The organism is Streptomyces bambusae, assembly GCF_020532645.1.
Classification (GTDB): Bacteria; Actinomycetota; Actinomycetes; order Streptomycetales; family Streptomycetaceae; genus Streptomyces; species Streptomyces bambusae.
Genome location: NZ_JAJAUZ010000029.1, coordinates 1 through 98661, shown reverse-complemented (window position 1 = coordinate 98661; position 98661 = coordinate 1). Strand labels below are relative to the sequence as shown.

The 98661-nt window shown below is 73.0% G+C and carries 91 protein-coding genes, 2 tRNA genes, 1 other RNA gene and 1 riboswitch; of the genes, 66 read left to right on the top strand and 28 right to left on the bottom strand.

Translation table 11 applies throughout. From position 1 onward, the window contains the following. The coding region (locus LG634_RS21010) for an FHA domain-containing protein (RefSeq protein ID WP_226735451.1) at positions 1–951 on the bottom strand (951 nt) is incomplete at its 3' end. Between the two features lie 404 nt (positions 952–1355). On the opposite strand from LG634_RS21010, the gene LG634_RS21005 reads away from it, so the two are divergent. After that, positions 1356–3167: a serine/threonine-protein kinase gene (locus tag LG634_RS21005; RefSeq protein ID WP_226735447.1), complete on the top strand. Its 1812-nt coding sequence runs from the start codon at positions 1356–1358 to the stop codon at positions 3165–3167. Between the two features lie 241 nt (positions 3168–3408). Then, positions 3409–4683, top strand: a complete 1275-nt coding sequence (locus tag LG634_RS21000) for a serine/threonine-protein kinase (RefSeq protein ID WP_226735446.1) — start codon at positions 3409–3411, stop codon at positions 4681–4683. A 107-nt stretch (positions 4684–4790) separates the two neighbouring features. Here LG634_RS21000 and LG634_RS20995 read toward each other — a convergent pair whose 3' ends face one another. Further along, positions 4791–5822, bottom strand: a complete 1032-nt coding sequence (locus tag LG634_RS20995) for an isopenicillin N synthase family dioxygenase (RefSeq protein ID WP_226735445.1) — start codon at positions 5820–5822, stop codon at positions 4791–4793. Between the two features lie 317 nt (positions 5823–6139). On the opposite strand from LG634_RS20995, the gene prfB reads away from it, so the two are divergent. Then, positions 6140–7249, top strand: coding sequence for a peptide chain release factor 2 (gene prfB / locus LG634_RS20990; RefSeq protein ID WP_226735444.1), 1110 nt, complete (start codon positions 6140–6142; stop codon positions 7247–7249). A gap of 116 nt (positions 7250–7365) precedes the next feature. On the opposite strand, the gene LG634_RS20985 is transcribed toward prfB, so the two are convergent. Continuing rightward, positions 7366–7557: a hypothetical protein gene (locus LG634_RS20985; protein ID WP_226735443.1), complete on the bottom strand. Its 192-nt coding sequence runs from the start codon at positions 7555–7557 to the stop codon at positions 7366–7368. Between the two features lie 213 nt (positions 7558–7770). Here LG634_RS20985 and ftsE point away from each other — a divergent pair, with 213 nt between their 5' ends. The 5 genes from ftsE (at position 7771) to ssrA (ending at position 11724) form a co-directional block, all read left to right on the top strand. Then, on the top strand, positions 7771–8460 hold the full coding sequence (ftsE, locus tag LG634_RS20980) for a cell division ATP-binding protein FtsE (RefSeq protein WP_226735442.1): 690 nt from the start codon (positions 7771–7773) through the stop codon (positions 8458–8460). 18 nt (positions 8461–8478) lie between these two features. Then, positions 8479–9402, top strand: coding sequence for a permease-like cell division protein FtsX (gene ftsX, locus LG634_RS20975; RefSeq protein WP_226735441.1), 924 nt, complete (start codon positions 8479–8481; stop codon positions 9400–9402). A 67-nt stretch (positions 9403–9469) separates the two neighbouring features. Next, a complete protein-coding gene (locus LG634_RS20970; RefSeq protein WP_226735440.1) occupies positions 9470–10717 on the top strand; it encodes a S41 family peptidase in 1248 nt (415 codons plus the stop codon). Between the two features lie 18 nt (positions 10718–10735). Next, entirely contained in the window at positions 10736–11218 is a 483-nt protein-coding gene (gene smpB, locus LG634_RS20965; protein WP_226735439.1) for an SsrA-binding protein SmpB, read from the top strand. Between the two features lie 113 nt (positions 11219–11331). Then, positions 11332–11724: a transfer-messenger RNA gene (gene ssrA / locus LG634_RS20960) on the top strand. Positions 11725–11791: 67 nt separating this feature from the next. Here the strand turns inward: ssrA and LG634_RS20955 are convergent. From LG634_RS20955 to LG634_RS20945, 3 genes are all read right to left on the bottom strand, one after another. Then, positions 11792–12055: a Txe/YoeB family addiction module toxin gene (locus tag LG634_RS20955; RefSeq protein WP_226735438.1), complete on the bottom strand. Its 264-nt coding sequence runs from the start codon at positions 12053–12055 to the stop codon at positions 11792–11794. After that, the gene (locus LG634_RS20950) at positions 12052–12324 is read right to left on the bottom strand and encodes a type II toxin-antitoxin system Phd/YefM family antitoxin (protein ID WP_226735437.1); all 273 of its coding nucleotides are present in this window, start codon (positions 12322–12324) and stop codon (positions 12052–12054) included. Before LG634_RS20950 ends, LG634_RS20955 begins: the two co-directional genes overlap by 4 nt. Positions 12325–12392: 68 nt before the next feature. Continuing rightward, positions 12393–13664, bottom strand: coding sequence for an MFS transporter (locus LG634_RS20945; RefSeq protein ID WP_226735436.1), 1272 nt, complete (start codon positions 13662–13664; stop codon positions 12393–12395). Between the two features lie 84 nt (positions 13665–13748). Here LG634_RS20945 and LG634_RS20940 point away from each other — a divergent pair, with 84 nt between their 5' ends. The 7 genes from LG634_RS20940 to LG634_RS20910 all read left to right on the top strand — a co-directional run bounded on the left by LG634_RS20940 (position 13749) and on the right by LG634_RS20910 (position 23092). Continuing rightward, positions 13749–14720, top strand: a complete 972-nt coding sequence (locus tag LG634_RS20940) for a LysR family transcriptional regulator (protein ID WP_226735435.1) — start codon at positions 13749–13751, stop codon at positions 14718–14720. A 170-nt stretch (positions 14721–14890) separates the two neighbouring features. Then, entirely contained in the window at positions 14891–16261 is a 1371-nt protein-coding gene (locus LG634_RS20935; protein ID WP_226735434.1) for a nitrate/nitrite transporter, read from the top strand. A gap of 143 nt (positions 16262–16404) precedes the next feature. After that, positions 16405–17553, top strand: coding sequence for a uroporphyrinogen-III synthase (locus tag LG634_RS20930; protein ID WP_226735433.1), 1149 nt, complete (start codon positions 16405–16407; stop codon positions 17551–17553). A gap of 140 nt (positions 17554–17693) precedes the next feature. Continuing rightward, the gene (locus LG634_RS20925) at positions 17694–18269 is read left to right on the top strand and encodes a CGNR zinc finger domain-containing protein (RefSeq protein WP_226735432.1); all 576 of its coding nucleotides are present in this window, start codon (positions 17694–17696) and stop codon (positions 18267–18269) included. A 93-nt stretch (positions 18270–18362) separates the two neighbouring features. Then, positions 18363–20690 (top strand): HelD family protein, encoded by a 2328-nt coding sequence (locus LG634_RS20920; protein ID WP_226735431.1) that lies wholly within the window; start codon positions 18363–18365, stop codon positions 20688–20690. A 377-nt stretch (positions 20691–21067) separates the two neighbouring features. Further along, positions 21068–22501: an NAD-dependent malic enzyme gene (locus tag LG634_RS20915; protein WP_226735430.1), complete on the top strand. Its 1434-nt coding sequence runs from the start codon at positions 21068–21070 to the stop codon at positions 22499–22501. A 309-nt stretch (positions 22502–22810) separates the two neighbouring features. Next, positions 22811–23092, top strand: a complete 282-nt coding sequence (locus LG634_RS20910; protein WP_030875040.1) for an HU family DNA-binding protein — start codon at positions 22811–22813, stop codon at positions 23090–23092. 113 nt (positions 23093–23205) lie between these two features. Here LG634_RS20910 and murA read toward each other — a convergent pair whose 3' ends face one another. After that, positions 23206–24552, bottom strand: a complete 1347-nt coding sequence (gene murA / locus LG634_RS20905) for a UDP-N-acetylglucosamine 1-carboxyvinyltransferase (RefSeq protein ID WP_226735429.1) — start codon at positions 24550–24552, stop codon at positions 23206–23208. 296 nt (positions 24553–24848) lie between these two features. Between murA and LG634_RS20900 the strand changes: the two genes are divergently transcribed. The 11 genes from LG634_RS20900 to LG634_RS20850 all read left to right on the top strand — a co-directional run bounded on the left by LG634_RS20900 (position 24849) and on the right by LG634_RS20850 (position 38740). Continuing rightward, the gene (locus tag LG634_RS20900; RefSeq protein ID WP_226735428.1) at positions 24849–25409 is read left to right on the top strand and encodes a YqgE/AlgH family protein; all 561 of its coding nucleotides are present in this window, start codon (positions 24849–24851) and stop codon (positions 25407–25409) included. Between the two features lie 29 nt (positions 25410–25438). After that, entirely contained in the window at positions 25439–25723 is a 285-nt protein-coding gene (locus LG634_RS20895) for a DUF3039 domain-containing protein (protein ID WP_007264396.1), read from the top strand. 92 nt (positions 25724–25815) lie between these two features. Then, positions 25816–27522 carry a beta-N-acetylhexosaminidase gene (locus LG634_RS20890; RefSeq protein ID WP_226735427.1) on the top strand — a complete coding sequence of 569 codons (1707 nt, stop codon included), beginning with the start codon at positions 25816–25818 and terminating at the stop codon, positions 27520–27522. A 329-nt stretch (positions 27523–27851) separates the two neighbouring features. Then, on the top strand, positions 27852–28724 hold the full coding sequence (locus LG634_RS20885; protein WP_226735426.1) for an FAD binding domain-containing protein: 873 nt from the start codon (positions 27852–27854) through the stop codon (positions 28722–28724). Next, positions 28721–30982, top strand: a complete 2262-nt coding sequence (locus LG634_RS20880; RefSeq protein WP_226735425.1) for a 2Fe-2S iron-sulfur cluster-binding protein — start codon at positions 28721–28723, stop codon at positions 30980–30982. The genes LG634_RS20885 and LG634_RS20880 overlap by 4 nt, the downstream gene beginning before the upstream one ends. Next, entirely contained in the window at positions 30979–33327 is a 2349-nt protein-coding gene (locus tag LG634_RS20875) for a xanthine dehydrogenase family protein molybdopterin-binding subunit (protein ID WP_226735424.1), read from the top strand. Before LG634_RS20880 ends, LG634_RS20875 begins: the two co-directional genes overlap by 4 nt. Before the next feature lie 10 nt (positions 33328–33337). Continuing rightward, positions 33338–33769 (top strand): DUF2563 family protein, encoded by a 432-nt coding sequence (locus LG634_RS20870; protein WP_226735423.1) that lies wholly within the window; start codon positions 33338–33340, stop codon positions 33767–33769. 34 nt (positions 33770–33803) lie between these two features. Then, the gene (locus tag LG634_RS20865) at positions 33804–35102 is read left to right on the top strand and encodes a hypothetical protein (RefSeq protein WP_226735452.1); all 1299 of its coding nucleotides are present in this window, start codon (positions 33804–33806) and stop codon (positions 35100–35102) included. Between the two features lie 224 nt (positions 35103–35326). Further along, a complete protein-coding gene (locus tag LG634_RS20860) occupies positions 35327–35698 on the top strand; it encodes a hypothetical protein (RefSeq protein ID WP_226735422.1) in 372 nt (123 codons plus the stop codon). A gap of 8 nt (positions 35699–35706) precedes the next feature. Next, entirely contained in the window at positions 35707–38058 is a 2352-nt protein-coding gene (locus tag LG634_RS20855) for a hypothetical protein (RefSeq protein WP_226735421.1), read from the top strand. A 226-nt stretch (positions 38059–38284) separates the two neighbouring features. Then, positions 38285–38740: a hypothetical protein gene (locus LG634_RS20850; RefSeq protein ID WP_226735420.1), complete on the top strand. Its 456-nt coding sequence runs from the start codon at positions 38285–38287 to the stop codon at positions 38738–38740. Between the two features lie 13 nt (positions 38741–38753). Here LG634_RS20850 and LG634_RS20845 read toward each other — a convergent pair. Further along, positions 38754–38828: transfer RNA gene (locus LG634_RS20845), tRNA-Cys, on the bottom strand. 193 nt (positions 38829–39021) lie between these two features. Between LG634_RS20845 and LG634_RS20840 the strand changes: the two genes are divergently transcribed. From LG634_RS20840 to LG634_RS20825, 4 genes are all read left to right on the top strand, one after another. Beyond that, the gene (locus LG634_RS20840; protein ID WP_226735419.1) at positions 39022–40479 is read left to right on the top strand and encodes an MFS transporter; all 1458 of its coding nucleotides are present in this window, start codon (positions 39022–39024) and stop codon (positions 40477–40479) included. Positions 40480–40511: 32 nt separating this feature from the next. Continuing rightward, the gene (locus tag LG634_RS20835; RefSeq protein WP_226735418.1) at positions 40512–40709 is read left to right on the top strand and encodes a plasmid mobilization protein; all 198 of its coding nucleotides are present in this window, start codon (positions 40512–40514) and stop codon (positions 40707–40709) included. Continuing rightward, positions 40709–41077 (top strand): type II toxin-antitoxin system death-on-curing family toxin, encoded by a 369-nt coding sequence (locus tag LG634_RS20830; protein ID WP_226735417.1) that lies wholly within the window; start codon positions 40709–40711, stop codon positions 41075–41077. Before LG634_RS20835 ends, LG634_RS20830 begins: the two co-directional genes overlap by 1 nt. A gap of 173 nt (positions 41078–41250) precedes the next feature. Beyond that, positions 41251–43035, top strand: coding sequence for a DEAD/DEAH box helicase (locus tag LG634_RS20825; RefSeq protein WP_226735416.1), 1785 nt, complete (start codon positions 41251–41253; stop codon positions 43033–43035). Between the two features lie 108 nt (positions 43036–43143). On the opposite strand, the gene LG634_RS20820 is transcribed toward LG634_RS20825, so the two are convergent. Further along, positions 43144–43398 carry a hypothetical protein gene (locus tag LG634_RS20820; protein WP_226735415.1) on the bottom strand — a complete coding sequence of 85 codons (255 nt, stop codon included), beginning with the start codon at positions 43396–43398 and terminating at the stop codon, positions 43144–43146. Positions 43399–43755: 357 nt separating this feature from the next. Here LG634_RS20820 and LG634_RS20815 point away from each other — a divergent pair, with 357 nt between their 5' ends. Continuing rightward, the gene (locus tag LG634_RS20815) at positions 43756–44397 is read left to right on the top strand and encodes an IclR family transcriptional regulator (RefSeq protein WP_226735414.1); all 642 of its coding nucleotides are present in this window, start codon (positions 43756–43758) and stop codon (positions 44395–44397) included. A gap of 45 nt (positions 44398–44442) precedes the next feature. Further along, positions 44443–45240 carry a S16 family serine protease gene (locus tag LG634_RS20810; RefSeq protein ID WP_226735413.1) on the top strand — a complete coding sequence of 266 codons (798 nt, stop codon included), beginning with the start codon at positions 44443–44445 and terminating at the stop codon, positions 45238–45240. Here the strand turns inward: LG634_RS20810 and LG634_RS20805 are convergent. The 3 genes from LG634_RS20805 to LG634_RS20795 form a co-directional block, all read right to left on the bottom strand. Then, the gene (locus LG634_RS20805) at positions 45170–46501 is read right to left on the bottom strand and encodes an MFS transporter (RefSeq protein WP_226735412.1); all 1332 of its coding nucleotides are present in this window, start codon (positions 46499–46501) and stop codon (positions 45170–45172) included. The genes LG634_RS20810 and LG634_RS20805 overlap by 71 nt on opposite strands. Before the next feature lie 94 nt (positions 46502–46595). Further along, a complete protein-coding gene (locus tag LG634_RS20800; protein WP_226735411.1) occupies positions 46596–47261 on the bottom strand; it encodes an ArsR/SmtB family transcription factor in 666 nt (221 codons plus the stop codon). An 82-nt stretch (positions 47262–47343) separates the two neighbouring features. Further along, positions 47344–47841, bottom strand: coding sequence for an Lrp/AsnC family transcriptional regulator (locus LG634_RS20795; protein WP_226735410.1), 498 nt, complete (start codon positions 47839–47841; stop codon positions 47344–47346). Between the two features lie 101 nt (positions 47842–47942). On the opposite strand from LG634_RS20795, the gene hppD reads away from it, so the two are divergent. Beyond that, positions 47943–49091: a 4-hydroxyphenylpyruvate dioxygenase gene (gene hppD / locus LG634_RS20790; protein WP_226735409.1), complete on the top strand. Its 1149-nt coding sequence runs from the start codon at positions 47943–47945 to the stop codon at positions 49089–49091. Positions 49092–49420: 329 nt separating this feature from the next. Here hppD and LG634_RS37935 read toward each other — a convergent pair whose 3' ends face one another. Continuing rightward, positions 49421–51280: a tetratricopeptide repeat protein gene (locus LG634_RS37935; protein ID WP_264203389.1), complete on the bottom strand. Its 1860-nt coding sequence runs from the start codon at positions 51278–51280 to the stop codon at positions 49421–49423. 201 nt (positions 51281–51481) lie between these two features. Here LG634_RS37935 and LG634_RS20780 point away from each other — a divergent pair, with 201 nt between their 5' ends. Beyond that, positions 51482–55090, top strand: a complete 3609-nt coding sequence (locus tag LG634_RS20780) for a WD40 repeat domain-containing serine/threonine-protein kinase (RefSeq protein WP_226735408.1) — start codon at positions 51482–51484, stop codon at positions 55088–55090. Between the two features lie 20 nt (positions 55091–55110). On the opposite strand, the gene LG634_RS20775 is transcribed toward LG634_RS20780, so the two are convergent. Continuing rightward, positions 55111–55590 carry an SsgA family sporulation/cell division regulator gene (locus LG634_RS20775; protein ID WP_226735407.1) on the bottom strand — a complete coding sequence of 160 codons (480 nt, stop codon included), beginning with the start codon at positions 55588–55590 and terminating at the stop codon, positions 55111–55113. A gap of 266 nt (positions 55591–55856) precedes the next feature. Between LG634_RS20775 and LG634_RS20770 the strand changes: the two genes are divergently transcribed. Then, on the top strand, positions 55857–57275 hold the full coding sequence (locus LG634_RS20770; protein WP_308072605.1) for an RDD family protein: 1419 nt from the start codon (positions 55857–55859) through the stop codon (positions 57273–57275). Between the two features lie 78 nt (positions 57276–57353). Then, a complete protein-coding gene (locus LG634_RS20765) occupies positions 57354–58097 on the top strand; it encodes an RDD family protein (RefSeq protein WP_226735405.1) in 744 nt (247 codons plus the stop codon). 23 nt (positions 58098–58120) lie between these two features. On the opposite strand, the gene LG634_RS20760 is transcribed toward LG634_RS20765, so the two are convergent. After that, a complete protein-coding gene (locus LG634_RS20760) occupies positions 58121–58435 on the bottom strand; it encodes a hypothetical protein (RefSeq protein WP_226735404.1) in 315 nt (104 codons plus the stop codon). 504 nt (positions 58436–58939) lie between these two features. Here LG634_RS20760 and LG634_RS20755 point away from each other — a divergent pair. Next, positions 58940–61282 carry an immune inhibitor A domain-containing protein gene (locus LG634_RS20755; protein WP_226735450.1) on the top strand — a complete coding sequence of 781 codons (2343 nt, stop codon included), beginning with the start codon at positions 58940–58942 and terminating at the stop codon, positions 61280–61282. A gap of 138 nt (positions 61283–61420) precedes the next feature. Continuing rightward, entirely contained in the window at positions 61421–61726 is a 306-nt protein-coding gene (locus LG634_RS20750) for a hypothetical protein (RefSeq protein WP_226735403.1), read from the top strand. A gap of 577 nt (positions 61727–62303) precedes the next feature. Here LG634_RS20750 and LG634_RS20745 read toward each other — a convergent pair. Then, positions 62304–62909 (bottom strand): isochorismatase family protein, encoded by a 606-nt coding sequence (locus tag LG634_RS20745; protein WP_226735402.1) that lies wholly within the window; start codon positions 62907–62909, stop codon positions 62304–62306. 191 nt (positions 62910–63100) lie between these two features. Then, the gene (locus LG634_RS20740) at positions 63101–64429 is read right to left on the bottom strand and encodes a nicotinate phosphoribosyltransferase (RefSeq protein WP_226735401.1); all 1329 of its coding nucleotides are present in this window, start codon (positions 64427–64429) and stop codon (positions 63101–63103) included. Positions 64430–64518: 89 nt separating this feature from the next. Here LG634_RS20740 and clpS point away from each other — a divergent pair, with 89 nt between their 5' ends. The 7 genes from clpS (at position 64519) to LG634_RS20710 (ending at position 69293) form a co-directional block, all read left to right on the top strand. Then, on the top strand, positions 64519–64824 hold the full coding sequence (clpS, locus tag LG634_RS20735; protein ID WP_226735400.1) for an ATP-dependent Clp protease adapter ClpS: 306 nt from the start codon (positions 64519–64521) through the stop codon (positions 64822–64824). After that, complete coding sequence (locus LG634_RS20730; protein ID WP_226735399.1) at positions 64824–65423, top strand: DUF2017 domain-containing protein; 600 nt, start codon at positions 64824–64826, stop codon at positions 65421–65423. The genes clpS and LG634_RS20730 overlap by 1 nt, the downstream gene beginning before the upstream one ends. A gap of 361 nt (positions 65424–65784) precedes the next feature. Further along, positions 65785–67215: an amino acid permease gene (locus LG634_RS20725; protein ID WP_226735398.1), complete on the top strand. Its 1431-nt coding sequence runs from the start codon at positions 65785–65787 to the stop codon at positions 67213–67215. A 104-nt stretch (positions 67216–67319) separates the two neighbouring features. Continuing rightward, positions 67320–67742 carry a M67 family metallopeptidase gene (locus LG634_RS20720; RefSeq protein ID WP_226735397.1) on the top strand — a complete coding sequence of 141 codons (423 nt, stop codon included), beginning with the start codon at positions 67320–67322 and terminating at the stop codon, positions 67740–67742. Between the two features lie 88 nt (positions 67743–67830). Continuing rightward, complete coding sequence (locus LG634_RS38490; RefSeq protein ID WP_372482467.1) at positions 67831–67941, top strand: putative leader peptide; 111 nt, start codon at positions 67831–67833, stop codon at positions 67939–67941. Positions 67942–68055: 114 nt separating this feature from the next. Beyond that, positions 68056–68343, top strand: coding sequence for a MoaD/ThiS family protein (locus LG634_RS20715; RefSeq protein ID WP_226735396.1), 288 nt, complete (start codon positions 68056–68058; stop codon positions 68341–68343). Continuing rightward, on the top strand, positions 68343–69293 hold the full coding sequence (locus LG634_RS20710) for a PLP-dependent cysteine synthase family protein (RefSeq protein ID WP_226735395.1): 951 nt from the start codon (positions 68343–68345) through the stop codon (positions 69291–69293). The genes LG634_RS20715 and LG634_RS20710 overlap by 1 nt, the downstream gene beginning before the upstream one ends. 113 nt (positions 69294–69406) lie before the next feature. On the opposite strand, the gene LG634_RS20705 is transcribed toward LG634_RS20710, so the two are convergent. Next, positions 69407–69871, bottom strand: a complete 465-nt coding sequence (locus LG634_RS20705; protein ID WP_226735394.1) for a type II toxin-antitoxin system PemK/MazF family toxin — start codon at positions 69869–69871, stop codon at positions 69407–69409. 215 nt (positions 69872–70086) lie between these two features. Between LG634_RS20705 and LG634_RS20700 the strand changes: the two genes are divergently transcribed. After that, positions 70087–70839, top strand: a complete 753-nt coding sequence (locus tag LG634_RS20700) for an MBL fold metallo-hydrolase (RefSeq protein ID WP_226735393.1) — start codon at positions 70087–70089, stop codon at positions 70837–70839. A gap of 104 nt (positions 70840–70943) precedes the next feature. Here LG634_RS20700 and LG634_RS20695 read toward each other — a convergent pair whose 3' ends face one another. Both LG634_RS20695 and LG634_RS20690 read right to left on the bottom strand, forming a co-directional pair. After that, a complete protein-coding gene (locus tag LG634_RS20695; protein ID WP_226735392.1) occupies positions 70944–72218 on the bottom strand; it encodes a PTS transporter subunit EIIC in 1275 nt (424 codons plus the stop codon). Positions 72219–72569: 351 nt separating this feature from the next. Then, on the bottom strand, positions 72570–73868 hold the full coding sequence (locus LG634_RS20690) for a PTS transporter subunit EIIC (RefSeq protein ID WP_226735391.1): 1299 nt from the start codon (positions 73866–73868) through the stop codon (positions 72570–72572). 245 nt (positions 73869–74113) lie between these two features. Between LG634_RS20690 and LG634_RS20685 the strand changes: the two genes are divergently transcribed. The 4 genes from LG634_RS20685 (at position 74114) to rdgB (ending at position 76652) form a co-directional block, all read left to right on the top strand. Continuing rightward, complete coding sequence (locus LG634_RS20685) at positions 74114–74347, top strand: PTS sugar transporter subunit IIB (protein ID WP_226735390.1); 234 nt, start codon at positions 74114–74116, stop codon at positions 74345–74347. 465 nt (positions 74348–74812) lie between these two features. Next, the gene (gene rph, locus LG634_RS20680; protein ID WP_226735389.1) at positions 74813–75538 is read left to right on the top strand and encodes a ribonuclease PH; all 726 of its coding nucleotides are present in this window, start codon (positions 74813–74815) and stop codon (positions 75536–75538) included. 117 nt (positions 75539–75655) lie between these two features. Further along, positions 75656–76039, top strand: a complete 384-nt coding sequence (locus LG634_RS20675) for a hypothetical protein (protein WP_226735388.1) — start codon at positions 75656–75658, stop codon at positions 76037–76039. A gap of 10 nt (positions 76040–76049) precedes the next feature. Next, on the top strand, positions 76050–76652 hold the full coding sequence (rdgB, locus tag LG634_RS20670) for an RdgB/HAM1 family non-canonical purine NTP pyrophosphatase (protein WP_226735387.1): 603 nt from the start codon (positions 76050–76052) through the stop codon (positions 76650–76652). Between the two features lie 58 nt (positions 76653–76710). On the opposite strand, the gene LG634_RS20665 is transcribed toward rdgB, so the two are convergent. Next, positions 76711–76794, bottom strand: a tRNA-Leu gene (locus LG634_RS20665). Between the two features lie 147 nt (positions 76795–76941). Further along, positions 76942–77409, bottom strand: coding sequence for a thioredoxin-dependent thiol peroxidase (bcp, locus tag LG634_RS20660; protein WP_226735386.1), 468 nt, complete (start codon positions 77407–77409; stop codon positions 76942–76944). 111 nt (positions 77410–77520) lie between these two features. On the opposite strand from bcp, the gene LG634_RS20655 reads away from it, so the two are divergent. The 3 genes from LG634_RS20655 (at position 77521) to LG634_RS20645 (ending at position 78708) form a co-directional block, all read left to right on the top strand. Next, the gene (locus tag LG634_RS20655; protein ID WP_226735385.1) at positions 77521–77841 is read left to right on the top strand and encodes a DUF3618 domain-containing protein; all 321 of its coding nucleotides are present in this window, start codon (positions 77521–77523) and stop codon (positions 77839–77841) included. 82 nt (positions 77842–77923) lie between these two features. Next, positions 77924–78226: a GroES family chaperonin gene (locus LG634_RS20650; protein WP_264203395.1), complete on the top strand. Its 303-nt coding sequence runs from the start codon at positions 77924–77926 to the stop codon at positions 78224–78226. A gap of 59 nt (positions 78227–78285) precedes the next feature. Further along, positions 78286–78356: riboswitch (guanidine-III (ykkC-III) riboswitch) on the top strand. 31 nt (positions 78357–78387) lie between these two features. Next, complete coding sequence (locus LG634_RS20645; protein WP_226735383.1) at positions 78388–78708, top strand: DMT family transporter; 321 nt, start codon at positions 78388–78390, stop codon at positions 78706–78708. Between the two features lie 113 nt (positions 78709–78821). Here the strand turns inward: LG634_RS20645 and LG634_RS20640 are convergent, their stop codons facing one another. Next, entirely contained in the window at positions 78822–81317 is a 2496-nt protein-coding gene (locus LG634_RS20640) for a transglycosylase domain-containing protein (protein WP_226735382.1), read from the bottom strand. Between the two features lie 359 nt (positions 81318–81676). Here LG634_RS20640 and LG634_RS20635 point away from each other — a divergent pair, with 359 nt between their 5' ends. The 4 genes from LG634_RS20635 to LG634_RS20620 all read left to right on the top strand — a co-directional run bounded on the left by LG634_RS20635 (position 81677) and on the right by LG634_RS20620 (position 85233). Beyond that, the gene (locus LG634_RS20635) at positions 81677–82498 is read left to right on the top strand and encodes an ABC transporter permease (protein WP_226735381.1); all 822 of its coding nucleotides are present in this window, start codon (positions 81677–81679) and stop codon (positions 82496–82498) included. A 148-nt stretch (positions 82499–82646) separates the two neighbouring features. Next, complete coding sequence (locus tag LG634_RS20630) at positions 82647–83426, top strand: ABC transporter permease (RefSeq protein ID WP_226735449.1); 780 nt, start codon at positions 82647–82649, stop codon at positions 83424–83426. A 66-nt stretch (positions 83427–83492) separates the two neighbouring features. Beyond that, positions 83493–84452, top strand: coding sequence for an ABC transporter ATP-binding protein (locus tag LG634_RS20625; protein ID WP_226735380.1), 960 nt, complete (start codon positions 83493–83495; stop codon positions 84450–84452). Positions 84453–84591: 139 nt separating this feature from the next. After that, positions 84592–85233 (top strand): DUF1707 SHOCT-like domain-containing protein, encoded by a 642-nt coding sequence (locus LG634_RS20620; protein ID WP_226735379.1) that lies wholly within the window; start codon positions 84592–84594, stop codon positions 85231–85233. Positions 85234–85604: 371 nt separating this feature from the next. Here the strand turns inward: LG634_RS20620 and LG634_RS20615 are convergent, their stop codons facing one another. Next, entirely contained in the window at positions 85605–86990 is a 1386-nt protein-coding gene (locus LG634_RS20615; protein ID WP_226735378.1) for an SGNH/GDSL hydrolase family protein, read from the bottom strand. A gap of 138 nt (positions 86991–87128) precedes the next feature. On the opposite strand from LG634_RS20615, the gene LG634_RS20610 reads away from it, so the two are divergent. Then, entirely contained in the window at positions 87129–88457 is a 1329-nt protein-coding gene (locus LG634_RS20610; protein ID WP_226735377.1) for a DUF445 domain-containing protein, read from the top strand. A 211-nt stretch (positions 88458–88668) separates the two neighbouring features. Here the strand turns inward: LG634_RS20610 and LG634_RS20605 are convergent, their stop codons facing one another. Both LG634_RS20605 and LG634_RS20600 read right to left on the bottom strand, forming a co-directional pair. Next, positions 88669–88968, bottom strand: coding sequence for a hypothetical protein (locus tag LG634_RS20605; protein WP_226735376.1), 300 nt, complete (start codon positions 88966–88968; stop codon positions 88669–88671). 62 nt (positions 88969–89030) lie between these two features. Beyond that, positions 89031–89207, bottom strand: coding sequence for a hypothetical protein (locus LG634_RS20600; protein ID WP_226735375.1), 177 nt, complete (start codon positions 89205–89207; stop codon positions 89031–89033). A 324-nt stretch (positions 89208–89531) separates the two neighbouring features. Between LG634_RS20600 and LG634_RS20595 the strand changes: the two genes are divergently transcribed. The 3 genes from LG634_RS20595 to LG634_RS20585 are packed head-to-tail and all read left to right on the top strand — an operon-like array spanning position 89532 to position 91604. Then, the gene (locus LG634_RS20595) at positions 89532–90071 is read left to right on the top strand and encodes a GNAT family N-acetyltransferase (RefSeq protein WP_226735374.1); all 540 of its coding nucleotides are present in this window, start codon (positions 89532–89534) and stop codon (positions 90069–90071) included. Positions 90072–90103: 32 nt separating this feature from the next. Next, positions 90104–91090 (top strand): hypothetical protein, encoded by a 987-nt coding sequence (locus LG634_RS20590; protein ID WP_226735373.1) that lies wholly within the window; start codon positions 90104–90106, stop codon positions 91088–91090. 58 nt (positions 91091–91148) lie between these two features. After that, positions 91149–91604, top strand: a complete 456-nt coding sequence (locus LG634_RS20585) for a very short patch repair endonuclease (RefSeq protein WP_226735372.1) — start codon at positions 91149–91151, stop codon at positions 91602–91604. An 83-nt stretch (positions 91605–91687) separates the two neighbouring features. Here LG634_RS20585 and LG634_RS20580 read toward each other — a convergent pair whose 3' ends face one another. Next, positions 91688–92686 (bottom strand): SEC-C domain-containing protein, encoded by a 999-nt coding sequence (locus LG634_RS20580; protein ID WP_226735371.1) that lies wholly within the window; start codon positions 92684–92686, stop codon positions 91688–91690. A 56-nt stretch (positions 92687–92742) separates the two neighbouring features. Between LG634_RS20580 and LG634_RS20575 the strand changes: the two genes are divergently transcribed. The 4 genes from LG634_RS20575 to LG634_RS20560 all read left to right on the top strand — a co-directional run bounded on the left by LG634_RS20575 (position 92743) and on the right by LG634_RS20560 (position 96144). Then, a complete protein-coding gene (locus LG634_RS20575) occupies positions 92743–93678 on the top strand; it encodes a class E sortase (protein WP_372482466.1) in 936 nt (311 codons plus the stop codon). 81 nt (positions 93679–93759) lie between these two features. Continuing rightward, complete coding sequence (locus tag LG634_RS20570; RefSeq protein WP_226735370.1) at positions 93760–94161, top strand: DUF6412 domain-containing protein; 402 nt, start codon at positions 93760–93762, stop codon at positions 94159–94161. A 165-nt stretch (positions 94162–94326) separates the two neighbouring features. Further along, positions 94327–95163 carry a YidC/Oxa1 family membrane protein insertase gene (locus LG634_RS20565; protein ID WP_226735369.1) on the top strand — a complete coding sequence of 279 codons (837 nt, stop codon included), beginning with the start codon at positions 94327–94329 and terminating at the stop codon, positions 95161–95163. Between the two features lie 123 nt (positions 95164–95286). Beyond that, the gene (locus LG634_RS20560) at positions 95287–96144 is read left to right on the top strand and encodes a fumarylacetoacetate hydrolase family protein (protein ID WP_226735368.1); all 858 of its coding nucleotides are present in this window, start codon (positions 95287–95289) and stop codon (positions 96142–96144) included. A gap of 83 nt (positions 96145–96227) precedes the next feature. On the opposite strand, the gene LG634_RS20555 is transcribed toward LG634_RS20560, so the two are convergent. Beyond that, on the bottom strand, positions 96228–97316 hold the full coding sequence (locus tag LG634_RS20555; RefSeq protein ID WP_226735367.1) for a Gfo/Idh/MocA family oxidoreductase: 1089 nt from the start codon (positions 97314–97316) through the stop codon (positions 96228–96230). Positions 97317–97371: 55 nt separating this feature from the next. Here LG634_RS20555 and LG634_RS20550 point away from each other — a divergent pair, with 55 nt between their 5' ends. Further along, on the top strand, positions 97372–98628 hold the full coding sequence (locus LG634_RS20550) for an ROK family protein (RefSeq protein ID WP_226735366.1): 1257 nt from the start codon (positions 97372–97374) through the stop codon (positions 98626–98628). Positions 98629–98661: the final 33 nt, after the last annotated feature.

Here is a 98661-nt window from a genome sequence, read left to right as displayed (position 1 = left end):
CGCCCGCGTGCCCGGAGCCGGTACGGCATCCCCGGTACGGCCGGATGCTGCCGCGGCGCCGCCGTCGCCGCCCGGTGCCGCAGCAGGACCGGCGGCCGTCGGGGTGCCACCCCCGGTGGACCCGGTGGCGCCCGGCGCGCGGCCCGCGGGGTTGCCCTGGGCCGGCACGCCGCCGGGGTACCCGCCCTGCGCCGCCGGGGTGCCCGGGTACGCGGGGGATCCCGCGGGGTACCCGGCCGCCCGGCCCTGCCCCGGCACGCTGCCCGGGTGCGGGCCGACCGGTGCCGGCGCGGGGGCCGGCGCCCCGCCCGGGCGGGTGACGCGGAGGCGGCCCTCCTGGTCGGGGGTGAGGGCGAGGGGCGGGGTGGTGGCCGGGGGGACCAGGCGGAGGGTGGATTCGCCGATCGAGAGGAGGGCGTACGGGGGGAGCGGGACGGGAGCGGGGCCCACCGGGCGGCCGTCCAGGGTGGTGCCGTTCGTCGAGGAGAGGTCGGCCACCGAGACCCGGCCGTCCTCGGCGACGGTGACCGCGCAGTGGAGGCGCGAGACGTCCGGGTCGTCGAGGGGCACGTCCGCCTCGGCGGACCGGCCGATGCGGATCGCCCCGCCGTGCAGCAGGTGGACCCCGCCCGCGTCCGGGCCCGCGACCACGTGCAGCTGGGCGGCCGAGCCGACCGCCGGGGACTCCTCCGCCGCCGGCAGGTGCACGGACAGCACCGCGCCGTCCGTGAGCGGCGGCTCCCCGAGCGTGTGGCGCTGCGGATCGAGCCGCTCCGGGCCCGCGTAGAGCACGACCGTGCCGCCCGTGTCCGGGCCGGCGACCGTGGCCGCCAGCCCCGAGGCCACGGAGGCCAGGGGCGTACCGGCCGGCGCCGTGACGAGCACGTCGCAGCGCGCGCCCGCGCTCTGGTGGCCGCTGCGCGGCCCGAGGACGGTCAGCCGGATCTGCATCGCCGTCAGCGGTCCCTTCTGCACGCCGCGCCCGGCAGGGGTGCGGCGGCAGGGTGCTGCCCGCTCCGCCCCCCACCCGGCACGGACGCGTCGCCCGGTCAGGTCTCTCCGGACCGCGGGCTCCCGACCCCCGGTTCCGTACTGGGGGCATCCTCGCACCTGTCGCGGACAACACGCCCGGCAGCCACCCGAAAGTGATCTTGAATGATCGTCCGGTGGGCACTGGTGTGCACAGGTTCGGCCGTCCGGGGGTGCAAAACCGGACTCCGGCCGCCCGCGCGCACCGCCTCCGCCACCACCCTTCGTACGGACGTACGGCAACCTTCCGCCCTCGACCCGCGTCTTCCGGGGCACCAACCCCTAGAGTGGTCGGACACGAAAATTGACACCAGGGAGCGCATGACGTGCGGCCGGTAGGCAGCAAGTACCTGCTTGAGGAGCCGCTTGGCCGCGGCGCCACGGGCACCGTCTGGCGTGCCCGCCAGCGGGAGACGGCCGGCGCGGAAGCGGCCGTGCCCGGACAGCCCGGCGAGACCCTCGCCATCAAGGTGCTCAAGGAAGAACTCGCGAACGACGCCGACATCGTGATGCGCTTCCTGCGGGAGCGCTCGGTGCTGCTGCGCCTGACGCACCCCAACATCGTGCGCACCCGCGACCTGGTGGTCGAAGGCGACCTCCTCGCCCTGGTCATGGACCTGATCGACGGTCCCGACCTGCACAAGTACATCCGCCAGAACGGCCCCTTCACCCCGGTCGCCGCGAGCCTGCTGACCGCCCAGATCGCGGACGCGCTCGCCGCCAGCCACGCCGACGGCGTCGTCCACCGCGACCTGAAGCCGGCCAACGTGCTGCTCGACGAGAGCGGCGGCCAGATGCGGCCGATGCTCACCGACTTCGGCATCGCGCGCCTCGCCGACTCTCCGGGCCTGACCCGCACCCACGAGTTCGTCGGCACCCCGGCGTACGTGGCACCCGAGTCCGCCGAAGGCCGCCCGCAGACCTCCGCCGTTGACATCTACGGCGCCGGCATCCTGCTGTACGAGCTGGTCACCGGCCGTCCGCCGTTCGCCGGGGGCACCGCGCTGGAGGTGCTGCACCGGCACCTCAGCGAGGAGCCGCAGCGCCCGTCGACGATGCCCGAGCCGCTGTGGACGGTCATCGAGCGCTGCCTGCGCAAGGAGCCGAACGAGCGCCCCGGCGCCGAATCCCTCGCCCGCGGCCTCCGGGTGGTCGCCGCCGGCATCGGCGTGCACTCCTCCTCGGCCGAGGTCGAGGCCGCCCTCGGGGTCGGCGCGCTGCTCACCCCCGACCCGTCGCCCGCGCCCGTCCCGGAGACCCCCGGGGCCGCCGACCCGACCCAGGTGCTGCCCGCCGGCTCCTCCGGTCCGGCCGCCGGTCCGGCCGGTGCGTACGACCCGAACGCCATGACCAGCGTGCTGCCGCCGGTGGGCGCCGCCGACGCCACCTCGGTGCTGCCGCGCACCCCGGGTACGGACCCGGGCGCCGCCGACCCGACGTCCGTGATGCCGCCCGTGCAGCAGCCGGACGCCCCGCACCCGTGGCAGTCCCAACTCCAGGCCGCGCGCGACCGCAACGAGCAGACCCAGATCCAGTACCTGGACCCCAGCGAGGACCCGCTCCGCCGCCGCCCGCAGCGCCGGCCCCAGCCGCCCCAGCCGCCGCAGCAGGCCCCGCACCCGCAGCAGCAGTACGGGCAGCAGCAGCCCCCGCCGCCGGCCCACCAGCCGCAGCGGCCGCCGCAGCGCCAGGCCCCGCCCGCGCAGCAGCCGTACCGCCAGGGCCCGGCCCCGCAGCAGAGCGGCTACCCGTACCCGCCGCCGCAGCAGCAGTACCAGCAGCCCCAGTACCAGCAGCCGCAGCCGCCGCCCCCGGTCTACCAGCAGCCGCAGCAGCCTCAGCCGTACGCGGCCCCGCCCGCGCCGCAGCAGCCCCAGCCCCGGCAGCCCGCGGCGCCCGCGCCCGCGCCGCGCGAGCCCCGCGCGCCGCGGCAGCGCAGCGCCAACCCGATGCGGATCCCGGGCCTGGGCTGCCTCAAGGGCTGCCTGTTCCTGGTGCTGCTGTTCTTCATCGGCGGCTGGCTGGTCTGGGAGCTGACCCCGCTCCAGGACTGGCTGAACACCACCAAGGGCTGGTGGGACCAGATAGGGGCGTGGACCTCGGACATCTCGGACTGGTTCAGTTCGATCAAGGCGTAGCGCGCAGGGACGCGTGCATGTCGAAAGGCGAAGGGCCGGCGGAATCCGCCGGCCCTTCGCCGCGCCCGCGCGAGGTCCCGCCGTGGCCCCTTCCGGCCCCGCCTGGCAGCGAGTTCGTAGATTTGTCGACTTCTGAGGGGTGATTTCTCCCGCAGATGTGAAGGTCGCCGCGATGCGGGGAGTGCAACCCCCTCTTTCCCGCGTAGCTTGGACGCGTACGCCAGCGGTTGAGGGAGCAGTCGTGGCACGGAAAATCGGCAGCCGGTACACCGCTCACCAGATCCTGGGACGCGGCAGCGCCGGCACGGTATGGCTCGGTGACGGACCCGACGGACCCGTCGCCGTCAAGCTGCTCCGCGAGGACCTCGCGTCCGACCAGGAGCTGGTGGGGAGGTTCGTCCAGGAACGCAGCGCGCTCCTCGGACTCGACCATCCCCACGTCGTCGGGGTCCGCGACCTCGTCGTGGACGGGAACGACCTCGCGCTCGTCATGGACCTGGTCCGCGGCACCGACCTGCGCACCCGCCTCGACCGCGAGCGCCGGCTGGCCCCCGAGGCGGCCGTCGCGATCGTCGCCGACGTGGCCGACGCCCTCGCCTTCGCGCACGCCGCCGGCGTGGTGCACCGCGACGTCAAACCCGAGAACGTCCTCCTCGACATGCAGGGCCCGCTCGGCCCCGGCGGCGCCCACCCGGCCCTCCTCACCGACTTCGGCGTGGCCAAGCTCATCGACCACCCGCGCCGCACCGGCACGCCCGCCCCCGGCACCCGCACCCGCATCATCGGCACCCCCGACTACCTCGCCCCCGAGATCGTCGAGGGCCTGCCGCCCCGCGCCGCCGTCGACATCTACGCCCTCGCCACCGTGCTGTACGAGCTGCTGGCCGGGTTCACGCCCTTCGGCGGCGGCCACCCGGGCGCGGTGCTGCGCCGCCACGTCACCGAGACCGTGGTCCCGCTTCCCGGCATCCCCGACGAGCTGTGGCAGCTGATCGTGCAGTGCCTGGCCAAGGCCCCGGCCTCCCGGCTGCGCGCCTCCGAGCTCTCCGTACGCCTGCGGGAGCTGCTGCCGCTGCTGGCCGGGATGCCCCCGCTGGACGTGGACGAGCCCGACGACGCCGAGCACGGCGAGTACGCCGAACCCGCCGAGGAGTCCGGCGAGGCCCAGGACGCGGCCCCGCCCGCCCGGCGGCGCGGCGCCGTCCCCCTGGTGCCCGGCGGCCCGCTGGTCGACTCCGGCCGGGACACCCACACCTCGATGCGGGTACCGGGCCCCGACGAGCTCGCCGGCGGCGCGCTCGGCACCGCCCGGGTGCCGCGCCCCACCGGCGCCCCCCGCCCGGGCTCGGCCCGCCACCGCGCCGACGCCGTCCGCAAGCGGCGCCTCGTGCTCGGCACCGCCGCGGCCGCCCTGGCCGGCGTGATCGGCGTCGGCACCTGGCTGGCGACCTCCTCCGAGGAACCGCCGCCGCAGGACCGCAAGCAGTCCGGCCAGTCGGGCCCGCTCACGCCGTAGGGCGCGGGCCCCGGCCGCGGTCGGATGCGACGGCGGCGGTCGGACGTGACGGAGGGCGGCACCCCCACGCGGGGTTGCCGCCCTCCGTGACGTCCGCGCCCCGGCCGTTACGACGCCGCGGCCGGCCGCTCCAGGCCCGTCACCAGCTCCGGGTGGTGCCGCCGCGCCACCGCCGGGTGCGCCCGTACCCAGCCCTTCAGCTCGTTGCGCCCGTACTCCGCGTGCAGCGGGTTCGAGGCGTCGTGCGCGACGCCCGGGGCGTGTGCGAGGTAGGCGCCGGGCACCGTGTCGATCACGGCGTCCAGGCGCGGGTTGTAGAAGAACGGCACGGAGAAACGTTCCGTCGCGCCGGGCGGGCTGACCACTCGGTGGTCCGTCGCTACCAGGTACCCCTCGGTCGCGATCTCCAGCAGCTCGCCCAGGTTCACCACGAACGCGCCCGGCATCGGCGGCACGTCCAGGAAACCGCCGTCCTTCACCACCTGGAGCCCGCCCACCTCGTCCTGCAGCAGCAGGGTCAGGAACCCGTAGTCCTTGTGCGCGCCCACGCCCTGGTCGGCCCCAGACGGCGCCGATCCGGGGTAGCGGATCAGCTTCGTGTGCAGGTGGGGGTGGTCGAACGCGGCGTCGAAGAAGTCCTGCGGGGCGCCGATCGAGGCCAGCAGCTCACGCAGCAGTCGGTGGGCCACCGCCGCCAGTCGCTCCTGCCACTCCAGCACCACCGGCCGCAGCTCGGGCAGCGCCGCCGGCCACTGGTTGGGGCCCTCCAGCCACAGGTACGCCGGGTCGTCCGGGCCCACCTCGGGAGCCGGGCGCTCGGCGCCCACGTCCAGCTGGTCCCGCCAGTCCGAAGCGCCGCCGGTCAGCTCGTGGCCGATCCGGGTGTAGCCGCGGAAGTGCGGGGAGTTCAGATTGCTCACCGCGAGCCGGTCGGCCTCCGGAAGGGAGAAGAACTGCCTGGTCAGGTCCAGGATCCGGGCGGACTCGGCGGTGCTTATGCCATGACCGGTCAGGTGCAGGAAGCCCGTGTCGCGGGCGGCGGCGTGCAGTTCCGTGCGGAACGCCTCGCGCTGGGCCGGATCGTCGGCCCGGGACAGGTCGAGGACGGGAAGAGGGGTGTCGTGGTGCGCGGACGGCATGACGGCTCCGTTTCGGATGTCACGGGGTCCTGTTCCCCAGAGGTGGTGGGGGCAGCGGGCGGTGGGACGACAGCCGGCGGAGGTGGGGCCGGAGCTGCGGGTGCCGCGGACAGGACCGAGGGAAGCAGGCGGGATGAGGCGCTTGGTTCTAGTCCGACGGACGACAGCTCATGGTGGTGACGCGCATGTAGTCCACATGTCGCCGCATCACGAGCAGAAGAGTCATAGCCCGAGGGTACGCCCCGCCGTCGCGTGCCATAAGCCGAGGATCGGCCCTGGACGGTCGGTATCCCCGGGCGACCGGCTACGCTGGGGGCGTGGCAGTCGTCGATGTTTCCGAAGAGCTGAAGTCCCTCTCCTCGACCATGGGGTCGATCGAGGCCGTCCTGGACCTCGACAAGCTGAGGGCAGACATTGCCGTGCTCGAGGAGCAGGCCGCGGCCCCGTCCCTGTGGGACGACCCCGAGGCTGCCCAGAAGATCACGAGCAAGCTTTCCCACCTCCAGGCCGAGGTCCGCAAGACCGAGACCCTCCGCGGCCGCATCGACGACCTCGGGGTCCTCTTCGACCTCGCCGAGGAGATGGACGACGCGGACACCCGCGCCGAGGCCGAGGCAGAGCTCGTCGCCGTCCGCAAGGCGCTCGACGAGATGGAGGTCCGCACCCTCCTGTCCGGCGAGTACGCCGAGCGCGAGGCGCTGGTCAACATCCGCGCCGAGGCCGGCGGCGTCGACGCCTCCGACTTCGCCGAGCGCCTCCAGCGCATGTACCTCCGCTGGGCCGAGCGCCACGGCTACCCCACCGAGGTCTACGAGACCTCGTACGCGGAAGAGGCCGGCATCAAGTCGACCACCTTCGTGGTCAAGGCCCCCTACGCCTACGGCACCCTCTCCGTCGAGCAGGGCACCCACCGCCTCGTGCGCATCTCGCCCTTCGACAACCAGGGCCGCCGCCAGACCTCCTTCGCGGGCGTCGAGGTGCTCCCGGTCGTCGAGACCAGCGACCACGTCGACATCGACGAGTCCGAGCTGCGCATCGACGTGTACCGCGCCTCCGGCCCCGGCGGCCAGGGCGTCAACACCACCGACTCGGCCGTGCGCATCACGCACATCCCGACCGGCATCGTCGTCTCCTGCCAGAACGAGCGCTCCCAGATCCAGAACAAGGCGAGCGCCATGAACGTCCTCCAGGCCAAGCTGCTGGAGCGGCGCCGCCAGGAGGAGCAGGCGAGGATGGACGCCCTCAAGGACGGCGGCAGCTCCTGGGGCAACCAGATGCGGTCCTACGTGCTGCACCCGTACCAGATGGTCAAGGACCTGCGGACCGAGTTCGAGGTCGGCAACCCGCAGTCCGTCCTCGACGGCGAGATCGACGGGTTCCTGGAGGCCGGTATCCGCTGGCGCAAGCAGCAGGAGACCGCGAGCTGACGCTCGCCGCACCCTCCCCGCACCGCAGACACGACGAAGGGCCCCGGACGCGTACCGCGTCCGGGGCCCTTCGTCGTGCCGTGTCACGCTTCATACGATCGGTTGAGTGCCGAGGGCTACGCGGTGTGCTGCGCCACCAGAGCCAGTGCGGCCACGAGGACCACCAGGAGCGCAACGAGCGCCATCGGGTTCAGGCCTGCGAAGGGGCTCTCCTGCTGGAGGCGCTCCCGGTTCGCCCGGCACACCGGACAGCGGCCCTGGGCCACGGGTGCCGCGCAGTTCGCGCACACGAGCCGGTCATATGTCATGCGTCCTCCTCCTCTCGTCCCCTGGTTACAACGCCGGAGGGAACCAGACCGTTCCCCTTACCACTGTGCCAGCTTCGGGAACATTCGGCGCGGCCCGCCGGACGATCCGTCCGGGAACGCGGACATATCAGTCAAGTGTGGACGCCGACTGCCCTCCTCGCGCGCTGTCGCGTATGGTCACGCACACCTACTCCCGGCGACCGTGGTGCACCCGTGATCCGATTCGACAACGTCTCCAAGTCCTATCCGAAGCAGAGCCGCCCCGCCCTCAGGGACGTCTCCCTGGAGATCACCAAGGGCGAGTTCGTCTTCCTGGTCGGCTCCTCCGGCTCCGGCAAGTCCACCTTCCTGCGGCTGCTCCTGCGCGAGGAGCGCGCCAGTCACGGCCAGGTGCACGTGCTGGGCAAGGACCTCGCCCGGCTGTCCAACTGGAAGGTGCCGCAGATGCGGCGCCAGCTGGGGACGGTCTTCCAGGACTTCCGCCTGCTCCCCAACAAGACCGTCGCGCAGAACGTCGCCTTCGCCCAGGAGGTGATCGGCAAACCGCGCGGCGAGATCCGCAAGGCCGTCCCGCAGGTCCTCGACCTGGTCGGCCTCGGCGGCAAGGAGGAGCGCATGCCCGGCGAGCTCTCCGGCGGTGAGCAGCAGCGCGTGGCCATCGCGCGGGCCTTCGTCAACCGGCCGGCACTCCTCATCGCGGACGAGCCCACCGGCAACCTCGACCCGCAGACCTCCGTCGGCATCATGAAGCTGCTGGACCGGATCAACCGGACCGGCACCACCGTGATCATGGCGACGCACGACCAGCAGATCGTCGACCAGATGCGCAAGCGCGTCATCGAACTCGAACAGGGCCGTCTCGTGCGCGACCAGTCGCGCGGCGTCTACGGCTACCAGCACTGAAAGGCCTGAAGAGACGCCATGCGCGCCCAGTTCGTCCTGTCGGAGATCGGCGTCGGTCTCCGCCGCAATCTCACGATGACCTTCGCCGTGGTCATCTCCGTCGCCCTGTCGCTGGCCCTGTTCGGCGGCTCCCTGCTCATGCGCGACCAGGTCAGCCAGATGAAGGGCTACTGGTACGACAAGGTCAACGTCTCCATCTACCTCTGCAACAAGAACGAGGCGGAGACGAGCGGCGGGGCCAGCTGCGCCAAGGGCGCGGTCACCGCGGAGCAGAAGAAGGCCATCGAGGCCGAGCTCGACAAGATGGACCTGGTCGAGAAGGTCACGTACGAGTCGGCCGACGAGGCGTACAAGCACTACAAGGAGCAGTTCGGCGACACCCCGCTGGCCGCGTCCATCACGCCCGACCAGATGCAGGAGTCGTTCCGGGTCAAGCTGAAGGACCCGGAGAAGTACAAGGTGATCACCACCGCGTTCGCCGGCCGGGACGGCGTGCAGTCCGTCCAGGACCAGCGCAGCGTGCTCGACAACCTCTTCGGGCTGCTCGACGTGCTCAACAAGGCGGCCCTCGGCGTCATGCTGATCATGCTGGTGGTGGCCCTGCTGCTGATCGTCAACACCGTGCGGGTCTCGGCCTTCAGCCGTCGGCGTGAGACCGGGATCATGCGGTTGGTCGGCGCCTCCAGCTTCTACATCCAGATGCCGTTCATCATGGAGGCCGCGTTCGCCGGGCTCATCGGTGCCGTCGTCGCCTGCGGGATGCTGGTCACCGGCCAGTACTTCGTGATCGACCACGGCGTCGCCCTGAAGGACAAGCTGGAACTGATCAACTTCATCGGCTGGGACTCGGTGGTGACCAAGCTGCCGCTGGTCCTCGCCATCGGCCTGCTGATGCCCGCGCTTGCCGCCTTCGTGGCGTTGCGCAAGTACCTGAAGGTGTGACGAGCGCCCCGCGAGCGGTACGGGCAACCTTCCGTGCCGCGCGGGGCGTTGTCCTAGACTCGGCGCCATGCCGGGTGGTCCCGTCTCCTGTCTCCGGCCCCGTGACCTGCGTCGCGGGGCCGTTCTGACGTTGGTCTTCCTCGGGGTGCTCGGAGCCGGTGCGGCCGGCGGGTGCTGGCAGGAGGAGGACCCGTTCGCACGGGAGTACGTGGCGGGTGCCGCCGCGGCGCCCGGCGGGGAGGCGGCCGGGTTACCCGGCGCCGCCGGCGGGGCCGACGCCCCGGATCCGGCGCAGGCCGCCCGTACCGCCGACCGGGCCGCCGTGGCGCGGGCCGCCGCGCAGGCCGCGGCCGACGGGAAGTCGGGCCGGGACGCCGCCGAAGAGGTGGTCGGCCGCAGCGGGGACCGCTGGGGCGTGGTGTACGGCCGCACCGAGTACGAGGAGTTCGCGCAGTCCCTCGACGGCAGCTACACCGGGGTCGGACTGCGGGTGGCGCAGGCCTCCGGCGCGGCGATCGCGGTGGCCCAGGTGCGGTCCGGCGGGCCCGCCGACCGGGCCGGGATCCGGGCCGGGGACCGGCTGCGGACCGTGGACGGCCGCGCGGTCGGCGGACTGCCGCCGGCCGAGGTGATCGCCCTGCTGCGCGGCGCCGACCGGGGCGCCGGCCCCGGCAGCCGGGTGGTGCTGGAACTGGAGCGGGCCGGCCGGGCCCGTACGGAGACGCTGCTGCGGGAGCGGCTGAGCACCGCGCCCGTCACCGTGCGGCGGCTGCCCGGCGGGATCACGCTCATCAAGGTCACCGCGTTCACCCGCGGCTCGGGCGCGCAGGTGCGCGCGGCGGTGCGGTCCGCGCCGGCCGGCGGCGGGGTCATGCTCGACCTGCGCGGCAACCCGGGCGGCCTGATCGGCGAGGCGGTGACGGCCGCGTCGGCGTTCCTCGACGGCGGGCTGGTCGCGACGTACGACGTCCGCGGGGCCGAGCGGGCCCTGTACGCGCAGCGCGGCGGGGACACCGTGCGGCCGCTGGTGGCGCTGGTCGACGGCGGCACGATGAGCGCGGCGGAGCTGGTCACCGGCGCCCTCCAGGACCGCGGCCGGGCGGTGACGGTCGGCACCCGGACCTTCGGCAAGGGCTCGGTGCAGATGCCGACGGAACTGCCGGACGGCTCGGTGGCCGAGCTGACCGTGGGCCTCTACCGGACCCCGGCGGGCCGCAGCCCGGACGGCCGGGGCATCGCACCGGACCTCGCGGTGGCGGACCGGGCGGAGGAGCGGGCCCGTTCGGTATTGAGTGGCCTCGGGGCGGGGTCGTAGTGCGAAAATGACCGCACTATGGCAAAGGAAAAAGGGCGCAAGCTCATCGCGCAGAACAAGAAGGCGCGGCACGACTACACGATCCTCGACACGTACGAGTGCGGGATGGTGCTGACCGGCACCGAGGTGAAGTCGCTGCGGCAGGGCCGGGCCTCCCTCGTGGACGGCTTCGTGCAGATCGACGGCGGGGAGGCGTGGCTGCACCAGGTGCACGTGCCCGAGTACAGCCAGGGCACCTGGACCAACCACAGCGCCCGCCGCAAGCGGAAGCTGCTGATGCACCGGGTCGAGATCGACAAGCTGGAGTCCAAGGCGCAGGAGTCGGGTCACACGATCGTGCCCCTCGCCATGTACTTCAAGGACGGCCGCGCCAAGGTCGAGATCGCCCTCGCCAAGGGCAAGAAGGAGTACGACAAGCGGCAGACCCTGCGCGAGAAGCAGGACACGCGCGAGACGAACCGTGCGATCTCCGCGGCCCGGCGGCGGCAGCGGGTGGCGTAGCGCGGCCCGGTCCGCGGCCGGGTCGAAAAGGGCTTGGCATCCCGTGGTGCGTTTCGCGTACCATGTGGGCAGCACCACCCCTCCGGGGGCGGCGCAGATTGTTAACAGAACATGGGGATGATCGGTTTCGACAGCGGCTGTCGAAACAGGAGAAGCGAGCCGAGGAAGCGGCAATGATCTCGTTAACCATATGTCGCAACCAATAATCGCCAACACCAAGAGCGATAACTCCCGCTTCGCCCTCGCTGCCTAATTTTAGGTAACGAACAGAAGCCTCTGTGAGGAGCGTCAGCCCGGGGATGGTCCCGACCCGGATCCTGGCGTCATCAAGGGATCTAAACCTCCACCTCCGGTCACGGGGGGTGGGGGGAAATCAAACAGTGACTGAGCCCGTCGGAGACTTGTCCGCGTGATCTCCGGGGCTGAGAAACTCATAGCGGACTGCGCTCGGAGAAGTCCTTTTTCTGCACCGTTGGACGCGGGTTCGATTCCCGCCATCTCCACTCATCCCATGTGGGCGAAGGCCCCGCACCCGGTCTCCGGGGGCGGGGCCTTCGTCATGCCCGGCGGCTGTCAGTCCGTGTAGTGGTAGCGGGCCTTGAGGATCTTCACCTGCTTCTCGTCGGCGCGGTACACGAGACGGTGCTCGTCGTCGATCCGGCGGGACCAGTAGCCGGACAGATCGCCCTTCAGCGGCTCGGGCTTCCCGATCCCCGCGAAGGGCGACCTCTGGATCTCGCCGATCAGCCGGACGATCCGTCGGGCCATCCTGCGGTCGGCGGCCAGCCAGAAGAGGAAGTCCTCCCATGCGTCCGGGTCGAAGTGGACGCTGCTCACTCCTCACCGGCCAGTTCCCGCAGCTCCTCCATGGCCTTGGGGAGGTCACCTGCTGCCGCGCGATCACGGGCGACGGCCTCCATGAGGCGGCGGGCATTGGCGGGAGAGCGCAACAGGTAGACGGTCTCCTGCCAGGCGTCGTAGTCGTCTGCGGACATGAGGACCGCGTCGCCGTTCTTGGAGCTGATCCTTACCGGGACGTGGTCGTTGTTCACGCGTTCGATGAGGGGGAACAAGGTCTTCCGGGCCTCGCTGGCGCTGATGGGCATGACTGCGCTCCCGTCGTAGTGGTACCAGATTACGGTACCGGCTACGTACCGTATTCCGGTACGAGCAATCACGGACGGGTGAGCCTCGCGCCTGCGCGGCGGTGGCGCTGGGCGAGGGTGAGGCCGAGGGCTGCGAGGGCCGCCGTCGCCGGGACCAGATAGGCGGGGGCGCTGCCGACGGCGTCGACCGTGGTGCCGGCGCCGGCGGCGCCGGCGGCTATGCCGGCGAGGAGGGCGGTGACGGCCAGGGTCATGCCCTCGTTGAGGCGGGACGGCGGGGTCATCTGCTGGAGCAGGGACATGCCGTTGACCATCGCGGGGGCGGTGGCCATGCCCGCGGCCAGCAGCGACAGGGCGAGCAGGCCGAGGGAGCCCGCGGCCGCGTACGGGAGGCACATCAGCGCCGACAGGGCGGCCACGCACAGCGTCAGGCGGCGCCGCGGGTCGGACGCAGCGGGCAGGGCCCCGTACGCCAGGCCCGCCAGGCAGGAGCCGAGGGCCTGCAGGGCCAGCACCGGGCCGGCGGCGGCGCCCAGGCCGTGCGCGTCGAGGTGGGCGATCGAGACCACCTCCATCGAGCCGAACACCGCGCCCATCGCCACGAACATCACGAGGAGCCCGCGCATCCCCGGTGTCCGCAGCGGGGCCGGGCCCGCCGTGGCCGAGCGGCCGGCGGGCGGGGGTTCGGTGGCGCGGCAGGAGCAGAACAGGAGCATGCCGGTCAGGAGCAGGGCGGCGCCGGTGAGGGTGCCGGCCTCCGGGAAGAAGGCCGAGCAGAGGAAGGCCGCGACGACCGGGCCGAGCATGTAGCACAGCTCGTCGCCGGCCTGTTCGAAGGCGTTCGCGGTGTGCCGGGCCGCCGGGTCCGTGCGGAAGAGGTGGGCCCAGCGGGCCCGGGACAGGCCGCCGATGTTCGGGGTCGTCGCCGTCGCCGCGTACGAGGCGAACAGGGTCCAGTCCGGGGCGCCGGTCCGTACGCACAGTACGAGCGAGAGCGAGCCGAGCACCGCGAGCAGGGTCGCCGGGACCGCGACGCGGGCCTGCCCGTGGCGGTCGACCAGGCGGGCCGTCCACGGCGCGGCCACCGCGGTCGCCGCCAGGCCCGTCGCCGTCACCGCGCCTGCCAGCGCGTACGAGCCGCGCTGGCCGGCGATCATCATGACCGCGCTGATGCCGAACATGCCCATCGGCAGCCGGGCCACCGCATTGGCCGCCGTGAACGCCCGGGCGCCCGGGACCTCGAACAGACGGCGGTACGGGCCGGGGGCGCGGGGCGGCCGGCGGCGGGCGGTGGGGGCGGCGATGACGAGGGTGTCCCCCGAGACGGTCAGGATCGGCATGGGGGAAGCCTCGCCCGGCGGGGCGCGGGCGGTCCAACACCTGCTCGGACGCCATTCACGCAGCCGCGTTGTTAATCTTCGCGGGTGAACGAGTACCTCGACCCCCGGCTGCTGCGCGGCTTCGCCGCCGTCGCCGAGGAGCTCCACTTCACCCGGGCCGCGGCCCGGCTGTACGTGGCGCAGCAGGCCCTCAGCCGGGACGTCCGGCGGCTGGAGAAGGCCCTGGGGGCGGAGCTGTTCGTACGGTCCACCCGGCAGGTCGCCCTCACGCCCGAGGGGGAGCGGCTGCTGCCGTACGCGCACCGGGTGCTCGCCGCGCACGAGGAGCTGGCCGCGGCGTTCAGCGGGCCGGCGGGGCGGCCGCTGCTCGTCGACGTCAACACGGACGGGCCAGGGACGGCGCGGACCGTGCTCGACCGGGCCCGGGAGCTGGCGCCGGGCTGCGAGCTGATGGCCCGGTTCGAGAGCGGGCTGACGCACAGTGCGGCCGAGGTGGCGGCGGGGCGGCTCGACGTGACGTTCGGGCGGTTCGGCGGGCTGCCGGCGGGGCTCCGGGCCCGGCTCGTGCACCGGCCCGTGCGGTACGAACCGCTGGCCGTGCTGCTGCCGCTCGGGCACCGGCTGGCCGGCCTGGAGGCCGTACCGCTGGCCGAGCTGGCCGGGGAGACGGTGTACGCGGGGGCCGGGAACCCGCGGACCGCCGAATGGACCGATCTGGCGCGGCGGCTGTTCGCCGGGCGGGGCATCAAGGTGGCGGCACCGGCGCCGGTGGCCGTGGGCAAGGAGGAGTTCGGGCGGGTCATGGCCAAGACGCGGACGCCGGTGCTGGCGACGGTGTCGTTCGCCGACCTGCCGGCGTCGGTGAAGCGGCCGCTGGTCGCGCCGGTGCCGCTGTCCCCGCTGTCGATGGTGTGGCGCCGGGGGTTCGGGCACCCGGGGCTGGACGCGCTGCGGTCGGCCGCGGCCGGGCTGGCGGCAGAGCGGGGGTGGCTGGAACGGCCGGCCGGGTCGTGGCTGCCGGAGGTGGACGCGGCGCTGATGGCGGGGGGCGGCTGACCGTCCGGGATCGGGGCTCCGCCCCGGACCCCGCGCCTCACGCTGCGCTCACAGCCGGCGGTGCACTCGGGTGAGAGCAACGTTCCGTAGCGGTCATCGTGGGGGGACGGGGGCTGAAACGCGCCGTTCCTACGGTCTGTCCCGTCGGATACGAGAGCTGTGGAGGCGTGATGACCGCACCGCGCACGGGGGGCCGCTGGATCGAGCGGTGGGACCCCGAGGACGAGACGTTCTGGAAGGAGGGCGGCGAGCGCACCGCCCGGCGCAACCTGGTCTACTCCGTCTTCTCGGAGCACATCGGCTTCTCCATCTGGTCCCTGTGGTCCGTGATGGTCCTCTTCATGGGCCCCGAGTACGGGATCGACCCGGCCGGCAAGTTCTTCCTCATCGCCACCGCCACCCTGGTCGGCGCCGTCGTCCGGATCCCGTACACCTTCGCCGTCGCCCGCTTCGGCGGCCGGAACTGGACGGTCGTCAGCGCGCTCCTGCTGCTCGCCCCGACCGTCGCCGCCCTGGTCGTGATGGAACCCGGCACCTCGTACACCACGTTCCTGCTGGTGGCCGCGCTCACCGGGGTCGGCGGCGGCAACTTCGCCTCCTCCATGACCAACATCAACGCCTTCTTCCCGCTCCGCCAGAAGGGCTGGGCCCTCGGCCTCAACGCCGGCGGCGGCAACATCGGCGTGCCCGTCGTCCAGCTCGCCGGCCTCCTCGTGATCGGCACCGCCGGCGCCGGCCACCCGCGGCTGCTCCTCGCCGCCTACCTGCCGCTCGTCATCGTCGCCGCCGCGCTCGCCGCCCTGCGCATGGACAACCTCGCGCCCGTCCGCAACGACACCGGCGCCGTCCGCGAGGCCCTGCGCGACGGCCACACCTGGATCATGTCCCTGCTGTACGTCGGCTGCTTCGGCTCGTTCATCGGCTACAGCTTCGCCTTCGGCCTGGTGCTCCAGACCCAGTTCGGCCGCACCCCGCTGCAGGCCGCCTCGCTCACCTTCATCGGACCGCTGCTCGGCTCGCTGATCCGGCCGGTCGGCGGCCGGCTCGCCGACCGGTTCGGCGGCGCGCGGATCACCCTCGGCGCGTTCGTGGCCATGGCCGCCGCCACCGGCGTGGTGATCGCCGCCTCGGTACGGACCTCGCTGCCGGTGTTCCTCGTCGGCTTCATCGCCCTGTTCGTCCTCAGCGGGCTCGGCAACGGCTCGACGTACAAGATGATCCCCGGCATCTTCCAGGCCAAGGCCGTGGCCCGCGGCATGGACGCCGAGGCCGCCGCGGCCTACGGGCGCCGGCTCTCCGGCGCCGCCATGGGCCTGATCGGTGCGGTCGGCGCACTCGGCGGACTCGGCATCAACCTCGTCTTCCGCGAGGCCTTCCTCAGCTCCGGCTCCGGCACAGCCGCCTTCGTCACCTTCCTCGGCTTCTACGCCCTGTGCTGCGCGGTGACCTGGGCGGTATACCTTCGCCGGCCCGCGACCGCCCCGGCTGCCGACACCGCACGGCCCGAGACGGCGGCGCAGCCCGCCTACGCCGAGGTGTGACGGCAGGGAAAGAACGGACGGCCTGTTACGGCCGTGAAATACGGCGGAACCGAGCCTGTCACGCCGCGTTGGCAGGCTCGGTACCGGCGCACCTCCCCATGCGTCACCCCCATGCGCCGTCATGCACGTCGAGGCAGGTCACGATGGATGAGAACGCAGTTCCCGGCACGGGCCCGCTGTCCGGCTTCACCGTCGGCGTCACCGCCGCCCGGCGCGCCGACGAACTCGGCACCCTGCTGCGCCGCCGCGGCGCCGCCGTCCAGCACGCCCCCGCCCTGCGGATCGTGCCGCTCGCCGACGACAGCGAACTCCTCGCCGCCACCAAGGAACTGATCCACAGCGCCCCCGACGCCGTCGTCGCCACCACCGCCATCGGCTTCCGCGGCTGGGTCGAGGCCGCCGACGGCTGGGGCATCGGCGAAGACCTCCTCGAACGGCTCCGCGGCGCCGAACTCCTCGCCCGCGGACCGAAGGTGAAGGGCGCCATCCGCGCCGCCGGGCTCGTCGAATCCTGGTCGCCCGATTCCGAATCCCTCGCCGAAGTCCTCGACCGGCTGCTCGCCGAAGGCGTCGCCGGCCGCCGGATCGCCCTCCAGCTGCACGGCGAGCCGCTGCCCGGCTTCGTCGAAGCACTGCAGGCCGGCGGCGCCGAGGTCGTCGTCGTTCCCGTCTACCGCTGGCTGCCGCCGCTGGACCCGGCCCCTCTCGACAGGCTGATCGACGCCGTCGCAGCCCGCACGCTCGACGCCGTCACCTTCACCTCCGCGCCCGCCGCCGCCTCCCTGCTCGGCCGCGCCGACGAACGCGGGCTGCTGCCCGCCGTCCTCGACGCCCTGCACGGAGCAGTCCTCGCCGCCTGCGTCGGACCCGTCACCGCACTGCCGCTCCAGGCCCGCGGCATCGCCACCGTCCAGCCCGAACGCTTCCGCCTCGGCCCGCTCGTCTCCCTGCTCTGCACCGAACTCCCCGCCCGCACCCGGGTCCTGTCGGTCGCCGGCCGGCGGCTGGAGATCCGCGGCCACGCCGTCCTCGTCGGCGACGCCCTGCGCCCCGTACCGCCCGCCGGCATGGCCCTGCTGCGCGCCCTCGCCCGCCGGCCCGGCTGGGTGGTGCCCCGCGCCGAACTCCTGCGCGCCCTCCCCGGCACCGGCACCGACGAACACGCCGTCGAAACCGCCATGGCCCGCCTCCGCACCGCCCTCGGCACCCCCAACCTCATCCAGACCGTCGTCAAACGCGGCTACCGCCTCTCCCTGGACACCCCGACCGACGCCGCGTACGCGCAGGCGTAGGGCGGCCGTCGTACGCCCGGGCCCGCAGCGCCCCGGCACCCGTTCCAACCGGCACGGTCGGCGGGGTTCCGGAAGTGGCGGAGCGGGGGCACTCTGGAGGGGCGGTAGGCACTCTCCGGGACGCCGAGGCGGTGGCGGGCATGAGGGCACACGGGCTGTGGTTCGACTCCGGGCGGGCGTGTCTCGACCTCATGGCCACCGGTGGCGCCGAGGAGGGGCTGTGCGGGCCCGGCGACCTGCGGTGCTGGCTGCTCGGCGCCGGACTCGTGCCTGCCGGAACGTCCCTGCACACGGTGGACGGCGACTGGCTGCCGCCCTTCCGGGACCTCCGCGCCGACCTCGCCGACCTGTTCCGCGCCGAATCCCCCGGTGCGGCCCCCGCCGACGCCCCGCTGGCCCGCGTCAACGCGCTGGCCGCCGGCGCACCCCCGGGCCTGTGTGCCGTACGGGGTGCCGACGGCGCGCTGGTCCGTGCGCTCACCGCAGGAGCCGACCGCGCAGCCCTGCTCGCCGCCGTGGCCCGCGACGCCGTGGAACTCCTCACCGACCCCGGCGACCGGTCCCTGCTGCGCTCCTGCGAGGGCCACGGCTGTACCCGCGTCTACCTCGACACCTCCCGGGGCCGCCGCCGGCGCTGGTGCTCCAGCGAGCTGTGCGGCAACCGCGAGCGCGTCGCCCGCCACCGCCGCCGCACCGTCGCCGCCCGTACGCCGTAGCCGACCGCACGGCGCTCGGGGAACGCGCGTGCAGACACGGTCCGGCGTCGCGTACGGTTGACGGTCGCCCACGCACGTCAGAAGGGGGCCCCGGTGGCCGCGCAGGATGCCGTCGATCTCACGGTCGGTACCACGGCAGATTCCGTCCGCGATCGCGAGATCGCGGTCGAGCAGACGCATCTGGACCAGGTGTACCGGCGTCTGGAGGAGAAGATCCACGAGGCCGAGTTCCTCATGAACGACGCCGCCAAGCGGGGCCAGGTCGGCACGCCCGGCGCGCTCGCCGAGCGGGACGCCCAGGTGTTCCGCGCCGGCATCCACCTCAACCGCCTCAACAACGAGTTCGAGGACTTCCTCTTCGGCCGCATCGACCTGGTCCTCGGCAAGGACGGCAAGCGCGGCCCCGACGGCGCCTACACGTCCGTCGAGCCGGCCGACGACGCCGTCCGCGCCGACCTGACCGCCGACATCGCCGAAACCCTCCACATCGGCCGCATCGGCGTCCTCGACGCCGACTACTCGCCGCTGGTCATCGACTGGCGGGCGCCGGCCGCCGCCCCGTTCTACCGGTCCACCCCCAAGGACCCCGGCCGGGTCGTGCGCCGCCGCGTCATCCGCTCCAAGGGCCGCCAGGTCCTCGGCGTCGAGGACGACCTGATGCGCCCCGAGGTCACCGCCTTCCTCGACGGCGAGGAACTGCCCGCCATCGGAGACGGCGCGCTGATGGCCGCCCTCGGCCGGGCCCGCACGCACACGATGCGCGACATCGTCTCCTCCATCCAGGCCGAGCAGGACCTCGTCATCCGGGCCCCCGCCGCCTCCGTCGCGGAGGTCTCCGGCGGCCCCGGCACCGGCAAGACCGCCGTCGCCCTGCACCGCGCCGCGTACCTGCTCTACCAGGACCGCCGCCGCTACTCCGGCGGCATCCTGATCGTCTCGCCGACCCCGCTGCTCGTCGCGTACACCGAGGGCGTGCTGCCCTCCCTCGGCGAGGAGGGCCAGGTCGCCATCCGGGCGCTCGGCTCGCTGGTCGACGGCGCCGAGGCCACCACGTATGACGAGCCCGCCGTGGCCCGCGTCAAGGGCTCCTCCCGGATGCTCAAGGTGCTCCGCAAGGCCGTACGCGGCGCCCTGGAGCTCGGCGGACCCGCCGGGCCCGCCCCCGAGCGGCTGCGGGTCGTCGCCTTCAACCGGCGCCAGGAGCTGGAGGCCGACGAGCTGGAGCGGATCCGCCAGTCCGTCCTCGGCGGCACCGCCCCCGTCAACCTGCTGCGCCCGCGCGCCCGCCGCCTGCTGCTGGACGCCCTGTGGGCGAAGTCCGGCGGCGCCGGCCGGCACTCCGACCCGGAGCTGGCCGCCGAGCTGCGGTCGAGCTTCGACGAGGACGTGTCGACGGAGGACCCGTTCATCGAGTTCCTCGACGCCTGGTGGCCCGAGCTGACCCCGCGCCGGGTGCTGGCCGCCATGGCCGACGAGCGGCGGCTCGGCCGCTGGTCCCGCCGGATCCTCAACCCCGGCGAGACCCGTCGGCTGGCCCGCTCGCTGCGCCGCACCGGCCCGGACGGCACCGGCCCGCTGTCCGTGCACGACGTGGCCCTCCTGGACGAGCTCCAGACCCTGCTCGGCGCCCCGGCCCGGCCCAGGCGCAAGCGCGAGCTGGACCCGCTGGACCAGCTCACCGGGCTGGAGGAGCTGATGCCGCAGCGCGAGGAGACCCAGCGCGAGCGGGCTGAGCGGCTGGCGGCCGAGCGCACCGAGTACGCGCACGTCATCGTCGACGAGGCGCAGGACCTGACGCCGATGCAGTGGCGGATGGTCGGCCGCCGCGGCCGGCACGCCACCTGGACCGTGGTCGGCGACCCGGCGCAGTCCTCCTGGACCACGCCCGAGGAGGCCGCCGAGGCCCGTGACGAGGCCCTGGGCACCCGCCCGCGACGCCGCTTCACGCTGACCGTGAACTACCGCAACCCGGCCGAGATCGCCGAGCTGGCCGCCAGGGTGCTGGCGCTGGCGATGCCCGGCGCCGAGTCCCCGACCGCGGTCCGCTCCACCGGCCTGCGCCCGCGGTTCACGGCCGCCGGCAACGACCTGGGCGCGGCGGTGCGGGCCGAGACGGCCCGGCTGCTGGAGCAGGTCGACGGCACGGTGGGCGTCGTGGTGGCCATGGACCGCCGTACGGAGGCTGCCGGCTGGCTGGCGGACCTGGGCGGCCGCGCGGTGGCCCTCGGCAGCCTGGAGGCCAAGGGCCTGGAGTACGACGCCACGGTGGTCGTGTCCCCGGCGGAGATCGCCGACGAGTCCCCGGCCGGCCTGCGGGTGCTGTACGTGGCGCTGACCCGCGCGACCCAGCAGCTCACGGTGGTCTCGGCGGACCGCGACCGGCCGGACGCGGACGGGGTCCCGGAACTGCTGCGGGACTGACGGCCGATCCTTTGTTAGCCTGGGTACGGCACCGGCTCGATCCAAGCCCCCGGGCCCAACCTTCGTCGCTTAGAGCGACCACTTGCCGCGAGGCGAGCATGGCGGGTCGGTGTCATGACTTCGGAAGAGGTCCGCGTCCTTCGGGACGCGGACCTCTTCTTTGCGTTGGGGCGGTGCGGGGGCCGATCGCGGCTTCCGCCGGGCGCTTTCCTTCTCTTCGGCCATCAAATCTCGTATGGTGGAAGAACCTTTCCGAAATTTGTAGCTGGTTACCGGCTACTCGTCGGTAGGTGGGACGATCGGACAACACGTCCTGCCGCGCGTGCCGCGGCGTCAGGGGGGCGTGCGCAGAAGCAAGCGAAATGAGGAACACGGCCATGGCAACGGCGCCCAGCGTCTCGTACTCGATGACGGTCCGCCTGGAAGTGCCCGCGAGCGGAACCGCGGTCTCCCAGCTCACCACCGCCGTGGAGTCCTCCGGCGGTTCGGTCACCGGCCTCGACGTGACCGCCTCCGGTCACGAGAAGCTCCGGATCGACGTCACCATCGCCGCGACGTCCACCGCGCACGCCGACGAGATCGTGCAGCGACTGCGGGGCATCGAGGGCGTCACCCTCGGCAAGGTCTCCGACCGTACGTTCCTGATGCACCTCGGCGGCAAGATCGAGATGGCGGCCAAGCACCCCATCCGCAACCGCGACGACCTCTCGATGATCTACACCCCGGGCGTGGCCCGCGTGTGCATGGCGATCGCCGAGAACCCCGAGGACGCCCGCCGCCTCACCATCAAGCGCAACTCCGTCGCAGTCGTGACGGACGGCTCCGCCGTGCTCGGCCTCGGCAACATCGGCCCCAAGGCCGCGCTGCCCGTCATGGAGGGCAAGGCGGCCCTCTTCAAGCGGTTCGCGGGCATCGACGCCTGGCCGATCTGCCTGGACACCCAGGACTCCGACGAGATCGTCGCCATCGTCAAGGCCATCGCGCCCGGCTTCGCCGGCATCAACCTGGAGGACATCTCCGCGCCGCGCTGCTTCGAGATCGAAGCCAGGCTCCGCGAGGCCCTCGACATCCCCGTCTTCCACGACGACCAGCACGGCACCGCCATCGTCGTCCTCGCCGCCCTCACCAACGCCCTGCGCGTGGTGGGCAAGGGCATCGGCGACGTGAAGGTGGTCATGTCCGGCGCCGGAGCGGCCGGCACGGCCATCCTCAAGCTGCTGCTCGCGGCGGGCGTCAAGCACGCCGTCGTCGCCGACATCCACGGCGTCGTGCACGCCGGCCGCCCCGACCTCGTCGACGCTGACGCGGAATCCCCGCTGCGCTGGATCGCCGACAACACCAACCCCGAGGGCTACACCGGCACCCTCAAGGAGGCCGTCGCCGGCGCCGACGTGTTCATCGGCGTCTCCGCCCCCAACGTGCTGAACGGCGAGGACGTCGCGGCCATGGCCGAAGGCGCCATCGTCTTCGCGCTCGCGAACCCGGACCCCGAGGTGGACCCGGCGATCGCCCGCGAGACGGCCGCCGTCGTGGCCACCGGCCGCTCCGACTTCCCGAACCAGATCAACAACGTCCTTGTCTTCCCGGGCGTCTTCCGCGGCCTCCTGGACGCCCAGTCCCGGACCGTGAACACCGGCATGATGCTGGCCGCCGCCACCGCCCTCGCGGACGTGGTCTCCGGCGACGAGCTGAACCCGAACTACATCATCCCGTCGGTCTTCAACGACAAGGTCGCGGGCGCCGTCGCCGGTGCCGTGCGGGCCGCCGCCAAGGCCGCCGGCGCCGCTGTGACGGGCCCCACGTCGGCCTGACGCACGGCGCGTCGCGGGATGCGGGCCGCACGGACCGCCTCTAGGGTTGCGGGGATGCCCGCGAGGTCCGCGGTCCGCATCCCCGTGTTCCCACGGACGCGGACGGAGCGTCACCGAGGCGTGACGGTGGCGCTTTTCGTGTGACCCTGGCGGGTGCCGGATTGGCGTTCCCGCCGCTGGTGGGGGCAGGATGCGTAACCGGGCGCGAGGGTCTGACGTTCAGACCCGGGTCCGGGGACTGTCCTAGGACCCTGGCAGCATCGGCTTCGATCTCACGCCTCATAGGCAAGTTGAACACGGGAGTACAACATGAACCGCAGTGAGCTGGTGGCCGCTCTGTCCGAGCGCGCCGAGGTGACCCGCAAGGACGCCGACGCCGTTCTGGCCGCCCTCGCCGAGACCATCGGCGAGGTCGTCGCCAAGGGCGACGAGAAGGTCACCATCCCCGGCTTCCTGACCTTCGAGCGCACCCACCGTGCCGCTCGCACCGCGCGTAACCCGCAGACCGGCGACCCCATCCAGATCCCGGCCGGCTACAGCGTGAAGGTCTCCGCGGGCTCCAAGCTCAAGGAAGCCGCCAAGGGCAAGTGAGCCCTCGGTACGGCTTGCAGGCCTCTGGCGTGTAAGTAGTACGTAGTACGCCGAAGGGCGGCCACCCGGTCCCGGGTGGCCGCCCTTTCGGCTCAGTGCCCTCTGGCGGGCCGTCAGACGACGTCGCCGCCCGGCAGCTCGACCTTCGCGCCCAGCTCCACGAGCTTCTCCATGAAGTTCTCGTAGCCGCGGTTGATCAGGTCGATGCCGTGGACCCGCGAGGTGCCCTCGGCCGCCAGCGCCGCGATCAGGTACGAGAAGCCGCCGCGCAGGTCGGGGATGACCAGGTCGGCGCCCTGCAGCTTGGTCGGGCCGGAGACGACCGCCGAGTGCAGGAAGTTCCGCTGGCCGAAGCGGCAGGCCGAGCCGCCCAGGCACTCGCGGTACAGCTGGATGTGCGCGCCCATCTGGTTCAGCGCGGAGGTGAAGCCCAGCCGGGACTCGTAGACCGTCTCGTGGACGATGGAGAGGCCGGAGGCCTGGGTCAGGGCCACCACCAGCGGCTGCTGCCAGTCGGTCTGGAAACCGGGGTGGACGTCCGTCTCCAGGGCGATGGCGTTGAGCGGGCCGCCCGGGTGCCAGAAGCGGATGCCGTCGTCGTCGATCTCGAAGGCGCCGCCGACCTTCCGGTACGTGTTCAGGAAGGTCATCATCGAGCGCTGCTGGGCGCCGCGCACGTAGATGTTGCCGCGGGTCGCCAGGGCCGCGGAAGCCCACGAGGCGGCCTCCAGGCGGTCCGGGAGCGCCTTGTGGTTGTAGCCGCCGAGCCGGTCCACGCCGGTGATCCGGATGGTCCGGTCGGTGTCCATGGAGATGATGGCGCCCATCTTCTGCAGCACGCAGATGAGGTCCTCGATCTCCGGCTCGACCGCCGCGTTCGACAGCTCGGTGACGCCCTCGGCGAGCACGGCCGTCAGCAGCACCTGCTCGGTCGAACCGACCGACGGGTACGGCAGGCGGATCTTGCAACCGCGAAGGCGCTGCGGGGCCTCCAGGTACTGGCCGTCCTCGCGCTTCTCGATGGTCGCGCCGAACTGGCGGAGCACGTCGAAGTGGAAGTCGATCGGCCGGCCGCCGATGTCGCAGCCGCCGAGGCCCGGGATGAACGCGTGGCCCAGCCGGTGCAGCAGCGGGCCGCAGAAGAGGATCGGGATCCGCGAGGAACCCGCGTGCGCGTCGATGTCCGCGACGTTGGCGCTCTCGACGTGCGTCGGGTCGAGCACCAGCTCACCCGGCTCGTCACCGGGGCGGACCGTCACCCCGTGGAGCTGCAGCAGACCGCGGACGACGCGCACGTCACGGATGTCGGGAACGTTGCGCAGACGGCTGGGACCGCTGCCGAGCAGCGCGGCGACCATGGCCTTCGGCACGAGGTTCTTCGCGCCGCGGACCCGGATCTCGCCCTCAAGCGGGGTACCGCCGTGGACAAGCAGTACATCGTCACTGACTGTGCCGGTCATGAATCTCGCGTTCCGGAGTCGGGGGTCCCCCCGTGGAACAGGGGGCGGGGCAGGTGGCCAGAGAAAAGGGTAAGGGCCAGAGGCCCCTTCCTTGTAAGGCTCACGGGGCTACGGGAACGTCATGGATTTGCCACAGCACCCTCCGTGCCCGCGGTGTAGCGGACCGTTGCCCTCCGCCTCTTGCCGCCGCCGGCGGGTGCGCGCGCTCCTCGCTGCTGCCGTGCGCCCTGAGCTGCACACGATCACGGACCGCCGTCCGCTCCCCCCGGAGGGCGAATATGCGGGATCATGTCGGCATGACCGAGGTGTCCTCGCTCACAGGGCGACTGCTCGTGGCCACCCCCGCGCTCGCGGACCCGAATTTCGACCGCGCGGTGGTGCTCCTGCTCGACCACGACGAGGCGGGTTCGCTCGGCGTGGTCCTCAACCGGCCCACCCCGGTGGGCGTCGGGGACATCCTGCTCCCGTGGGCGCCGCTGGCCGGCGAGCCCGGCGTGGTCTTCCAGGGCGGCCCGGTCTCCCTCGATTCCGCCCTCGGCGTCGCCGTCATCCCCGGCGAGGAGGGCCCGCTCGGCTGGCGCCGGATATTCGGCGCGATCGGGCTGGTCGACCTGGAGGCCCCGCCGGAGCTGCTGGCCAGCGCCCTCGGCTCGCTGCGGATCTTCGCCGGATACTCGGGCTGGGGTCCCGGGCAGCTGGAGGACGAACTGAACGACGGCGCCTGGTACGTGGTCGAATCCGAGCCCGGTGACGTCTCCTCGCCCGACCCCGAACGGCTCTGGCGCTCCGTCCTGCGCCGCCAGCGCAGCGAGCTGGCCATGGTCGCCACCTATCCGGACGACCCGTCGCTCAACTGAGCGCCGCCCGGCCCAGTACCCTGGCAGGCATGAGCACTCTTGAGCCCGAGCGCGGGACTGGCACCGGGACCCTCGTTGAGCCGACGCCGCAGGTGTCCCACGGCGATGGCGACCACGAGCGCTTCGCCCATTACGTCCAGAAGGACAAGATCATGGCGAGCGCCCTCGACGGGACCCCCGTCGTCGCGCTCTGCGGCAAGGTGTGGGTCCCCGGACGCGACCCGAAGAAGTACCCCGTCTGCCCCATGTGCAAGGAGATCTACGAGTCCATGGGCGCGGGCGGCGACAAGGACAAGGGCGGCAAGGACAAGTAGTCCGGCGGCCCGCCGGTCCGGCTGAACGCGGGGAGGCCCCCGGGACGTGGAAACACGGCCCGGGGGCCTTCGTCGTCCCGTAGGGTCCCGCCATGAGCGCTCTGCGAAACAGCCGTTGCACAGAACGCAACGGAGATGCCGCCCCTGCCGTCGCCGCCCCGGACCTGATCCCGGCCCCGCTGAGCACCGGGACGACCGCCGGCGCGGACCCGTACGAGCTCACCCCCGCCAGTACCCTCGCCGCCGGGCCGGGCGGCGAGGGTGCCGCCGCGTGGCTGCGCCGCGAGCTGGGCGCCGCCACCGGGCTGCCGCTGCTGCCGCCCGCGGGCGACCCGGGCACCGCCGGCCTGCGGATCGCCGTCGACGCTGCCACCGGGAAGGAGCTCGGGCCCGAGGGGTACCGGCTCACCGCCGGCCCGGAGGGCGCCGAGGTCCTCGCCGGCGGCCCGGCCGGCGCCTTCTGGGGTGCCCAGACCCTCCGTCAGCTGCTCGGCCCGGACGCGTACCGGCGCGCCCCGCTGCCCGGCCGCACCTGGCGGCTGCCCGCCGTGCGGATCGAGGACCGGCCGCGGTTCGGGTGGCGCGGGATGCTGCTCGACGTGGCACGGCACTTCATGCCCAAGGACGGCGTCCTGCGGTACATCGACCTGCTCGCCGCCCACAAGCTCAACGTGCTGCACCTGCACCTGACCGACGATCAGGGCTGGCGGGTGGAGATCCGGCGGTACCCGCGGCTCACGGAGGTCGGCGCCTGGCGGCCGCGCAGCCGCTGGGGGCACCGCGCCTCCCCGCTGTGGAACGAGACCCCGCACGGCGGGTTCTACACCCAGGACGACATCCGCGAGATCGTCGCGTACGCCGCCGAACGGCACGTCCGGGTGGTCCCCGAGATCGACGTGCCCGGCCACTCGCTGGCCGCCATCGCCGCCTACCCGCACCTGGGGAACGCGGACGTCGTCGACACGGCGGCGCTGGAGGTCTGGGACGACTGGGGGATCAGCCCGCACGTGCTGGCGCCCACCGAGGACGTACTGCGGTTCTACGAGGGCGTCTTCGAGGAGCTGCTGGAGCTGTTTCCGGCCGAGGTCTCGCCGTTCGTGCACATCGGCGGCGACGAGTGCCCCAAGGACGAGTGGCGGGCCTCGCCGGCCGCGCAGGCGCGGATCCGGGAGCTGGGCGTGGCCGGCGAGGACGGCCTCCAGTCCTGGTTCATCCGGCACTTCGACGGCTGGCTGGCCGCCCGCGGCCGCCGCCTGATCGGATGGGACGAGATCCTGGAAGGCGGACTCGCGCCGGGTGCCGCGGTGTCGTCCTGGCGCGGCTACGCGGGCGGCATCGCCGCCGCCGAGGCGGGGCACGACGTCGTGATGTGCCCCGAGCAGCACGTCTACCTGGACTACCGGCAAAGCGGAAGCCCGGACGAGCCGATGCCCATCGCGTACGTGCGGACCCTGGAGGACGTCTACCGGTTCGAGCCGGTGCCGCCCGGGCTGTCCGCGGACGCGGCGGCGCACGTGCTGGGTGCGCAGGCGAACGTGTGGACCGAGGTGATGGCCGACCAGGGACGCGTGGACTACCAGGTGTTCCCGCGGCTGGCGGCCTTCGCGGAGGTGGTGTGGTCCGCGCTGCCGGCCCCCGCGGACCGCGACTGGCCGGGCTTCGAGGCCCGTATGACGGCCCATTACGCCCGGCTCGACGCGCTCGGTGTCGGCTACCGGCCGCCCGGCGGCCCGCTGCCCTGGCAGCGCCGCCCCGGAGTGCTCGGACGGCCCCGGGAAGGCGCGCCGCCGGAGGCGTGAGCGGGGCGGGAGTTCGGCGGCGGGCCCGGGGGTCCGGGCGTGCGGGCGGTGCGGGTGCGCGAGGGGCGCGTGGCGGCTGCTGCGGCGGAAGCGAACAATCCGTATCAGCCGCCCCAACTCCCGTGAAAGCCGCCGAAGAGCGGTAAGCGGAACTCTGTCGAGAATCAGGAGGAACCGGACTATCGGTGACGTCGGGGGCGAACCGCCTCCGGTGCCCCCTCGCGTCGCACGGCGCGGAAGATGTGCCAGAGTTGCCACGTCCCGGCGGTGAGCACGTACCGTACGGCGGACAGGCGTGAGCGCCGGGACATCGGGAAGGGGCAGCTGGGTTGACCACGCACGCACCGCAGGCGACGCAGTCCGTGATGCTGCCGGCCTCGCTCGACGAGGCCGTGGCGGCGCTCGCCGCCATGCCCGCCGCCGTGCCGGTCGCCGGCGGCACCGACCTCATGACCGCGGTCAACTCCGGACTCCTCCGGCCCGCCGGTCTCGTCGGCCTGGGCCGCATCAGCGAGATCCGCGGCTGGCAGTACCAGGACGGCCACGCCCTGCTCGGCGCCGGCCTCACGCACGCCCGGATGGGCCGGCCCGACTTCGCGGCCCTCATCCCCGCCCTGGCCGCCGCCGCCCGCGCCGCCGGACCCCCGCAGATCCGCAACGCCGGCACCCTCGGCGGCAACATCGCCACCGCCGCGCCCGCCGGCGACGCCCTCCCGGTGCTCGCCGCCCTGGAGGCCGTGCTCCTCATCGTGGGCCCCGGCGGCACCCGCGAGATCCCCGTCTCCCACCTGCTGGCAGGCCGCGAGATGCTCAGCCCCGGCGAACTCATCGGGTTCGTCCGGGTGCCGCTGCTGCACGCCCCGCAGGTGTTCCTGAAGGCCACCGGCCGCACCGGACCCGGCCGCGCCGTGGCCTCCGTGGGCCTCGTCCTCGACCCGGCCCGCCGCGGCGTGCGCTGCGCGGTCGGGGCCGTCGCCCCGATGCCGCTGCGGCCCCTGGAGGCCGAGCAGTGGGTCGCCTCCCTCATCGACTGGGACGGCGAGCGCACCCTCGCCCCCGAGGCGCTGGAGGCCTTCGGCGACTACGTGGCGATGGCCTGCGTACCGGATCAGGGGGATCCGGTGCCGCCGGCGGTACTGCAGCTGCGGCGGACCGTGGCCGTGCTGGCCCGGCGAGCTCTGGGAAGGGCCCTGACCTCATGAGTGGCAACGAGAACACGCACGACCCCGCACAGGGCGCCGCCGGCTGGGGCTGGGAACCGGTGCCGCAGGGCGGCGAGTACGACTCCGACGCGACCGCGTTCGTCAGTCTCCCGCCGGACATGCTCACCGGCACCGGGACCGGCGAGCCGCTGGCCGCGCCCGGCCACGGCTACGTACCGCCGGTGATCGTGCCGGTCACCTCGGCCGCGAGCACCGACCCGGGCGCCACCGGCACCTGGACGCTGCCCGCCGGGGACCCCGTCAGCTGGCCGGTCGCCGCCGCGCCCGCGCCGGAGGAGCCCGGCGAGCACGACCCGGGGGCCACCGCCGAGTGGCACTTCGCCGAAGCCGTCGTACCGGCGCCGGACCACGCCCTCACGGGTGAATGGTCGGTGCCCGTTGCGGAGGGAGACCTTCCGGAGGAATCCGGCGAGTACGCGCGCACCGCGCTGCGGCCCGAGTGGGCCCACCAGGCCCCCGCCACCCTGCCCGGCGGCGCGCCCGCCCCCTGGGCCGAGGCGCTCGCCGCGGAGACGGCCCGCGAGGAGGCCGCCGCGGCGGACCTGGCGGCCGACGCGGAGGGCGGGCAGCACCACCCCGCCCCCGCCGGGTTCGACGGCGTACGCGGCTACGTGGCACCGCCGGCCGACTACACGGGCACCGTCCGCCTCCCGGCCGAGGAGCCGGCGCCCGCCGCCGACGCGTACCTGACGGGCAGTTTCACCGACCTGGCCGCGGAGGCGCTGGGCACCGCCCCCGCCCCCGCCCCCGCCGAGGACCCGGCGGCCGGCCACCCGGAGCCGTACCCGGACTACCCGGCGGCCGATCCGTACGCGGCGCCGGCGCCGGCACCCGCGTCCTACGGGCCCGGCAGCACCCTCGGGCAGGGCTTCCAGATCGCGGCGGAGCTCGCCGCGATCCCGGCGGCCGGCGGCGAGAGCGGCTCCTTCGACGCCTTCGGGAACGGCCCCGCCCCGCACGACGGCCACGGGGCGGGCGCCCCGGAGGCCCCCGCCCCCGCCGGACCGGCCGCCCACGAGGGCCACCCGGCCGACGACGCGCCCGCGGGCGCCGACGCGGCCGTCTACGCGGGTGGTTCCGGCGAGGGTGACGAGGCGGACCCGCACGGGGGCGGCGCGGCCTACGACGGCTTCGGTGCCGTCGGTGCCGAACCCGCCCACGCGGACCACGCCGGCGACTTCGCCGGCGCGCGGCCCGCGGACCCGGACGGGACCGGTGCGGACGGCGGCTTCGCCGCCACGGGTGCCGCCGAAGGGCACGCCACCGAAGGCGCCGGTGCAGCCCATGACGCAGGCTTCGAAGCCGCCGGTGCCGAACCCGCCCACGCGGACCACGCCGGCGACTTCGCCGGCGCGCGGCCCGCGGACCCGCACGGGGCCGCCGGCGAGGCGGCCGGGCACGAGGACCACGGGACCGGTGCCGGCCACGACGCCGGCTTCGGCTCCGCGGCCGCCGGTGCCGCCGACGGTCACGGGACCGACGGCGCAGGTGCGGCGCTCGCCGACCCGCAGGGGAGCCCGGCCGAGGAGCCCGGCCACACCGCCGGGGACGGCACCGACGGGCACGGCACCGCGTACGGCACGGCCGCGGCGGGGTCGGCCGAGGACGCCGTCGCCGACCCGCACGAGGAGCACCCGTACGCCTCCTACGTGCTGCGTGTGAACGGCGCCGACCGGCCCGTCACCGGGGCCTGGATCGGCGAGTCGCTGCTCTACGTGCTGCGCGAACGGCTCGGCCTGGCCGGCGCCAAGGACGGCTGCTCGCAGGGCGAGTGCGGCGCCTGCGCCGTGCAGGTCGACGGCCGGCTCGTCGCCTCCTGCCTGGTACCGGCCGCCACCGCCGCCGGCAGCGAGGTCCGCACCGTCGAGGGCCTGGCCACCGACGGCGAACTGTCCGACGTCCAGCAGGCGCTGTGCCGCTCCGGCGCCGTGCAGTGCGGCTTCTGCGTCCCCGGCATGGCGATGACCATCCACGACCTGCTGGAGGGCAACCACGCCCCCAGCGAGCTGGAGACCCGCCAGGCGCTCTGCGGCAACCTGTGCCGCTGCTCCGGCTACCGCGGGGTCCTGGAGGCCGTCCGCGAGGTCGTCGCCGAACGCGAGGCCGCTGCCGGAGACCCGGCCGACGGCGCCGACCCCGCCCCCGGCCTCCGGGTCCCGCACCAGGCACCCCCCGGCGCCGGCGGGGTCCAGCACCACCCCGAGCACCACCACGGAGGCATGGGAGGCATGGCGTGAGCAACGACGCGGCCACCGCGACGCCCGACGCGATCGCGACCGCGACGGCCCTCGCAGCGGCGGCGGCCGGCCCGCAGCCCGACGCGGAAGCCGGCGAGCCCCGCGGCATCGGCGCGTCCGTCATGCCCACCGACACCCGCGCCAAGACCGAGGGCACGTTCCCGTACGCGGCCGACCTGTGGGCCGAGGGCCTGCTGTGGGCCGCCGTGCTCCGCTCCCCGCACGCGCACGCCCGCATCCTGTCCGTGGACACCTCCGGCGCCGTGGCCATGCCCGGCGTGCGGGCCGTCGTCACCCACGCCGACGTCCCCGGCGCCCCCACCCACGGCCGCCGGATCGCCGACCGGCCGGTGTTCGCCCACGACGTGGTCCGCCACCACGGCGAGCCCATCGCCGCCGTCGCCGCCGACCACCCCGACACCGCCCGGCTCGCCGCCGCCGCGATCACCGTCGAGTACGAGCTCCTCGACGCGGTCACCGACCCCGAGCAGGCCTTCGGCGCACCGCCCCTGCACCCCGACGGCAACCTGATCCGGCACATCCCGCTCGCCTTCGGCGACCCCGAGGCCACCGGCGAGGTCGTCGTCGAGGGCCTCTACCGGATCGGCCGCCAGGACCCCGCGCCCATCGGCGCCGAGGCCGGACTCGCCGTGCCCCGCCCCGACGGCGGCGTGGAGCTGTACACCGCCTCCACCGACCCGCACGGCGACCGCGACCTCGCCGCCGCCTGCTTCGGCCTCGAACCCGAACGCGTCAAGGTCGTCGTCACCGGCGTCCCCGGCGCCACCGGCGACCGCGAGGACCCCGGCTTCCAGCTGCCGCTCGGCCTGCTCGCCCTGCGCACCGGCTGCCCCGTCAAACTCGCCGCGACCCGCGAGGAGTCCTTCCTCGGCCACGCCCACCGGCATCCGACCCTGCTGCGCTACCGCCACCACGCGGACGCCGAGGGCCGGCTGGTCAAGGTCGAGGCGCAGATCCTCATGGACGCCGGCGCGTACGCCGACTCCTCCGCCGAATCCCTCGCCGCCGCCGTCGCGTTCGCCTGCGGCCCGTACGTCGTCCCGCACGCCTTCGTCGAAGGCTGGGCGGTCCGTACGAACAACCCGCCGTCCGGGCACGTCCGCGGCGAGGGCGCGATGCAGGTCTGCGCCGCGTACGAAGGCCAGATGGACAAGCTCGCCGCCAAACTCGGCCTGGACGGAGCCGAGTTGCGGCTCCGCAACGTCCTCGCCACCGGCGACCTGCTGCCCACCGGCCAGACCGTCACCTGCCCGGCGCCGGTCGCCGAACTCCTGCGCGCGGTCCGCGACTTCGAGCTGCCCGCGCTGCCGAAGGACAGCCCCGAGGACGAGTGGCTGCTGCCCGGCGGCCCCGAGGGCGCGGGCGAGCCGGGCGCGATCCGGCGCGGCGTCGGCTACGGCGTCGGCATGGTCCACATGCTCGGCGCGGAGGGCACCGACGAGGTCTCCACCGCCACCGTCAAGGTGCACGACGGCATCGCCACCGTCATCTGCGCGGCCGTCGAGACCGGCCAGGGCTTCAGCACCCTCGCCCGCCAGATCGTGCAGGAGGTCCTCGGCGTCGACGAGGTCGCCGTGGCGCCCGTCGACACCGACCAGCCGCCCGCCGGCCCGGCCGCGCACGGCCGCCACACGTGGGTCTCCGGCGGGGCCGTCGAACGCGCCGCCAAGATGGTCCGCACCCAGCTGCTCCAGCCGATGGCCCACAAACTGGGCATGTCCACCGAGCTGCTCCAGGTCGCCGACGGCGCGATCACCTCGTACGACGGCGCGTTCACGACGACCGTGGCCGAGGCCATGGCCGGCAAGGAGCTGTGGGCGACCGCGCAGTGCCGGCCGCACCCGACCGAGCCGCTGGACGCGGCCGGGCAGGGCGACGCGTTCGTGGGCCTCGCGTTCTGCGCGGTCCGCGCGGTCGTGGACGTCGACATCGAGCTGGGCTCCGTACGGGTCGTGGAACTCGCGGTGGCGCAGGACGTCGGCCGGATCCTCAACCCGCGGCAGCTGGCCGCCCGCATCGAGGCCGGCGTCACGCAGGGCGTGGGCGCCGCCCTCACCGAGAACCTGCGGACGGCGGGCGGGCTGATCCGCCACCCCGACCTCACCGGGTACGCGCTGCCGACCGCGCTGGACGCGCCGGACATCCGGATCGTGAAGCTGGTCGAGGAACGCGACGTCGTCGCCCCCTTCGGCGCGAAGGCCGCCAGTGCGGTCCCGGTCGTCACCACCCCGGCCGCCGTCGCCTCCGCGGTCCGCGCCGCCACCGGCCGCCCGGTCAACCGCCTGCCGATCCGGCCGTCCGCGGCTGTGGTCACCGGAGGCTGAGGGGCCCGGCGTGAAGGAGCGCGACGGGGTGCCGGCGGCTCCGCACGGCCCCGGCGCGCCCGGCCCCGCTCCCGGCGGACCGCCCACCGGTCCGCCCCTGCTGGTGGACGCCGGTGCGCTCGTCGCGTGCCGGAGGCGGGCGGACGACCTGCTCGCCCGGCTGGAGACCTCCCCGGCCGCCCCCGCCCGGCTGGCGGCCGCCGCCCTCCCGCCCGCCGCCCTCGGCACCGGCTTCCCCGAAGCGGCCCGGCTCGCCCGCGCGCACGCCCGGCTCCACGCCGAACTGACCGGCCTGTCCCGGGCCCTGGCACTCCAGCTGGGCGCCCTGGCGGACGCGGTGGCCGCGGCGGGCGCGGACTACTCCGGTACGGACGCGGAAGCGGCGCGGGACCTGCGCCGGGCGCGGGACGAGACGGAACGGGGCCCGACCCCGGGGTCCTGACCGTACGGGCGCGCCCCACCGGATCCGGCACCCTGTGGGCGAGCGGGCAGGCGTCGGAGTGGAGGGCGAGCGGGCCGTGACGACGGACTTCGAGGGAATCGGCCGCGGGGAGCCGGCCCGGATGGTGGGTGCGGCGGACCCCGGGGCGGTCGCGGGCTGCGCGGCGCAGCTGGTGGCGGCCGCAGACGCACTCCGCGAGATCGGCGAGGCCCTGCGCCGCCACCGCGTCGACGGCTGGGAGGGCGAGGCGGCCGAAGCGTACGAGGACCGCGTCCGCCGCATGTCCGCCGCCGCCCTCGCACTGTCCGACTACGGCCGCACGGGCGGGGAATGGCTCCGGCACGCGGCCCAGACGCTGGGGGAGGTGCGGGCCGGCCTGGGGGCAACCGCCGGCCCGGCACCGGAGGCCGAACACGCCGAGGCCGTACGGCAGATGACCAAGCTGGCGCAGTCGTACGCGGTGGCGGCGGAGCAGATGGACGGGGCGCGGGCGCCGGTGGGGCTTGTGTCTGCGCCTGTGTCCGTACCTGGACCTGGGCCTGGGCCTGGGCCTGCGGGCGGCGGGGGGTGCGGGGGGCGCGGGACCGCCTCGCCGAGGGTGGGGGCGTACGGCGTCGGCTCGGTGGGGGAGGCCGGGGGGTCGGCGGGTCCGCTTTCCGCCGGCTCGGTGGGGCAGCCGGGGCCGGTCGCCGCCGTCCCGGCCGCGGGGCCGGAGCACCGACCCTTGCCGTCGCGGCCCGGCCCGCCCGGCCCGCCCGGCACACCCGTCACACCCGTCACACCCGTCACGGACCAGGACGCCGGCCTGCACCTCGAGGGTCTGCACCTCGACGGCCTGGGGACCGCCCCGCCGACGGCCCCGCCGGACCCTTCCGCCCCTGCCGACGGCCGCCCGGGCGGGAGAGCGTCCGTACCCGAGCCCGTCCCGTACGGCTTCCCCGCCCCACCGCATCCGTACGCCCCGGGGCCCGCCGCCCGTTCGTCCCCCGACGGCGCGGACGGCCCGCGGTACCGCGCAGCGCCGCCCCGCACCCCCGGCATCGTCGGAGGCCGCGCGGTCGCCCTCGCCCCGCCAACCGCCCCCGCCCTGCCGACCGGCCTGGTCATCGGCGCCGAACCGGTCAGCACCGCGCCCACCGGGGACACCTTCGGGCCCGCCCAGTCCGGCCTCCCGCCGGGAGCGGTCGGGGCCGCCTTTGTTCCGGGCGTGGCGCCGGTCGCCGGTGCCGGTGTGCGTGCCCTGCCGGGTCCTGCCCGGCGCGCCGCCCACCCGCCGGAGCCGCCGGAGCCCGGACAGACGTCCCGCCGGGTGGTGCCGCCGGTGATCGAGTGACGGGGCCCGGGGGAGTGACCCCGTCGTGGGGCGGGTGCGGGTCACTCGTGCGGGTGCATCGTCAGGTGCGGCGGGGGTCTGCCGGGCCTGCCCGGGCGGGGCGGGCGTACCGGGGGCCGGCCGTCACGGCGCACGCGTGGGGCCGCCGTCGGTAGCGTGCCGGGCGTAGGCGCGGGGCGCGGGCCCGGTGGCGTGGCGGTGTGGTGGTGCGGGGAGGGTCGGCGGTGGCGTTCGACGAGGAGTGGGCCCGGGTGCGGCGGGGGTCGGGCGGGGGTGCGGATCTGGCCGTCGACGCGGGGCAGCTCGGTGCCGTGGGGAGCGCCGCCCACGCGCTGTACCAGCGGCTGACGCGGGACGGGGACCATGCCCGGCCGGCCTGCTTCGACGCGGCCATCGCGCTTTCGAACGCGTCCTTCCGCAGCGGGCCCGCGCTGCTGACCGTTCACGACCGGTGGAACAGCCAGCTCCGCACCCTCCTCGACGCCTGCGCGAACATCTCCAACCACCTCGACCACACCGTCGCCTCGCACGCGAAGGAGGAGGCGGACATCATCGCCCGGCTCTCCGCCTCGAAGATCGACGCGTACCTCACCTGACCGCCCCGATGCTCAGCTTCGCGCACGTCTACGCGCTGCGGCTCGCCGCCCTGCACCAGGCCGTCGCCGACTGGCGGGACATGGCCGCCCGGCTGGACGGGCTGGCCGCCGACAGCCGGCGTTCCCTCCTCGCCCGGGCCGACGCCGCCGACTGGCGCGGCGCCAACGCCGAGGTCACGCGGCCGTTCGTGGCGAAGACGGCCAAGGAGTTCGGCGACGCCGCCGCCGCCGCGCACGCCATCCGGCGCGTCCTCGAACAGGGCCACACCGCGTTCCGGACCGCCCAGGACCAGCTCCGCCGCATCGTGGAGACCGACGCACCCGCCGCCCGCCTGGTCGTGGACACCGGCACCGGCCGGGTGCGCGCCCGCAGCCCGCTGTCCGCCGTACGCGGCGAGGCGCGCAACGACCCCGGCTACGCCGACCTGCTCCGCCGGGAGGCCGCGGCCATCGCCGAACTGGAACGGCGGATCGCCGCGATCGTCGAGACCTGCGACGACGCCGACCAGTCGGTGGCGCGGGCGCTGCGGGCCGATGTCAGCGCGGACGGGCGGCAGTTCGTGCGGCCGCGGTTCGACAGCCTCGACGCGGAGGAGGCGGCGCGGGCGGCCGCGCTCGCCGCGCGCGGGCGGGCGCTGACGCACGCCGAGCTGGTGCAGCTCAACGAACTCCTGCGGGACAACCGGTCGGCGCCCGCCTTCGCCACCGCCTTCTACACGGCGCTCGGGGCGCGCGGGGCGCTGGAGTTCTTCGGGCGGCTCGCGACGGACACGTACGACCGGTACGGGGAGCAGGACGCGCAGCGGCTGGCCGACGTACGGGAGTTGCAGCGCAACCTCGGGACGGTGCTGGCCGTGGCGACCGATCCCGACCGTGCGGTGCACCTGCCGGAGTCGTTCGCGCGGGAGCTGCGGCGGCTGGGCACGGAGCGGATCCCGTTGGCGCGCTGGGACGCCAACCCGCCGTTCGGGTACCAGCTGCTCGGCGGGATCATGCGGTACGGGGAGTACGACCCGCGGTTCCTGCTGCCGGTGGTGGAGCACGCGGTGCAGGTGCAGGCGGCGCAGCCGGACTTCTTCGCGCAGTCGCGGCAGGTGAACGGCTGGGCGAGCCACCTGCTGAACCCGTCCGGGCTGAACGGGTCCGGCTACGACCCCGTCAACAGCTTCCTGGAGGCGCTCGGCCACAGCCCCGAGGCGGCCGCCCGCTTCTTCGACCCGGACCGCCCGCCGACGTCGTACGCCCCCGACGGCACGCCCCGCTCCGGCCCCCCGGACCTGGGCCGCACGGCGGACGGCGAACCGGTCACGTCGTACCTGGACTACTTCACGAACGAGAAGTACCGGTCCTTCCCGGACACGGAAAGCCCCAACCCGTCCACGTGGACGAAGTCCCACTCCCACATGCCGGACGCCCTGGGCCACGCCCTGGAGGCAGCGGTGCTGGGGCATGCGTGGGACGACCCGCACCCCCGGCTCGTGCGCAGCGAGGCGGGCGCGTCCGTGATGGAGGCGGTGGTGCAGAAGTACGGGGAGGATCCCGCTCTGCTCAAGCGCCAGGAGGTCCTGGCGGACAGCCTGGGCCGGATGGGCGCCGGCTACATCGACGACATCAACTGGGGCCTCAACGACCGGGAGGCCGGCAGCCCGTTCGCACCGGCGGACGAACGGGGGCACGCGAGGCTCGGCGAGGACCGGGCGCGGAAGTTCCTCAGTGCGCTCGGCCAGCATCCGGAGGCGTACGCCACCGTGTCCGCGGCGGAGCGGGTGTACACGGCTTCCGTGATGGAGGCGCAGGTGGACGCACACGGGCACATCAGGGAGGGCGGTGTGCGGGAGGCGGTCCGTACCGGCTCCCAGGTGCAGGGCCTGCTCGACCAGGCGCGGGCCGACCAGGTCACGGAGGCGACGATCAAGGCGGACGAGGAGTACAACCGCGAAATGGAGAAGCGCGCCGCCTGGGTCGAATTCGGGGCGACGGCGGCGGTCGGGGCGGGAATGGCCTTCCTGCCGATCACGGCGCCGGTCGCCGGTGCGGCGGCGGTGATCGTCCCCGTTGCCGTGGACACCGGCGGTGGCGCGATGGAGGAACTGGCCAGCCAGGTGGTCGGCAACTGGTCCCACGCGGAACAGCAGGAACACCAGGAGGATGTGGACGACCGGGTCCACGCTCAGCGGAGCGAGATTTTCCGGGCGGGTCGGGAGACGGCCGGCGCCCCGGTGGCAGCCTTTCGCGACGTGCATGGGATTAAGGCGACCAGCGATTTCGCCCAGGATCTCGAAATGGACTGGATGACGGGTTACAACGTGGGCAACTTGCTGCAACAGCAGCAGGGGCATGCTCCGGAGACGGACGAGTGACTAGGTGACAGTGATGGACCGGACCCTGTGCGCCGTCGGAGTGACTCTGCTCTTGACGGGGTGCGTTGGCGCCCCGAGGGAGGCCGAGTCGAAAGCCATCGAGGCGTCCTCGCTCTGCCACGGGCTCTTTTCGGGCGGCACAGCTAAAGCAGTCGATGTTGCCCTCGGAGGCCGGCGACCCTCGCGCGACACGGAGCAGCAAAGCGTCCGCAGAGCGGTCCGGGACTTGGTCACACACCATTCATCGGCTACGCCGTGGCCCCGCGGCTTTCGGGTCTGCAGTGTCTATCTCGGCCGCGAGATCAGCGATCTCGATGTGGACGTTTCGCAGGTTGATGAGGAGCACGTTGCTGGCCCGAGCGATGAGCCGACAACGTTTCAGTACGCCCTCGGGACCAATGCGCTTGCCAATCCGACGCGGGCGTTCCTCTATTTCGCCTGCCTCAGCCGCCGGCTGCCCTCCTCCACCGGCGAGCCGGTGGTTCTGCTCACGGAGGTGAGAAACACCGCCTTCCCCACCGCCGACCCCAAGACCGTCCGCGAGGCCCACCTCGTGCTCGCGCACGCCGCCGCCGTCGCGGTGGCGGCGGAACTTGGTTGTGCGCGGGGCGCGGGGCTGCCGAAGAAGCCCGTGCTGCGTATGGTCTCGGGCCCGGTGCCCAAGGGCGGCGACGGGCGGTAGCGCGTTCCGTACGTGGAGACCGTGACCGGATTCGAACCGGTGTATCCGGCTTTGCAGGCCGGCCCCTGGGCCACTCGGGCACACGGTCGGGGTGTTGCGACAAGAAGGAACGTACGGGGGCCGGGGCGGGGGCGGGAAGGGGCCGGCGGGGGCTGCAACAGGACTGCCATGCCGCGTTCACACGGCCCGGGACGTACGCCGCCCGACCTACGGCCATCGGACCGGCGCGGATACGCCCCGCGACAGGGGCGAACGGCAGGCACGGCCCTTACTCTGGGGCGATGGCCCTGAAGAGCAGCCCCGGCGCGGACACCGCCCGGATACCCCCCGCGCCCCCACGACCCGGCATCCTCGGCCCCGCCCACCGCGCCCTCAGCACCGGCATCGTCACCGTCGTCTTCCTCATCGCCTTCGAGGCCACCGCCATCGGCACGGCCATGCCGGTCGCCGCCCGGGAACTGGACGGGGTCGGCCTGTACGCGTTCGCGTTCTCCGCGTACTTCACGACCAGCCTCTTCGGGATGGTGCTCGCCGGCCAGTGGTCCGACCGGCAGGGTCCGCTGCGCCCCCTCGCGGTCGGGATCGCGAGCTTCGCGGCCGGGCTGCTGCTGTCCGGGACCGCCGTCGCGATGTGGCTGTTCGTGCTCGGCCGCGCCGTCCAGGGCTTCGGCGGCGGCCTCGTCATCGTCGCCCTGTACGTCGTCGTCAGCCGCGCCTACGACGAACGCCTGCGCCCCGCCATCATGGCGGCCTTCGCCGCGAGCTGGGTGGTGCCGTCCGTGGTCGGCCCGCTGGTCGCCGGCACCGTGACCGAGCACATCGGCTGGCGGTGGGTGTTCGTCGGGATCCCCGTGCTCGTCGTCCCGCCGCTGGTCCTCGCGCTGCCCGCGATCCGGCGCACCGCGTCCGGGCCCGCCGACCCCACCGCGCCGCCGGTGCCGTTCGACCGCCGCCGGATCCGGCTCGCGTTCGGGATCGCGTTCGGGGCCGCGCTGATCCAGTACGGGGCGCAGGACCTGCGCTGGCTGTCGCTGGCGCCCGTACTCGCCGGGTTCGTGCTGCTGGTGCCCGCCGTGACCGGCGGCCGCAGCCTGATGCCGCGCGGCACCTACCGGGCCGCCCGCGGGCTGCCGGCCGTGGTGCTGCTGCGCGGCCTCGCCGGCGGTGCGTTCATCGCCGCCGAGAGCTTCATCCCGCTGATGCTCGTCACCCAGCGCGGCCTGAGCCCCACGTACGCCGGTCTCAGTCTGGCCGGGGCGGGGGCGACCTGGGCGTTCGGGTCGTGGGTGCAGGCGCGGCCGCGGCTGGACCCGTACCGGGAGCGGATGATGGCCGGCGGCATGGTGCTGGTGGCGGTGTCGATCGCCGCCGTGCCGAGCGTGCTCGTCGAGTCCGTGCCGGTGTGGGTGGTCGCGGTGGCCTGGGCACTCGGCTGCTTCGGCATGGGCCTCGCGGTGACCTCCACCAGCGTGCTGCTGCTCAAGCTGTCCCCGCCGGAGGAGGCGGGCGCGAACTCCGCCGCCCTCCAGATCTCCGACGCCCTCGCCAACGTCGTCCTGCTGGCCGGCGGCGGCGCGGCCTTCGCCGCGCTGGGCGGGGCGGCGGTCGGCGACGGGCACGCGGTGGCGGCGGCCGGGGCGAGCCATCCGGGGGCCTTCGTGGCGATCTTCCTGCCGATGGCCGCGGTCGCGCTGGCGGGGGCGTGGGTGTCGACCAGGGTGCTGCCGAAGCCTGCGTGACACCGCGTGGTACCGCGCGGTACCGTCTAGTCATGGCAGGACTCAACGTGCGATTCACCGACGAAGAGCTGGACGCCCTGCGGGAGCGTGCGACCGCGGAGGGACTGAGCATGCAGTCCTTCGCCCATGACGCCGTCATCAGGGCCATAAACGAGCACTCCCGTCTCTTCAACGAGGCGGCGGATCACGTGCTGAAGGTCAGCGAGGAGCTGAACCGGAGGCTCGCCTGATGTACTACCTCACGCTTCCCGAGCTGCTGAACCTGGCCAAGCGGCTCGGGACCGAGGACGTGCGCGACTACGGTCTGCTCGAATCGGCCCTGCTGCGCCCCCAGGCCAGCGTCTTCGGGCAGGACGCCTACCCGGACGTGTGGCACAAGGCGGGCGCCCTCATGGAGTCGCTGGCCCGAAACCACGGGCTCGTCGATGGGAACAAGCGCATCGCCTGGTACGCGACCTGGGTCTTCCTGCACATGAACGGGCATCCTCTCGACGCCAATTTCGACATCGACGAGGCCGAGCGGTTCGTGCTCGACGTGTGCCAGGGGCTTCTCGACGCGTCGGTGATCGCGAAGCGGCTGCCACTCTTCTCGGCCTGATGTGACCCTCACCGCACCCCCCGAGGTCACGGCGTTGTCCGGCCCGGGTGGGCGCGTTGACCCCGGTAAGGTGGCCCGGTTGTCCTACGTACGACTGCCCGCGTCGCCCGGGCCGGTCCGTGCGTCGCCCGTACCGGTCGGCCCTGTGCGCCGAGAGACCCGAGCCGGAGACCGTGACCACTACCGCCTCCCACCACCTCTCACCCGCCTTCCCCGGCCGTGCGCCGTGGGGTACCGCCAGCAAGCTGCGTGCCTGGCAGCAGGGGGCACTGGACAAGTACGTCCAGACCCAGCCCCGGGACTTCCTCGCCGTCGCCACCCCCGGCGCCGGCAAGACCACCTTCGCCCTCACCCTCGCCTCCTGGCTGCTGCACCACCACGTCGTGCAGCAGGTGACCGTCGTCGCGCCCACGGAGCACCTGAAGAAGCAGTGGGCCGAGGCCGCCGCCCGGATAGGCATCCGGCTCGACCCGGAGTACTCCTCCGGGCCGCTGAGCAGGGAGTACCACGGCGTCGCCGTCACGTACGCCGGTGTCGGCGTGAAGCCGATGCTGCACCGCAACCGGTGCGAGCAGCGCAAGACGCTCGTGATCCTCGACGAGATCCACCACGCCGGCGACTCCAAGTCGTGGGGCGAGGCCTGTCTGGAGGCCTTCGATCCGGCCACCCGCCGGCTCGCCCTCACCGGCACCCCTTTCCGCTCCGACACGAATCCCATCCCTTTCGTCACGTACGAAGAAGGGAATGACGGAATCCGGAGATCTTCCGCCGACTACACCTACGGATACGGGAATGCTCTCGGCGATGGGGTGGTTCGTCCGGTCATTTTCCTTTCCTACAGCGGCAATATGCGCTGGCGCACGAAGGCCGGCGACGAGATCGCGGCCCGTCTCGGCGAGCCCATGACCAAGGACGCCATCTCGCAGGCCTGGCGCACCGCGCTCGACGCGCGCGGCGACTGGATGCCGAACGTGCTGCGCGCCGCCGACCAGCGGCTTACCGAGGTCCGCAAGGGCATCCCCGACGCCGGCGGCCTCGTCATCGCCTCCGACCAGGACTCCGCCCGCGCGTACGCCAAGCTGATCCGGGAGATCACCGGCACCAAGGCCACGCTGGTGCTCTCCGACGACGCCGGCGCCTCGAAGCACATCGACACGTTCAGCGGGAACACGGACCGCTGGATGGTCGCCGTCCGCATGGTGTCCGAGGGCGTCGACGTGCCCCGCCTCGCGGTCGGCGTGTACGCCACGACGATCTCCACGCCGCTGTTCTTCGCGCAGGCCGTCGGGCGTTTCGTGCGCTCCCGCAGGCGCGGCGAGACCGCGTCGGTGTTCCTGCCGACCATCCCGTACCTGCTCGGCTTCGCCAACGAGATGGAGGTCGAGCGCGACCACGTCCTCGACAAGCCGAAGAAGGCCGGCGAGGAGGACCCGTACGCCGAATCCGAGAAGGAGATGGACGAGGCGAACCGGCAGGAGGACGAGGACACCGGCGAGGACGAGCAGATGTCCTTCGAGGCCCTGGAGTCCGACGCCGTCTTCGACCGGGTCCTCTACGACGGCGCCGAATTCGGCATGCAGGCGCACCCGGGCAGCGAGGAAGAGCAGGACTACCTCGGCATCCCCGGCCTGCTGGAGCCCGACCAGGTGCAGCTGCTGCTCCAGAAGCGGCAGTCCCGGCAGATCGCGCACAGCCGCCGCCGGCCCGACGCCGAAGCGGACCTGCTGGAGCTGCCCGCCGAGCGGCGCCCGGTCGTCTCCCACAAGGAGCTGCTGGAGCTGCGGAAGTCGCTGAACACGATGGTCGGCGCGTACGTCCACCAGAGCGGCAAGCCGCACGGCGTGATCCACACCGAGCTGCGCCGGGTGTGCGGCGGGCCGCCGAGCGCCGAGGCCACGGCCGGGCAGCTGCGCGAGCGGATCAAGAAGGTGCAGGAGTGGGCCACCCGGATGCGGTGAGGGCCTGACGACGGAAAAGGGCCCGTGCGGAGGAACGCACGGGCCCTTTTCGTCCGAATCTTCCGGATCCACTGAATTCGCTGCATCCGGCGGATTCGCCGGATTCGCTCAGCAGGCGCGGCCGCGATGGCCGGCCGCCACCATCGCCGCGCCGGTGAGCAGCAGCAGGGAACCGCCGGCCACCGCCCATGGGGCGCCGCTGCCGGCGTCGCCGTGCAGGAGGTTCGTCCGGGACTCGGAAGGCGGCGGAATTGGAGCCTCCGCCGACAGCCGTGCGATTGCGGGGGCCGGTGCCGCCGCTGCGGCCGGGCCCGCCACGAGGACGGCGGCGGCCGCCGCGGTCGTCGACGCGGCCGCTGCCATGGCCGCACACCGGTGCCAATTCACGGATTCGCCTCCCCTCCCGAACACCGCCTTCGAACATTTACACAGTAATGAAGCGGTAAAGGAGTCGTGGACGCGAAAGGTCCCGAGACTGCCCGACCTTGGTCCCGAAGCGGCGCAAATTGCTCGCTGACGCCCGGATTCTGGACGAGGGCTTCCGCTCAGCGGGACCCGGTCGCTACATTCCCCGCAAAGAAACGCCCCGTGGCAGCGCCGCCGCGGAGCGCAGCCGGGCATTTGGCCTACACCGGCGGCCTCTCCGTGCGTCGCCGATGGGACCGGCAGCGCTTCCCCCGTGAGAGCCCCCCGCCGCTCACCGAAAGAGGGAGAGGCGTCGTGACCGCGGAAACCTCCCAGACGCTCGACCGGGGACTGCGCGTCCTCAAACTTCTTGCCGACACCGACCACGGCCTGACCGTCACCGAGCTCTCGAACCGGCTCGGCGTCAACCGGACCGTGGTCTACCGCCTGCTGGCCACGCTGGAACAGCACGCGCTCGTCCGCCGGGACCTCGGCGGCCGGGCCCGGGTCGGCCTCGGCGTACTGCGGCTGGGCCGGCAGGTCCACCCGCTGGTGCGCGAGGCCGCGCTGCCGGCGCTGCGCTCGCTCGCCGAGGACATAGGTGCCACCGCCCACCTGACCCTCGTCGACGGTACGGAGGCCCTGGCGGTCGCCGTCGTCGAACCGACCTGGACCGACTACCACGTGGCCTACCGGGCCGGGTTCCGGCACGCCCTGGACCGCGGGGCGGCCGGCCGGGCCATCCTCGCCGCCCGCCAGGGCGTGCTGACCGACCCCGGTTACACGCTCACGCACGGCGAACTGGAGGCCGGTGCCAGCGGAGCCGCCGCCCCGCTCGTCGGGATCTCCGGGCTGGAGGGCAGCGTCGGAGTGGTCATGCTCGCGGACGCCGTGCCGGAACGGGTCGGCCCGCGCGTGGTCGACGCGGCCCGCGAGGTCGCCGACGCACTGCGCTGACCTCGCCGGAGCCGTACCGGGCACCCGGCCAGCTAGATTGGCCGGGTGCTCTCACGCCTCACACGTCTGCCCCGCCCCGCGGCCCTCGCGCTGTGCGCCGCGCCCGTGCTCGCGCTGTTCGCCGTCGCGGCCCTCGCCCCGCTGCCGTTCGCGCTGGCCCGGCCCGGCCTGACGGCGGACGTGCTCGGCGAGCAGAAGGGCAGGCCCGTCATCACCATCACCGGCGCGCCCGTCCGCAAGACGGACGGCCAGCTGCGGATGACCACGATCCTCGCCACCAACCCGTCCACGGACGTGCGGCTGCCCGAGCTGGTCGACAGCTGGTTCCGCACCGACCGGGCGGTGCTGCCGAAGGAGTCGGTCTATCCGTCCGGCAAATCGGACCGGCAGATCGAGCGGCACAACTTGGAGGAAATGGCGAAGTCCCAGTCCTCCGCGGCCGCCGCCGCCCTCGCCTACCTGCACAAGGACCCGGCGAAGGTGAAGGTCGACCTGGAGCTGGCCGACGTCGGCGGACCCAGCGCCGGACTGCTGTTCTCCCTGGGCATCGTGGACAAGCTCGACGGCAACGGCAGCGGCGGCGACCTCACCGGCGGCCGCTCGATCGCCGGCACCGGCACGATCACACCGGACGGCGAGGTGGGCGCGGTCGGCGGAGTGGCCCTGAAGACCCAGGCCGCCCGCCGCGACGGGGCCACCGTGTTCCTCGTACCGAAGGCGGAGTGCGCGGACGCCGAGTCCGACCTGCCGGACGGGCTGCGACTGATCCCCGTTACGACGCTGGAGGGTGCGGTGTCCGCACTGCGGGCCCTGCAGAAGGGCGGCCAGGTCCCGAGCTGCTGACGGCCGCGGGACCGCGCCGGGCACCGGTGCCGTCCAGGGTGCGCCAGGCCGGGAAGACCAGCGGCGCCAGGGTCGTGAGCAGGTAGACCCCGCCGAGCAGCAGCAGGGCCGCCGTCGTGCCCGTCCCCTCGACGAGCAGGCCCGCGGCGAGCCCGCCCAGCGGCATCGTCAGCTCGCAGCCGGCCGTGCTCACCCCCGTCACCCGGCTGCGCAGCGAGTCCGGCACCAGTTCGTAGAACGCGACGGACAGGATCGGGTTGAGCATGCCCATGCCGAGTCCGGCGAGGGCCATGGTCACCGCCAGCGGCAGCGTGGTGTCCGTGCACGCCGCCACCAGCCAGCGGGTCGGCCCACCGATCATGAAGGCCACCGTGAACACCACCCGCCGCGGGAACCGCTCCCCGACGGCCCCGTACAGCAGCGCCCCCAGGAACGCGAAGCCGCCGAACAGGGCGATCAGCAGCCCGAGTCCGCCCGACCCGCCCAGCTCCTCCCGGGCGTGCACCGGCAGCAGGACCGCGTTCCACGCCTGGTCCAGGCCGTTGGTCAGCATCACCATCACCGTCACGCCCAGCAGCAGCCGGGTGCGCAGCAGGAACGCGTACCCCTCGCGCAGCTCCGCGCGGTACGAGGCGAAGGACACGGCGGCGGCGGCCGGCTGCGGCTCCGCGGCTGCGAACCCGCGCACCCCGGCCGCCACCAGCGCCGCCGACACCGCGAAGGTGGCCGCGTCCAGCAGCAGCACCGCCTCGGCGCCCAGCACCGTGATCAGTACGCCGGCCAGTGCGGCCCCGATCATCCGGGCGCCGCGCGCCACCGCGTCGTACAGGCTCGACGCCCGGGCCAGGGTGGTGCCGGCGTGCTCGGCGAGGTCCGGCAGCATCACGTTGCGGGCGGTCATGCCGGGGGTGTGCGCCAGCCCGCCGACGGCCATCAGCGCACACAGCATCCAGAACTCCAGCAGTCCCGCGTAGTGCAGCAGCGGGATCGCGGCCACCGACAGCCCGCACACCAGGTCGGAGGCGACCGAGACGCGCCGCCGCCCGAGCCGGTCGATGACCGGGCCGCCGGCCAGCGCGGCGACCACCACCGGCAGCGTGGCGCAGAACGCGACGACGCCGGCCCGCGCCGGGCTGTCGGTGGTCTGCAGGACGAACCACGGCACTCCGATCATGGTGAGCGAAGTGCCCGCGATGGAAACGGTGTTGGCGGCCAGGACGGCGGCGAACGGCCGCCGTCGGCCGCCGGTTCGTGCGGCCACGGATCCCCCCGGGTGGCTCACGGTGATGCTCCTCCTCTGTCGGTGCGGCGCGGGGCGGCGCGGTGCGGTGCCGGGTGCGCGGTGCCGTGGCGGCTCAGGCGGTGGTGCGCGGGAAGGCGTGCAGGTGGAAGCGGACCGGGGTGGTGCCCTCGGGCTCGTCGGCCCGGTCGGCCGGTTCGGCGTCCCGGTAGGTCTGGATCAACTCGTGCATCTTCAGGATCAGTTCGTGGCTGCGCTCGGGCGTCAGGCGGACCGTGTAGTCGCTCATGTCGGAGGCCCGTCGCCACTCCGGCGACCAGCGGTGCGCATTGCCCAGCCAGGTGGCCAGCTCCTGCGCGTGCACGGTGGCGATCTCGTGCAGGAACATGTCCGCGGCGCCGCGGACCGCCGGATCCGGGTCGTCGGAGAGCCGGTCGTCGAAACGGGTGCCGTCGTACACGGCCCGCCACCAGCGCTCCCGGCCCTTGCCGTGCTCCGGCGCGTCCTCGACGAACCCGTACGCGGCGAGCTGGCGCAGGTGGTAGCTGGTCGCGCCGCTCGACTCGCCGAGCACGCCCGCGAGTTGGGAGGCGGTCGCCGGGCCGTCGTTGCGCAGGACGCTCAGCAGCCGGATGCGCAGCGGGTGCGCGAGGCCGCGCAGGGTGCGGGCGTCGAGGGTGCGGACCACGCGCTCACCGGGCCGAGTCGGCGACTGGGGCGGCGACTGAGGCGGCGACTGCGGTGACCGGGCGGGGTCTGGGTTCTCCGGGTTTTCGGGCATGGGGCGAGCGTAGGAATGCAAAGGAAGCTTTGCAGCGGGTTTTTTGCAAGGGTTCCTTTGCATGCCTGTGGCGGGGCCGCACTCACCCCTCGTGGTCCGCCGCCGCCTGCTCCACCAGCGGGATGATCCGCAGCGGCACCGGGTTCTCCATCACGATCGCCGTGGAGGCGCGCACGATGCCCTCGAAGCCGACCACGCGGTCGATCACCCGCTGGAGGTCCGCGTTCGAGCGCGCCACCAGCCGGCACAGCATGTCGCCGTGCCCGGTCGTGGTGTGCAGTTCCAGCACCTCGGGCACGCCGGCCAGGTGGGCCCGTACGTCGGAGCCCTGGCCCTGCTTGATCTCCAGCGTGGCGAAGGCGGTGACCGGATAGCCCAGCGCCGCCGGGTCCACCTGCGGGCCGAAACCGCAGATCACCCCGCTCGACTGGAGCCGGTCCAGCCGCGCCTGCACGGTGCCGCGGGCCACGCCCAGCCGGCGCGAGGCCTCCAGGACGCCTATGCGCGGCTCGCGGGCGAGGAGGACGATGAGTCTGCCGTCCAGCGGGTCGATGCCCACGGGGCCTCCAAGGGTGGTCATCCTGTACAGAAGTTCCGTTGATCCTCGCAGTCTGCTGTGCAGATTGACCAGTGAATGAGGAAACTATTGCGCACCTTGTGGATCGGAGCGAATCTGCGTTCATGACTGAGACGCTGGATCACACCGCCCCGGACACCGCTCGCGAGGCCGACCCGTTCCCGGTGAAGGGAATGGACGCCGTCGTCTTCGCCGTCGGCAACGCCAAGCAGGCCGCGCACTACTACGCCACGGCGTTCGGCATGAAGCTGGTCGCCTACTCCGGCCCGGAGAACGGCAGCCGGGAGACGGCCAGCTACGTCCTGACGAACGGCTCCGCCCGCTTCGTCCTGACCTCGGTCATCAAGGCGACCACCGACCACGGCCGCTTCATCGCCGAGCACGTCGCCGAGCACGGCGACGGCGTGATCGACCTGGCCATCGAGGTCCCGGACGCGCGTGCCGCCTACAAGTACGCCGTCGAGCAGGGCGCCCGCGGCCTGGACGAGCCGTACGAGGTCTCCGACGAGCACGGCACCGTCGTCCTCGCGGCCATCGCCACCTACGGCCAGACCCGCCACACGCTGGTCGACCGCTCCCGCTACGACGGCCCGTACCTCCCCGGCTTCGTCACCGCCGAGCCGCTGGTCGAAGGCCCGGCCAAGCGCACCTTCCAGGCCATCGACCACTGCGTCGGCAACGTCGAGCTCGGCCGCATGAACGAGTGGGTCGGCTTCTACAACAAGGTCATGGGCTTCACGAACATGAAGGAGTTCGTGGGCGACGACATCGCGACCGAGTACTCGGCCCTGATGTCGAAGGTCGTCGCGGACGGCACCAAGAAGGTGAAGTTCCCGATCAACGAGCCGGCGATCGCGAAGAAGAAGTCGCAGATCGACGAGTACCTCGAGTTCTACAACGGCCCCGGCGTCCAGCACATCGCCCTCGCCAGCAACGACATCTGCGCCACCGTCCGCTACATGCGCTCCCAGGGCGTCCAGTTCCTGTCCGTCCCGGACACGTACTACGACACCCTCGGCGAGTGGGTCGGCGACACCCGCGTGCCGATCGACGAGCTGCGCGAGCTGAAGATCCTCGCCGACCGCGACGAGGACGGCTACCTGCTGCAGATCTTCACCAAGCCGGTCCAGGACCGCCCCACCGTCTTCTTCGAGATCATCGAGCGGCACGGCTCCATGGGCTTCGGCAAGGGCAACTTCAAGGCCCTCTTCGAGGCGATCGAGCGCGAGCAGGACAAGCGCGGCAACCTCTGACGGTTCCCCCCCCTCGCAGTGCCCAGGCCCCGCCCGCCGCACCCGGCCGGCGGGGCCCCGGCCGCCCGGACCCCGCTCCGGGCGGCCTTACGTACGACCCCGCCGGCCGCGGCAAACGCGCTGCCCGGCTCCGGCGGGGTGACGCCCCGCAGCGCTGTGGCCGTCGGCCCCGCTCCGGGCCGCCCCGCCGCCACGGGGCCCTCCCGGCCCGGCCCGCTCCGGCCGGGCCGGGACCTCTCAGCGGAATCCGTTGGGAAACGGAGCGGGTTCGGGCTGCCGGAGGGGGGCGGCCGGGACCCGCTCCGGCAAGGCCCGTCACCCGCCCTCCGCTACGGCCGGGCGCCGGTCTGCGGGCGCCGCTCGGCGTCCGGGGCCGCACCAGGTGCTCCGCCGCGGACGCGCGCGCCCGTTCTCGTTTCCGGCTCCGGCTCCGGCTCCGGCGTCCGGGCGCGGCCCGACGCGCCGCCGCCCGGCTTCGCCTGCACTCCGGCTCCGGCTCCGGACCGCGTCCCCGCGGCCGAGGGGGAGCGGGACCCCGAACCCGCGGCGGAGCCCGACCCCGTGCCGGAGCCCGACCCTGTGCTGGAGCCCGAGCCCGAGCCCGAGCCCGAGCCCGAGCCCGAGCCCGAGCCCGAGCCCGAGCCCGTGCCCGTGCCCGAGCCCGAGCCCGTGCCCGAGCCCGTACCGGCGCCCGACCCCGACCCCGACCCCGCCTTCGCGTCCGCCCCCGCCCCCGGCTGCACCGGCTTCGCCGGTTTCGGCATGACCGGCGGGGTCCACGGCTCCACCGGCAGGACGTGCTCCGGGCCGCCCTCCGGGAGGGCCGACAGCGCCTCCAGTTCCGCCTTCGCGCGCGGGCCCCGCAGCGGGGAGAAGCGCGGGTTCGTCCGTACCGACTCCTCCAGGTGGCGCCGGGCCGCCGCCGTGTGGCCGAGGTCCCGCTCGATCACGCCCCGGTGGTACGCGAACTCGGCGCTCCGCAGCCCCAGGTCCGTCGCCTTCCGCGCGTACCACAGCGCCTCCACCGGCTCCCCGGAACGGAACAGCGCCCACCCCAGCGCATCCGCCACCTGCACGCTCTTGCTCCGGGTCCACTCCGCCCGCAGGCGCTGCACCGCCGCCACCGGATCCCCGTGGTCCGCCTCGTACAACCCGTACACCACCTCGTCCCGCACCCCGAACGACTCCGCCCGCGCCACCTGCGCCCGCAGCAGCCCGTACGCCTGCTCCGCCTCCTCGCCGCGGCCCAGCGACTGCAGCAGCTCGCCGAGCTCCAGCGACAGCTGCGGCGACGGCAGCTCCTCCAGCGCCGCCCGGTAGTCCCGCACCGCCTCACCCGTGCGGCCCAGCGCCGCCTTCGCCCGCGCCCGCCCGCCCAGCGCCAGCGCCTGCGTGGGATCCGCCCGCAGCGCCCCCTCGTACGAGCGCAGCGCGTCCTCCGTCTCGCCGCGCTCCCACAGCAGCTCCGCCTGCCGGTACATGCAGTACGCCTTCTCCGCCGGCGTCTTCGCCGCCGCCCGCGCGTGCTCCGCGGCCGCCGCGGCGTCCTCCCGCCAGCCCCGGTCCCGGTACACCTGCGACGCCCGCAGGTACCCCGGCAGCCCGCCGCGCAGCGACATCAGCTTCTCCATCGCCGCTTCCACCGGCTTGTACGTGCCGAGGCCCGCGTACGCGTCGATCAGCACCGGGTACGCCGTCCACGCGCGCGGCGACTGCGCCCGTACCAGCTCGCCCCACTTGCGGCCGGTCGCGAAGTCCCGGCGCGCGTTGGCCAGCGCGCCCATCCCGACCATCGCGTCGAAGTTGCCCCGCTCCGCCGGCCGCAGCGACAGCGACCGCTTCAGGGCCGCCTCCGCCTGCGGGAAGTACGCCGCGTCCGCGGTCCGGCGGGCCTGCTCCAGGTACGCCGCGCCCAGCACCGCCCAGGCGCCGTCGTCCGCCGGATGCGCCTTGACCCAGCGGGACCGGTCGTCGATCAGCGCGTTCACGTCCGTGGCCGCGGCCGGTGCCCCCATGCCGACCGACACCATGGCCCGCTGCTCGGGCAGCGGCGGCCGCGGGTCGTCCGTCCGCGGGGCGGCCGGCCTGAGCACGAGCGCACCGGCGATCAGGGCCACCGCCACGGCGGCGGTCATCGCGGTGCGGCGTGCGGAGAACGTGACGGGCGGCTGCTCTGACTCCATCTCCATGGGCTCACTGTGCGTCAATATGAAGAGTCTTCCCGGGTCTCCGAACGGGTTCGCCCCCGGGTTCACACCAACGGAGTCGGCCGCCGGGACGGGGCCCCGGATAACGGACGCACCGTGCAGCGTTCCTGACGGATCGTCTACTCTCCCGCGTGGACATCCGGACGGCCCACCGTCCGGACAGCACACACGGGGGACCACGACATGGGCTCAATGCTGCATCCGGACGATCCGGAACGCCTCGGCGGCTACTGGCTCGCCGCCCGCCTCGGTGCCGGCGGCCAGGGAGTCGTCTACGAGGCGTACGACGCCACCGGCGGCCGCGTCGCCGTCAAGGCCCTGCACCGCGACGCGGAGCAGTTCGTCCGCTCCCGCTTCGCCAAGGAGGTCGACGCGGCCCGCGCCGTCGCCCCCTTCTGCACCGCCCGGATCCTCGACGCCGACGTCTCCGACGACGCCCCGTACATCGTCAGCGAGTACATCCCCGGCCCCACCCTCGGCGCCGCCGTCCGCGACCACGGCACCTTCGACCCCGAGGCCGTCACCCGCCTCGCCGCCGGCGTCGCCACCGCGCTGGCCGCCATCCACCAGGCCAAGGTCGTCCACCGGGACCTCAAACCCGGCAACGTCCTCCTCGGCCCCGACGGCCCCCGCGTCATCGACTTCGGCATCGCCCGCGCCGCCGACATGTCCCTGACCGCCACCGGCGCCATCATGGGCACCCTCGGCTACATGGCCCCCGAGGTCCTCGGCGGGCAGCGCGCCACCACCGCCTCCGACGTCTTCGCCTGGGGCGCCCTCGTGCTGTACGCGGCCTCCGGCGAGGAACCGTTCCGCGGCGACAGCATCGGCCAGGTCGCCCACCGCACCGCGGCCGTCGACCCCGACCTGTCCGCTCTGCCCGCCCCGCTGCGGCCGCTGGTCGCCGCCGCGCTCGCCAAGGAGCCCGACCTCCGGCCCAGCGCCGCCGAACTCCTCCTCGGCCTCGTCGGCGAGACCCCGGCCTCGGCCGATCCGCGCCGGGCCCTACTCGAAGCCGGTGCCCGGCGGGCCGCCGACCCCCGGCCCGAGGCGGACGTCCCCGGCCTCGGCGAACGCGCCGAAGCCGCGTACGCCCGGCTGTCGCTGCCCGCGCAGCAGGCCGCCCACGAACTGCTGCTCCGGCTGGTCGTGCCGGGCGAGGACCCCGACGGCAGCCAGGACACCGTACGGACGGCCTCGTACGCCGAGGTCTACGACGGGCGCAGCGACGCCGAACGCCGCGAGGGCCACGCCGCGATCACCGCGCTGGCCGCGGCCGGGGCGCTGATCGTCGCCGAGGACCACTCCATACGCCCGGTCAGCGCCGCGCTGATCCGCGCCTGGACCCGGCTGCGGGCCTGGACCGAGGCGGACCGGGTCGCGCTGGGGCTGCGGAACCGGCTGGGGCATGCGGCGCGGGAATGGGAGCGGCACGGGCGCCGGCCCGAGGACCTCGTGCAGGGCACGGCCCTGCGGGCGGCCCTCGACTGGTCGGCCGGCGCGGCCCCGCACATCCGGCCCAACCCGCTGGAGGTCGCCTTCCTCGCCGCCGGCCGGGTCTCCGCGACCCGCACCGCCCGGCGCCGCCGCCAGCTGCTCGGCGGCCTCGGCGTGCTGCTGGTCGTCGCCCTCCTGGCCGGCGGCCTCGCCTACCAGCAGTCCCAGGCCGCCGCCCGCGAACAGTCCCGGGCCGCCGCCCGCACCACAGCCCAAGCCGCCACCAGCCTCCGCGCCGCCGACCCCAAACTCGCCATGCTCCTGGGCGTGGCCTCATGGCGCATCGCGGAAACGGAGGACTCCAGAGCGGCGCTGCTGGGGGCGGTGAACCAGGCGGAGGCGGACATGCTGCGGGTGCGGTCCGCGTCCGGCATCCGGCAGGACTCGTACCGCAGGCTGTCCGACGACGGGCGGGTCTTCGTCCTGGGGGAGGCAGGGGAGTTCCAGGTCTGGGACGTGCCCGGCCGGCGGATGCTGGCGTCTTCGCGAGGCAAGGCGGGCCTGGCCGACGCCACCATCGACAGCATCAGCCCCGACGGCCGGCTGCTCCTCGCGTCTGACAGGGACGGAGCGCAGGTGCTGGATGCCAGGACGCTGAAGCCCGTGGGACCACGGCTCGGGGGGTTGGACGGATTGGCCACCTACAAGGCGCAGATCACCACGAACGGGCTGGTTGTTGCCGATCACCGGATCCTGCGGGCTTCGGACGGCAGACAGCTGGCCGCCCATGCGGAAGGGGAGGACATTGCGGTCTCCCCGGACGGCCGCCTGGCGGCCACTTGCCCGTACGGCGGACCGGTCCGGCTGTGGCGCCTGGGCACCGACGGTCTGACCGGCACACCGCTCGCCACGCCGCGGGGTACACGGCAGCCCGAATGCGGCGCGGACGGGCGCCTCCAGTTCAGCGCGGACGGCAAGCGGCTGGCCGCCCTGAGCCGGACGGGGCAGCAATTCCTGTGGCGCGCCGCGGACGGTACGCATCTCGGCTCCGTCGCCGTCACCGAGCTGGCGGACCCTGCGCTCAGCAGCGAGGGCAGGTTCGTTCTCGGCTACAACAACAACACCGGCGCCATCGACGTCTATCCGACCGATGGCGAGTGGCAGGGGCCCTATCTCACCTACCCGGCCCGCGGCACGGGCAACGTGAACGGTGATGAGCAGATCGTCTATGCGATCGACGACAAGCAACGGCGCCTGGTCTTCCACCGCACCGAAGCGTCCACCGTGGACACGGTGGACGTCGCCGGGCCGCCCGTCGGCCTGCCGTCCGAGCTGAGTGGCGAAACGCGCACCGGAACCGTCTCCCGCAACGGCCGGGTCGCGATGGCCCAGGCCCTCGGCCACGAGCAGCAGCTGGTTGACCTCCGCACGGGGCGGGCCCTCGGACCCCGGGTACCGCAGCGGGAGGACAAGCCGGGGGCGTCGGAGTTCCGGGCGTCCTTGTCTGCCGACGGCAGCCGGCTCGCCTTCGCCGACGAGCACGACGTGGTCGTGTGGGACGTGGCGGCCGGCAAGGAACTCTTCCGCAAGGAGCCGCAGGGCTACTGGATCCAGCCGCTGACGCTGTCTCCCGACGGCCGCTACGTGGCCGCGTTCATGCTCGCGCACGGGAGCGAGGGCAACGCCACGTTCCTCGACCGCCCGGGAACCATCCAGGTCTGGGACGTCGCCTCGGGGAAGCCACTGCACCGGATCGAATCGCTGCGCAAGGAGGGGCCCACCATCGCCATCAGCCCCGACAGCACCCTGCTGGTCAGCGCCGCCGGGGACGCGCTCGACCTCACCACCGGCAAGCACCGCCGCAATGTCTTCAAGGACGAGTCCGTCGGCGCCCTCGCGTTCTCGCCCGACGGCAAGACCCTCGCGGTCTTCAAAGAGAACGGCCTGACTGCGCTGTGGGACGGCAAGGTCACCGAGCAGTATGGCGCACTTCCGGGCGCAGCACTCGGCCCGGGCGGCGACCACTATGGAGAGGGAGTCGGCCACTTCGCGTTCTCGCCCGACGGCCGCCTGCTCGCCGGACGCGTCGGCGATGACGCCGTTCAGCTCTGGGACCTGAAGTCTCGGCTGGCCCTGGGGGCACCCCTGAACCTGGAGGGCAAGGTCCACGACATCGCCTTCGACGGCGCGGTCCTGCGGACCCCCGACCGGCAGAACCCCCTCCGATCGCTCGACACCGACCCCGACGTCCTGATCGAGTCGGTCTGTCGTCGGGTCGGCGGACGGGACGTCACCGAGGGGGAGTGGGGGCAGTACGTGCCGCGCGGGATCCCCTACCGCAAGGTGTGTAGCTGAGACCGGCCCCGGGAGGTGACTCACAGGTCGCCTTCCGGGGTCTCGTCCGAGGGCCACGGGTCGCGGAGCCAGAGGTCGTCGGCCGGGGTGGGGGCGAGGAGGGCGGCGAGCGCCGCGTCCAGGCCGAGCCGGTCGGACTCCGTACCCGGCGGGACCACCCGCAGCGTCCGCTCCAGCCAGGCCGACACGGACGCCGACGGCGCCTCCAGCAGCGCGTCCCCATCGGGTGAGCTGAGCGCCATGCAGATGACGCTGCGCCCGTCCACCTTCGTCGGCCAGATCCGCACGTCCCCGTGCCCGCTCGGCCGGAACACGCCCTCCACCAGCAGCTCCCGCGCGAACGTCCAGTTGACCGGCATGTTCGAGCCCACGTGGAAGACGACGTGCACGGCGTACGGGTCGTCCGCCCGGTACACCAGCCGGGCGGGTACGGGGATGCTGCGCTCGGGCGACAGCACCAGCTTGAGCTCCAGCTCGCGTTCGACGACGGTGTGGGGCATGGCGTTTCCTCTCCAACGTGCACCGGGTGCGTACGTGCTTGCACCCGGAGAGAGCGCGGGCTGATCCGACTATGACGCGGGTTCCCGGAAAAAATCCCGGTTGGCGCAAAATCGGTCTACTGGCTGAAAAGAAGCCGTCACCGCGGTAGCGTTCCCCCTTCCCCCGAAGGCGGTCTTTCTGCCGTTCCCGGTCCTGCCGGACCCGGGTTCTTGGCTATGGTCCTCCTTGCACAAGCGGGCACAGCGGACGATCGGAGTTGGGGACATTGACGGCCTCTCCAGGTGACGGCGAACTCGCGGCCCGAGAGGGGTACTACCCCGACCCGTCCATCCCGGGCTTCGTCCGCTACTGGAACGGATCGGCCTGGGTGCCCGGTACGAGCCGCCCCGCACCCGAGGGCTACCGCAGCCAGCCCCCGTCCCCCGCGCCCGTCCCGGCCCCCGCGCCGGCGCCGGCGCCCGCCGCTCCTGCCCCCGCGCCCGTCGCCGTCGCCGACGAGACCGGTCCGGTGTTCTTCGACGAACTCGACGCACTCGACGGCCTCGGCGCACTCGAAGGGCCCGGCGACCCCGGCCGACCCGCCCCGCCGGACGACCGTGACGGCCCGGACGTGCCGGCCGCCCGCGACGCGGCCCCGCAGGACGCCGTCCCGCCCGGGTTCCGCGATCCCGTGTCCCCCGTCCGCATCGCGAAGGACCGCCCCGCGAAGGACCGCCCCGCGCAGGACCGCCCCGCGAAGGAGCCCCTCGCGCAGGAGGCCGCGGACGAACCGGCCGCCTGGCTCGCCGACGTCTCGCACCAGTCCGGCTTCGGCGGAGATCGCGATCGCAAGGTGTCCTGGGGCAACGCGCCGGCCTCCGCGGACGCCCCCTCCGACGCCTCCGACGCCGCCCGCATCCCGGCCCCCGCCCAGGAACCCGTACCGGCGGCAAAGGCCCCCGCCGACACTTCCGCGAAGGCCCCCGCGGCCACCCCCGAGCGGTCCGCCGCCCCGGCCGGCATCCTCTCCGTCAAGTCCCCGGCCCACACCGCACCCCCCGCCCGGCCCCCGGCCGAATCCGCCGCGCCCGCCCCGGCTCCGGCCCCCGAGCCCGCCGCCGCCGACCGGCTCGCGAAGCCCGCCCCGGCCGACGGGTCCACCCCGCCCGCCACCCCCTGGAAGCCCCCGTCCGACGAGCTGTTCCAGCGGCTGGCCGACGAGGCGCCGCGCCCCGCCGGGCTGGGCCGCCGGCTCGGAGCCCGGCTCGTCGACGGCCTGCTGACGGCCGCCGTCGGCACCGCCGTGACCGTTCCGTTCGTCGCGAAGGCAACCGAGCACATCGAGGCGAAGATCGACGCCGCCAAGCTCGCGGGGGAGACCGTCACAGTCTGGCTGCTGGACGGCACCACCGGCGGCTACCTCGCCGTCATCCTCGCCGCCCTGCTCCTCTTCGGCTTCCTCTACGAGGTGCTGCCGACCGCCCGCTGGGGCCGCACCCTCGGCAAGAAGCTGTTCGGCGTGCGCGTCGTGCGGATGGAGACCGGCGGCCGGCCGTCGTTCGGCGCGGCACTCGGCCGCTGGCTGGTGTACGGGCTGCTCGGCGCGGTCGGCATCGGGCTGCTGAACATCCTGTGGTGCCTGGTGGACCGCCCCTGGCGGCAGTGCTGGCACGACAAGGCGGCCGGTACGTTCGTCGCCCGCTGAGCGGGTTTGCCGGGGGCCCGTCCCCCGGACGGCTGCCGTCCCGTTGCGGGCCCGCGGGGGCCGGGTTCGACTACGGCCATGAGCACCGATCAGCCGCCGCCGGGCCAGCCCCCCGAGGACGACCCGTTCCGCAAGAGGCCCGAGGAGCCGCAGCCGCCGCCTTCGACGCCGCCCCCGGCTTCCGGTTCCCCGTACGGCGGCGCCGGCGACGGGGGCTTCCCGCCGCCCGGCTCCGGTTCGCCCTACGGCGGCGCCGGCGGGGGAGGGGGCTACCCGCCGCCCCCGCCGCCGTACGGCAGCGACCCGTACGGCGGGGGCTACGGCGCCCCCGACCCGCTCGCCGGGATGCCGCCGCTCGCCGACTTCGGCAAGCGGCTCCTCGCGCGCATCATCGACGCCCTGATCATCGGGATCCCGCTCGGCCTCATCCAGTGGGGCGCCAGCCCCAACCGCTGGACCGTGGAAACCGACCAGGGCGAGGACGCGACGGAGGTCTTCACCAAGGCGTACAGCGGCGGCGGACTGCTGTGGACGCTGATCGGCATCGTGGCGTACGTCGGCTACGACTGGTACTTCGGCAAGAAGACCGGCCAGACGCTCGGCAAGAAGCTGCTGGGCCTGCGCGTCGCGATGCTCAACGACGGCAGCGTGCCCACGAGCAACGCGGCGCTGTCCCGCGCGGCCGTGCTGTGGCTGCCCGCCCTGCTCTGCTGCCCCTGCATCTGGGAGCTCGTCCTGATCGTCACGATCCTCAGCGACAAGCCGTACAAGCAGGGTCTGCACGACAAGACCGGCAAGACGGTGGTGGTCACCGTCACCTGACGGGCCGTCCGTACGGGACGGCGTCAGTGCGGTGCGGAATGCGCAGGCTGCTCGGCCTGCCGGGGCTCCGGCAGGCGGGCGGCCGCGCCGTTTTCCTGGGCGGGCGCGGGTGCGGGGGAGGCCGGGGCGGCCTGCGCGGCCTGGGCCGACGCCCGGCGGACCGCCCGCTTCGGCGCGCCCGCGGTCACGGCGACCAGGAGGCCGAGGAGGAGGGCGGCCGCGGCGATGACGGCGACGCCGGCGCCGGAACGCGTCTGCGAGAGCAGCAGCATGGCCATGGTGGAGGCGATGACGGTGGCGGACCCGTAGGCGAGCTGTGCGGCAGTCGGACGCGGCATGGCGGTATCCGTCCTCAAGGCATGGTCGGGGAGCCGCCCGCTCGCGCACTCCCCCTCGGACTCGCGCTGCGACCAGACTCTACGACGGGCATGCCCGCGGGCGCCCGGAGGTAAGCGTGACCTCACTCACGGTGCCGGTGCACGGGGGGCGCACGGAGTCACCTTCCGCGCCGCGGCCGGTGCCGGACGCGCCGCTTCCGGTCGGAGATGTCCGGGTTCCGGATGCCCCGCTTCCGCTCTCTGGCATATGCTTCGTCCCTTCCCTCCCCGTGGTGTCCGAAATGCGGAACTCGCTGACCGCATAGTGCAATTGACGGGGTCAAGTCAAGGTCTGTCTTTTCTTGCTCCACTCCGGTCAAATGTCGTCACTTGAGACGCGCGCTGCCCCGGAACCCCTGACTCCCGGTCCGTCCAGGCGGCGGCCGCGGGAGGGGAACACATCAAGTGAGCAGCAACACTTCGCCCCGTAGGCGAGCCATCCGCTTCGCAGCGGTCACGGTGACCATGGCGGCCTGCGCGGCCACCGCTTCGGTCTACACCCTGGCGAGCGCGAGCAACACCGCCGTGGCGGCTCCGGCCGTGGACCGCCAGGACCCGGCGGCCGCCCCGAAGGGCCACTCGGACGAGCTCGAGGGCCCGTTCAGCAAGCAGCAGGAGCAGGCCCGCGCGGCCGCCCTGGAGCAGGTGCTGGAGGGCAAGACCCGCGTCCAGCAGCGCGGCGCCTCCAAGGTCGTCCAGCTCGACGACAAGAAGTACGTCGAGCTCGGCCGCGAGAAGACCGACAAGATCTTCACGATCCTCGTCGAGTTCGGCAACAAGGTCGACAACACGACCATGCACGACCCGGACGGTCCGACCGGCCCGCTGCCGCCCGTCGTCAAGTACGGCGGCACCCCCGGCCCGGCCAAGAACACCATCCCGAAGCCGGACCGCACCAAGGACAACAGCACCAACTGGCGCGCCGACTTCAACCAGGAGTACTTCCAGGACCTGTACTTCGGCAAGGGCTCCGGCTCGCTGAAGTCCTACTACGAGAAGACCTCCTCGGGCCGCTACTCGGTCGCCGGCGAGGTGGCCGACTGGGTCAAGGTCCCGTACAACGAGGCCCGTTACGGCTCGAACTTCTGCGGCGACAGCAACTGCTACAACGTCTGGGACACCGTCCGTGACGGCGTCACCGCGTGGGTCAAGGCCCAGAAGAAGGCCGGCAAGACCGACGCGCAGATCAAGGCGCAGCTCGCGAAGTACGACCTCTGGGACCGTTACGACTTCGACGGCGACGGCAACTTCAACGAGCCCGACGGCTACATCGACCACTTCCAGATCGTCCACGCGGGCGAGGACGAGTCGGCCGGCGGCGGCAAGGAAGGCGCCAACGCCCTCTGGGCCCACCGCTGGTACGCCTACGGCACCAACGCGGGCAAGACCGGCCCGGCGAACAACAAGGCCGGCGGCACCCAGATCGGCAAGACCGGCATCTGGGTCGGCGACTACACCATGCAGCCCGAGAACGGCGGCCTCGGTGTCTTCGCCCACGAGTACGGCCACGACCTCGGCCTGCCGGACCTGTACGACACCTCCGGCCGCGGCGAGAACTCGGTCGGCTTCTGGTCCCTGATGTCCGCCGGCTCCTGGCTCGGCAAGGGCAAGGACTCCATCGGCGACATGCCCGGCGACATGACCGCCTGGGACAAGCTGCAGCTCGGCTGGCTGAACTACGACGTGGCCAAGGCCGCGACGAAGTCCACGCACAAGCTCGGTGTGTCGGAGTACAACACCAAGAACAAGCAGGCGCTCGTCGTCAAGCTGCCCAAGAAGAAGGTCACCACCAGCATCGTCAAGCCCACCGAGGGCACGAAGCAGTGGTGGAGCAACATGGGTGACAACCTCAAGAACACCCTCACCCGCTCCGTCGACCTGACCGGCAAGTCGAAGGCGGCCCTGTCGCTCGACGGCTGGTGGGACATCGAGTCCGGCTACGACTACCTCTACACCGAGGTGTCCACCGACGGCGGCGCCAACTGGAAGGCCCTCGCCGGCACCGCCGACGGCCAGGCCATCCCGGCCGACGCGGCCGGCAGCCCGTCCCTCTCCGGTGCCTCCGGCGCCTGGAAGAAGCTGAACTTCCCGCTGGACGCCTACGCCGGCAAGAAGATCGACATCCGCTTCCGCTACCAGACGGACGGCGGCGCGGGCGGCAAGGGCTTCACCGCCGACGCCGTCAAGCTGACGGCCGACGGCGCCACGGTGTTCTCCGACGGCGGCGAGAACGGTGCCAACGGCTGGACCGCCAAGGGCTTCTCCACCATCGGTGCGAGCTTCACCAAGTCCTACGCCCAGTACTACCTGGCCGAGAACCGTCAGTACGTCTCGTACGACAAGATGCTCAAGGTCGGCCCGTACAACTTCGGCTTCTCGGGCACCCGCCCCGACTGGGTCGAGCACTACCCGTACCAGACCGGTCTGCTGATGTGGCTCTGGGACACCTCCCAGAAGGACAACAACACCAGCGCCCACCCGGGTGAGGGCCTGATCCTCCCGATCGACGCCCACGCCAAGCCCATGAAGTGGACCGACGGCACGCTGCTGCGCAACAAGATCCAGCCGTTCGACGCCCCGTTCAGCCTGTACGCGACCGACGCGTTCACGCTGCACAAGGCCGACCAGCCGCTGAGCATCACGTCGAAGAAGGGCGTCAAGTTCTTCGACGACCGCACCGGCACGTACTACTACCCGGAGAACCCGACGGGCAGCGTCAAGACCGCCAACACCAACACCCGCATCTCGATCGTGGAGCAGCCCAAGGACGGCTCCTACATCACGGTGAAGGTTGGCCCCTCCAAGTAGCCTGAAGCCTTTTTCCGGCTGAAGCTGCAGGTCAAACCATGATCGGCCGTCGCCCCCTAGCGGGCGGCGGCCGATCGCGTTTAGATGCCCGGGTACCGGATTGCTGTTGACACTCCATCTCACGGGGGAGATGAACCGATGCCCGGCGGAGGATTCGTCAAGCTGCCGAACGGCAGCGTGGTGGTCGCCCTGACCCTGCCCAGGCCCGGCGGCGACGACCGCCAGGTCCGCGTGCTCGTGCACGCCGCGAACCGGGCCCGCGCCCTGACCAGGCTGCGGAACCTCGGCATGCGCGCCGTCTACCTGCGGGGGAACACCCACCCGCCGACCCAGGACGAGATCACGGCCGTCCTGCACCACCCGGACGGCCTGCTGTGGCGGGGCGCCCCGGACACCGTCGCGGAGCTCTGGCACCCCATACGCGCCCTCCTGCCGGGCGCCTGAGCCGCCCGCCGGGCCGCAGCGGAGCCGGACCCCCGAGGCCGCCCGCGGCGGCACCGGACAGCCCTGTGGCCCCGCCGGATCATCCGGCGGCCACAGGGGCGCGGACGCGGGCCCAGGAGCCCACGGGGGAGGGTCAGCTGTACCGCGACCGCTTCCGGACCGTCCAGGCGGCCGCGGCGGTGCTGCCGGCCGCCAGGGCCGGCACCAGCACCAGGGCCAGCGGCTGCGCCCAGCACCGCGAACAGCACGGACACCGCGATCGTCACCAGCAGCTGCCCCACGCCCACCTGCGGGGGCGGCACCAGATCCGGATGGCTCAGGTCCGGAGCCGGCAGCCACACCGCGGAGGCGACCGGCAGCAACATGCTCGTGGCCCTCGTGTTCCCCCCGATTCAGCTGGGTTGGCCAGCTGTTTTCGACACAAGTCTGTGTGTCTTAACCGGGCGGGAGGACCTGTGGGGCAGTCCGGGGAGAGCGGCCCGATCTGCTCCTTTTCGGCCGCTCCCGAGGGCCGGTATCGGGGGCCGGTATCGGAGGGCCGGTTCCGGGGCGGCCGGTACGCGCCGGGCGCGCGGAGTCAGCCGGCGGCAGCGACCACCGGGGTGCCGGAGAGCCGGACCCCGGCCGCCGCCAGCTCCGCGAGGGCGCGCTCCGTGGTGCGGGCGGCCACGCCCGCGGTGAGGTCGAGCAGCACGTGGGTGGCGAAGCCTTCGCGGGCGGCGTCCAGGGCGGTGGCGCGGACGCAGTGGTCGGTGGCGATGCCGACGACGTCCACCTCGGTGACACCGCGCTCGCGCAGCCAGGCGGCGAGGCCGGTGCCGTTCTCGTCGGCGCCCTCGAAGCCGCTGTACGCCGCGGCGTGCGCGCCCTTGTCGAAGACCGCGGCGACGGCGCCGGAGGCGACGGCGGGGGCGAAGTTCGGGTGGAACCCGACGCCCTCGGTGCCCGCGACGCAGTGCACCGGCCAGGAGCTCTCGTAGTCCGGCTGCGCCGGGGGCCGGGCGAAGTGCGGACCCGGGTCGACGTGGTGGTCCCGGGTGGCGACGACGTGCCGGTACGCGGGGGTGGCCTGGCCGATCAGCTCGGTGATGGCGGCGGCGACGTCCGCCCCGCCGGCCACCGCGAGGCTGCCGCCCTCGCAGAAGTCGTTCTGGACGTCTACGACGATCAGTGCGCGGTGCATGTGGTTTGTCCTCGCTGGGTGGTGGTGACGGATGCGGCGGTGTGCGCCTGCCGGTGCCGGGTGGTGCGTTCCCTTCCCTGCGGGGCCTTCCCCAACCCGTCCCTTCCCGAACGGGGGCTCCGCCCCGGAGCCCGCGCCTCAAACGCCGGACGGGCTGGACCTTCCAGCCCGTCCGGGCGGAGCCCCGGGACTCAGGCGTACTCCGTGGGGAGGACCGGCTCGCCGCGGGACAGCTGGGTCGCGGACAGAGGAAGGGCCGCCCGCGCCGCGATGTGCCGCGTCCGGGCCGCTTCCAACGGCTCGCGGGCGATCACCTCACCGGCCTTGACCAGCTCGGTCAGCAGCTGGTGGGGCGCAAGGGCGGCCGGGACCGGCCCGGTCCCGACGACCTCCGCCTCCGCCACCCCCTCCGCATCGGTCCGCCGCGCAGCCCACTTCCGCCCCCCGACGGACGTCTTGCCGCCGGAAGCCCGCTTCGCCACCGGCACCAGCGGCGCCTTCGGATCACCCGACGCCGCCCGCGCCACCAGCTTGTAGACCATCGAGCACGTCGGGTGCCCACTGCCGGTGACCAGCTGCGTGCCCACCCCGTACGCATCCACCGGCGCCGCCGCCAGCGAGGCGATCGCGTACTCGTCCAGGTCGGACGTCACCACGATCCGCGTCCCGGTGGCCCCCAGCTCGTCCAGCTGGGCCCGTACCCGGTGCGCCACGAGCAGCAGGTCCCCGGAGTCGATGCGCACCGCGCCCAGCCCGGTCCCGGCCACCTCCACGGCCGTCCGCACCGCCTCGGCCACGTCGTACGTGTCGACCAGCAGCGTCGTCCCCGACCCCAGCGACGCCACCTGCGCCGTGAACGCGTCCCGCTCCGAGTCGTGCAGCAGCGTGAACGCGTGTGCACTGGTCCCGACCGTCGGGATGCCGTAGCGGAACCCGGCCGCCAGGTCCGACGTGGACGTGAAGCCGCCCACGTACGCGGCCCGCGACGCCGCGACCGCCGCCAGTTCGTGCGTCCGCCGGGCCCCCATCTCGATCAGCGGCCGCTCCCCGGCCGCCGACGCCATCCGGGACGCGGCCGCCGCGATCGCCGAGTCGTGGTTGAGGATCGACAGGATCACCGTCTCCAGCAGCACGCACTCGGCGAAACTGCCCTCGACCCGCAGCAGCGGCGAGCCCGGGAAGTAGACCTCGCCCTCCGGATAGCCCCAGATGTCACCCGAGAAGCGGTACCGCGACAGCCAGTCCAGTGTGCGCTCGTCCACGACCCGCCGCTCCCGCAGGAAGTCCAGCACCGCGGCGTCGAACCGGAAGTTCTCCACCGCGTCCAGGACCCGCCCGACCCCGGCCACCACGCCGTAGCGGCGGCCTTCGGGCAGCCTCCGGGTGAAGACCTCGAAGACCGAGCGGCGGTCGGCCGTGCCGTTGGCCAGCGCGGCCTGCAGCATCGTGAGCTCGTAATGGTCCGTGAACAGCGCCGTCGACGGAACGTCCACCGGCAGCCCGAGATCCGCAGGGTTCATGCCACGGATGCTAGCGCACATCTCGTCAAAGTGACGAGATGTAGGGGGCCGTTTGTGCGACGGGCCCCCCGCGGTGGCAGCATGGGGGCGTGAGTGTTGCTCCCCTTGAGATCGAACGCACCGAACCCTCCGACGAGGCCTTCGCGGTCCCCGAACCCGACGTCCCCTGGGTGACCCTGGTGCACAACGACCCGGTCAACCTCATGAGCTACGTGACGTACGTGTTCCAGGCGTACTTCGGCTACTCCAAGGACAAGGCGCACAAACTGATGCTGGACGTCCACCACAAGGGACGGGCGGTCGTCTCCAGCGGCACCCGCGAGGAGATGGAGCGCGACGTGCAGGCCATGCACGGCTACGGACTGTGGGCGACGCTGTCGCAGGACCGCATCTGATGGGCGGCACGTTCGAAGGCCTCGACGGCGGCGGTGCGGCCGTCGCGCTCGACGAGATCGAGATCTCCATCCTGCGCTCCCTCGCCGTCCAGCTCCTGGAGCTGATCGGGCCCGGCGACGAGCCGGACGCGGACGCCGACCCGCTGGCCGCCCTGTTCGCCGAGGGTCCCACCGAGCCCCCGTCCGACCCCGCGCTGGCCCGCCTCTTCCCCGACGCCTACCGCGGCCCGGGCGCCGAGGAGGCCGGCGACCCGGAGGAGCTGCACGCCCACTCCGCCGAGTTCCGCCGCTTCACCGAGAACGACCTGCGCGCCCGCAAGCGCGACGACGCCCTCGCCGTGGTCCGCAGCCTGGACGCGCTCACCCCGGGCGGCGACGGCGGAGCCGTCCTCAAGCTCACCGGCGAGCAGCCGCTGCGCTGGCTCGGTGCCCTCAACGACCTGCGGCTGACCATCGCGAGCCGGCTGGACATCACCGAGGACGACGAGGCGGGGGAGCTGTTCCGGCTGCCCGACGAGGACCCGCGCAAGCCGATGGTGATGGCCTACCTGTGGCTCGGCGGCCTCCAGGAGACCCTCGTGGAGACCCTGCTCCCGTGAGGCCCGCCTGACGGTTCCCGCCGGCGCCGGCGGGTTCCCGACACGACCTGGCCGATCTTGTTCGCTCAGCGGACGCTCAAATCCGGATAACAATCAGATCACCCCAGTGGGGTATTTTGTCGATCAACGGGGCACATGCCCCGTTTTTCGTGTGCCCCGGGCCACAAACGGGTCCGGCGTATCCACATAAGTCCGTGATAAATCTTCCGAACCGCCCACGGACACCACCCTTGTCCCCGGGCGGCGCTTCAACCGGCCGACCGCCGGCGTGCAACTCCATCCGTATCCGGGGGGATCGAGGAACCCGGCCCGCAGCCTCTTCCAGCAGGCGCGGGCCGGCGTGGAGAAAGGCGCACCACACATGACCTCAATGCAGGTCGAGAACCAGGGCCGGGACACCGCGGGCGAAGAGGCCGCGGGCGAGGGCTACCACCGGGCGCTCGGCGCCCGCCAGATCCAGATGATCGCGATCGGCGGAGCCATCGGCACCGGCCTCTTCCTCGGCGCGGGCAAGGCCATCAGCAAGGCCGGCCCCAGCCTGATCCTGGCGTACGCCATCGCGGGTCTGGTCATCTTCTTCATCATGCGGGCCCTGGGCGAACTGCTCATGTACCGGCCGGTGTCGGGCTCCTTCTCGGAGTACGCCCGCGAATTCGTCGGCCCCTTCTGGGGATTCGTCACCGGCTGGACGTACTGGCTGTTCTGGGTGGTCACCGGCATCACCGAAGTCACCGCGGCCGCACAGTACATGGCCTACTGGACCCACGACAGCATCCCGCAGTGGGCCTACGCGCTGATCTTCACCGTCATCCTGTATGGCGCGAACCTCATCTCCGTGAAGCTCTTCGGCGAGCTGGAGTTCTGGTTCTCGATGGTCAAGGTCACCGCCATCGTCGGCATGATCCTGATCTGCGCCGGCATCCTCACCATCGGCTTCTCGGACGCCGCGGAGACCGCCTCCGTCGCCAACCTGTGGAGCGAGGGCGGCTTCTTCCCCAAGGGCCTCGGCGGCACGCTGATGACCCTGCAGATCGTGATGTTCGCCTTCCTCGCCGTCGAACTCGTCGGCGTCACCGCCGGTGAGTCCAAGGACCCCGAGAAGACCCTTCCCAAGGCCATCAACACCGTGCCCTGGCGGATCGCCGTCTTCTACGTCGGCGCGCTCATCATGATCCTGTCGGTGGTCCCGTGGACCGAATTCCAGCCCGGCGTCAGCCCGTTCGTCGCGGCCTTCGAGAAGATGGGCCTCGGCATCGGCGCCGCCATCGTCAACTTCGTCGTCCTCACCGCGGCCCTGTCCTCCTGCAACTCGGGCATGTACTCCACCGGCCGCATGCTGCGCGACCTCGCGCTCAACGGCCAGGGCCCGAAGCTCTTCACCCGCCTCACGAAGAACGGCACCCCGCTGGTCGGCACCACGTTCTCCGCCGCCCTCATGCTCGTCGGCGTCTGGATCAACTACGTGGCCCCCGGCAAGGCCTTCGACTACGTCGTCTCCTTCGCCACCATCTCCGGCATGTGGGCCTGGATCATGATCCTGGTCTGCCACGTCCGCTACCGCGCCAAGTCCGACCGCGGCGAACTCCCGGCCTCCTCGTTCCGCGCCCCCGGCGCCCCGTGGACCAGCTGGTTCGCCCTCGCCTTCATCGGCATGGTCATCGTCATGATGGGCGCGGACCAGGACGCCCGGGTCTCGCTGTACTGCGCTCCGCTGTGGGGCCTGCTCCTCGGCGTCGCCTACCTCGTCCTGAAGAGCCGCAACCCGGAGAACGCCGCGTTCGCCAAGCGGTGACGCATCCCGCCCACGGGTGGCCCACGAGCGGCCCGTGTCCAGCATGCGGGCCCTCCCGTACCAGACCTCGGTACGGGAGGGCCCGTCTGCTTATCCTGTCGCTCATGCTGACCCTCACCCAGGCCCTGTACGACCAGATCGTCGCGCACGCCCGCGAGGACCACCCCGACGAGGCCTGCGGCATCGTCGCCGGGCCGGCCGGCACCGGTCGCCCGGAGCGGTTCATCCCGATGCTCAACGCCGCGCGCTCGCCCACGTTCTACGAGTTCGACTCCAAGGACCTCCTCAAGCTGTACCGCGAGATGGACGCCCGCGACGAGGAACCCGTGATCGTCTACCACTCGCACACCGCGACCGAGGCCTACCCCTCGCGCACCGACGTCACGTACGCGAACGAGCCCGGCGCCCACTACGTGCTCGTCTCCACCGCCGACAAGGACGGCCTCGGGGACTTCCAGTTCCGCTCGTACCGGATCGTCGACGGAGTGATCACCGAGGAAGAAGTGCAGGTCGTAGCCGCCTACTGAGGCCGCGCCGCCCACGATGTGAGCCGCATCTGTCCGATATGCGAGATCACACTCCATCCGGCGGACCGGGAATCGTTACGATGCCCGCATGGTTTCCCACGACGTGAGCATCGAGACGCCGCGCAGCCCTGCGCTCGTGGCGCGGCTGCACGTCGACCTGTGCCGCCTCGCCAGCGCCATCTGTTGCGCTGCCGCCTGAGCAGAGCCCCCGGAACCACCGGAAGCACCACCGGAGCACCACCCCCTGTCGCGCGGGGGGCCACAGCCGCGCGCCCCACACGCCCCACGCCCGTCCCGACGACTGGAGCCCGCCATGGCCATCGAGGTCAGCATCCCGACCATCCTCCGCACCTACACCGACGGCGCCAAGGCCGTCACCGGTGAGGGCACCACCCTCGGCGAGCTCTTCCAGGACCTGGAGACCCGCCACACCGGCATCCGCGAGCGCATCGTGGACGAGTCCAAGGGCGGCGAACTCCGCCGCTTCGTGAACGTCTACCTCAACGACGAGGACGTCCGCTTCCTCGACGGCATCACCACCAAGCTGACCGACGGCGACAACGTCACCATCCTCCCGGCCGTGGCCGGCGGCTCGAAGTAATGCGGTACGACTCCCCGCTGGCGGCGGTCGGCAACACCCCGCTGGTCCGGCTCCCGCGCCTGTCCCCCTCGGAGGACGTGCGGATCTGGGCCAAGCTGGAGGACCGCAACCCGACCGGCTCGATCAAGGACCGCCCGGCGCTCCACATGATCGAACAGGCCGAGAAGGCCGGCCGCCTCCAGCCCGGCTGCACCATCCTGGAGCCCACCTCCGGGAACACCGGCATCTCCCTCGCCATGGCCGCGAAGCTCAAGGGCTACCGGATCGTGTGCGTCATGCCGGAGAACACTTCGCAGGAGCGGCGCGACCTGCTGGCCATGTGGGGAGCCGAGATCATCTCGTCGCCGGCCGCCGGCGGCTCGAACACCGCCGTGCGCGTGGCCAAGGAGCTCGCCGCCGAGCACCCCGACTGGATCATGCTGTACCAGTACGGCAACCCGGACAACGCCGGTGCGCACTACGCCACCACCGGCCCGGAGATCCTCGCGGACCTGCCCTCCATCACCCACTTCGTGGCGGGCCTCGGCACCACCGGCACCCTCATGGGCGTCGGCCGCTACCTCCGCGAGCACGTTCCCGGCGTGAAGATCGTCGCCGCCGAGCCGCGCTACGACGACCTCGTCTACGGCCTGCGCAACCTCGACGAGGGCTTCGTCCCCGAGCTGTACGACGCCTCCGTGCTCACCACCCGCTTCTCGGTGGGCTCCGCCGACGCGGTCACCCGCACCCGCGAACTCCTCCGGCAGGAAGGAATCTTCGCGGGCGTCTCCACCGGCGCCGCCCTGCACGCCGCCATCGGCGTGGGCCGCAAGGCCGTCGCCGCCGGCGAGAGCGCCGACATCGTCTTCGTCGTCGCCGACGGCGGCTGGAAGTACCTCTCCACCGGTGTCTACACCGCGGCCACCACCGAAGAGGCCATCGAGGTCCTCCAGGGCCAGCTCTGGGCCTGACCCCCTGGGCACAGCCACCCGCACCACCCGCACCACCCCGGCACCCCGACGGCCGGCGGGCACCCGCCCCGCCGGCCGTCCGTGCGTCCGGCCCGGGACCGCCGTCCCCGCCCTCACCCCGCCAGGTGCCGCACCTGGTCCCACACCACCGGGTCCACCACCCCCACCCGCCGCCGGAACTCCCACACCGGGACCTCCCGCAGCTCGTCCGTCTCCAGGAAGCTCGGACGCCCGTGCGCATCGCCCACCACCCCGGGCGGCAACGGGATCACCCCGGGACGCTCGTCGTGGTACTTGCTCGTGATCTTCACGACCCGCACCCGCTCGTGCCCGTGCAGCATCCCCAGCACCAGGCACGGCCGGTCCTTCGCCCCCGGCCCGTCCTCGTAGGGCACCTCCGCCCACCAGATCTCGCCCGGCAGCGGCCGCGGCAGCGGGCCCGCACCCGGCGGCGGGCGTACCTCCGCGGCCCTGACCGCACGCCGCGCCGGCGCGCCCGGACCGCGGCGCCCCGCCACCAGCGCCACCACGGCCAGCGCCACGAGCGCGGCCAGCGCGGGCCACCAGGACGTGTCCATGGCTCGACGGTAACCGGGCATCCGCCACCCGGCACGGCAACCCCTGTGCGGACCGTCGCCCCCTGGGGTGACTGCGCAGGTGAGTTCCCCCACAACGGCCTGCCGCGGAGGAGCGACCGCCGCTTTCGCGCCTTACGCTCGACTCCACGCACGGCCCCCCACGCCCACACGCACGGCCCACGCCGCCCGTAACCGCCCACGGAGGTTCCTGCTCCATGAAGCTCACCGTCGTCGGCTGCTCGGGTTCGTTCCCGTCCGCGGAATCGGCCTGCTCCAGCTACCTCGTAGAGGCCGACGGCTTCCGGCTGCTCCTCGACATGGGCAACGGCGCCCTCGGCGAGCTGCAGCGCCACTGCGGCCTGTACGACCTCGACGCCATCTTCCTGAGCCACCTGCACGCGGACCACTGCATCGACATGTGCGCGTACTTCGTCGCCCGCTACTACCGCCACGAAGGCGGCCGCTGCGGCACGATCCCCGTCTACGGCCCCGAGGGCACCGAGCAGCGCCTGACCACCGCGTACGAGGACGTCCCCGACGAGCGCTCGATGAGCGAGGTCTTCGAGTTCCGCACCCTCAAGTCCGGCAGCTTCGAGATCGGCCCCTTCCAGGTGCGCACCGAGCGGGTCTCGCACCCGGTCGAGGCGTACGGCATCCGGGTGGAGCACGGCGGCCGTTCGCTGGCCTACTCGGGTGACACCGGCACCTGCGGTGCGCTGAACACCCTCGCCGAGGGCGTCGACCTGTTCCTGTGCGAGGCCTCCTTCACCCACGGCAAGGAGGACATCCCGGACCTCCACCTCAACGGCCGCGAGGCCGGCGAGTGCGCGCGCGACGCGGGCGCCGGCCGCCTGGTCCTCACCCACATCCCGCCGTGGACCGACCCCGCGCAGAACCTGGCCGACGCCCGCGCGGTCTACGCGGGTCCGGTGGAGCTGGCCCGCTCCGGAGCGGTGTACGAGATCTGAGCCGGCCCGGTACGCCGTCCGGGCCCGGTACGCCGAAGCCCCCGCACTCCGTACGGAATGCGGGGGCTTCGTGCTGTCGTGTCGTGCCGTGCTGGGGCGGGGCCTTACTTGGCCTCGGCCTTCTCCATCTCGGCGAGCTCCTCGTCGGACTCGCGGCCCGGCGTCGGCAGGTTGAACTTGGTGATCGCGAAGCGGAAGACCACGTAGTAGATCACCGCGAAGACCAGGCCGATCGGGATGATCAGCCATGGCTTCGTGGACTTGCTCCAGCTCAGGCCGAGGTCGATCAGACCGGCCGAGAAGGTGAAGCCGCCGTGGACGCCCAGGGCCCAGGTGACGGCCATGGAGACCGCGGTGAGCACGGCGTGGATCGCGTACAGCAGCGGCGCGATGAACATGAACGAGAACTCGATGGGCTCGGTGACACCCGTGACGAACGAGGTGAGGGCGAGCGAGACCATCATGCCGGTGACGGCCTTGCGGCGCTCCGGACGGGCCGAGTGCGCGATGGCGAGGGCGGCGGCCGGCAGGCCGAACATCATGATCGGGTAGAAGCCGGTCATGAAGAGGCCGGCGCTGGAGTCACCCGCGAAGAAGCGGTTCAGGTCGCCGTGGACGACCTCGCCGGCGGCGTTGGTGAAGTCGCCGATCTGGAACCAGGCCACCGTGTTGACGAACTGGTGCATGCCGATCGGGATCAGACCGCGGTTGATGACGCCGAAGAGACCCGCACCCGCGGCGCCCAGGCCGGTCATCCACTCGCCGAAGTTGGAGATGACCTCGCCGATCGGCTCCCAGACCAGACCGAAGAACACGCCCACCAGCACGCCGACGAAGGCCATGATGATCGGGACCAGGCGGCGGCCGTTGAAGAAGCCGAGCCAGTCCACCAGCTTGGTGCGGTGGAACTTCTGCCACAGCACGGCCGCGAGCAGACCCATCACGATGCCGCCGAGGACACCGGGGTTGTTGTACGTCGCCGCGACGTCGACGCCCTTGTTCGCGGTGGTGTTGACGACGGCCTCGGTCACCGGGAACGCGGTCAGCACGTTCTTGTAGACGAGGAAGCCGACGAGGGCCGCGAGCGCGGTGGAGCCGTCCGACTTCTTGGCGAAGCCGATGGCCACGCCGATGCAGAAGAGCAGGGGGAGGTTGGCGAAGACGGCGTCACCGGCGGTGGCGAACACCGAGGCGACCTTGTCCCAGCCGAGGCCGTCCTTGCCGAAGACGTCCGGCTGGCCGAGGCGCAGCAGGATGCCCGCCGCCGGGAGGACGGCGATGGGCAGCTGGAGGCTGCGGCCGACCTTCTGCAGACCCTGGATGAGGCCGGAGCCCCGCTTCTTGGCGGGAGGCGCCTTGGCGGCGGTAGCCGTAGTCATGTCTTCCTCCGGGGAGCGAGGCGCCGCCAGAGGACACGAAGGGGGACGGCGACGGCTCGATAAAGGGGGTACACGGGCCCCTGAAGCGGGGTGCGTGGTCTACACCAATGGGTGGTGTAGACCAGTTGTAACACGGTGAGCGTTAGATAAGGAACCTTCGTTTTCCTGTGGTCTACACCACACTCCGATCCTCGGGCCGAAAGGCCCGCACCCCCGGCCGCACCGCGCCCCGGGGCACTTCACCGCAGACAAGCGGAATCCCGGCCACGGCATGCCGAAAGCCCCCGGACCGGAGATCCGAGGGCCTTCGTGGAACAGGACCGAAGCCCTGCGGCAATCAGCGACCGGGCGTCACTTGACGTTCTCCCGCTCCATCTCGTCGATCTCCTCGTCCGACTCCCGGCCCGGCGTCTTCAGGTCGAACTTCAGGATCGCGAAACGGAAGATCGCGTAATAGACCACCGCGAAGCACAGGCCGATCGGAATGATCAGCCACGGCTTCGTCGCCAGACTCCAGTTGATGACGTAGTCGATCAGGCCCGCCGAGAAGCTGAACCCGTCCTTCACCCCGAGCGCCCAGGTCACCGCCATCGACACACCCGTCAGCACCGCGTGCACCGCGTACAGCGCCGGCGCGATGAACAGGAACGAGTACTCGATCGGCTCCGTGATGCCCGTGACGAACGAGGTCAGCGCCACCGACAGCATCAGGCCGCCGACCTCCTTGCGGCGCCGCGGCTTCGCGCAGTGCGTGATCGCCAGCGCCGCCGCCGGCAGCGCGAACATCATGATCGGGAAGAAGCCCGACATGAACTGACCGGCCTCCGGGTCCCCGTTCAGGAACATCGCGATGTCGCCGTGGACCACCTGTCCGTCGGGCTTCGTGTAGCTGCCGAACTGGAACCACACCGGCACGTTCAGGAACTGGTGCAGGCCGATCACCAGCAGCGCCCGGTTCGCCAGGCCGAAGATGCCTGCGCCCCACGCGCCCAGGCCCACCAGCCAGTCCGAGAAGCTCTCCAGCCCGTCGCCGATCGGCGGCCAGACGCCCAGGCACAGCACGGCGAAGACGATCGCCACGAACGACATGATGATCGGCACCAGCCGGCGCCCGTTGAAGAAGCCCAGCCAGTCCACCAGCTTCACCCGGTGGTACCGCTGCCAGAACCAGGCCGACAGCAGCCCCATCACGATGCCGCCGAACACCCCCGGATTCTGGAACGTGTACTCCGCGAAGCTGTCCCCGGAGCCGAGGCAGCCGCCCCCGATGTCCTTCGTGCCCGACGGGCACGGGTCCGGGAACGCGCGCAGCACGGCCCGGTAGACCAGGAAGCCGACCACTGCGGCCAGGGCGGTCGACCCGTCCGCCTTCTTCGCCATGCCGATGGCAACGCCGATGCAGAAGAGGAGCGGCAGGCCGAGGTCGGCATTGAGCAGGCTGCCGCCCGCGGCCGCCATGACCTTCGCGACGTTCACCCAGTTCAGGCCGTCCGCGCCGAACACGTCCGGCTGGCCGAGCCGGTTCAGGATGCCGGCGGCCGGGAGCACCGCGATCGGCAGCTGGAGGCTCCGGCCCATCTTCTGGAGCCCCTGGAACAGCCCGTTCCACCATCTCGGCTGCGGTGTCGCGGCCGCGCTGCTCGCGCTCATCGGCGTCCTCCCTGACGGGCCGTTTTGGCGGTTGCCGCACAGTGGTGTAGACCAGTTCTCGTGCGGTCGCAGAGGACCGGCCCGCAGGGGCAGGCTGCTGCTGATCGTCATCATTCGGCAGATGCCGGACCCGCGCTCGCGTAGATGGGCCAACCGTGCGTTACCGTGACAAAGCGGACTGCGGGGATGATCCACTGCACGGACCGTCGAGACTCGTTCCTTGAAGACACAGGGAGAACAGACACATGGCCACCAAGGCTGAGAAGATCGTCGCCGGGCTCGGCGGTATCGACAACATCGAAGAGGTCGAGGGCTGCATCACCCGCCTCCGCACCGAGGTCTCCGACCCCTCCCTCGTCGACGAGACGGCCCTCAAGGCCGCCGGCGCCCACGGCGTCGTCAAGATGGGCACCGCCATCCAGGTCGTCATCGGCACCGACGCCGACCCCATCGCCGCCGAAATCGAAGACATGATGTAACCCCCGAACCAGGCGGCGCACCAGGCGGCGCGCCCCCTCCACAGACCCCGCCCCGGAAACCCCGAGGCGGGGTCTGTGCGTTCGGACGCCGCCCTGTCCCGGCCCCCGCCCCGTCCCGCCCCCCGCCCTCTCCGGCCCCTGCCCCCGCCCCCCGCCCCACCCCGCCCCGGGCCGCCTCCCACCCGCCCCGGACCGGCACATCCAGCCACCCGCGGGCAAAGTCCGGCCGGGGGCAATCCAGCCCGTCCAGGGGGCACCTCCCAGCCCCCTGGGGCTGGGAGAGCTTGAGGACCGGGGTCCGGGGCGGAGCCCCGAAATCAAGCCCCGCCGGCGATTGAGGCGCGGGGTCCGGGGCGGAGCCCCGATCTTTGAGCCACGCCGGCGTTTGAGGCGCAGGGCCGACGGGGCGGAGCCCCGACACCGGCCCCGGCAGGACCCACCCCGCCAAACGACTAGGCTCGCACCATGTCTCGCATCGACGGCCGCACCCCCGACCAGCTCCGCCCCGTCACCATCGAACGCGGATGGAGCAAGCACGCAGAGGGCTCCGTCCTCATCTCCTTCGGCGACACCAAAGTCTTCTGCACCGCCTCCTTCACCGAAGGCGTCCCCCGCTGGCGCAAGGGCAGCGGCGAAGGCTGGGTCACCTCCGAGTACTCGATGCTGCCCCGCTCCACCAACACCCGCGGCGACCGCGAATCCGTCCGCGGCAAGATCGGCGGCCGCACCCACGAGATCTCCCGCCTCATCGGCCGTTCCCTCCGCGCCGTCATCGACTACAAGGCCCTCGGCGAGAACACCGTCGTCCTCGACTGCGACGTCCTCCAGGCCGACGGCGGCACCCGCACCGCCGCCATCACCGGTGCCTACGTCGCCCTCGCCGACGCCATCGCCTGGGGACAGCAGAAGAAGCTGATCAAGGCCGGCCGCAAGCCCCTCACCGGCACCGTCGCCGCCGTCTCCGTCGGCATCGTCGACGGCGTCCCGCTCCTCGACCTCTGCTACGAGGAAGACGTCCGCGCCGAAACCGACATGAACGTCGTCTGCACCGGCGACGGCCGCTTCGTCGAAGTCCAGGGCACCGCCGAAGGCGAACCCTTCGACCGCAAGGAACTCAACGCCCTCCTCGACCTCGCCGCCGGCGGCTGCGCCGACCTCGAAGCGATCCAGCGGCGCGCACTGGAGATCTGAGACGACCGCCACCCCGGGAACCCGGGGCCACCACCCAGGCGTCATGCTGAGTACGGGCGCACGGTTCGAAGCCGTGCGCCCGTCCGCACATCCGAATCCCTGGGGGGAAACCGCCACATGGCCATGCACCGCCGTACCGCCGCTCTCGCCGTCACCGCCCTGCTCGCCCTGCCGGCCGTGACCGCATGCTCCGCCCTCGACACCGCACTGGACTGCGCCAACACGGCCGTCGCCGTCAGCGAGGCAGCCAACGACCTCCAGCAGGCGATCTCCAACGCCGGCGAGAACCCCCAGGACGCCCAGAAGGCCCTCGACGAGATCGAGCAGGCCCTCAAGGACATCGGCGACAAGAGCGACAACGCCGACATCGAGAAGGCCGTCAACGACATCAGCACCGGCGTCGCCAACGCCCGCAAGGCCATCAACGACGGCAACGCCAACCCCGACCTCTCCGGTATCACCGACGGGGTCAACGAACTGAGCAAGGTCTGCACCCCGTGATAATCGGGGCATGACCCGCCTCATCCTCGCCACCCGCAACGCGGGCAAGATCACCGAGCTCCGCGCCATCCTGTCCGACGCCGGCCTGCCCCACGAGCTGGTCGGCTCGGACGCCTACCCGGAGATCCCGGACGTCAAGGAGACCGGCACCACCTTCGCCGAGAACGCGCTCCTCAAGGCCCACGCCCTCGCACAGGCCACCGGACTCCCGGCCGTCGCCGACGACTCCGGCCTGTGCGTGGACGTCCTCGGCGGCGCCCCGGGCATCTTCTCCGCCCGCTGGGCCGGCCGGCACGGCGACGACGAGGCCAACCTCCGGCTGCTGCTCGCCCAGCTCTCCGACATCGACGACCCGCACCGCGGCGCGCACTTCGCCTGCGCGGCCGCCCTCGCCCTCCCGGACGGCACCGAACGCGTCGTCGAAGGCCGCCTCCTCGGCCGCCTCCGCCACACCCCCTCCGGCACCGGCGGCTTCGGCTACGACCCGATCCTCCAGCCGGCCGCCGACACCCGCACCTGCGCCGAACTGACCCCGGCGGAAAAGAACGCCATCTCCCACCGCGGCCAGGCCTTCCGCGCCCTGGTCCCGGTCGTCCGGGAACTGCTGGGCTGACGTGTCGCGGAACACCGCAGGCCCTGTAAGCGCTGCTTACAGGGCCTGCGGCATTCCGTGCGGTTGGGGGGACTCGAACCCCCACGGGTTTTACCCCACTGGGACCTAAACCCAGCGTGACTGCCAATTCCACCACAACCGCGACATTTGACCCAATCCGGACATTGCCTCGGTCTGGGCGCGCTCAGTCTACGGTGCGGAGGCGTGGGAGGCGACGGGCTCGGGGCGGTGCCTGTTGCTCCACGTGTCCGTCAGGCGGTGGCAGTTGGGGCGCGCGTGGCGCGGAGGGTCAGATGCCCAGGTCCTTGATGATCTTGGCTACGTGGCCCGTGGCCTTGACGTTGTAGAGGGCGCGTTCGACGTTGCCCTCTTCGTCGACGATGACCGTGGAGCGGATGACGCCCGTCACCGTCTTGCCGTACAGCTTCTTCTCTCCGTACGCGCCGTACGCCTCCAGGACCTGCTTCTCCGGGTCGCTGACCAGCGTGACCTTCAGGTCTTCCTTCTCGCGGAACTTCGCCAGCTTCTCCGGCTTGTCCGGCGAGATGCCGATGACGTCGTACCCGGCGGTCGCCAGCAGGGTGAGGTTGTCCGTGAAGTCGCACGCCTGCTTGGTGCAGCCGGGCGTCATCGCGGTCGGGTAGAAGTACACGATGACCTTGCGGCCCTTGTGGTCGGCGAGCGAAACCTCGTTGCCGTCCGCGTCGGGCAGGGTGAAGGCGGGCGCCGGGTCGCCGGGCTGGAGTCGCTCGCTCATGTCTCACAGTCTCCTTAGCAAGGGGTGCAGTACCTGCAGTACCTCACGAGCGTAAGCTGACAGACTGACCACGTCGGACTACGCCCACACATCACCCACGGAGGCAGCGCGGTGCCGGAAGTCAGGACCCCTGCGCAGATCGAGGCGGACATCGTCCGCCGGCGTGACCAGCTCGCGGAGACGCTGGACGAGATCGGCGTCCGGATGCACCCCAGCACGATCATCGGGGACGCGAAGGCCCGGGTGGCGTCGACCATCGACGAGAAGGCCGGCCGGGTGATCGTCGCCGTCAACCGCACCGTCACCGACCTCAAGGCCGGCTTCCGCCGCGAGGACGGCGCCCCCGACGTCGAGCGGATCCTGCCCGTCGCCATGCTGGCGGTCGGCGTCGTCGGCCTGCTCGCCCTCTCGGTGCGGCGCAAGCGCGCATGACCCTCGGGCGTACGGCGGGCGCCGGGCCGGGTAGGTTTTCCGCGTGAGCCAGAATTCCACCCACGACAAGCTGCCCATCCGGATGCTGCACGACCGCGTGCTGGTCCGGTCCGACTCTCCCGAGGGGGAGCGCCGCTCAGGCGGCGGCATCCTCATCCCGGCGACCGCCGCCGTCGGCAAGCGGCTGGCCTGGGCCGAGGTGGTCGCGGTCGGTCAGAACGTCCGGACCGTGGAGCCCGGCGACCGGGTGCTGTACGACCCCGAGGACCGCGCCGAGGTCGAGGTGCGGGGCGTGGCGTACGTGCTGATGCGCGAGCGGGACCTGCACGCGGTGGCCGCGGAGCGGCTGGAGGGGTCGGAGGACTCCACCGGGCTGTACCTGTAGGCGCCCCGGATCCCACGCAGAGCGGCCGGGGGCCGGTGACACGCGTCACCGGCCCCCAGGCCGCTCTTTGCTACGGTGGGGAGGAACCCCGACGAGACGCGCCGTACCGGGCTGGACAAGACGACGCACCCCCGTTCGCTCTCGTCCCGGAGGTGCCTGTCATGGCCTGGGTCCTGCTCCTCGTCGCCGGTCTGCTCGAAGTCGGCTGGTCGATCGGCATGAAGTACACCGAAGGCTTCACCCGTCTGTGGCCCAGCGTGTTCACCGGCGCGGGCATCGTCGCCAGCATGGTGCTGCTCTCCTACGCCGCGAAGACGCTGCCGATCGGTACCGCGTACGGCGTGTGGGTGGGCATCGGTGCGGCCGGTGCGGCGGTGCTGGGCATGGTGGTGCTGGGTGAGCCGGTGACCGCGGCCCGGATCTTCTTCATCTGTCTGCTGCTGGTGGCCGTGGTCGGTCTGAAGGCGACGTCGGGGCACTGACGCGAGCCGTCTGACGTCTGATGTCAGACGCGAGCGCCCCCCGAGCGTGCTGCTCGGGGGGCGCTTCGTGCGTGGTGCGGGCGGGGCCGGCCGTCAGGGCCCGGGGCCGACCGTCAGGGCCCGGGTTCGGTGCCGCCGGTGGCCGCGCCGCCGTTGGTCGTGGTGGTGCCGCCGCCGGTCGTGTTGGTCCCGCCGGTGTTGGTCCCGCCGCCCGTGGTGCCGCCGGTGGTGCCGCCCCCGGTGGTGTTCCCTCCGGTCGTGCCGCCGCCCGTGGTGGTGCCCCCGCCGGTGGTGTTGCCGCCGCCGGTGGTGCTGCCGGTGGTGCCGCCTCCGGTGGTGTTCCCGCCGCCCGTGGTGCCGCCTCCGGTCGTGTTCCCGCCGGTGGTGCCGCCCCCGGTGGTGTTCCCGCCGGTGGTGTTGCCGCCGTCGGTCCTGCCGCCGTTGTCGTTGCCCTCGGTGCGGCCGCCGTTGTCGGTCCCGCCGTCGGTTTCCGGGTCCTGGGTGCGCGGGGTGTCGACCGGCGGCGGCTGGTAGGTGCCGGGCATGGTCTCCAGGTCGAACTCGACCGGGTCGCTGCCCTTCAGCGCCGCCTTGGTGTACGCGGCCCAGATGCGGCCGGGGTAGCCGCCGCCGTTGATGCGGCTCTCGCCGAGCGCGCCGTACAGCTCCTCGTGGGTGCCGGTGTCCGGGTCCTGGCCCATGATCGAGACGACCGTGGCCAGGTCCGGGGTGTACGCGGCGAACAGCGCGGACTTGTCCTTCTCACCGGTGCCGGTCTTGCCGGCCGCGGGGTGGTCGGAGGCCAGCGCCGCCCGGGCGGTGCCGCTCTCGACCGTGCTGACCAGCAGCGACGTGGTGCTGTCGGCGGCCTCGCGGCTGATCGCCCGGCTCGACTTGCGTGCGGGCAGCGGGACCGGGTCGCCCCGCTTGGAGATCTTCTCGACGAGCGTGTGCGGGATGTACTCGCCGTGCGCGGCGAGGGTCGCGTACGCCTGGGTCATGTCCAGGACGCTGGCGGTGGCGGTGCCGAGCGCCATGGCGGGGCCGGTGCCGAGGTTGGGCGTGTCCTTGGGGATGCCCATGGCGAACGCCGTCTCGCGGATCTTGTCGGAGCCGACGTCGACGGCCATCTGCGCGTACACCGAGTTGACGGAGGATTCGGTGGCCCGGCGGACGGTGATGTTGCCGTAGTCGACCTGGTCCTCGTTCTCGGGGGCGTAGTAGCCGCCGTCCCAGCCGGTGACGGGGCGCTTGTTGGAGCCGTCGTAGACGGTGTTGGGGGCGATGACCCGGCCGTCCTGGGTGTGCGAGGTGTTCTGGACGGCGGCGGCGAAGACCAGCGGCTTGAAGGTGGAGCCGACCTGGTAGTCGCGGCGGGTGGCGTTGTTGACGTACTGCTTGGTGTAGTCGATGCCGCCGTAGAGGGCGACGACCTTGCCGGTGGCGGGGTCGATGGACGCGCCGCCGACGCGGACCACGCGGTCCTTCTTGTTCTGCTTCGGGTCGAGCTCGTCCATCACCTCCTCCTTCACCGCGTCGACGAAGTCCTTCTGGCGCTTGCGGTCGATCGTCGTGGTGATCTTGTACCCGCCGGCCGCGAGGGTCTTCTCGTCGATGATCTTGTTGCTGATGATGTAGTCCTTGACGGCCTCGACCAGGTAGCCGCGCTGCCCGGACATGCCGGCCGCGACCCGGAGCTTGCCGGGCTCGGGGAACTTCATCCCCGCGCGCTCGGCCGGGTCCAGCCACTTCTGCTTGACCATGCCGTCGAGGACGTAGTTCCAGCGGGCCACCGCGCGGCCGCGGTTCTGCGGGTGCGCGACGACGTCGAAGGCGCTGGGGGAGTTCAGGAGGGTGGCCAGGTAGGCACCCTCGGCGGTGGTCAGCTTGCTGACGTCCTTGCCGTAGTACGCCTGCGCGGCGGCCTGGATGCCGTACGCGTTGCGGCCGAAGAAGCTGGTGTTGAGGTAGCCCTCGAGGATGTCCTCCTTGGACTCCTCGCGACCCAGCTTGATCGCGATGAAGAACTCCTTCACCTTGCGCTCGACCGTCTGCTCCTGGCCCAGGTAGTAGTTCTTCACGTACTGCTGGGTGATCGTGGAGCCGGACTGCTTGCCCTTGCCGGTCGCGGTGTTGAAGGCGGCGCGGATCATGGCCTTCGGGTCGACCGCGCGCTCCTTGTAGAAGTCGCGGTCCTCGGCGGCCAGCGCGGCCTCCTGGACGCTCTTGGGCACCTGGGCGAGCGGCACGCTGACCCGGTTGACCTCGCCGTCGCGCGCCAGCTGGGTGCCGTCGGAGTACAGGTACACGTTGCTCTGGGCGGTGGCGGCCTGGTTGGCCGCCGGGATCTCGACCACGTTGTAGCCGGCGACGAAGGCGCCGACGACGGCGAGGACGCACAGGACGAAGAAGCCCAGGACCATGCGCCAGGTCGGGAAGATCCTGAGCCAGCCCTTCTGCTTCCGCTTCTGCTTCCGCAGGGCCTTCTTCTCCTGCCGGGTCGGCTTCTTCTTCGTGCCGTCCGGCGCGCTCTCGTGGTGGACCGTCGAGGCTGCGGGCTGGTCCGGATCCCGTGGGGTCCAGCCCTGCTGCGGTGACTCGTCGCTCATGTCTCCAGGGACTCCTCGGCCGGCCGTGTTCTCCATCGCGTGGGGCGATATTTGCTGATCTGTACCCAGTGGAACACCGTATCGCGCCACTCCGGCCGTTATCGGTCGCGCAGGTCCCCCCGCCGCACTAGGCTTGATCGCTTGGCCTCGGGTGCCCGGCGGCCGGTCGACGGGCAACACGACCGGTCGACGGGTTCCGGGCCCCGGAGGTCCCTCGCGGCGGTCTTCCGCGAGCGACGGCTTTCGGGCGGCACGGGTTCAGACGGACGACCCCGGGAATTGGTTGCCCAGTTGACGGTCGAAACGGCGTATCGTCGCCGATTCGTGATCATGTTCTTGATCATGTGAGGGGTGGGCGGGTGGCGGGCGGCGACGCCGTACGGCTGTACGCGGCAGTGGCCGCCGGAGGCTTCCGGCGGTACGCGACCTACGGCACCGCGACGGCCGCGGGTGTGTTCACCAACACAGTCTTCGGCTTCATCGTCGCCTACACCTACATCGCCCTCTGGGACGAGCGCCCCCACCTCGGCGGCTACGACCAGGCGCAGGCCCTCACCTTCGTGTGGATCAGCCAGTCCCTGCTCGCCGCCGGCGCGCTGATCGGCGGCGGCTTCCAGGAGGAGATGCAGGAACGGATCCGGACCGGCGACATCGCCGTCGACCTCTACCGGCCCGCCGACCTCCAGCTCTGGTGGCTCGCCGCCGACCTCGGCCGGGCCGCGTTCCAGCTGCTCGCCCGCGGCGTGCCGCCGACCATCGCCGGCGCGCTCTGGTTCGACCTCGCGCTGCCCGCCGACCCCCTGCGCTGGGTGCTCTTCCTCGTGTCGGTCTGGCTCGGCCTCGTCGTCGGCTTCGCCCTGCGGTACCTCGTCGGGCTGTGCGCGTTCTGGCTGCTCGACGGGTCCGGCGTGAACATGATGTCGCTGCTCGTGTCGATGTTCTGCTCCGGCGTGCTGCTCCCGCTGAACGTGTTCCCGGGGGCGTTCGGAGAGGTCGTACGGATGCTGCCGTGGTCCTCGATGCTCCAGGTGCCGATCGACGTGCTGCTCGGGGAGGGCTCGGGCGCCGGGGGCGCGGGGGCCGCCCTGGCCTTCCAGGCCGCGTGGGCCGTGCTGCTGCTGGCAGCCGGGCGGGTGCTGCAGGCGGCCGCTACGCGGAAGGTGGTGGTGCAGGGTGGGTGAGCGCGCTGGTGGGGAGCTCGGCCTTGAGGGGCCGGGGTCCGGTGGGGGGCTTGGCTTTGAGGGGCCGGGGTCCGGTGGGGGGCGCGGTTCCGGGACGGGTGCGCGTCCGTCGTGGGCGACGAGGGGGCGGGACGGCGTCCGCGGGTACCTGCTCGTCGTGGGGATGTGGGTGCGGTCCACGCTCGCGTACCGTGCGTCCTTCGCGCTCGCGCTGGTGGGGAGCGCGCTGACCAGCGCGCTCGACTTCGTCGGCATCTACATCATGTTCACGCACATCGACGCGCTCGGCGGGTTCTCGCTCCCCGAAGTCGCTCTGCTGTACGGCACCGCCGGCGCCGCCCTCGGGCTGGCCGACCTGCTCCTCGGCAACACCGACCGGGTCGGCGCCCGGATCCGCGACGGCTCCCTCGACACCATGCTCGTACGGCCCGTACCCGTCTTCGCGCAGGTCGCCGCCGACCGGTTCGCGCTCCGCCGGCTCGGGCGGGTGCTCCAGGGGGCGGCCGTCACCGCCTGGGGCGCGGCCCACGTGGACGTGGCGTGGACGGCCGACAAGGTCCTGCTGCTGCCGCTCACGGTGCTCGCCGGCACGGCCATCTTCGCCGCCGTGTTCCTGGCCGGTGCCGCCTTCCAGTTCGTCGCAGGAGACGCGGCGGAAGTGCAGAACTCGTTCACGTACGGCGGGGCCACCATGCTCCAGTACCCGCCGAGCGTGTTCGGGCGCGAGATGGTGCGCGGGGTGGTGTTCGTGGTGCCGCTCGCGTTCGTCAACTGGCTGCCCGCGCTGTACCTGCTCGGGCGGCCGCAGCCGTTCGGGCTGCCCTGGTGGACCGCGTTCCTGAGCCCGTTCGTCGCGCTGCTCGTGCTGGCCCCGGCGGCCGTCGCGTGGCGGGCCGGGCTCCGCTCGTACCGCAGTACCGGAAGCTGAGTCCGTGGACGTGGACGTGGACGTGTACGTCGACGTGAACGTCGGCACGGGGACAGGAGGTTGGGGATGGAGGCGCTGATCCGGCTGGACGGCGTGGAGAAGGTCTTCGACGTGCGCAAGCGGACCGGGCTGCTGCGCCGAGAACGGCGGCAGGTCCGTGCCGTCGACGGGATCAGCTTCGAGGTGCCGCGCGGCGAGATGGTCGGTTACATCGGGCCCAACGGCGCCGGCAAGTCCACCACCATCAAGATGCTCACCGGGATCCTCACCCCCAGCGGCGGTCGGGTCCGCGTCGCCGGCATCGACCCGGCACGCGAGCGGACCCGGCTGGCGCACCGGATCGGCGTGGTCTTCGGCCAGCGCACCACCCTGTGGTGGGACCTGCCGCTGAAGGACTCGTACGCACTGATGCGGCGCATGTACCGGATTCCGCAGGCGCGGTACGCGGCCAACCTGGAGCGGTGCGTCGAACTGCTGGAGCTGGAGAAACTCCTCGACGTGCCGGTACGGCAGCTGTCCCTCGGCCAGCGGATGCGCGGGGACATCGCGGCGGCCCTGCTGCACGACCCGGAGGTGCTGTACCTCGACGAGCCGACGATCGGGCTCGACGTGGTGAGCAAGGCGAAAGTGCGGGCGTTCCTGCGGGACATGAACGCCGAAAGCGGCACCACCGTCCTGCTGACCACCCACGACCTCCAGGACATCGAGCAGCTCTGCGAACGCGTGATGGTCATCGACCACGGCCGCCTCGTGTACGACGGCCCCCTGTCCGGCCTCCACTCCGCGGGCGGAAGCGAACGCACCCTGGTGGTCGACCTGGAACGCGGACTCCCCCCGCTGGACGTCCCCGGCGCCCGCGTGGTCAAGGTGGAGGGCCCGAGACAATGGCTCGCCTTCCCGGCCGAGTCCTCGGCCGCGCCGCTGGTCGCGGCGGTGGCCGCGAAGTACCCGCTGCTGGACCTGTCGGTCCGCGAGCCGGACATCGAGGACGTGATCGCGCGGATGTACGCGGGTGGTGGTGGGTGAGGCTGCCGTCGGGCTCCGGTGGCGGAGGGGGCAAACTCCAGCCCCGCCGGCGAATGAGGCGCGGGGTCCGGGGCGGAGCCCCGAAACGGGACCCCGCAATCCCTGCGGGCCCGGGCAGAGCCCGGCATAGGCTGAGCCCATGACCGACGACCTGCCCCAACTACGGGCATCGGACGCCGACCGAGAACACGTGGTGGAGCGCTTGCGCGAAGCCGTCGCCGAAGGTCGGCTCGACATGGACGAGTTCGAGGAGCGGATGACCGCCGCGTACGCGTCCCGTACGTACGCGGACCTGGAGCCCCTCACCCGAGACCTCCCCGGCGAACGCCCAGGCCCGGTATCCCTGGTCAAAACCCCCGGTACCGACCGCCCGTCGGAGAACTGGCCCGCCCGCATCGGCGGCCAGGCCGGTTCGTCCCTCGCCGTGGCCGTCATGGGCGGCTTTGAACGCAAGGGCGCCTGGACCGTACCCGCCCGCCTGAACGCCGTCGCCTTCTGGGGCGGCGGCACCCTCGACCTCCGCGAAGCCCACTTCGAGACCCGCGAGGTCGTCATCAACTGCGTCGCCATCATGGGCGGCGTCGAAATCGTCGTCCCACCCGGGGTGGACGTCCAGATCCGCGGCATCGGGATCATGGGCGGCTTCGGCGAATACGGCTCCGCCCCGACCCCCGACCTGCCGGTGGACCCCAGAGCACCAAGGGTCGTGGTGACGGGATTCGCCTTCTGGGGCGGGGTGGACGTGAAGCGGAAGGGGAGGAAGGGGGGTAAGGGGGAGTAGGGCGCGCTGTGAAGCGGGGGTGGGGGGTGTTGCGTGGGGGCGTTGCGCTTGCGCGGGGTTGTGGGGGGCTCCGGGGGGAGGGACGGGTCGGGTGCCCACCCGGGGGACGTGTGACGCTTGCCGTCAATAGAGTGCGCTGAGCGGGTCATCCGGCCCCGTCAAGGGCCCATCCCCTCCGGCGGGGGACGGTCGCCAACGAATGCCCAGCCACCCACCAGTGGCTCGGCAACTGTGATGCCTTGCACGGGTGGTGCGGGTGGGAGAACACCCCCGCGCGGAGCGCGGAACACAACCCACCGGCGGCAAGCCGGACACGAGGCCCCGGCCCGGCACGGGGCAGACCCGAACCCCCGCAAGCCAAGCGCAGCGGATCAGCCCAGCAGCGCCAGATCAAACGTACGGCCCATCGCCGCGTAGCCGGAGTCGTTCGGGTGCAGGTGGTCGCCGGAGTCGAAGGCCGGGGCCAGCCGGCTCGGCGCGTCCGGGTCGCGCAGGACCCGGTCGAAGTCGACGACCTCGTCGAAGACGCCGCCCTCGCGGATCCGCGCGTTCACGCTGCGGCGTACCGACTCGCGGGAGTCGGCGTACGTCCGGTGGCCGCGGAACGGCGGCAGGGTGGTGCCGATCACGCGGATCCCCCGCGCGTGCGCCCGCTTGCGCAGCGCGTGGAGGGCGTTGACGACGGTGTCCGGGTCGGGGTCGCGCGCGGCCTTGAGGATGTCGTTCGTGCCGAGCTGGATGACGACGACGCGGACGCCCGTGCGGGAGAGGACGTCGCGGTCGAAGCGGTCGAGGGCGCGGGGGCCGGTGCCGTTGCGGAGCAGGCGGTTGCCGGCGATGCCGGCGTTCAGGACGCCCATGCGGTGGGAGCGGGACTTGCGCAGCCGCTCGGCGAGGAAGTCGGTCCAGCGGCGGTTCGCGTCGGTCGTCGACGCGAAACCGTCGGTGATCGAGGCACCGAAGGCCACGACCGAGCCGCGCGCCTGGTCGGTGAAGACGTCGACGGCGACCAGCTGCCGCCAGGACCTGGTTTCCTCCGTGAACGTGTCGCCGGTCTCGTCGCCCGTGCTGTCGCCCTCGGCGGCGTACGAGGTCTGGCGGGCACCCGGGTGCCGGGTGACGGGGCCGCTCGGGTCGGCGGACTCCGGGGAGTACGTGCTGACCAGGACGTCCGCGTCGGCCGCGACGGCCAGGTCGGCGGCGTCGCTGGTGACCTCGTCGCCCGGGGGGATCGTCACCTCGTCCGCGCCGCCGAAGGTCAGCGGGACCAGGGAGCCGGGGGCGGCGGCCGCCATCCGGAAGCCGGCGCCGTCGCCGCGGGCGCGGACCGCGTCCGAGACCGTGCCGTCGGTGCCGGCGGCCTGGCCGACGGTGGCCCGGCCTATGTGCAGCGGGGTGCGGCCGAAGAGGTTGGAGAGCGTCACGCGTATCCGGGTGCCGCCGACGCTGGTGTGCACGACGTTGCGGAACGTACGGCCGGCGTGGCCGCGCAGGTAGGTGTCGGGTTCGGCGTCGACGGGGGCCGCCGACCAGGTACCCACCCAGTTCGGGCGGATCGGGCCGCTGCCGTCCCGTGCGCCGGAGGACTCCCCGGGCCGGACCTTCGCGGCGTCGCCGGACCCGCCGCCCGCGGAGCAGCCGCTCGCGAGGAGGGTCACCGCGACCGCCAGCACGGCCACCGGGACCGCCGTACGGGCGCCGGGCCGCGGGCGGCGGTGCGGCCGGGCAAGGGGGTGGCCGGTGCGGGGGACGGTCATGGGCGGAGTTCCTCCTCCGGTGGCGGTTCGCCGGAATGGGGGACGCCGGGAACTCGTGGCGCGTCCCGGGAGTCGGTCAAGTAGGCGACAGTCGACAGTGGCACGAACGGTACGTGACCGGGGGGAGGGGCAGGACAGGTGGGACGCACACAGGATCGTACGGACCGGACGGACGGTACGGAGGCGCCGGCCGGGCGGGCGGGCGTGTTCGCGTACTCGGCGGCGGACGAGGAGAAGCGCCGCGGGGTGCGCCGGATGAAGGCGACCGCGACGGGGCTGCTCGCGCTGGTCGCGGTGGTCTACGTCCTCGCGAAGTGGGCGCAGCACGGGAATGCGGGTGGCTGGGCCGGGTACGTCGCGGCGGCGGCGGAGGCGGGCATGGTCGGTGCGCTCGCCGACTGGTTCGCGGTGACCGCGCTGTTCCGGCGGCCCCTCGGGCTGCCGATTCCGCACACGGCGATCATTCCGACGAAGAAGGACCAGCTGGGGGCCTCGCTGGGCGAGTTCGTCGGGGAGAACTTCCTGTCCGCGGACGTGGTGCGGACCCGGCTGCGGGCCCTGGGGATCGGGGGCCGGCTCGGTGCGTGGCTGGCGGAGCCGGAGCATGCGGACCGGGTGACGGCGGAGCTGTCGGCGGCGCTGCGCGGTGCGCTGACGGTGCTGCGCGATTCCGACGTGCAGGCGGTGGTCGGCGAGGCGATCACCCGCCGGGCGGAGGCTGTGGAGATCGCGCCGGGGGTCGGCAAGACTCTGGAGAAGGTCGTCGCGGACGGCGGGCACCGGCGGATCGTCGACCTGGTCTGCGTACGGGCGCACGACTGGCTGGTCACGCACGGGGACTCGGTGATGGACGCGGTGCAGGGCGGGGCGCCGGGGTGGACGCCGAGGTTCGTGGACCGGAAGGTCGGCGAGCGGGTCTACAAGGAGCTGCTGCGGTTCGTGACGGAGATGCGCGACATGCCGGAGCATCCGGCGCGCGGCGCCGTGGACCGCTTCCTGGCGGACTTCGCCGTGGACCTCCAGTCCGATACGGAGACCAGGGCGCGGGTCGAGCGGCTGAAGTCCGAGATCCTGGCGCGGGGCGAGGTGCAGGACGTGATCGCGTCGGCGTGGAGCGCCGTCCGCGCGATGATCATTTCTGCGGCCGAGGACGAGCGCAGCGAACTGCGGTTGCGGGTCCGTGCCTCCCTGATGTCGCTGGGTGCCCGGCTGGCGACGGACGGCCGCCTCCAGGCGAAGGTGGAGGGCTGGACGGAGGGCGCCCTGGTCTACGTGGTGACGACGTACCGCTCGGAGATCACCTCGCTGATCACGGACACGGTCGCCGGCTGGGACGCCGAACACACCTCCCGCAAGATCGAAGCCCACATCGGCCGCGACCTCCAGTTCATCCGCATCAACGGCACCGTCGTGGGCGCCCTCGCGGGCCTCGCGATCTACACGCTGTCGCAGGCGTTCGGGGCTTGAGACAGGGCCCGGCCGTGGTGGGTGCTCGGCACCGGACACCGCGTGGCACCGGACACCGCGTGGCGCCGACCCCGCACGGGCGGCAGCGGACGGCGCACATTCAGCCCGCCAGGGGGCACCTCCCAGCCCCTTGGGGCCGGGGGAGTTCGAGGCGCGGGGTCCGGGGGCGGAGCCCCGAAAAGGGTGGGGCTCCGCCGAGTGGAGCGCGCCGTCAGGCGCGGTCGGCGACCGCCCAGGACGCCGCCGCAACCACACCGGCCGCCACGGACACCGCCGGCCAGGCTCCGATCTTCTTCGCCAGCGGGTGCGCCCCGGCGAAGCCCGCCAGGTACAGCCCGCCCAGCGCCGCGGCAGCCGGCGCCCCGGCCCGCTGGTGCCACGCCCGAGCCGCCACCGCACCCGCCGTTCCGAGGACGACCCCTCCGAGCGGCCGCTTGCGCGTCCACCGTGCGACGGCGTACCCGCCGACCAGCCCCACCGCGGCCACCGCCGCCGACGGCACCTGTGCCATGCCCATTCCTTCCGCCGTGCTTTCGTACGTCCGTGCGTGCATTCGTCCTGCTGGTCCCGAGGCTAACGCGCCCGCCGCGCCAGCCCGGCCGCGCCCGCCAGTCCCAGGACGAGCACGGCCCCGCCGATGACCGTGTCCGGCACCGCCTCCTGGACGGACCGCGGCAGCATCGCCACGACCCCCAGGACGAGGAAGAACGCGAGCGCGCAGCCGCCCGCGCCGAGCAGCAGTCTGTACACGAGGCCCCCTGGTCCGACCGGCCATGACACCCGTTCAACGCCCCGGCCCGCCCCACGACACGGCCCCCGCCTTCTCACCCCCGACACCGAAGAATGTCGTATTTGTCGCACACCCTCCGCTTCTGCGGAGACGCCGCACCGGGGAACCGCACCGGCGTAGATTCGCTCTCCTCGAGAGGAATCCGCCCCAATGGCCCGCAAAGGATCAAACGGCACCGGAACTTCCGCATCCGCCGCCATCGTCACCAATCCCGCCATCCGCACCTTCCCCGTGATCCGCACGAACCACGCCAACCCCATCCCTCACACCAGGAGCCCCCACCGGTGATCTGCTACGGAAAGGCCGTCCTCGACCTCGAAGAGGAGCTGGTCGACGCCTACGCCGACGTCTTCTCCGCCCCGCCGTGGAACGAAGACGAAGAAACCATTCGCCAGTTCTCCGCCCGCCTCCAGACCGACGTCCGCCGCCCCGGCTTCCGTACCGCCCTGGCCCAGTCCCCGGCCGGCATCGACGGCTTCGCCACCGGCTGGATCACCGCCGCCCGGTTCCCGGCCGACCGCGCGTACGGACACGTGGCCGCGCAGCTCGGCCCGGAGCGGGTCGCCGACTACCTGGTCGGGGCCCTGGAGATAGACGAACTCGCCGTACGCGCGTACGCCCGCGGCCACGGCACCGGCCGGGCCCTCCTCGCCGAGCTGACCGCCGACGCCCCCGGCTCCCGCGCCTGGCTGCTCACCGCCCGCAAGGCCACCGACACCGTCGCCACCTACCGGCGCCTCGGCTGGCACGAACTGGACCCGCTGCCCGGCACCGGGAACGGCGTCGTCGTCTTCCTCGCCCCCGGCCACCCCGCCGCGGCCTGAATCAGCCGCGCCCGGCCGGGCATACCGGTGGCATGATCACCGAACTCGACCGTCTCGCCCGCCGCCAGCTCAACCTGGCCACGACCCACCAGCTCACCCGCGCCGGCGTCGCTCCCGGCACCCGCACCGGCCGCGCCCGCCCCGGCGGGCCCTGGCAACGCCTGCTGCCCCGCGTCTACCTCCTCCAGACCGGGCCGCCGGACCCGCGCCAACGCGCCCTGGCCGCCGTGCTCTACGCCGCCCGGCCCGGCACCGACCCGCTCTCCGGGGCCACCGCCGCCCTCACCGGCGGCGCGGCCCTCGCCCTCCTCGGCATCCGCGGCGCCCCGCCCGAGCCGCACCACGTCCTCGTCCGCGCCCCGCGCCGCGTCGCGGCCGTCCCGGGCGTGCACCCCCGTACGACGGACCGCTGGCCCGCGACCCTCGGCGTGGCCGGCATCCCGAGCGCCCGCCCGGTCCGCGCCGCCGCAGACTTCGCCGCCCGTACGCAGGACCCGGACCTGGTCCGCTCCGTCCTCGCCAACGTCGTCCAGGCCGGCTGGTGCCACCCCCAGGACCTGCACGCCGAACTCCGCGCCGCCCGCACCCTCACCCGCCCCGCCGCCCGCGCGGCCGCCGCCGAACTCGTCGCCGGCGTCCGCTCGATCGCCGAAGGCCACGCCCGCGACGCCCTCGCCCGCACCGACCTCCCGCCCCCGCTCTGGAACGCCCGCCTCTACACCCCCGACGGCACCTTCCTCGCCTCCCCCGACGCCTACTGGCCCGACGAAGCGGTGGCCCTGGAAATCGATTCGGCCGAGTACCACTACACCCGCGACACCTGGCACGCCACCCTCCACCGCCGCCTCCGCCTCCAGTCCCACGGCCTCCTCATCGCCGCCGCCACCCCCTCGATGATCCGCACCATCCCCACCGCCGTCACCGCAGCGATCAAATCCCTCCTCACCTTGGCCACCACCCGCCCCACCCCTCCCGGTATCCACGTCCGCGGCCACGCCCAACTGGAACTGCCTTTGTGACAGGAAGGCCGTCGTCCGGAACGTCGTCGGCGCTGTGGCAGGGGGCGAGAATGGAGGGGTGGAACCGCTGACGACGACACCGGCCGTGCGCGCACGGATGAGCCGCCAACGAAGCCGCGACACCGATGTGGAAGTCGCGCTGCGCAAACTCCTCCATGCCTCGGGTCTGCGATATCGCGTCCACCGCAGGCCCGTGAAGGGCGTCCGCCGGGAAGCAGACATCGTGTTCGGGCCGGCCCGCGTCGCCGTGTTCGTGGACGGGTGCTTCTGGCACGGCTGCCCGGAACACGCGACGTGGCCCAAGAACAACGCCGAGTTCTGGCGCACCAAGATCGAGGGAAACCGCACCCGTGACCGCGACACGGACACCCGCCTCGCGGACGCAGGCTGGCTCGCCGTACGAGTCTGGGAACACGAGAGCCCGGTGGAGGCGGCAGTGCGCATCGGCGTGCTGGTGCAGAGCCGCCGGGACGCCGGGAAGGCGTCCGGGCGGCCGGTTTCATCGGACGCCTGACGCGGCATGTGCCGAGTGAACACGGCCGTTGGTCGTGTGGTGTTGGCCTCTGGTCACCAGTGGCGCGCCGGGCCGTCCGCCCGTTACGGCGCCCCGTGGCAGTCTGCGTAGGGCTTGGTGGAGGTGCACCAGCAGGGGGATTGGGGGGTGGGGGGCCAGGGGGTGGCTTTGCCGCGGGCGGCGAGGGTGGTGGCGTATTCGGGGAGGACGGAGGGGGTGGCGGGGCTGGTGTGTTCGGAGGCGGCGAAGGCCTCGTACGAGGGGACCGTGGCCGTGACGATGCCGAGGTTCTTGGTGCCCGAGGCGGACAGGGCCCGCAGGGAGCGTTCGATGGTGTCGAGGTGGGCCGCGTGGGAGGGGTACTCGGAGGCGAGGGCCGGGTAGGCGGCGAGGAGCTCGGCGAGTTCGTCGGCCGGCCAGTGGAGGACGGCGACCGGGAAGGGGCGGGAGAGGGCGGCGCGGCGGTCGCCGAGTTCGGCGCGCAGGCGGGCGATCTCGGCGCGCAGTTCGGCCGGGTCGTCGGAGCCCAGGGCCCAGATGCGCTTGGGGTCGTGGAGTTCGTCCAGCGGGATCGGGCCGGTGTGACGGGTGTCGGCGACCATGTCCCAGTCGTCGTGGGGCAGTGCCAGCAGGCGGCGGACCCGGTGCCGGCCGGTGAGCAGGGCCACCGTGGCGGTGGTCAGCGGCGCGTCGTCGGGGATCAGGCGGCGGGCGGCCTCGGTGAAGGCGTCGTGGGAGGCGTCGAGTTCGTCGTGCGCCTCCAGGGTCTCCGCGACGACCTCCCAGGGGGCGGGATCGGCGGGGGCGGCGGCGCGGATGCCCTCGATCAGGGTGCGCGCCTCGGCTTCGTGGCCGTACTCCCACAGGTTGGCGGCCTGGAGGGCCTTGACCAGGTGGGGGTCGGAGGGCTCGGCGGCGAGGATCCGGTCGTAGAGGGCGCTGGCCCGTTCGCGCTCTTCGGCGAGTTCGAGGTGGGCCGCGGCCTGGAGGAGGAGGGGCTCCTGGTCCTCGGGGTAGCGGTTCGCCGTGCGAATGAGACGCTCGGCTTCGTCGATGTGCTCGGCAGGCGTGTCGGGGCGCATGGTCCACACCGTACTGCCGCTGGTCAGTTGGCGGGGCAGGACTTAGGGTGCCGGCCGTGCGCGAGCGGATTCCGGTGGTGGTGCAGGGGCAGCAGCGGGGGCGCCGGCTGCGGCCGGGGCGCGGGCGGGGACGGCGCGGGCGGTCCGCGGCGGGGGAGTACGCCCGGCCGGTGCGCGGCCGGGCGCTGGCGCGGGCGCTGTGGTCGGGGGCCGAACTCGCGGTGACCGCAGGGCTGGTGCTGCTGTTGCTGGTGGTGCACCAGGTGTGGTGGACGAACCGGGAGGCGAGGGCCGGGGCGCGCGAGCAGGTACGGGCGCTGGAGCGGCAGTGGGCCGCGGCGGAGGGGAACGCTGCACCGTCGGGGGGCGCGTCTGTGGGTGCCGGTGCCGGCGAGGTGCCCGAGGCTGACCAGGCCGGGGATGCAGGGGGCGCTGGCGAGGTGCCTGAGGCCGGTGGGGCGGATGGAGCGGATGGGGGTCGTGGGAGCCCGGGGGCTTCCGGGGCGCCGTCGCCGCGGGGGCGTACGGGGCCGCCGCGGTGGGACCGGGCGTACGCCGTGCTGCGGATCCCGCGGCTCGGGGTGGTGGCGCCGGTCGCCCGGGGCACGGACAAGCGGAACGTGCTGGACAAGGGGTACGTCGGCCACTACGGCGGGACCGCGCAGCCCGGGCAGCAGGGGAACTTCGCGCTGGCCGGGCACCGGAACACGCACGGCGAGCCGTTCCGGTACATCAACCGGCTACGGGCCGGGGACGAACTGATCGTGGATGTGCAGGGGCGGCGGTTCACGTACGTGGTCGGGAAGCGGCTGGAGCAGACGTCGGCGCGGGACACCGGGGTGATCGCGCGCGTGCCGCGGAGCGTGGTGAAGCCGGGGTACGGGTACGCGGCGCCGGGCTTCTACATCACGCTCACCACGTGCACGCCGGAGTACACGTCGCGGTACCGGTTGGTGGTGTGGGGGACGCTGGCGTCGAGCGAGGAGAGGTAGGGGCAACCCCCTCACCGGGTTCTGCGTCCGTTGTCAGTGGGTGCATTTAGGATCGGCTGCAAGGGGAGAGGGGGGAGACGGATGTCCGGGTTCACGGGTGCCGGGCGCGGTGTGCGCGCCGTACGTGGTGACTGCGCGGGGCGCGGTGTCCGCGGCGCCGTGCGCCGGCTGGAGTCGGCTCTTCTCCTGGTGCTGGGCGCGTTCGGGCTGCTGGGCCTCCTCGGGGTGCTGGGGCAGCCGCTCGGTGAGGGCGCCGGTCTGGCGAGCGCCGTGACGTTCGCGGCCACGGCCGCCGTCGGGTCCGCGCTCGCGGCCTGTCTGGTGCTGGCCGCCCGCAGTGCGCGGCCCGTGCCGCCGCACCGAATACGCACCGCGATGCGGGACCGGGAGCAGCGCACCGCGTTTCTGCCCCAGCGGGACCCCGATGCCGCGGGGCGGTCGCGCCCCAGGGCGCCCGGCCGTCGTTCCCTGACGGCCGCGTAGGGGCTCACCCGGATCCGGACTCGGATCCGGAGCCGGATCCGACTCGGAACCCCTGTCGTTCGCTGGTGCGGGGGTGCCCGCGCGGCTCGTCACGCCGAAGTCCCTTCTTTCGGTGCCGCCGTTCCCTTCCCGGGGCGGTGGCAGGACGAGGCCCCGGAGGTCCGCGTGTCCGTGTTCGTGCTGCTTGTTTCCCGTCTTGCCGATCTGCTCGACCCCGTGTTCGCCGCTTCGGCGACGGCCGTGGCGATCGTCCTCTTCACCGCCCTGGTGCGGGTGGCGATGCACCCGCTCACCCGGGCCGCCTTCCGCGGCGAGCGGGCGCGGGCGGCGCTCGCGCCGCGGATCGCCGAGCTGAAGCGCCGGTACCCGGGGCCGAAGAACGCCGACCGGCTGCGGAAGGCCGTGATCGCGCTCCAGGCGGAGACGAAGACCTCGCCGCTGGCCGGCATCCTGCCGATGCTGGTGCAGCTGCCGGTGTTCTTCGTGATGTACCGGGCGTTCTCGTCGGGCCGGGTCGGCGGCGAGGTCAACGAGCTGCTCGGACACCGGCTGTTCGCCGCGCCGCTCGGCAGCCGCTGGCTGGACGCGTTGGGGGAGTCGGGTCTGCTCGGGGCGCAGGGGCTGGTGTTCCTCGGGCTGTTCGCGGCGATCGCGGCGGTGGCGGGCTGGACCGTGGTCCGGGCCCGGCGGGCGGGCGCGGTGAGTGCGCTGGAGGCAGCGGGCGCGGCAGCGGCCGGGCCGGGGCGTGCCGGTGGCCGTGCGGGCGGTGCGGACGGTGTGGGAGGTGCCGAGGATCCTGCCGAGGCGATGGTGCGGCGGATGGTCAAGGTGATGCCGCTGATGGCGTTCGGGACGCTGCTCACCGCGGCCGTCGTACCGCTCGCGGCCGGGCTGTACCTGCTGACCACGACGGCGTGGACGGCCGGCGAACGGGCCTGGCTGCAGCGGCGGTGGGACCGGGCCGAGGCCGCGGCCGGGGCGGGTGCTCGGTCCAGTCTGTGAACAGGGTCTTGCATACGGGACGCGGTTCTTGGAGGATCGACCAATCCTCCGATGGCCGCAACCCATCGGCCGGTCCGTCGGCATGCCTGCGGGCCGACCAGCCACGACCACGGGAGAAAGCCCATGAAGCTGCTGCGTGTCGGACCTGTGGGCGCCGAGCGCCCTGCGCTGCTCGACGGAAACGGAATCCTGCGGGACCTGTCCGGGCTCGTCGCGGACGTCGACGGCGGCCTGCTGGCGGACGAGGACGCGCTGGCCCGGGTACGGGACGCGGCGGCGAGCGGGGAACTGCCCGTGCTCGACGCCGAGGGGCTGCGGATCGGCGCTGCGGTCGGCCGTATCGGCAAGGTCGTGGGCATCGGGCTGAACTACTACGGTCACGCCGAGGAGATCGGTGCGGCCGCACCCGAGGAGCCGATCATGTTCCTCAAGGCCCCGGACACCGTGGTGGGCCCCGACGACACGGTGCTCGTCCCGCGCGGCAGCGTGAAAACGGACTGGGAGGCGGAGCTGGGCGTCGTCATCGGCAGCACCGCCCGCTACCTGTCGTCCGCTGCCGAGGGCCTGGCGCACGTCGGCGGGTACGTGCTCGTCAACGACATCTCGGAGCGCGAATTCCAGATCGAGCGTGGCGGGACCTGGGACAAGGGCAAGAACTGCGAGACGTTCACCCCGCTCGGCCCCTGGCTGGTCACCGCCGACGAGATCCCGGACCCGCAGGTGCTCGGCGTACGGCTGTGGGTGAACGGGGAGCAGAAGCAGAACGGTTCGACCTCGGACCAGATCTTCCCGGTGGGCGAGGTCGTGCGGTACCTGAGCCGGTTCATGACCCTGTACCCGGGCGACGTCATCGTCACCGGCACGCCCGCCGGCGTGGCGATGGGCCAGCCGGAGCCGAAGCCGTACCTGCGGGCCGGTGACGTGGTGGAGCTGGAGATCGACGGGCTCGGCCGGCAGCGTCAGGAGCTGAAGAACGCCTGACGCGGTGACGCGGTGACGCGGTGACGAGCGAGTGTGCCGGTCGCCGGTCGCCGGTCGCCGACTGCCGGTGCTGCGGGCGGTTGTCAGGCCGTCGGCTTGAGGTCGACCGTGGTGCCGGTGGCCGCCGAGTGGCGGGCCGCCTCCAGGACGTCCAGGCAGGCGGCGGCCTCGTACGCCGAGACCGGGGGCGTGCCGCCGGTGCGCAGGGCTTCCGCCACGGCCGCGTAGTACGCCGGGTAGTCGCCGGGCAGGGTCGGGACCGGGCGGCCGCCGCCGGTCAGCGGGGACTCGCCGGAGCCGATCCGGCCCCACAGGTGCTCCGGCTCCAGGCCCCACGGCGTGCCGTCCTGCGGTCGCCGGCCCTCGCGCAGGGCGCCCTCCTGCGGGTCCAGCCCGTACTTCACGTAGCCGGCGGACGAGCCGAGGACGCGGAAGCGCGGGCCGAGCTGGGCGGTGGTGGCGCTGACGTAGAGGTGGGAGCGGACGCCGTTCGCGTGGGTGAGCGCGAGGAAGGTGTCGTCGTCGGTCTCGGAGCCGGGGCGCCGCATGTCGGTCTCCGCGTACACGCGGACCGCCGGGCCGAAGAGGGTGAGCGCCTGGTCGACGACGTGGCTGCCGAGGTCGTACAGCAGCCCGCCGACCTCCTCCGGGGCACCGGACTCCCGCCAGCCGCCCTTCAGCTGCGGGCGCCAGCGCTCGTAACGGGACTCGAAGCGCTGGACCTCGCCCAGTTCGCCGGTGGCGAGGAGGCTGCGCACGGTGAGGAAGTCGTTGTCCCAGCGGCGGTTCTGGAAGACGGAGAGCAGGGTGCCGCGGGATTCGGCGAGGGCGGCCAGGGCGCGGGCCTCGGCGGCCGTCGCGGCCAGCGGCTTGTCCACCACGGTGGCCAGGCCCGCCTCCAGGGCGGTGGTGGCCAGTGGTACGTGCGTCTTGTTCGGCGAGGCGATGACGAGCAGGTCGAGCTCGGCGGCCCGGTCGAACAGCTCCTCGGGGGAGCCCGCGAACCGTACGTCGGGGAACTCGGCGCGGGCCTGGGCGCGGCGCTCCTCGTTGGCGGTGACCACCGTGTCGAGGACCAGTCCCTCGGTGGCCGCCACGAGCGGGGCGTGGAACACGGAGCCGGCCAGACCGTAGCCGATCAGGCCGACGCGGAGGGGGGAGGGGGAGGACATGCCACCACTTAAGCAACGCTGTTGCGAAAGCGCAAGCAAGGGGGATGATGGCGGGGTGAAGGGTTCTGGGGAAGAGAGCGGGCGGGGGCTGGGGCTGGACGCCGTGCGCAGCCACAACGCCGGACTGGTGCTCGGGCTGCTGCGGGCGGCGGGGCCGGCCGGTGCCGGGCGGGCCGAGCTGGCGGAGGGTACGGGGCTCACCCCGCAGGCAGTCAGCAAGATCAGCGCCCGGTTGCGGGCGGCGGGGCTCGCGGCCCCGGCGGGCCGGCGCGCCTCGACCGGCGGCAAACCGCCGGGCCTGCTGCGGCTGGTTCCCGAGGCCGGGTACGCGGTCGGGCTCCAGCTCGACCGCGACGAGGTGCGGGTCGCGCTTGTGGATCTCGCCGGCCGGGCGGTCGCGACCCGACGCGCGCCCCTGGACTTCGCCGCCGGCGGCCCCGCGGCGGTCGAAGCCGCCGCCCGCGAGATCGAGGCTGCGGTGGCGGGGGCGGGTCTCGGGCCGGCGGGGGTGCGGGCGCAGGACGTGAGCCTGCCGGCGGCGGGCGGCCCGGAGCCGGCCGCACACCCGGCCACGGCCACGGAGCCCGCCCCGGCACCGGACTCGGTCCAAGTGCCGGACCCGGTCCCGGCACCGGACTCGGCCCTCGCCCCGGGCGGGTACGGGACCGGTGCCCTCTGGGGTGTCGGTTGTGCCGTGCCGGGGCCGCTCGACCACCGGTCCGGGGTGATGGGGCGGGTGACCGGGCACCCGGAGTGGGAGGGGTTCCCGCTGCGGGCCGCGCTCGCGGCGCGGCTCGGGCTGCCCGTGGTGCTCGACAAGGACACCAACGCGGCCGCGGTGGGCCTGGCCGCCGAGTCCGGCGGGTCGTTCGCGTACGTGCACGTCGGTACGGGACTGGGCGCGGGGCTGTTCCTGGGCGGGGCCCTGCACCGGGGGGCGCGGACCGGCGCGGGCGAGTTCGGGCACCAGGTGCTGCTGCTGGACGGACCGCGGTGCCGGTGCGGGGCGCGCGGCTGCGCCGAGGTCCTGTGCCTGGCGGCGGTGGCCCGCGGGGACCACGGCGGCGCGGCCCGCGTGCTGGGCGAGGCCGTGGCCAACCTGGCCGCCCTGCTCGACGTGGACCGGGTGGTCCTGGGCGGCCGGGCGGTCGAAGCCGCACCGGAAACGTACGTGCGCGAGGTCGCCGAGGTGCTGTCGGCCCGCGCGCCGGGCACGTACCGCGTCCCCGTCCGGGCCGCACCGGCCTCGGCGGTCGTCACGGGCGCGGCCGAACTCGTCCTGACCGAGACCTTCACCCCGCCCCGCACCTGACCCCTACCAGGCTTGACCCCGGCCCCGGCCCCG

Excerpts from the sequence above, each read along its gene's own strand:
- LG634_RS20685 (WP_226735390.1), top strand. The coding sequence starts at position 74,114 with ATGGCCACCAAGGCTGAGAAGATCGTCGCCGGGCTCGGCGGTATCGAC.
- LG634_RS38490 (WP_372482467.1), top strand. The coding sequence starts at position 67,831 with ATGGTTTCCCACGACGTGAGCATCGAGACGCCGCGCAGCCCTGCGCTC.
- LG634_RS20730 (WP_226735399.1), top strand. The coding sequence starts at position 64,824 with ATGGGCGGCACGTTCGAAGGCCTCGACGGCGGCGGTGCGGCCGTCGCG.
- murA (WP_226735429.1), bottom strand. The coding sequence starts at position 24,552 with ATGACCGGCACAGTCAGTGACGATGTACTGCTTGTCCACGGCGGTACC.
- LG634_RS20720 (WP_226735397.1), top strand. The coding sequence starts at position 67,320 with ATGCTGACCCTCACCCAGGCCCTGTACGACCAGATCGTCGCGCACGCC.
- LG634_RS20725 (WP_226735398.1), top strand. The coding sequence starts at position 65,785 with ATGACCTCAATGCAGGTCGAGAACCAGGGCCGGGACACCGCGGGCGAA.
- LG634_RS20995 (WP_226735445.1), bottom strand. The coding sequence starts at position 5,822 with ATGCCGTCCGCGCACCACGACACCCCTCTTCCCGTCCTCGACCTGTCC.
- LG634_RS20615 (WP_226735378.1), bottom strand. The coding sequence starts at position 86,990 with ATGACCGTCCCCCGCACCGGCCACCCCCTTGCCCGGCCGCACCGCCGC.
- LG634_RS20765 (WP_226735405.1), top strand. The coding sequence starts at position 57,354 with ATGAGCACCGATCAGCCGCCGCCGGGCCAGCCCCCCGAGGACGACCCG.
- LG634_RS20830 (WP_226735417.1), top strand. The coding sequence starts at position 40,709 with ATGTACTACCTCACGCTTCCCGAGCTGCTGAACCTGGCCAAGCGGCTC.
- bcp (WP_226735386.1), bottom strand. The coding sequence starts at position 77,409 with ATGAGCGAGCGACTCCAGCCCGGCGACCCGGCGCCCGCCTTCACCCTG.
- LG634_RS20840 (WP_226735419.1), top strand. The coding sequence starts at position 39,022 with ATGGCCCTGAAGAGCAGCCCCGGCGCGGACACCGCCCGGATACCCCCC.
- LG634_RS20930 (WP_226735433.1), top strand. The coding sequence starts at position 16,405 with ATGGATGAGAACGCAGTTCCCGGCACGGGCCCGCTGTCCGGCTTCACC.
- LG634_RS20795 (WP_226735410.1), bottom strand. The coding sequence starts at position 47,841 with ATGACCACCCTTGGAGGCCCCGTGGGCATCGACCCGCTGGACGGCAGA.
- LG634_RS20900 (WP_226735428.1), top strand. The coding sequence starts at position 24,849 with ATGACCGAGGTGTCCTCGCTCACAGGGCGACTGCTCGTGGCCACCCCC.
- LG634_RS20755 (WP_226735450.1), top strand. The coding sequence starts at position 58,940 with ATGGCGGCCTGCGCGGCCACCGCTTCGGTCTACACCCTGGCGAGCGCG.
- LG634_RS20560 (WP_226735368.1), top strand. The coding sequence starts at position 95,287 with ATGAAGCTGCTGCGTGTCGGACCTGTGGGCGCCGAGCGCCCTGCGCTG.
- LG634_RS20740 (WP_226735401.1), bottom strand. The coding sequence starts at position 64,429 with ATGAACCCTGCGGATCTCGGGCTGCCGGTGGACGTTCCGTCGACGGCG.
- rph (WP_226735389.1), top strand. The coding sequence starts at position 74,813 with ATGTCTCGCATCGACGGCCGCACCCCCGACCAGCTCCGCCCCGTCACC.
- LG634_RS20745 (WP_226735402.1), bottom strand. The coding sequence starts at position 62,909 with ATGCACCGCGCACTGATCGTCGTAGACGTCCAGAACGACTTCTGCGAG.
- LG634_RS20700 (WP_226735393.1), top strand. The coding sequence starts at position 70,087 with ATGAAGCTCACCGTCGTCGGCTGCTCGGGTTCGTTCCCGTCCGCGGAA.
- LG634_RS20985 (WP_226735443.1), bottom strand. The coding sequence starts at position 7,557 with ATGACATATGACCGGCTCGTGTGCGCGAACTGCGCGGCACCCGTGGCC.
- LG634_RS20625 (WP_226735380.1), top strand. The coding sequence starts at position 83,493 with ATGGAGGCGCTGATCCGGCTGGACGGCGTGGAGAAGGTCTTCGACGTG.
- LG634_RS20890 (WP_226735427.1), top strand. The coding sequence starts at position 25,816 with ATGAGCGCTCTGCGAAACAGCCGTTGCACAGAACGCAACGGAGATGCC.
- LG634_RS20820 (WP_226735415.1), bottom strand. The coding sequence starts at position 43,398 with ATGGCAGCGGCCGCGTCGACGACCGCGGCGGCCGCCGCCGTCCTCGTG.
- LG634_RS20910 (WP_030875040.1), top strand. The coding sequence starts at position 22,811 with ATGAACCGCAGTGAGCTGGTGGCCGCTCTGTCCGAGCGCGCCGAGGTG.
- LG634_RS20695 (WP_226735392.1), bottom strand. The coding sequence starts at position 72,218 with ATGACTACGGCTACCGCCGCCAAGGCGCCTCCCGCCAAGAAGCGGGGC.
- LG634_RS20715 (WP_226735396.1), top strand. The coding sequence starts at position 68,056 with ATGGCCATCGAGGTCAGCATCCCGACCATCCTCCGCACCTACACCGAC.
- LG634_RS20800 (WP_226735411.1), bottom strand. The coding sequence starts at position 47,261 with ATGCCCGAAAACCCGGAGAACCCAGACCCCGCCCGGTCACCGCAGTCG.
- LG634_RS20925 (WP_226735432.1), top strand. The coding sequence starts at position 17,694 with ATGAGGGCACACGGGCTGTGGTTCGACTCCGGGCGGGCGTGTCTCGAC.
- LG634_RS20855 (WP_226735421.1), top strand. The coding sequence starts at position 35,707 with ATGCTCAGCTTCGCGCACGTCTACGCGCTGCGGCTCGCCGCCCTGCAC.
- LG634_RS20690 (WP_226735391.1), bottom strand. The coding sequence starts at position 73,868 with ATGAGCGCGAGCAGCGCGGCCGCGACACCGCAGCCGAGATGGTGGAAC.
- LG634_RS20645 (WP_226735383.1), top strand. The coding sequence starts at position 78,388 with ATGGCCTGGGTCCTGCTCCTCGTCGCCGGTCTGCTCGAAGTCGGCTGG.
- LG634_RS20760 (WP_226735404.1), bottom strand. The coding sequence starts at position 58,435 with ATGCCGCGTCCGACTGCCGCACAGCTCGCCTACGGGTCCGCCACCGTC.
- LG634_RS20750 (WP_226735403.1), top strand. The coding sequence starts at position 61,421 with ATGCCCGGCGGAGGATTCGTCAAGCTGCCGAACGGCAGCGTGGTGGTC.
- LG634_RS20950 (WP_226735437.1), bottom strand. The coding sequence starts at position 12,324 with ATGCCCATCAGCGCCAGCGAGGCCCGGAAGACCTTGTTCCCCCTCATC.
- LG634_RS20895 (WP_007264396.1), top strand. The coding sequence starts at position 25,439 with ATGAGCACTCTTGAGCCCGAGCGCGGGACTGGCACCGGGACCCTCGTT.
- LG634_RS20945 (WP_226735436.1), bottom strand. The coding sequence starts at position 13,664 with ATGCCGATCCTGACCGTCTCGGGGGACACCCTCGTCATCGCCGCCCCC.
- LG634_RS20590 (WP_226735373.1), top strand. The coding sequence starts at position 90,104 with ATGATCACCGAACTCGACCGTCTCGCCCGCCGCCAGCTCAACCTGGCC.
- LG634_RS20935 (WP_226735434.1), top strand. The coding sequence starts at position 14,891 with ATGACCGCACCGCGCACGGGGGGCCGCTGGATCGAGCGGTGGGACCCC.
- LG634_RS20775 (WP_226735407.1), bottom strand. The coding sequence starts at position 55,590 with ATGCCCCACACCGTCGTCGAACGCGAGCTGGAGCTCAAGCTGGTGCTG.
- LG634_RS20970 (WP_226735440.1), top strand. The coding sequence starts at position 9,470 with ATGCCGGGTGGTCCCGTCTCCTGTCTCCGGCCCCGTGACCTGCGTCGC.
- LG634_RS20675 (WP_226735388.1), top strand. The coding sequence starts at position 75,656 with ATGGCCATGCACCGCCGTACCGCCGCTCTCGCCGTCACCGCCCTGCTC.
- LG634_RS20570 (WP_226735370.1), top strand. The coding sequence starts at position 93,760 with ATGTCCGGGTTCACGGGTGCCGGGCGCGGTGTGCGCGCCGTACGTGGT.
- hppD (WP_226735409.1), top strand. The coding sequence starts at position 47,943 with ATGACTGAGACGCTGGATCACACCGCCCCGGACACCGCTCGCGAGGCC.
- LG634_RS20710 (WP_226735395.1), top strand. The coding sequence starts at position 68,343 with ATGCGGTACGACTCCCCGCTGGCGGCGGTCGGCAACACCCCGCTGGTC.
- LG634_RS20640 (WP_226735382.1), bottom strand. The coding sequence starts at position 81,317 with ATGAGCGACGAGTCACCGCAGCAGGGCTGGACCCCACGGGATCCGGAC.
- LG634_RS20915 (WP_226735430.1), top strand. The coding sequence starts at position 21,068 with ATGGCAACGGCGCCCAGCGTCTCGTACTCGATGACGGTCCGCCTGGAA.
- LG634_RS20580 (WP_226735371.1), bottom strand. The coding sequence starts at position 92,686 with ATGCGCCCCGACACGCCTGCCGAGCACATCGACGAAGCCGAGCGTCTC.
- LG634_RS20605 (WP_226735376.1), bottom strand. The coding sequence starts at position 88,968 with ATGGCACAGGTGCCGTCGGCGGCGGTGGCCGCGGTGGGGCTGGTCGGC.
- LG634_RS20555 (WP_226735367.1), bottom strand. The coding sequence starts at position 97,316 with ATGTCCTCCCCCTCCCCCCTCCGCGTCGGCCTGATCGGCTACGGTCTG.
- LG634_RS37935 (WP_264203389.1), bottom strand. The coding sequence starts at position 51,280 with ATGGAGATGGAGTCAGAGCAGCCGCCCGTCACGTTCTCCGCACGCCGC.
- LG634_RS20705 (WP_226735394.1), bottom strand. The coding sequence starts at position 69,871 with ATGGACACGTCCTGGTGGCCCGCGCTGGCCGCGCTCGTGGCGCTGGCC.
- ftsX (WP_226735441.1), top strand. The coding sequence starts at position 8,479 with ATGCGCGCCCAGTTCGTCCTGTCGGAGATCGGCGTCGGTCTCCGCCGC.
- LG634_RS20835 (WP_226735418.1), top strand. The coding sequence starts at position 40,512 with ATGGCAGGACTCAACGTGCGATTCACCGACGAAGAGCTGGACGCCCTG.
- LG634_RS20650 (WP_264203395.1), top strand. The coding sequence starts at position 77,924 with ATGCTGCACGACCGCGTGCTGGTCCGGTCCGACTCTCCCGAGGGGGAG.
- LG634_RS20780 (WP_226735408.1), top strand. The coding sequence starts at position 51,482 with ATGGGCTCAATGCTGCATCCGGACGATCCGGAACGCCTCGGCGGCTAC.
- smpB (WP_226735439.1), top strand. The coding sequence starts at position 10,736 with ATGGCAAAGGAAAAAGGGCGCAAGCTCATCGCGCAGAACAAGAAGGCG.
- rdgB (WP_226735387.1), top strand. The coding sequence starts at position 76,050 with ATGACCCGCCTCATCCTCGCCACCCGCAACGCGGGCAAGATCACCGAG.
- LG634_RS20620 (WP_226735379.1), top strand. The coding sequence starts at position 84,592 with ATGACCGACGACCTGCCCCAACTACGGGCATCGGACGCCGACCGAGAA.
- LG634_RS20880 (WP_226735425.1), top strand. The coding sequence starts at position 28,721 with ATGAGTGGCAACGAGAACACGCACGACCCCGCACAGGGCGCCGCCGGC.